Here is a 111830-nt window from a genome sequence, read left to right as displayed (position 1 = left end):
GCAGGGACGGGTCCATGCGTCGCGGGGTGCTCGTCGTGAAGTCGTAGAGGACGAGGGTGGTCTCGGCGCGGGCATAGACGATGTCGCCGTCCCCGCCCTCGGTCGCGGCGCGTCCGTCACGCACCTCGTAGGCCAGGTCGAAGCCCGCGCCGCCGATCTTGGTGGCCCACATCTCGACGACGATCGGGGGCACCCGGAAGAGGAGGGGCGCGAGGTACTCGATCTCGTGACGGGCCACGAGGATCCCCTCGTTGAGCACCGAGCGGTCCTGCCCGAACCAGTCCTCGAAGCCGATGACCCGGGCATCTTCGAGCAACCGGAGGAACTGCACGTTGTTCACGTGCCCGTAGGCGTCCATGTCGCTCCAGCGCAACGGCACGTTGACCCGGTAGCGGCCGCGGGGCTCGGGGCGGTCGTCTTGACTCTGGTCGGGGGCCATGTGGACATCCTCGCAGGGCTGTCGGGCCGGCCGCATACGGTGGTCGGCATGGAGACCACCGCGGCACCCGACCTGCACACCCAGGCAACCACCGTGCTGCGTCGGCTCGTCGGACGTGACGACGTCGACTTCCGCGACGGCCAGCTCGAGGCTGTGGAGGCGCTCGTCGGCCAGCGCCGACGCGTGCTGGTCGTCCAGCGCACGGGCTGGGGCAAGTCGGCGGTCTACTTCGTCTCGACGGCCCTGCGCCGGGCCGACGGCGCCGGCCCGACCGTGATCGTGTCGCCCCTGCTCGCGCTGATGCGTGACCAGATCGCGGCGGCCACCAGGGCGGGTATTCGCGCGGTCACGATGAACTCCGCCAACGCCGAGGAGTGGGGCCAGGTCTCTGCGGCCCTCGCTGCCGACGAGGTGGACGTCCTGCTGGTCAGTCCCGAGCGGCTCAACAACCCTCGGTTCCGCGACGAGCAACTGCCCGACCTCGCCCGCCGCTGCGGTCTGCTCGTCGTCGACGAGGCGCACTGCGTCTCCGACTGGGGCCACGACTTCCGTCCCGACTACCGCCGCATCCGCGACCTGCTCACGACGCTCCCGGCAGACACCCCCGTGCTGGCCACGACGGCCACCGCCAACGCCCGCGTCGTCACCGACGTCGTCGAGCAGCTCGGCGCCGGGGGTCACGACGTGCTGACCCTGCGGGGTGGGCTGGCCCGCGACTCCCTGCGCCTGGGCGTCATGGCCCTCACCTCTCCGGAGCAGCGCCTCGCCTGGCTCCTGGCCCACCTCGACTCGCTGCCCGGCAGCGGGATCGTCTACACCCTCACTGTCTCGGCCGCCGAGGACATCGCCGTGGCGCTGCGCGAGGCCGGCCACGAGGTGCGCGCCTACACCGGGCGCACCGACCCTGCCGACCGCGAGCGGCTCGAGGCGATGTTGCGCGACAACCAGGTCAAGGCGCTGGTCGCCACGTCCGCGCTGGGGATGGGCTTCGACAAGCCCGACCTCGGCTTCGTGCTCCACCTCGGTGCGCCGTCGTCGCCGGTGGCCTACTACCAGCAGGTCGGTCGTGCCGGCCGGGCTACCGAGCGCGCCGACGTGCTGCTGCTGCCCGGCCCCGAGGACAAGGACATCTGGGCCTACTTCGCGTCCGCCTCGATGCCGCGTCAGGAGCAGGCCGACGCGGTGCTGACCGCCTTGGCTGACTCCAGCAAGGCGCTGTCGACCGTGGCCCTCGAGACGATCGTGGACATCCGTCGCACCCGGCTCGAGCTGCTGCTCAAGGTGCTCGACGTCGACGGCGCGGTCCAGCGGGTGCCCGGCGGGTGGACCTCGACAGGTCAGCCATGGAGCTACGACGCCGAGCGCTATGAGCGGGTCACCGCCGCGCGCGTGCGGGAGCAGGACCTGATGGTGACCTACGAGCAGACGGCGGAGTGCCGGATGGCCTTCCTCCAGGAGTCGCTGGACGACGACTCCGCTGCCCAGTGCGGCCGCTGCGACTCGTGCGCCGGCGTCTGGTTCCCGACCGACATCCCGCAGACGGCGGTCACGACCGCCAGGGGCCGGCTGGAGCGTGCGGGGGTCGAGCTGGAGTCCCGCGCGCAGTGGCCGTCGGGGATGGACCGCCTCGGCGTGCCCGTCCGCGGCAAGATCAAGCCCGACGAGGCCATGGAGACCGGGCGCGCCGTGGCGCGGCTGACCGACCTCGGCTGGGGACAACAGCTGCGCACCCTGCTGCGGGCACCCGATGGCCAGGTGCCGCCAGAGCTGTTGCGGGCCTGCGTGCCGATCCTGCGCGACTGGGGCTGGGCACAGCGCCCGGTGGCCGTCGCGATGGTGCCCTCACGCACCAGACCGCAGCTCGTCGAGTCGCTGGCCAGGGGCATCGCCGAGCTGGGCCGCATGCAGTGGCTCGGCGCCCTCGACCCCGTGGACGGCGGTCCGGTCGGTGACGCCGGCGGCAACAGCGCCTTCCGGCTGGCCGGCGTGTGGGGTCGGCTCGAAGTCGGCGCCGAGCAGGCGTCAGCGCTGCGCGGGCTCGACGGCCCCGTCCTGCTCGTCGACGACGTCGCCAACTCGCGCTGGTCCCTCACCGTGGCCGCTGCCGCCCTGCGTCGTGCCGGCGCCTCTGGCGTGCTCCCCTTCGTGCTGGCCCTCGACGCCTGATCCGTCGCTGCCACTCGACAGCGGGCCGGTGCGCGGCGCCTCCAGCGGCACGGTGAACAGCGGCAGGAACACCTGCACCACGGGTCCGATCAACACGGCATACAAGATCGTGCCGAGGCCCACGACGCCTCCCATCAGCCAGCCCACGACCAGCACCGTGACCTCAATGCTGGTTCGCACCAGCCGGAAGCTGCGGCCGGTGCGACGCACCAGACCCGTCATCAGGCCGTCCCTCGGTCCGGGGCCGAACTGGCTGCCGATGTAGAGCGCCCCCGCCAGACCGTTGAACACGATCCCGCCGAGCAGCAGCGCGACCCGGACCGCCATGGCGTCCGGCGCGTCGAGCAGCGCGAGAGTGGCGTCCGTGGCCAGGCCGATCACGATGACGTTGGCCACCGTCCCGAGGCCCGGCCACTGCCGCAGCGGGATCCAGAGCAGCAGAACGGCTACGCCCACAATGATCGTCACGGTGCCGAAGCTGACCGGTAGGTGCTGCGCGATCCCGTAGTGGAAGACGTCCCACGGGTCGAGCCCGAGACCTGAGCGGACCATCATGCCCATCGAGACGCCGTAGAGCGTCAGGCCGACCGCGAGCTGGAGGAGCCGACGGGTGGTCCGTCCGGCGCGCAGCTGCTCCACCGGGGTCATCGAGGCAAGGCTGGTTCGGGTCACGGAGCCAAGATTGGCCTTCATTGGTCTGTTTTTCCATATCCAATTGTGCCAAAGTGGTCTGCATGGTGGTTCGAAGCATTTCCGCGTCGCGGCTGGTCCCGATGCTCGGCGCGGCCCTGGAGACGACCCCGGCCTACCGCGGCCTGGCCGACGCCATCCGGCTGCTCGTCGCCGACGGTCGGGTCCCGGTCGGCACCCGGCTGCCCAGCGAGCGCGACCTCACCAGTGCCCTCGGCGTGAGCCGCACGACGGTCACCCGTGCGTATGCCGAGCTGCGCGACCGGGGCTACCTCGCCTCTCGCCAGGGCTCCGGGAGCGTCGCGGCGCTGCCGGGTGAGGGGCCGGGCCGCCGCCAGGGCACCGCCCTTCAGCCCGCGTCGGACCAGCTCGTCGGTGATGTCATCGACCTGACCTGCGCCTCCATGAGCGCCCCGGGTGGGACGGTGGCGGCGTACGAGCGCGCCATGCTCGACCTGCCCGGCTACCTCTCCGGCACCGGCTACCACCCGCTCGGCCTGACCAGCCTGCGCGAGGCCTTGGCCGACCGCTTCACGGAGCGGGGGCTGGCGACGACTGCAGACCAGATCATGGTGACCAGCGGAGCGTTGGCCGGCTTGGCGGTCGCTGCCCGGGCCCTGCTCTCCCCAGGCGATCGGGTGCTGCTGGAGAGCCCGACCTACCCCAATGCCATCGACACGCTGCGTCGCTCGGGCGCCCGTCCCGTGGCCCTGCCCCTCGATCGTGACGGCTGGGACGTCGAAGCGGCCGATGCCGCACTGCGGCAGACCGCGCCCCGGGCGGCCTACCTCATCCCCGACTTCCACAACCCCACCGGCGCCCTGATGCCCGATGCGCAGCGAGCCGACCTGGCCCGCGTGCTCGCCAGCACCCACACCGTCGGCATCGTCGACGAGACGCTCGTCGACCTGGCCCACGACCCCGAGCTGGTCATGCCGCGACCACTCGCAGCGCACCACTCGCGCACGGTCACGCTGGGTGGGGCGAGCAAGTCCTTCTGGGGAGGCCTGCGCGTCGGCTGGATCCGCGCCCCACGTGACCTGATGGCGGCCCTGGTCAGCGCGCGGTTGACCCTCGACCTCGGCGCCCCGGTCCTCGAACAGCTGGTGCTGACCGACCTTCTTGCGCACCGCGAGCAGATCATCGCCGAGCGGCGCACCGCCATCGTGTCCAGCCGGCACGCCCTTGTCGATGCGCTGCGAAATCGCTTGCCGCAGTGGCGTTTCCGCATGCCTGAGGGAGGACTGTGCCTGTGGGTGGAGCTGCCCGATGCGCTCTCCACTCCCCTGTGTGCTGCGGCCGACCAGCGCGGCGTCGTGCTGGCCCCGGGCGCCCAGTTCGCGGTCGAGGGCGGCATGGAGCGCTTCGTCCGACTGCCCTTCACCGGCCACTCGCCCGAGGTGGTGGACGAAGCCGTCGAGCGCCTGGCGCTGGCCTGGGCGGACGCGCAGTCCGCCCGTCCCTCGCGACACGGCCGGTCACCGCTGGTCGCGTGAGCTCGGGCGCCACCGGCTGACGACGACCCCGACGAGGCAGATCCCTCCCCCGACCAGGGCAGGCGCGGTCGGGACCTCCGACAGGAACGCCCACGACATCAGGACGGAGAGCACCGTCACGAGGTAACCCAAGGGCCCGAGGCGGCCGGCCGGCATACGACGCAGCGCGTAGGCCCACGTCGTGAAGGCGACCGCCGTCGGAAAGGCACCCAGGTATGCCGCGCCGAGCAGCGCCGAGGTCGGCGCCTCCTGGGCCTCACGCACCAGGTCGCCCGCGAACGGCGCCGTCACCAGCGTGCCGACGACGCAGCCCAGCCACGTGGCGCGCAACGCATCGATGCTGCGCAGGGTGACCTTCTGCATGATGACCGAGGAGGCGTAGAGGACAGCGGCCAGGAGCCCGAGGACGATGCCGAGACCGTCGTGGCCGCCGCTGGACCCCGCCGCCATCAGGGCGATCCCACCGAAGGCGACGGCGCAGCCGAGGAAGAGTGGGCGGGAGAAGCCCTCCCGCAGGAAGAGCCCGCCGCCGAGGGCGATCAACACGGGTGCGACGTTGACCAGCAGGGCTGCGGTCCCCGCGTCGACGTGCCGCTCGGCCGCGTTGAGCGCCAGGTTGTAGCCGGCGAACCACAGCGCGCCGTAGCCGACCACGGGCAGCAGCTCGCGTCCTCGGGGCAGGAGCGACCCGGGGCTGCGCCCTCGGCCGTGCAGGACTAACGGGGTGAGCACGAGCGTGGCCACGGCCACCCTGGCGAGCGCCATCGGGCCCGGCGACAGGTGGGCTCCGCTGCTGCGGATCACGACGAAGGCCGAGGCCCACAGCACGATGGTCACGCTGGCCGCCAGGACCGCCTTGGTCCCGCCCTCGGCCCGGGTCGACGAGGGTGGGTCACAGGGCTCCAGGGCAGGGCCGGTCAGGGTGGTCACCCGCCCATCGTCGAGGTGCGGGACACATCAGCACAAGCGATGATTTCTTCACTTCCCTTAAGTATCGCTGTACTGTCAGGCCATGCTCGACGTCCACCGTCTCCGGGTCCTGCGCACGGTCGTTGCCACCGGTTCGGTCGGTGCCGCGGCCACCACCTTGGGCTACACACCCTCGGCGGTGAGCCAGCACCTCGCCACGCTCCAGCGAGAGACCGGACTGCGGCTGATCGAGCGCAAGGGCCGCGGCATCGAGCCGACCGCGGCCGGGCGCACGCTCGCCGACGAGGCGGGCCGGGTGCTCGCGTCGCTGAGCGGTGTCGAGGGCGTGGTCGGCGACCTGCGTGCGGGTCGCGTGGGCCGACTGTCGATCAGCTACTTCGCCTCAGCCGGAGCAGCCTGGATCCCCCCGGTCGTCGCAGGCCTCATGCACGAGTTTCCCGACCTGCGCCTGGACCTGCGGCTGATCGAGCTGCTCGGCGACGACCACCCGGACCCCGACATCGAGGTCTTCGTCGGCGGCGCGGAGGAGCACCTGCGCGACCGCGGTGGCACGGGCCAGTCCAGGGTGCACCACCTGCTCGACGACCCCTACGTCGTGGTCGTGCCGGAAGACCACCGCCTCGCCGGCGAGCCCCGGGTGGCACTGGGCGAGCTGGCGAGCGACCGCTGGGTCGACAACGACTTCAACCGCGGCTTCTGCCGCCAGGTGATCCTCGACGCCTGCACCGAGGCCGGGTTCACGCCCGACTTCCGGATCGAGACGCACGACTACCCGACGGCGATCTCGTTCGTGGCCGCCGGCGTGGGGGTCACCGTCCTCCCCCGCCTCGGCGCCGCTCGACTGCCAGCCGGTGTGGTCGCGGTTCCCCTGGTTTCACCCACTCCGGTGCGCCACGTCTATGTCGCCGTGAAGGCCTCGGTCGAGCACCACCCTGCGGCCGAGCGGGCCGTCGATCTGCTGCGTGAGCGGGTGAGTGGCCCCGCTAGGGTCGGTGCGTGACCGACGAGAGCTCCCCCGACTTCGACCCGCTGGCCGACCTGCTCGACACCCTCGACCTCGAGGAGCTGGGTACCGCCCGGATCACCGTCGAAGGGGTGGGGGACCGAGCCGACTTCGGCGAGTCCGGTGCCACGGTCTTCCTCGGGCGCAGCCAGAAGATGCCGCACGGCCGGGTGTTCGGCGGACAGGTGCTCGCCCAGTGCGTCATGGCCGCTGGTCGGACGATGCAGGACATCGACGACGGCGACGGACCGCGACGGATCCACTCGCTGCACGGCTACTTCATGCGACCGGGCGACGACACCAAGCCGAGCAGGTTTGCCGTCGAGCGGATGCGCGACGGCAACTCCTTCTCCACTCGGCGGGTGCACGCGATCCAGGAGGGCCTGCCCATCCTGTCGATGATCACCTCCTTCCAGGAGGAGTCCGGCGGCCTGGACCACCAGGACGCGATGCCCGAGGTCCCGGGCCCCGACCAGCTGCGATCCCTGGCCGACGAGTTCGGTGGCATCGACCACCCGGGCGCCCGTCACCTCACCAAGCGGCCGATCGAGCACCGTCACGTCGAGAACAACCTTTTCGTCGCCGCCGGTCCCGAGCTGGTCGCCCGCCAGAGCGTCTGGATGAAGGCGTTGGGCAGGCTCCCCGACGACCCGCTGGTCCACGCGGCCGTCCTCGCCTACGCCTCCGACTACACCCTGCTGGAGCCGGTCATCCGCCGGCACGGGCTGACGTGGACCGACCGTCGGCTGCGGCCGGCCAGCCTCGATCACGCCATGTGGTTCCACCGTCCGGTGCACGCCGACGAGTGGATCCTCTACAGCCAGGAGTCGCCCTCCGCGTCCGGCGGACGTGGTCTGGGCATCGGGCGGATGTTCGCCGCCGACGGCACCCTTGTCGCGACCGTCGCGCAGGAGGGCATGGTCCGCGTCAAGGAGTCCTCGTCCTGAGAGGTCCCGTGGCCTACGACGCCGTCGGCTGGCCCAAGGTCGACTGACCCATCCGGACGACCGCCGCGGTGAACGGCGGCAGGTGCACTCCGTGACCGCGCAGGCGGGTCTGTCCCGGCTCCCAGGCGAGCACGACGCTCCGCGGCTCGGCGTCGAGGGGCACGGTCCAGCGCGACGCCGCCAGGTTCACGACGATGCGGAACCCGCCACGGCGCATCACCAGCCACCCGTCGTTCTCGTCGAAGTCGACGGCGACCTCGTCAAGCCGCCCGTTGTTGAGGTCGAACTCCATGCGCCGCAACGAGATCAGGTCGCGATACCAGGCGAGCATCCGCGCGTTGTCGTCTCCCCGGAGCTCGGCCCAGTTCAGCTGCGAGCGGCGGAAGGTCTGCTCGTCCTGCGGGTCGGGCACGTCCTGGGCGGCCCAGCCGTGGGCCTCGAACTCGCGTCGACGGCCCCCGGTCACGGCTTCCTTCATCGCGGGGTCGTCGAAGTCGGTGAAGAACTGGAACGGCGTCCTGGCCGCCCACTCCTCCCCCATGAAGACCATCGGGGTGAAGGGGCCGGTGAGGTAGAGGGCTGCGCCGATCGCCTGTCGGCCGGGGGTGACGACGGCGGAGATGCGGTCGCCCACTGCCCGGTTCCCCACCTGGTCGTGGGTCTGCAGGTAAGCCAGGAACCGGCGCCCGTCGAGCCGCGCGCGGTCGACAGGAGCACCCCAGTCCGCCTCACGGAAGCTCGACCAGCTCCCGTCGTGCAGGAAGGCCCTGGTCAGGGTCTTGGCCAGAACCGCGAGGGGTCCGGCGTCCGGCATCGCCGGGCAGTGCCCGGCGAAGTCGCCGTAGTAGCCCTGGGTCTCGCCGGTCAGGGTGACGTGCAGGGCGTGGTGCACGTCGTCGTCCCACTGGGCGTCCATGCCCCAACCGCCTTCGCCCGTGGGCGTGACGGTCCGGGGGTCGTTGAGGTCGCTCTCGGCAATCAGGTCGAGGGGACGGCCCAGTCGCGCGCTCAGCGCCGCCACCTCGTCGGCGAGCTGTGCGAGCACGTGCTGACGGGAGTCGTCGTGCAGCTCGTGCACGGCATCGAGCCGCAGTGCGTCGACGTGGAAGTCGCCGAACCAGCGCAGGGCGTTGTCGACGATCCAGCGCCGCACGTGCAGGCTGTCGTCGCCGTCGAGGTTCAACCCGTCACCCCACGGCGTCGGGTGGGCGCTGGAGAAGTAGGGCCCAAACCGCGACAGGTAGTTCCCCACCGGCCCGAGGTGGTTGTAGACCACGTCGAGGCAGACACCGAGTCCCAGCCGGTGGCAGGCGTCGACGAACCGCTGGAGCGCCGCCGGGCCGCCGTACTCCTCGTCGACCGCCCAGGGTCCGACGCCGTCGTAGCCCCAGTTCCAGCGCCCCGGCCACGACGCTACGGGCATCAGCTCGACCACGTCGACACCGAGGTCGACGAGATGCTGCAACCGGTGCTGCGCAGCGTCGAGGGTGCCCTCTGGGGTGAAGGTACCCACGTGCAGCTCGTAGACCACCCCGCCCAGCACACCCTCACCCTGTTGAGGTCCGGCCCACGTCGCGTCCCGCCAGGTGTAGCGGGTGGCGTCGAAGAAGCGGCTCTCCGCGTGCACGCCGTGCGGCTGCCACGCGGACCGTGGGTCCGGGGTCACCGGACCGTCGTCGAGCCGGAAGCCATAGTCGAGGCACGGGTATGCCGCCGTCCCCGGCCGCGCCGTCGACCCCTCCATCGCGGGGGCCTGCCAGCGCCACCAGCCGTCGCCCTTGGCCTCCATGGCCGTGCGCTTGGCGGCGTCGTCGTCGAGCGACCACTCCACCTCCACCGCGTGGGCTCGGGGAGCCCAGACCGTGAGCTCGGGTCCCGGCAGGAGTCTCGTGTCGGCGTCAGCCCTGGTCATCTCAATGTCAGCCGTCTTCATCGCGGGTCAAGGCTGTCATGCCGTGCGAACAAGGCAACCGGAAGGGCATGGAGCAGGCCCGCGAGCTCGACCTCGCCGTCCACCGGTCGTCGGTGGCCCGAGGCGTCGAACAGGTCGACCCAGCTGCCCTCCGGCAGCGTGATCGTCGCCGCACCCCACCCGCCCTCGGACCGCAGGCGCTCGCTGCACCGCGTCGCCACGGCCACCACCTGCAGGCCTGCGGCATCGCCTCGACCCACCGCCAGGGCATGCTCGCTCGAGGTGGGGACGGCGGCATACGTCGCCTGCTCGCCGGTGAACCACTCGGGGTGGTCACGGCGCAGCCGCAGCACCCGCGACGTCAGGAGCAGCTTCTCGTCGTCGAGGTCGCGCGGAGGCTCGCCGGCGTCGAGTCTCGTGAGCCGGGTGCGCCGCGAGGCATAGTCGACGGCACGACGGTTGTCGGGGTCGACGAGCGAGAGGTCGACGAGCTCGGTGCCCTGGTAGACGTCCGGGACGCCCGGGAGGACGAGCTGGAGCAGCTTCTGCCCGAGGGTGACCGCGCGGGTCGCAGGGGCGGTCAGCTCGACCCACCGCGCGAGGTGGTCGATGATGGCCGGCTCCGTCGTCAGGGCGTCGACGAAGGTTGCCACGTCGGCCTCGTAGCCGGCGTCCGGCTCGGTCCAGGTGGTGTGCTGCTTGGCCTCGCGCACCGCCTTGGTGGCGTAGGCCTGCAGCCGGTCGGTGCTGATCGGCCACGCGCCGACGGCGGTCTGCCACAGCAGGTACTCGGTGGACGCGTCAAGCCGGGAGCCGCGGTGCGGAGCGGCCAGGTCACGGGCCGCGCCCACCCACTGGGCCCACTCCTGCGGCAGCTCGGAGATGACGGACAGCCTGGCTCGCACGTCTTCGGAGCGCTTGGTGTCGTGGGTCGACAACGTCGTCATCGTCGTCGGCCAGGTGGCGAGCTGCCGGGCGGCGAAGGCATGCAGCTCGCCAGGTTCGAGGCCGAGGCGACCGGGGTCCCCGCCCACCTCGTTGAGTCCCGTGAGGCGGGCGAAGCGGTAGAAGGCGGTGTCCTCGATGCCCTTGGCCATCACCGGCCCGCAGGTCTGCTGGAACCGCACGACGAACTCGCGCTGGGCGCCGCGGGTGTCGACCTGCGCACCGGGCAGGTGCCCTCCGGACGTGAGCTGGGCGACCATCGCCAACGCGTCGCGGTCCTCCTCCGAGACCAGCTCGGCTGCCCGGGCCTCGGCGTGCGCCAGCACTGCGAGCTGCTCGCGAGCCGGCTCAGCCCCGGGGACGAGGTAGGCCCGATAGCGGTCCATCGACACGAGGAGTGCCTCGAGTCCACGTCGCAGGGCAGCCTGGTCCTCACCGACGAGGACCCGGCCGGCGAGCCGCATCAGCCGGTTGACCTCTGCCTGCTGCACCTGGGCGACGACCTGCCGCTTCGCTGTGTGGACCATCGCCGCGAGATCCACCTGTTCGCCCACCAGCTCGGTGAGGTGCTCGGTCAGTGGCTGCTCGCCCGCCGGGTCGACGAAGACCTGCTGGACGCGCAGCAAGGTGTCGTAACCGGTCGTCCCCGCGCACCGCCAGTCGTCGGGCAGCTGCTCGTGGCCCTCGAGGATCTTCTCGGCCACGACCCAGGCATCCCCCGTCGCGTCGGCGAGCCGGGCGAGGTAGTCGCCGGGATCGGCCAGGCCGTCGGGGTGGTCGATCCGGAAGCCGTCGATCGTGCCGGCCCGGAACTCCTCCAGGAGCAGGCGGTGGGTGCGGTCGAAGACCTCGTCGTCCTCGACCCGCACGGCTGCCAACGTCGTCACGTCGAAGAAGCGACGGTAGTTGAGCCGGCTCCCGCCCTCGTGCCAGTCGCAGAGCCGATAGCGCTGAGCCGCCACGAGCGCCGGCAGGTCGAGCGCCTCGGTGCCGGGTCGCACGGGGAACACGTGGTCGAAGTAGCGCAGCACGGTCTCGTTGCCGTGCGGGCCTCCTCCGGCCTCGACGGCGAGCTCGCCCGCGGCGAGCACCGACTCGAGCGACTGACCGAGAACAGGAACGAGCACCCGACCGTCCTCGGCCTCCCAGTCCACGTCGAACCAGTGGGCGTGGTCGGACTCACGACCATCGCGGAGCAGGAACCACCAGGGATGGTTGAGCGAGGCCGGGGTCGGGGTCGTCATGTGGTTGGGGACCACGTCGACGACCGTCCCCAGCCCTGCCTGCCGAAGGGCGGACGTCAGCAGGTCGAAGCCCTCCGACCCGCCGGCCTCCTCGTTGAGGAACTCGTGGCTGACCACGTCGTAGCCGTGCGCCGACCCGGGAGCCGGAGCGAGGATCGGAGACAGGTAGGCGTGCGAAACCCCCAGTGCCGCAAGGTAGTCAGCCTGGTCGGCGGCATCGCCGAAGGTGAACTCAGGCTGGATCTGCAGCCGGTACGTCGCGGACGGCACGACCCGCCCCGGTCCCGGTCGGTGCGGCGTTGCACCACTCGGCATACCTGTCTGCCTTTCGTTCATCGGCGGGCGGCGGCCGCTCCAGCGGGCGATCCGGAGGAAATCGGGCGAGGACAGCGCAGGACGACGACGCTGCGGCCGTGCGCCTTCACCTTGGCGTCGGGCTTGTACTCCTTGGCCTCGACCTCTTGCGCGGACGTGTCGAGCTCGGTGACCCAGCGTTCGCCGTACTCCTTGCCCGGCAGGACGAAGGGCAGCACGTCGTGGTGGCCGTTGAAGATGACCAGGAAGTGGTCGTCGAGCGTCTGCTGGCCGCGGGAGTCGGGCTCGGGGATGGTCTGCCCGTTGAGGAAGACCATCATCGAACGGGCATAGCCGTTGGCCCAGGAGTCCTCGTCCATGTGGTTGCCACCGGGCTCGAACCACGCGATGTCGCCGACGGCGCTCTCGCCGCCGTGGTCGGCCGAGCCGGCGAAGAACCGGCGGCGGCGGAAGACCGGGTGGTCGCGCCGCAGCTCGACGAGCCGCTGCGTGAACGAGATGAGGTCGAGCTGGTCCTGGTCGAGGTCCCAGTCGATCCAGGAGATCTCGTTGTCCTGGCAGTAGCCGTTGTTGTTGCCACCCTGGGTGCGACCGAGCTCGTCACCGTGCAGGAGCATCGGCACGCCCTGCGAGAGCAGGAGCGTCGCGAGCATGTTGCGCTGCTGGCGCAGCCGCAGGGCGTTGACCCTCTTGTCCTTCGAGGGACCTTCGACGCCGCAGTTCCAGGAGCGGTTGTGGCTCTCGCCGTCGTTGCCGTCCTCGCCGTTGGCGGCGTTGTGCTTCTCGTTGTAGGACACCAGGTCCCGCAGCGTGAAGCCGTCGTGGGCGGTGACGAAGTTGATCGACGCGATCGGCTTGCGACCACTGTGTTCGTACAGGTCGCTGGAGCCGGTGATGCGCGAGGCGAACTCGCCGAGGGTCGCGCTCTCGCCGCGCCAGAAGTCACGCACGGTGTCGCGGTACTTGCCGTTCCACTCCGTCCACAGGGGCGGGAAGTTGCCGACCTGGTAGCCGCCGTCGCCGACGTCCCACGGCTCCGCGATGAGCTTGACCTGGCTGACCACCGGGTCCTGCTGGACGAGGTCGAAGAACGCCGACAGCTTGTCGACCTCGTGGAACTGACGGGCCAGCGTCGCAGCGAGGTCGAACCGGAACCCGTCCACGTGCATCTCGGTCACCCAGTAGCGCAGCGAGTCCATGATCAGCTGCAGGACGTGCGGGTGGCGCATGAGCAGGCTGTTGCCGGTGCCGGTGGTGTCGTAGTAGTGCGCCTTGTCCTCGTCGACGAGCCGGTAGTAGGCGGCGTTGTCGATGCCACGGAAGCAGATCGTGGGGCCGAGCTGGTTGCCCTCGGCGGTGTGGTTGTAGACCACGTCGAGGATGACCTCGATACCCGCCTCGTGGAGCGCCTTGACCATGCCCTTGAACTCGGCCACCTGCTCGCCGCGGGTGCCGTAGGCCGCGTAGCCGTTGTGCGGCGCGAGGAACCCGATCGTGTTGTAGCCCCAGTAGTTCGACAGGCCCTTGTCGCGCAGCGTGAAGTCGTTGACGAACTGGTGCACCGGCATCAGCTCGATGGCCGTGATGCCGAGGCCCTTGAGGTGCTCGATGACCACCGGGTGGGCGATGCCGGCGTAGGTGCCGCGGATCTCCTCCGGGATGTCGGGATGGGTCTCGGTCAGGCCCTTGACGTGGGCTTCGTAGATGACGGTGTTGTGGTACTCGTGCCGCGGGAGGCGGTCCTGACCCCAGTCGAAGAAGGGGTTGATCACCACACCCATCATCGTGTGGCCGAGGCTGTCCTCCACATTCGCCCGGGCGGGGTCCTCGCTGGGCGAGTCGAAGTCGTAGGAGAACAGCGACTGGTCGCCGTCCGGCTGGCCGTCGATCGCCTTGGCATAGGGGTCGAGCAGCAGCTTCTGGGGGTTGCAGCGGTGACCGTTGGCCGGGTCGTAGGGACCGTGGACGCGGTAGCCGTAGCGCTGTCCGGGCTGGACGCCGGGCAGGTAGGCGTGCCACACGAAGCCGTCCACCTCGGGCAGCTGGATGCGGGTCTCCGCACCCTCGTCGTCGATCAGGCAGAGCTCGACCTTCGTGGCCACCTCGGAGAACAGCGCGAAGTTCACGCCGGTGCCGTCGAACGTCGCGCCGAGCGGGTAGGACTTGCCGGGCCAGATTTCCATGCATCGCCTTCGTCGTAGAGCAGCCCTCGTCCTGGGGCCGTGGTGAAGAAGGACGTCGACGGCCTCCAGCGAACCCATTGTGCCCGACTAAGCACCTTTCAACCGCCACCTGCGCCACACGTGCTAAGCAAGCGCTTAGTACACTTCGCGGCATACCTCGTCGCACCCCGTGCGGCCCAGATCGGGAAATCACCTCAAGGAGCCCCTCGATGAGCACCCAGCGCACCGCGATCGTCACCGGAGCCGCCCGCGGCATCGGCGCAGCAACGGCCAAGCGTCTCGCCGCGGCGGGGCATGCCGTGGCCGTCCTCGACCTCGACGAGTCAGCCTGTGCCGACACGGTTTCGGCGATCACGGACGCCGGCGGGAGGGCGCTGGCTGTCGGCGTGGACGTGGCCGACGCCGCCCAGGTCGAGGCTGCCGTCCAGCGCGTCGCCGACGAGCTCGGAGCCCCCACGATCCTGGTGAACAACGCAGGCATCACCCGCGACAACCTGCTGTTCAAGATGACTGAGGACGACTGGGACGCCGTCATCAACGTGCACCTGCGCGGGTCGTTCCTGATGACGCGCGCCGTCCAGGGCTACATGACCAAGGAGAAGTTCGGCCGCATCGTCAACTTGTCCTCCAGCTCTGCGCAGGGCAACCGCGGCCAGGTCAACTACTCGGCGGCCAAGGCGGGTCTGCAGGGCTTCACCAAGACCCTGGCCATCGAGCTCGGGAAGTTCGGCGTGACCGCGAACGCCGTGGCGCCGGGGTTCATCCAGACCGAGATGACCAAGATGACGGCTGAGCGGCTCGGCGTCTCGTTCGAGGACTTCATCGCCCACTCGGCGGCCGCGATCCCGGTGCAGCGGGTCGGCCAGCCCGAGGACATCGCCGCCACGATCGGCTTCCTCTGCTCCGAGGACGCCGGCTTCGTCTCCGGCCAGGTCATCTACGTCGCAGGCGGCCCGCTCGACTGAACCGGTCCGCTCCCGGACGGTCGCAAGGCGACCATCGGCAGCTCGGCGACCATGCGCCGGCGCGCCTCGGCGCTCCCGTCGTAACGCCAGCCGAGCAGCGCAGTCAGCGTCCACCGCACGAGCGGTGCGATGAGCAGGTTGCGCCGCTCATAGGCGGCATACACCTCTTCCGCCTCCTCGAGCCCCAGGACCCGGTATGCCGCGGGGCTGGGTCCGCGTCCGAAGTCCACCGCGGCGGGCCCACCGGCTTCGAGGTTGCGGAACCAGTCGGCGCTGGTTCCGTAGCCCGACACGACGGTCGCCTCACCGGTCGACCGGTCGTAACGCACCACCTCCACGACCACGTCGAAGCTCTGGCCGCTGCGTCGGCCGGTGTGGGTGAGCTGCAGGAAACGGTGACCGAGGATCCAGCCGAACCCGTTGGCGTACAACGCCTTCGGGAGCGCGAAGAGCGCGCGCAGCCAAGGCTTGAGGTCCTGGCTGCGGGTTCCCGGCACGTGCCCACGCTACGCCGGCCACGCGGCATACCCCTTGACAGCCGGACGTCCTCGGGTTGATAGTTTCCTTAGCAGTTAATAAACCGATTGGTTAAGGACTATGGACCACGATCCGCTCAGCACCACCTTCGCCGCCCTGGCGGACCCCACGAGGCGCGCCATCCTCGAGCGCCTCGCCGGGGGCGACCTCACGGTCGGGGAGCTCGCTGAACCCTTCGCCATGACCCTGCCGGCCATCTCCAAGCACCTGTCCGTGCTGGAGCGGGCCGGGCTGATCGCCAAGGACCGTGACGGGCAGCGGCGACACTGCCGGATCACCGCCACACCACTGAAGAGCGCGACGTCGTGGCTCGAGGAGTACCGCCGCCACTGGGAGGCCAACCTCGACCACCTCGACGCCTACCTCACCCGCATCCAGGGGTCCGCATCCCCGGGTGCACACCGCGACACACCCACCACCTCAGTTCACGAGGAGAAGTCATGAGCAACACCGCTGCCGAAACCAACCAGCGCGCCACTGTGACCCACCAGGGCAGCGAGCTGGTCATCACAAGAACCTTCGCCGCACCCGCAGCCCTCATCTACGAGGTGATGACCACGCCGGAGCACATCCGCCGGTGGTGGGGCGCCGGCCACGGCGAGGTCACCGTCTGCGAAGTAGACCTCCGCGTCGGTGGTCGCTGGCACTTCGCCCAGGTCACCCCGGGTGGCGACGAGGTGTCGTTCTCCGGCGAGTACCGCGAGCTCGACCCGCCGGAGCGTCTCGTGCACACCGAGATCTTCGACAACATCCAGAGCCCGCCGTCGCTCATCGAGTCGACGTTCACCGAGCAGGACGGCCTGACGACGCTGAGGGCAGTGATCACGTACGACTCCCCCGAGACCGTCGAGATGGTGCTCGCCTCCGGCATGGAGGTCGGGCTCAACGACTCCTACGACGCCCTCGAGAAGGTCGCCCAGGGGCTCGCAGGCTGAGGCAGACGCCCGCCAGCAGCGGACCTCAGGCGCCGAGCACCACGATGCGTCCGGTGCTCTCTCCGGCCCCGAGCCGGGTGAGGGCACTGCGCGCATCCTCGAACGGCACCTGTTGGGAGACAAAGGGTTTGATGGCCCCGGCGGATGCCCACTTCCTCAGCTGAATGTGGGCAGCCTCTGCCACGACGTGGTCACGTTGGAGGTAGAGCCCCCAGTGCAGACCCAGGATCGAGTAGTTCTTGACGAGGGCGTGGTTGAGGGCCGGGGTGGGGATGGTCCCGCTCGTGAAGCCCACGACGACGATCCGCCCCTCGAAGGCAATGACCCTGGTCGACGCCTCGAAGGCGTCACCACCCACGGGGTCGAACACCACGTCGGCACCGTCAGGACCCACTGCCTCCTTGAGGGCCGTCACGAGGTCGCCGGCCGAGCGGTCGACCACGACGTCTGCACCGGACTGGCGGGCGACGTCTGCCTTCGCGGCATTGCCGACCACGGCGACGACCCGCGCACCGAGGGCCTTGCCGACCTGCACCGCCGCCAGACCGACGCCTCCCGCGGCGGCGTGCACGAGGAGCGTCTCGTCGGCTTGCAAGGCAGCCCGACGGACCAGCCCCACGTAGGCTGTCTGGTAACCGATCGTCAAGGCGCTCGCCTCGGCGTCGGAGAGGGACAGCGGTGCGGCGAAGGCGCCCGTCGCGGGCATGAGGCACACCTCTGCCAGCCCGCCATGGGGGATGGCCGTGGTGCCGACGACCCGGTCGGCCACGGCGAAGCCGGTGACCCCCTCGCCGACCTCGAGCACCTCGGCACACACCTCGACTCCCGGCGTGAACGGCAGGTCCGGTCGCACCTGGTAGTGACCGCGTGCCATGAGCACGTCGGGGAAGTTCAGGGCAACGGCGAGCACGCGCACCAACAGGTGGCCCGGCTGGACGCGCGGCTGGGGGCGCTCGGTCAGCCACATCACGTCAACCGGCTCGCCGAGGGAGGTGACCTGCCACGCCTTCACGGAATCTCCTGGTGTCAGTGTCGGTGTCGGTCGGTGCCCATGGTGTCAGTCGGCGCCGCTGCTGTCAGTCGGGGCTGCTGTCAGTCGGGGCTGCTGTCAGTCGGGGCCGGTGTCAGTCGGGGCCGGTGTCAGTCGGTGCCCATGGTGACCGCCGGGAGGGCGGCCGCCATCCTGCGCATCCCGGCAAGCCAGCGGTCGGGGTCGGCTGCCCGGCCGGCATACATCTCGGCCACCTCGGGGTGCGGCAGGACGAGGAACCGTCCATCATCCATCGCGGTCATGAGGTCGCGCGCGACGTCATCGGGGTCGACCGCGCCCGGCTCCATGAGGGCCCTGCCGGCCGAACCGGAGTTCCAGAGCATGTCGGTGCGCACTCCCTGCGGGCACACCGCGTGGACGCGAATGCCCTTGTCTCCGTAGGTCATGGACAACCACTCGGCAAAGGCGAGGGCGCCGTGCTTGGTCACGGCATAGGGGGCGGCCCCCGGGATCGACAGCAGACCCGCAGCCGACACGGTCGCGACGAACGTGCCGCTGCCCCGCTCGATCCACTCGGGGACGAGCAGGCGTGCGGCGCGGACGTGGGCCATCACGTTGACGCTCCACGACACCTCCCAGGCCTTCTCGTCGACGGCCTCGGTGCCGCCGCGCGCCACGCCTGCGTTGGCACAGAACACCTCGATCTCGCCGAGGTGGTCACGGGCCGCGGCGACCAGGGCCGCCACACCTGCCTCGCTTGATGCGTCGCCGGGGATGGCGAAGGCCCCGAGCTCATGGGCTGTGGACTCCGCTGCCTCCGCGTCGAGGTCGTTGACCACGACCGTGGCGCCGGCGGCGACGAACGCCTTGGCGTAGGCAGCGCCGATCCCCCGGCCCCCGCCCGTCACGATCACGCCGCGCCCGGTCAGGTCAGGGCTCACAGGTTGCCTCCGAGCGTGACGCCACCGTCGACGACGAGGGTCTGCCCGGTGACCCAGCTGGCGTCGCGCGACAGCAGGAACGACACGGCTCCCGCGATGTCCTCCGGGGCGCCGAGCCGCTTCAACGGATAGGCCGCGGCCACCTTCTCCTCCCGACCCTCGTAGAGGGCCTGGGCGAACTGCGTCTTCACGATCGCCGGAGCGACGGCGTTGACCCGAATGGCGGGTCCGAGCTGGTAGGCCAGCTCGACGGTGAGGTGGATGAGGGCGGCCTTGCTCACGGCATACCAGCCGATGGTGCCGGTGGCGCCGAGCCCGGCGATGGACGCGACGTTGACCACGGCTCCGGGCCGATCGCCTTGGCCCAGTCCGGCCGCGATGGCCTTCTGGATCCACGAGAACGCGGCCAGCACGTTGACGTCCATGATCTTGCGTGCGACGTCGAGCGGGGCGTCGAGCATGGGGCCGTAGGCCGGGTTGATGCCGGTGTTGTTGACCAGGTGGTCGAGCCCTCCGAACCGCTCGTGAGCGACCCGGATGACCTCGTCCTGGTGTGCCTCGTCCGCGGCATTTCCTGCCACACCAATGGCTTTCGACTCGCCACCGAGGTGCTCCACGGCCTCGGCCAGGGCCGCAGGCTTGCGCGCCGTGATCACGACCCGGGCACCCTCGGCGACCAGCTTCTCGGCGATACCGAGCCCGATACCTCGCGAGGCTCCGGTGACGATCGCGACCGTTCCCTCGTGGACCCCCTGTCCGGCGGTCACCTCAGAGCCCGAGGTCGCGGCCGATGAGCTCCTTCATGATTTCGTTCGACCCTGCCCAGATCTTCGAGACCCGTGCATCGCGCCAGGCGCGGGCCACGCGGTACTCGTTCATGAAGCCGTAGCCACCGTAGAGCTGGACGCACTCGTCGAGGACGTCGTTCTGAACCTGGGCGGACCACCACTTCGCCTTCGCCGCGTCGACGGCGCTGAGCTTCTGCTCGGCGTGCGCCGCGATGCAGTCGTCGACGTAGGCCTGGGTGACCTCGAGCTTGGTCTGCAGCTCGGCCATCTTGAACTTGTTGTGCTGGAACGACCCCACGGGCTGGCCGAATGCCTTGCGCTCCTTGGTGTACGCGACGGTCTCGCGGAAGATCTGGAAGGCGTGGGCGGTGTTGGCCACCGCTGCGCCGACGCGCTCCTGGGGCAGTCGCTGCATCATCGAGACGAAGCCGAGCCCCTCGGCGCCCAGCCGGTTGGCGTCGGGGACGCGCACGGCCTCGAAGAAGAGCTCGGAGGTGTCAGCCTCCTCCTGCCCGACCTTGTCGAGCTTGCGGCCGCGACTGAAGCCCTCCATGCCCGCCTCGACCATGAACAGGGTGATGCCCTTGGCGCCCTTGGAAGGGTCTGTGCGGGCGGCGACGATGACCAGGTCGGCCTGGTAGCCGTTCGTGATGAAGGTCTTGGAGCCGTTGAGCACCCAGTCGTCGCCGTCACGGACGGCGGTGGTCTTGAGGGCTGCGAGGTCGGAACCCCCCGACGGCTCGGTCATCGCGATGGCGCAGATGAGGTCACCGTTGGCCATGCCCGGCAGCCAGCGCTCCTTCTGCTCCTGCGTGCCGAGGTCGACGATGTAGGGCGGGCACACGTCCGAGTGGATCCCGAAGCAGGAGGACACGGCGAAGTTGAAGCCGGCGATCTCCTCGGCCGCGATCGCGTTGAAGCGGTAGTCGTCGGCACCCGCGCCGCCGAACTCCTCGGGGATGTCGAGGCCGAACAGACCCTGCTTGCCGGCTTCCTTCCAGATGTCGCGGTCGACCGACTTCACCTCGAGCATCTGCTCGGCACGGGGCTTGAGGGTGCGTTCGACGAACTCGCGGACAGAGCTGCGGAAGGCCTCGTGGTCGGGACCGTACACATTGCGGGGCATGACATTCCTCCAAGGTGACTAAGCGCTTGCTTAGTCTGCGATGACTGGGGCATGCTGTCAACCATGTCCAGCCCTCTACGCACCGTGGACTCCGTCACGGACGCGCCACACCGACTGCTCGAAGCAGCAGCCGAGGCGTTTGCCGACCGGGGCTTCCACGCGACCACCACGCGGGACATCGCCTCGCGGGCCGGACTGTCCCCTGCGGGCGTCTACGTCCACTTCTCCTCGAAGGAGGAGCTGCTCTACCAGCTCAGTCGCGAGGGCCACGAGGTGGCCCGCGACATGCTGTTGGCCGCCGCAAGCGGTGCCAGCTCCCCGACCGAGGCCCTGCGGGCGATCATGGGCCGGTTCGCGACCTGGCACGCCGAGCACTTCCGGGTGGCGCGCATCGTGCAGTACGAGTTCGCGAACCTCACCCCCGAGCACCGCGACGCCGTCCTGACACTGCGCAAGCAGATCGACGCGGTGGTGCGGGACGTCGTGACCGCCGGCGTCGCCAGCGGTGAGTTCACCGTCGACGACGTGCCCGACACGACCCTGGCGCTGATGTCGATGGCGGTCGACGTCGCCCGCTGGTACGACCCCGAGATCAAGCGCACGCCCGAAGCCATCGGCGCGGCCTACGCCGACCTCGGCCTGCGCCTCGTCCGGGCCGGCTAGCGCCGCCAGCGAGAACTAGCGAGCGTTTCCGTGGGAGTTCGGCTGGACCTGACTAGTCGCGGGTCAGCTTGCGGTAGGTGACGCGGTGCGGACGCGCCGCGTCGGCCCCGAGGCGCTCGATCTTGTTGGCCTCGTAGGACTCGAAGTTGCCCTCGAACCAGTACCACTTGGCGGGGTCCTCGTCGTCGCCCTCGAAGGCGAGGATGTGCGTCGCCACCCGGTCGAGGAACCACCGGTCGTGGCTGATGACCACTGCACAGCCGGGGAACTCGAGCAGGGCGTTCTCGAGCGAACCGAGCGTCTCCACGTCGAGGTCGTTGGTCGGCTCGTCGAGGAGCAGCAGGTTGCCACCCTCCTTGAGGGTGAGCGCCAGGTTGAGGCGGTTGCGCTCGCCACCGGAGAGGATGCCGGTCTTCTTCTGCTGGTCGGGACCCTTGAACCCGAACTGCGACACGTACGCGCGGGAGGGGATCTCGACGTGGCCGACGTTGATGTAGTCGTGGCCTCCGGACACGGTCTCCCAGAGGTTCTTGGCCGGGTCCAGGCCGCCGCGGCTCTGGTCGACGTAGGAGATCTTGACCGTCTCACCGACCTTGACCGAGCCGCTGTCGGCCTCCTCGAGCCCGACGATGGTCTTGAAGAGCGTGGTCTTGCCGACCCCGTTGGGACCGATGACGCCCACGATGCCGTTGCGCGGCAGGGTGAAGGACAGGTTGTCGATCAGGACGCGGTCACCGAAGCCCTTCTTGAGGTTCTTGACCTCGATGACCGTCGAGCCGAGGCGCGGACCCGGTGGGATCGCGATCTCGTCGAAGTCCAGCTTGCGCGTGCGGTCGGCCTCGGCGGCCATCTCCTCGTAGCGGGCCAGGCGGGCCTTGGACTTCACCTGACGGGCCTTGGCATTGGAGCGGACCCACTCGAGCTCCTCCTTGAGTCGCTTGGAGAGCTTGGCGTCCTTCTTGCCCTGCACCTGCAGACGGGCCTGCTTCTTCTCGAGGTAGGTCGAGTAGTTGCCCTCGTAGGGGTAGGCGCGGCCGCGGTCCAGCTCGAGGATCCACTGGGCGACGTTGTCCATGAAGTAGCGGTCGTGGGTCACCGCGACGACGGCGCCGTGGTAGGCCGCGAGGTGCTGCTCGAGCCACAGGACGGACTCGGCGTCGAGGTGGTTGGTGGGCTCGTCGAGCAGGAGCAGGTCGGGCTTCTGCAGCAGCAGCTTGCACAGTGCCACGCGGCGGCGCTCACCACCCGAGAGCACGGTCACGTCGGCGTCCGGCGGCGGGCAGCGCAGTGCATCCATGGCCTGCTCGAGCTGGGAGTCGAGGTCCCAGGCGTCGGCGGAGTCGATCGCCTCCTGGAGCTTGCCCATCTCCTCCATCAACGCGTCGAAGTCGGCGTCCGGCTCGGCCATCTCGGCGGAGATCGCGTTGTAGCGGTCTAGCTTGGCCTTGATCTCGCCGGCGCCCTCCTCGACGTTGCCGAGGACCGTCTTCTCCTCGTTGAGCTCGGGTTCCTGCATGAGGATCCCCACGGTGAAGCCGGGCGTGAGGCGGGCTTCACCGTTGGAGGGGTGGTCCAGCCCGGCCATGATCTTCAGGACCGAGGACTTGCCGGCTCCGTTGGGCCCCACCACGCCGATCTTGGCGCCGGGGTAGAAGGAGATGGTCACGTCATCGAGGATGACCTTGTCGCCGTGGGCCTTGCGGGCCTTCGACATGACGTAGATGAACTCGGGCATGGGGGCAAGGCTATCGGCCGGGGCCCCCACGCCCGAATCCGCGTCAGACGGCCGAGAGCTCGCGCTCGGCCTCGCCGCGAGGCACCAGACCCGTCGGCTCCTGCGACACGATGTAGTCGTCGGTCTCGGGATCGCCGGCGCCCTGGCCGGCCCCAGTGTCGCGTCGAGCAGCAAGGTCGCCGGGGTCGTAGGAGCCGAAGTCCTCCTCCTGGGCCGGAGGCTCACCCTCGAGCGCCGCCATCGCACCCTGGACGCCCTCGTCCGCCATCCGGTCGTGGGTGTCCAGCTGCGCCCGGGTCACCCGTGCGAGGGCGGTGGTCCCCCAGCTGAGGTCGTGGCCGACGTTGTAGGCGTCGATCTCGACGGACGTGGCGTGGGTGTTGTCCTGACGCATCCACTGGTTGACCCGCAGGCGTCCGTAGACGACCACGGGCTCGCCCTTCTTGAGCGAGTTGGCCACGTTGGCGCCGAGGGACCTGAAGGCCGTGACGTTGTAGAAGCTGGTGCCGGCGTCCTCGTACTCCCGCGTCTTCGGGTTCGGCCGTCGCACGGTCGACGCCAGCCGGAAGGCCGCGAAGGGCACCCCGTTGCGTGTCGTGCGCGACTCCGGATCGGCAACCACTCGGCCGGTCACCGTGATGTAGGACTCGTTCATCTGGCTCACCTCATCTGTGTGTCGTTTCCCTGGGGGTTTGACGCAAACAGTGAGGCAGGGCGAGATCGCGGGCGAGCGTGCGCAGGCGTGGCTGTGGACGAGGGCAAGGGGCGGGACGTGGTTGTGCACAGACCCCAGCGCATCCGTGCCGTATCCAGGCACCCACGGAGAACCCGGATGCCCCAGCCGCTCCGGGTGCGGGTACGCCTAGCGACGCGAGCTGGCCGGGGCCAGCCGCACCTCCGCGCGGTCCAGCGACTCACGGGTGGCGCGGTGCCGGTCGAGGACGAGTCGCACCGGACCGACGATCCGCTCACGGGCGACCCCGGCGACCTTGTCGGTCAACATGTTCCGAACGCGCTGTCCGCGGCGCCGGGCGCCGGCGCGACCGAGGGTGCGGGCGAGCGCTGCGAGCGCAAGCCCCAGCAGCAGGCCTCCGGCGAACATCAGCAACGGGTAGGGCAGTGGTCCGAGCCGTGGCGTGTCCAGCTCGGGAAGCGCCAACCATCCCATCACCACGAGCACGGCCAGCCAGAGGAACCCGAGGGCCGCGACGAAGGCAAGGACGAGCTGGGCGAGCCCGAAGACCTGCCACCACACCGGGGGGCGCATCTTCAGTGAGGTGCCCACGACCGCCTGGTCGAGGGCGTCCGCCAGCTCGGGACCGGGCGGCGTGGCCGCGTCGGCAATCGCTTCGGCCCACCGGTTCGGCAGGCCTTGCGCCGCCTCGTCCCCGACCTTCCGGGTGGCCAGCTCGACGGCCGACCGGGCGGCAGGGGTGGGCGGTGGGAGCGACGAACGCCCCAGAACGGTTCGCACGTCGCCCGCAGTGACGGCGAGCTTCTCCTCCACCGCGTCGCGGGTGTTGAGGCGCAGCCGCTTCATCGGGTCGGGGCGCAGGGCTCGCACCCAGCGGGTGAACGGCCATCCGGTGCGCCCCCAGGCCTGGTTGCGGTAGTCGCGCTCGACGGCCGCCACCACCGTCGGGATCCCGGCGGCACGCGAGAGCGCGTCGACCAGCTCGGCGTCCACCGTGTCGGACAGGGTCGGTTCGGTCACGGCCACTCCCCCGCGCAGGGTGGTCGCGCTGGCCGAGACGTCAGCGAGGAGCCGGTGCTGGGCCGCGTTCTGGGCAGCGACCGCCGTCGCCAGGCGCAACCGGAGGTCGTCGATCCCCGTGCCACCGGTGGCCGACGTGGAGATCACCTGGACCCCCGGGATGCCGTCCTCCGCCGCCAGCCGCGCGAGGTCGCGACGGATCTGACCCATCGCATCCGAGGACAGGCGGTCGGCCTGGTTGAGCACCACGACGGTCACGGCGTGGTGGGTGGACAGGGTGCGCAGGTAGTCGTCGTGCAGCCGGGCATCGGCGTACTTCTGCGGGTCGGTGACCCACACGAAGACGTCGACGAGCTCGAGCACCCGCTCGGACTCGGCGCGGTGCGCTTCGACCCGCGAGTCGAAGTCGGGCAGGTCGAGCAGCACCAGCCCGTCGAGGTTCCACGGGCTGTCGGGGCCGCCTGTCGGATCCGTCGTCAGGGGGTCCACGTGGTGGCGCTGGGCCACGGACAACCAGTCGAGCAGGTCGGTGGCGTCGTCGTCGCCCCACACGGCTGCCACCGGGCGGGACGTCGTCGGCCTCCTCGCCCCGACCACTGCCACGGTGGAGCCGACCAGGGCGTTGAACAGGCTGGACTTGCCCGAGCCCGTGGCCCCGGCGAGGGCGACCACCGTGTGGTTGCCGGTCTTGGAGATTCGCCCGGCGATCTTGTCGACCACCGCGCGAGCGGACGCGACCGCGGCCCGGTCGAGCTGGTTGCCACCTGCGGCGACCGCCTGCTCGAGGGCACGCGAGCGCGCGGTCAGCTCTTCGGCACTCACCGACTTGACCTGCTTGCTGCCCATCTTCAACGGGCTCATCGAACCGCCTTCACCGCTGCTGCCGCGTCGGCCAGGCGTTCGGCCTGGCCTGCTGTCGTCTCCACCCCGTCGAGGGCGCCGTCGTAGCGAAGTCGCTCCACGGCATACAGCTCCTGCACGTGCTCGAGCAGGCGCTTGCGAGCCTTCGCTGCCATGTCGCGCACCGCCTGGTCGCCGAAGATCGCCTCGAGCACCTTCTGGGCGAGCACTGCGGTGCCACCGGCGATGCCGACCTCGGCCCCGATCAGGCCACCGGTGTGGGCGAACGCCACCAGCATCAGGATCACCCCGATGCCGTTGAGGCCGTAGGCCGCGATGCGCGCCGTGGTGCGGCGGTCCTTGCCCTCGCCGCGCACGAGCTCGAGCACCTCGACCTGCCAGTCACGCACGAGCCGCTCGATCTGGGGCGACAGGTCGGTCGATGCCTTGGACAGCTCGGGAGTCTTGTCGAGCAGTCGATCTCCGCCGGGGAGCTGGCGCCACGTGCGGGCGACCGTCGCCGCGGCACCCTGCCCCTGGGCGTTGATGAGGGCGGCGACGCCGGTCTGGAGCGCCTCGCCCAGGTCGCCGGCGGGCGGGGCCTGGCCCTTCAGCGCCGCCGTGATCCGGTCACGCACCTTGGAGATCGTCGACTCGACCTGCTTGAAGAACTCGCCGGTGCCGACGTACTCCTGCCAGCGGGCCAGCACCTCGCCGCGCAGCAGGGTGCCGTCGGTCATGCCGTGCTCGACGTTGGCCAATGCCTCGCGGTATGCCGCGTGGGCGGCGTCGTGCAGCGCGTCGACGGCTTGCGCCTGCTGCCGGGTGGCCGTGACTAGGACCCCAGCCCGGTGGTCGAGGCTGCCGAGGGCGCCATCGAGGGTCTGCTTGACGATCACGGAGCGGGCCCGGGCGTCGCTGGCGAGCGCGGTCAACCACGAACGCAGGCGGGCGACGTCGGGCTCGGGCAGGCGTCCCTCGGCGGTCAGGTCGGCTTCGGGGATCCCGAAGATGGGCGCGGTGGACAAGCCTTGCTCACGCAACATCGAGGCGAGGTGGCTGCGGATGTCGGCCATCGCCTCGGGCGGCACACGGTCGAGCACGATGGCGATGGCGGTGCCGCGCTCGGACGCCTGGCGCAGCAGGTCCCACGGGACGGCATCGGCATATCGGGCGGCCGTGGTGACGAAGAGCCAGAGATCGGCTGCCGCGAGCAGCTGGGTCGCCAGCGCACGGTTGGCACTGACGACCGAGTCGATGTCGGGCGCGTCCAGCAGGGCCATGCCCGGGGGCAGCGAGCTCGACACGACCAGGCGCAGAGCGTTGACCCCGTCGTCGGGACTCCCTGCTCCCGTCACCCGGCTCAGCCCCGGCAGGACGCGGTCGTCGGAGAACCACCGCGCGTCCTGGGGGTGGTGGACCAGAACCGGGGTGGTCGTCGTCGGGCGCAGCACGCCCGAGCGGCTCACCTCGGCGTCGACGATGGAGTTGACCAAGGTGGACTTGCCCGCCCCGGTCGAGCCGCCGACGACCGCCAGCAGGGGCGCGTCGAGCGAGCGAAGCCGCGGGATGACGTAGTCGTCGAGCTGCTTGAGGAGGGCGTCGCGGGTGGTGCGTCCGGTCACCGCGTCGGGGATGTCGAGGGGCAGATCCGCCTGCTCGACCTGTTCACGAAGGGTCGTCACGGCGCCCAACATCGACATGGCGTCGTCCCTTGAAATCACACCGTAAGCCTAACGAATCGGACGCTGTGCACCGTGCGCGACAGACCCGGTGGGAGCAGTCGTTCGGTAAAGATCCTGTCCGGTCGGGGCCCTGGCCGACCAGGGGTGACGAGGGTCACCCCATCGTGTCGCTGTCGGGGGCTCGGGGCGCGGGGAAGGGCAGGTCTAGAAGCGTCGGAAGTAGTCGTCGTAACCGCTGGGCGTCGAGCCGTCGCCGGTGCTGGCGCGGGGCTGGAGGCGTTCGACGGGTTCGATCAGCTCGACACCGTCGAGGGTGAGGTCGTCGATGTTGGCGTCCTGGGCCGGCGCCGGCCGCCAGCGGCGGGGCTCCCGGGCGGGTTCGTCGTCCGGCTCGTCGAACTCCGCCGGCAGCCGCAGCCACCAGATCGCGGCCAGCGCGAGCAGGAGCAGGCAGACGACCGGCATGGCCACCCCGTTGAGCAGCTGCTCGGTCGTGTTGGGTCCGGGGTCGTACGTGACGGCCTCCGTGTCCGACGAGGGCGCGTTGGGATCACCCCGGACCAGTCCCAGTGCCGTGATCACCACGAAGGACAGGTTCAACAGGAAGGCGGCGACCCAGACGGCGAACGTCTCCCAGCGCAGCAGGCCGGCGTGGCTGACCGGCTGCGCGAAGTTGAGCATGCCGAGCACGGCCAGGAGCAGCAGCGACCCGATGAGGATCCCGGTGGGCGACTGGCCGTAGCCGAACCCGTACATCGCGAACGCGAAGAGCCTGTCGAGGAACGGCGTCGCCTCGGCGAGCTGCTCCCCGTTGGTCCCGAAGCTCTGGCTCGTCGACTGGAAGACCAGCCAGCTCTGGTAGGCCGTCGCGACCACAGCCACCGCCGCGGCCACCTCGAGCAGTCGAGCCGACAGGAACCACGTGCGCGGCAGGGTCCAGTCCAGCCGCACCGACGTCAGCTGCATCGTTGGCCCCTTCCTCCCGGCGTCCAATCTAATCGAGGGTGGCGCCGCCACAATGGCCTGATGCGCATCTTTGCCGCCGTCGTGCCGACCGAGACCGCCCTGGAGGACCTCGCCGATTTCCTCGACCCCCGCCGGGACGCCGGCCCGGACCTGCGGTGGACCGACTCCAGCCTCTGGCACGTCACCACCGCCTTCATGGCTGACGTGCCCAGCCGGCTCGTGGAGGCCCTGGTGGACGGGGTCGCCGAGGCCGTGGGCGAACGCCGTCCCATGTCGTTGCGCCTCAAGGGTGGCGGCGCCTTTCCCAACCCGTACGAGGCACGGGTCACCTGGATGGGCGTCGATGGGGAGTCGGAGTCCCTGGAGTCCCTCGCCGGGCTGGCGCGTGCCGTCCGCCGCGCCTGCAGCCACGTCGGCGCCAGCCCCGAGGGCGGGCCCTTCACGCCGCACCTCACCGTGGCCCGCTCGCGCCACCCCTTCGAGGCAACGCGGTGGCTGCGTGTCCTCGATGCGTATGCCGGTCCGACCTGGACCGCGGACGAGGTCACCCTCTTCGCGTCGCACCGGGGCGAGGGCAGGGGCCGCCCGCACTACGAACCCATCGCCGTGGTCGAACTGGCCGGCTGACCGGGCCGACCAAGGCACTCGCGCCCGCGGTGGGCGCCCCCGGCAGGACTCGAACCTGCGACCTAGAGATTAGAAGGCTCTTGCTCTATCCAGCTGAGCTACGGGGGCAATGGCGCAGAGTCTAGGACGAGCGTCCCCCATCACTCAGTTGCGCCAGGCGGCGCAGGGCGAGCTCGGCCAACAGGGCGGCGCCGTCGGGGACCACGGAGTCGTCGAAGTCCGCTCGCGGGGAGTGGTTGTCCGGAGCCGAGTCGAAGTCCGCGACCCGGCACGCGCTGAGGTTGACGTAGGCGCTCGGCACCAGCTGCCCCACGAAGGAGAAGTCCTCCGAACCCATCTCCGGGTCGCGTTGGTGGGCGTAGCGCTCCGCTCCGAACAGGTCGACGATCGTGTCCTTGGCGAACGCGTACTCGGCCTCGTCGTTGACCGTGACCGGGTAGCCCGGCAGGTGCTCGACCTCCGCCGTCAGGCCGTGCGCCTGCGCGAGCCGGGTCGCGAGCAGCTCGATCCTGCGACTGGCCTCTGCCCGCGCCTCCTCCGACAGGCTGCGCACGGTCGCCTCGAACACCGCGTCGTCGGAGATGATGTTGTCCTTGGTGCCGCCGACGAACTTGCCGACGGTGATGACGACCGGGTCGAAGACGTTGAACTGGCGCGTCACCAGCGTCTGGAGGGCGACGACGATCTCGCACGCCACAGGGATCGGATCCTTGGCACGGAAGGGCTGCGACCCGTGACCGCCCTCGCCCACGACCCGCACCCTGACCTCGTCGGCCGCCGCCATGAGGGGCCCCGGGCGTCCGAACCACGTCCCCAGCGTGTGCTCGGAGGAATACACGTGCAGGGCGTATGCCGCGTCGACGCGCCTCCCAGCCGCCTCGAGCAGGCCCTCGTCGATCATCGGTTTCGCGCCGCCGGGGCCCTCCTCCCCCGGCTGGAACATGAAGACGACATCGCCCGCGAGCTCGTCGCGCAGCTCGTGCAGGATGCGCGCGGCCCCCACGAGTCCCGCGACGTGCAGGTCGTGACCACACGCGTGCATCAGCCCCTCGTGGCGTGACACGAAGTCCAGCGGCAGGTCCTCGCGGACGGGCAGGGCATCCATGTCCCCGCGCAGCAGGACGACCGGCCGCCCGTCGCGGCGAGGTTCGGCGTCGCTCCCGGCGTCGCTCCCGGCGTCGCTGCCGGCGTCGGTCCCGGCGCCTCCGCGGCCGCGGAGCACGGCGACGACCGACGAGAGCGACTCCCCCAGGGTGATCTCGAGGTCCAGGCCGTCCAGTGCCGCGAGGACGGCCTGCTGCGTCAGCGGCAGCGACATCCCGACCTCGGGGATCTGGTGCAGCTCGCGCCGCAACGCGATGAGGTCCGGGCCGATGGTCGAGGCGATCTCGAGGGTGCGCACGCCCCGCACGCTAGTACGCCCCGAGGAAGTCCCTGCGGCTGGCGGTGATGGTCTGGAGCAGGTCACGTTCGGTCTCCAGCGCCCGCTCATCGGCGGCGCTGTGGTGCATCCGCGCCCGCAGCAGGGCCAGCTCGCTCGCGGAGTCCTGGAACCGGCGCATCGACCGAAGCATGGAGCGACCGCCCGAGGTCCTCGCCCAGACGCGGGCGGACCGGCGCCCGTTCATGGTCGCGAGCATGTGGACCTCGCTCGGTGACAGCCATCCGGCGTCGGCGTACTCACTGAGGTGACGGCCGATGAGGCGTCCCTCTCGGCGGCGCGCCCAGACCACCAGGGCCACGAAGGCGACGAAGATCGGCACCTCCACGAGGAGGTAGACCGACAGCAGCCCCGCTCCGCCCGTGATGGCCGCGAGGTTCCACACGGCGTGGGACAGCGCCGCCAGGAGGTAGCCGGCGACCGGTGCCAAGACCTTCAGCCCGCGGTGGCGCGTCGTGGCGGCGATCCCGATACCGATGCCGGTGAGCACCGTGAACATGGGGTGGGCGAACGGAGTGAACAGACAGCGCGCGATGAAGGTGCCGGTGAGCGACGCGTCGCCGCCGTGGTCGTAGGCCATGCCGAGGTACTGGATGTTCTCGGTGAACGCGAAGCCGGCCGCGACCACCCCGGCGTAGACCATCCCGTCGATGATCCCGTCGAACTCGCGACGCCGGAACCACCACACGAGCAGGACGAGCAGCCCCTTGCAGGCCTCCTCCACGAGCGGAGCCGAGAACACGGCCGTGGCGAGCATCGCGTCGTCGTCACGACCGGTAGCGGCTTGGAACGCGACATTGGCGCCCGTGTTGAAGACGCCTGCTGCGAGCGCAGCGACGAGTGCACCCCAGAGGAAGGCCGTCACGAGGTAGCGCCACGGCTCCGCCTCGAACCGGTCCAGCCACAGGAACGTCGGGATCACGATGCCCAGCGGGATGGCCGCGAGCACCACGGCCAGGAGAGTCGTGACCAGGCCCAGGGTCGCCCCGTAGTAGACGGACAGCACGATCGCTGCCAGGCCGAACCCCACGACGATGACACCCGTGAGCAGCCAGCCGCGCAGCCTGCCGCGACCGGTCCCGCCGGTGGACACGTGGCCCGGCGGCACGGAGGCCGGCCCACCCGCGGGCGAGGCGTCCGCGGCATACCCCTGCTCTGGTCCCCACGTCATGACGGGCAGGGTAGTCGAGGCGGACGTGGCGCCGCCCTGTCACCACTGGGCAATATGGTGGTCCGGTGACTGCCACCCCCACCGACCGCTCCGTCAACGACCGCATCGTCTGGATCGACTGCGAGATGACCGGGCTCTCCCTGGAGGCCGACGCCCTCATCGAGGTCGCGGCGCTCGTGACCGACTTCGAGCTCAACCAGCTCGGTGACGGCGTCGACGTCGTCATCACGCCCCCGGCCGAGGCGCTCGAGCAGATGGACGACTTCGTGCGCACCATGCACACCACCTCGGGGCTGCTCGAGGAGCTGGCCGGCGGCACGACGATGGAGGACGCCCAGGAGCAGGTGCTCGCCTACATCCGCGAGTGGGTGCCCGAGCCGCGCAAGGCGCCGCTGGGCGGCAACACCGTCGGCACCGACCGCAACTTCCTCGCCCGCGACATGGCAGAGCTCGAGGCCCACCTGCACTACCGCATCATCGACGTGTCCTCGATCAAGGAGCTGTCGCGGCGGTGGTACCCGCGCGCCTACTTCGGCTCGCCCAAGAAGTCCGGGGGGCACCGGGCCCTCGCCGACATCCGTGAGTCGATCGCCGAGCTGCGCTACTACCGCGAGGCTGTCTTCGTGGCACCCCCCGGTCCCGACACCGACACCGCCAGGGGCATCGCCGCGCGTCACGTGGTCAACCACAACTGACCTACGCGCGACGGCCCCTCGGTATGCCGCGGGGTCGCCGGCGGCGCCTCCCTCACCGACGCGCTGGTCTTCCGGGGTGGTCACGAGCACGGCTCCGGAACGGGTACTATTGGCGTCGCTTCCGCGGCCGGCATTGTCCGGTCGTGACGCATGGTGGGCGTAGCTCAGCTGGTAGAGCACCGCGTTGTGGTCGCGGGGGTCGCGGGTTCAAGCCCCGTCGCTCACCCCATACCGAAGGCCCCTGACCGAGCTGGTCGGGGGCCTTCGTCCTGCTCTGGTGCAGGGGACCAGGCGACGGGAGACTGGTCGCATGCCGGGCTGCTGCGACCCCCAGGGGTACGAGAAGATCTTCGGGCCCCGCTTCGCGCAACGACAGGCCCGTCGGTACCGCAAGCGCGGCCTGGGCTCGACCGAGCGCGACATGGTCGACTTCCTGGCCCGTCGAGGAGTGACAGGGGCCTCGGTCCTGGAGATCGGTGGCGGCGTCGGCGAGCTCCAGCTCGAGCTGCTGCGCCGTGGCGCGGCCCGGGCGACCAACCTCGAGCTCGTGGCCGCCTATGACGGGCCTGCCCGCTCGCTGGCCGAGGAGGCTGGCTTCTCCGATCGGATCGACCGACGGCTGCACGACATCGTCGAGGCGCCTGAGGAGGTCGAGATGGCCGACGTGGTCGTGCTGCACCGGGTCGTCTGTTGCTACCCGGACTACGAGCGGCTCCTGGGCGCCGCCGCGGACCACGCGCGGCACCTGCTGGTGTTCAGCCACCCACCGCGCACCCTGGGCACCCGGGCCTACATCTCGTTGCAGAATGCCGCGCTGCGCCTGATCCGTCGTCCGTTCCAGTCGTTCACCCATCCCCCCGAGGCCATGCTCGCGGTGTTGCGCGAACGCGGGCTCACACCGGTGCACGCTCGCCGCGGGCTCGTCTGGCACGTCGAAGGGCTGGTCCGCGAGGCCGGCTGACTCGCCCCACTGACTTTCGGGCCTACTGGCGGCTGGCTCTGGCGCTGGCTCTGGCGCTGACTCAGGGGCTGGCTCAGGGGTGTTGGACCCGATCCCGCCTCTGTCCGGCAGGATGGTCGGGTGTTCATGGACTCCGACGGCAAGCGCAGGGCCATCCGGATCGGTGTCTGGGTGGCGATCCTCGGACTCCTCCTGGGCGTGCTGAGCTCGCTCGTCATGGCGACGGGCGCCGACGCCCACGCGGCGCTGAAGTCGATCTCCCCCAAGGACGGCTCCTCGCTGGCCACCGCGCCGACGCGGGTAGTGCTGACCTTCAACGAGCCGATCGGCACCAGCTTTGCGACCGTGACCGTCACCGGAGCCCAGGGTGCGGTGTCTACGGGCAGGGCGGCGGTCGACGGCGTGACCGTCACCCAGGCCCTGGCACCCGACCTGCCGAACGGCCGCTACACCGTCGCCTTCCGCGTCGTGAGCGAGGACGGGCACCCGGTGTCGGACAAGGCGACCTTCACGGTGGCCGCAGCTTCGACGCCCCCGTCAACGGCGACCAGTGCTCCGTCGGCCACACCCCTGCCGGCGACCGTGGACTCGGCCACGGCAAGCCCGACGCCAACCGTCGCCGATGATGCCGCCGACGCCAACAGCGGCCGCGGTCTGCGGATCGGGTTGGCCGTCGGCGTCGCCGCTCTAGCCCTGGCCGGCGGGACCGCGCTGGTCGCCTCCGGTCGCCGTCGATCCGTCGACGATCCGGGCGAATGAGCCGTGACGTCAGCCGATTTCACCCCGCCCGCTTCGTCCTGCTAAGGTCTCTCCTCGCGCGCCATTAGCTCAATTGGCAGAGCAGCTGACTCTTAATCAGCGGGTTCGGGGTTCGAGTCCCTGATGGCGCACCATGTGATCTCTCAGGAGATCCCGGACAGGCCGGACCCAGGATTTGGGTCCGGCCTTCTGGTTTTTGGTTTGGGGCCGGGTGGTCTGCCGAGGGGCTGGTAGTTCCTGGTTGGGTCGAGGGTGAGCTCGCGGAGCAGTTCCCCGGTTGCGGCGTTGATGATCCGGACGTGGAGTCCGTCGACGAGTTTGAGGACCTGGGTGCCGGCGTGTTCGGCGCCGGTGCCGATGTGGTGCATTCGGCCGTTGAGTCGCAGGCTGAGCTTGCCGTCGGGGTCGACCTTGTCGCTGAGGACTCGGGCGTGGGAGTCCTTGGTTCGGTCGGCGCTGGGGCCGGTCTTGGGGCGGGCGTGGTAGGTCGTCGCGGGGGTGGCGCGGTGTGGCAGGGAGCTGTGTGGGCGGGTGGTGTTGTAGGTGTCGACGAAGGTGTCGATGAGGGCTTGCAGCTGCGCGGTGGTGCTGGGCTGGGTGGGTTGTGCGGCGAGCCATTTCTTCAGGGTCTGCTGGAAGCGTTCGACCTTGCCGCAGGTGGTGGGGTGGTTGGGTCGGGAGTTCTTCTGGGTGATGTTGAGCCGGTGCAGCTCGGTCTCCAGGGCGGTGTGTCCACCGCGGCCGCCGGAGAACCGGGCCGTGTAGACCATGCCGTTGTCGCTGAGCACGGAGGCGGGGTAGCCGTGTTCGGCGGCGGTGTCGCGGAAGGTGTCCAGCACGATGCGGCCGTTGATTCGCCGGTGGGCTGAGACGTGTAGGGCGTAGCGGGAGTGGTCGTCGAGCCAGGTGAGGATCTCGATGTCGGTGCCGGCGGGTGCGCCGTCGGTGAGGCGGTAGTGGGTGAAGTCGGACTGCCAGGTCTCGTTGGGTTGTTCGGCGGCGAAGCGGATGTAGGAGGCTTTTGGTCGCTTCTTCGGTTGCCGGACGACCAGGCCTTGCCGGGTCAGGGTGCGGGCGATGGTGCTGGTCGAGACCTGGACGTTGTGGTGGTGCCGTAGGTGCCAGGCGATGGTGTCTGGTCCGGCGTCCATGCCGTACTCGGTCAGCTGTTTGCGCAGCCGGATGATCAGGTCGATCGTCGCGGGCGCGATTGCGGTGGGGCTGGTCGTGGGTCGTCTCGATCGTGGTTCGAAGGCGGCGTCGCCTTCGGCGCGGTAGCGGGCGAGCAGTTCGTAGGTCCACGAGCGTGAGACGCCGTAGGTTCGCGCCACCTCGGCGACCCTGCGTCCTTCGATCTCGATCGCGGTGATGACCAGCCGGGCTTTGGACACGCCAGCAGCCTCGTCGCGGAATCCACCTTGAGGCCTCAAGTGTCCGGGATGTCTTGAGAGACCTGTCCGGGATGTCCTGACGGATCACACCTGATGGCGCACCACCCTCGAAGGGGCCGATCGCACTGCGACGGCCCTTTCGCCTTCTCCGGTCAACGTCGCCTCCATCACCGTGGGCCTCCAGTCCGCTCATGGCTCAGGGCTGAGGGTCAGCGATGAGCACCACGTGGACGCGTTCGTCCGCGACGTCGAGCTCCCTCGAGTGCACCAGACGTGGGCCTCGGGATGACATCAGACCCTTGACAGGCTAACGCCGTTAGCCCATGCTGCCACTCAGAGGCTAACGCCGTTAGCCTACATCTGGAGGAGAGCTGCCATGAAGAATGTCACGACCGTCATCGACATCCCGGTCACCCAGGAGCGGGTGTGGGCCACGCTCGTCGACACCGCTGCATACCCCTCCTGGAACCCGTTCATCACGAAGCTGTCCGGAGAGCTGGCCGCTGGCCAACGGCTCGAGGTCAGGATTGCGCCTTCCGGCGGTCGAGCCATGACGTTCAAGCCCACAGTGACGCAGGTCGAGCCCGGCCGCCGCTTGGAGTGGCTCGGCACCGTGGGCATCAAGGGCATCTTCGACGGCCGACACGCGTTTTCCTTGGAGTCCTTGGGAGACCAGGGCACCCGGCTCACGCAGTCCGAGGAGTTCAGCGGCATGCTCGTTCCGTTCGCCGGGAAGGTGCTGGCGCGCACCCGAGCCGGTTTCGAGGCCATGAACGACGGGCTACGGCAGCGGGCGGTAGCGGGCAAGGCTGCATGAGCCGCCTGGAGGAGATCGTCGACGTCGCCCAGAGGTTGCTGGAAGACGAAGGGACGGGAGCCCTGTCAATGCGACGCCTCGCGAGCGAGCTCGGCATCCAGGCGCCTTCGTTGTACAAGCACGTCGAGGGCAAAGAACAGATCGAGGCGGCGCTTCAGGAACGGGCACTGACCCAGTTGGGTAACGCCCTGCACCCCGCCGGCGATCTCCGTGCCCTTGCCCACGCGTACCGCCAATGGGCGCTGGCACATCCACGTCTGTACGAGCTGACGACGAGAAGGCCATTGCACCGCGACCAACTCAGGGACGGCGTGGAGACGGCTGCGTCAGCACGCCTGGTGGCCCTGGCCGGCTGGAACGTGGACCGGGCGCGCGCTCTCTGGGCCGCGGCCCACGGGCTGGTCGACCTCGAGCTGGCGAACCGGTTCCCCGAGGATGCGGACGTCCAAGCTGCCTGGGACGCCTTGGTGGCGGCATTCGACCCCGGCCCCGACAACCGCGCCGACTCCAGCGCGAGCTGATCATTTGCCCGGTGGATAAGTGATCAGCTTCAGCCGCCGTTGACAAAGCCGCGCCCAAGAGAGCCCCTGACCTGCGCTTGGCCGGACTGGCGTCTGTCTCTCGTGGCGGACTTGTGCGCGTTGAACGTCACTCGGATCTGTACCTTCTCCGAGATGGCAGCTCTTCGCCGGACCCTGCCTCACCACCGCACCGCGGCGGAGGGCCTTGGGGTAGGCCTCCCCGATTCGATTGGCCGGTGCGACTCATGGGCCTGAACTGGGCCCTCATGGTTGCCGCGGCCTTGTTGGTCGGGTTCGCCAAGACGTCCATCGGCGGAGTGGCGACAATCGCAGTCGCGTTGTTTGCGTTGGCGCTCCCGACAAGAGAGTCGACCGCAGCCTTGCTCGTGTTGCTGCTTGTAGGTGACTGCGTGGCGGTGTGGCGCTACCGCCACGCTGCCGACCTGCGGCTCCTGCGTGCGCTGATCCCAGCGGTCCTGCCCGGACTCGTTTTCGGGTCACTGTTCCTTGCCACGGTCGACGATGCCGTGCTGCGTCGCGGGATCGGAGTGATGCTCTTTGTCCTCGGCCTCCTGCAGCTCGTGATTCAGCGCGCAGAACGGGAAGTCGCGACACACGCATCGTCAAGGTGGGCGAGCCTCTCCACCGGCTTGGCAGCGGGTTTCGCCACGATGACCGCAAATGCCGCAGGGGCTGTGATGACGCTCTACCTCGTCGCGAAAGGGGTCGAGAAGCAACGCTTCTTGGGAACGAACGCCGTGTTCTTCCTTGGGGTCAACCTTTGCAAGGTGCCCTTCAGCGCCGGCCTGGGCTTGTTCTCGGAGACGACCCTCGTTCGGTCCCTGCTTCTTACCCCTGCTGTGTTGCTGGGGAGCTGGGTCGGACTTCACACGGCCCGGCGCCTGAGCCAATCGCACTTTGACCGGGCGGTGCTCGTGGCAACGCTCGTCTCAGCCACGGTGCTGATGGTCGCCTAGCCGCCAAGTCGGCGGTTCGTGCGCCGGCGCCTGTCACTTCACTTGGGGCAGCACGGTGGACGCGATCTCCTCAAGGTGATCGATGTCGCTCAGATCAAGGGTCTGTAGATAGACACGACTTGCGCCGATCTCACCGTACTGACCGATGGCGTCGACGATCTTGTCTGCGGACCCGACGAGGCCAGTTGCGTGGAGAGTCGTCGGCGTGTACGCCGTCGAGGGCACCGTCGCCTTCACCAACTTCCGCTACCGCGGCACCGACTCACCCACCGATCCACGACAAGGAGAAACACCATGACCGACATCGCGATGCCCGAGGGCTTCCTCTGGGGGGTCTCGACCGCCGGCCACCAGAACGAGGGCGACAACACCAACAGCGACACGTGGTTCCTCGAGCACACCGACCCCACTCCCTTCCGTGAGCCCTCCGGCAAGGCGACGAACAACTGGGTCCTGTGGCAGGAGGACATCGACCTGGTGAAGGCCATGCGGCTCAATGCCTATCGCTTCTCCGTCGAGTGGGCCCGGGTCGAACCCGACGAGGGCACCTTCTCTCCCGAAGCCCTCGACCACTACGAGGCCATGGTCGACGGCTGCATCGCGGTCGGAATAGCGCCGATCATCACCTTCAACCACTTCACCGCACCGCACTGGTTCGCCGCGAAGGGTGGCTGGCTGGCCGCTGATGCCCCCGAGCTCTTCGCCCGCTACTGCGGCGTGGTGATGGACCGGTTCGGGGACCGTATCTCGCATGCCGTGACGCTCAATGAGCCGAACCTGCCTCGGCTCCTCTCGTGGCTGCACATCCCGCAGTTCGTCCACGACCTCGAGCGCGCGAACCTGGAGGCCGCCGGCGTTTCGGCAGGCGTCGAGCGCTACCGCGCGTCGAACGTCGTCGTTCCAGAGGAGTTCGACGCGATCGGCGACGGGCTCACGGCCGGCCACCGTGCCGCGAAGGCCGCGATCAAGGGGCGCCGCCCCGACCTGCCTGTCGGCTTCTCCATCGCCGTCGTCGATGACGTCGTGGTCGGTGACGACGCCTCCGTCCGCGACCGGAAGCGGGCCGAGGTCTACGGCCGGTGGTTCGAGCTGGCCAGGGACGACGACTTCATCGGCGTCCAGAACTACGAACGGATGGCCTACGACGGCACCGGCGAGGTCCCCCCGCCGGCCGACGCCGAGCGCAACCAGATGGGCTCGGCAATCGAGCCGGCCTCGCTCGGGGGCGCCGTTCGGTACGCATTCGAGGAGACCGGTGTGCCGATCCTGGTCACCGAGCACGGCATGGCGACCGCCGACGACCGCCAGCGAGCCGCGTTCCTGGCACCGGCCCTCGACGGGCTCGTCGCCGCCATGGCGGACGGGGTGCCCGTGCTGGGCTACCTCCACTGGACCCTGCTCGACAACTTCGAGTGGGTCTTCGGCTATGAGTCGGCACTCGGCCTCCACGAGGTCGACCGCGAGACCTTCGCGCGCACGCCCAAACCGAGCGCCGCTGCGTACACAGCCCTGGTGCAGCAACACTCGAGCGCACCCTGACCGCCCATCCCCCGCTCGGTCGAGGTAAACGCGCCGGGGACTCCCGGCGCGTTTACCTCGATCCGGTCGCGTCCCGGGTTGCGAGACGCGCGCCCCTCCCCGTGGACGACGCCCCCCACGTCGTGCTCCACTAGTGCCATGTCTTCGACCACCGCGGCGTTCTGCATGCACATGGGCTCCATGTGCAGCGGCGTCATGCGGTGTTGCTGCTGCGCCTGACCCCAGCCCGCACCAGCCTCGGCGCCCCATCGTGAGCGCGCCGCCCGATCGGAAGACGAAGCCATGGTTCCACCCCTCCTCAGCCACGCGGCATACCACCGCATCCACCTCGACCTGCACCTGACCCAGGGCTCGCTCTGTCGCCGAATGTGTTGCCCCGCACCGCATTCCGACCGCTCGACCCTCACCCATCATCAGGAGCAGGACCATGACCGCCATCACCACCGCCGGCACACCCGGCGTCAACCGCTTCACCCGTAGCCAATTGCTGCGGACCGCGCAGCTGTTTGCCACCGACCCCGATCTCGAACGCGAGGTCGACCTGAACGCCACCGAGCGCAGCTGGCGCCGGCTCGACGCCACCGCCCACCTCGAGATCTGGCTGATCCACTGGCCGGTCGGGACGTCCACCGGCTGGCACGACCACCTCAAGTCGGAGGGCGCCTTCCTCACCGTCAAGGGTGAGCTCGCCGAGCAGTCCTGGTCGGCGAACGCCGCACACGACCGCTACCTGTGGGAGGGCGAGGGTCGCTCGTTCGGCGCGCGCCACATCCACAACGTGGCCAACCTCGGCGACCGACCCGCGCTGTCGGTCCACGTCTACTCCCCCGCGCTGCGGGGCATGACTCGCTACGCCCTGCTGGACAACACGCTGCGCCAGACCGGCGTCGAGCGGGCGGGAGAGCAGTGGTGAGCGCCACGACCGTCCACTGGGAGACCCGCCTGTTCAGCGACCCGACCGCGACGCCGACCGCAGCATCGGCCGGTCGCGGCTGGGACGCCCCGACCTACACCGGCATCGACGACCAGCTCAGGGACGCCCGCAGCCGGCTGGACCGGGTCAGCGCGCGCGGCGCCTACCAGGAGGTGCTCCACGGACGCGCCGTCCTCGTCGACATCCGGCCCGCAGCACAGCGCGCTTTCGAGGGCGAGGTCGCAGCCCATCTCGGACCGCTCGTCATCGAGCGCAACGTCCTGGAGTGGCGCTTCGACCCTCGGCACGAGGCGCGGCTCCCGTTCGCCACCTTTGACACCCGCGCGCTGGTCCTGTGCCAGGAGGGCTTCACGTCGTCCTTGGCCGCAGATGCGTTGCTGCGCTTGGGAATCCACCGGGCCACCGACGTCATCGGCGGCTTCCGCGCATGGCGCGAGGCTGGCCTGCCGATCGCCACCTGAGGTGAGGTATKCCGCGGGGCCCAGCCCCGCGGCATACCTCGCCGTTGCGTGTCTTGTGGCCCAGTCCCGGGGCTCAGCGGTGACGGCGTCGCGCCGCTCCCAGGCCGATGAGCGCGACGGCGGCAGCTGCGAGCGCGGCGATGCGTTCGGTGCGCAGGTCACCGGACTCGGTGCGGGTTGCCTCGGTGAACCTGGTCCTGAGCGACTCGACCTGCCGCCGGGCGATCTCCTGTGGGGCCGTGCGGGTGTGCAGCTCGTCCACGGTGCCCGCGAGGCGCTCCCGCGCGGCGGCGATGTCGGCCTCGATCTGGTCGACGGACTTGCCGCTGTCGGCCGAAGGCTTGCTCGAGTTCTCGCTCATGCGGGCTCCTTGGTGGATCGGGCGGGCAGAACGGGTCAGCCGAGACCGAGGTCGCGGCGCAGCTTGGCGACGTGACCGGTGGCCTTGACGTTGTACCAGGCGTGGGAGACCTTGCCGGCCTCGTCGACGACGACGGTGCTGCGGATGACCCCCTCGACGGTCTTGCCGTAGAGCTTCTTCTCGCCGAAGGCTGCGTAGGAGTTCATCACCGACCGGTCCGCGTCGGACAGCAACCGGATGGTGAGTCCGTCGTGCTCGCGGAACTTCGCCAGCTTCTCGGGCTTGTCGGGCGAGATGCCGAGCACCTCGTAGCCCTCACGCTTGAGGGTGTTGATGTTGTCGCTGAAGTCGCAGGCCTGCGTGGTGCAGCCGGGGGTCATCGCGGCCGGGTAGAAGTAGACGATGACCTTGGTGCCGCGCAGGTCGGAGAGGGAGACCTCGCCGCCCTGGTCGTCGGGCAGGGTGAAGTCCGGGGCGGTGTCACCCGCGGTCAGTCGCTCGGCCACTGCTGTCTGCTCCTCGTCGTTCGGATAGTGTTATTGCGAGTCAATTGCAATAGCGTGATGCCACCAGCGGTTCCCAACCTATCCCAGCCGGGCGACCGCCACCTCAGGACGACATCCACGCGACGCCCGGGCTCCGAATCACCAGGGCCTCAGGACGCCAACATCTCGAGAGCCTGCACCACCTCAAGACAGGAGCGAGCCGTGCACGTCCCCGACGGATTCCTCGACGCACCGACGTCGGTCGGCACTGCCGTCGTCGCGGTCGCCGGGGTGGGACTGGCTCTCCGGAGTGCCCGTCGTGAGCTCGACGACCGCACCGCCCCCCTGGCCGGGCTCGTGGCGTTGTTCATCTTCGCGACCCAGATGCTGAACTTCCCCATCGGTGCCGGCACGTCGGGCCACCTCCTCGGCGGCGCCCTCGCGGCGGTCCTTGTCGGTCCGTGGACGGCAACGCTCGCCATCACGGTCGTGCTGATCGTGCAGGCCACCCTGATGGCCGACGGCGGCCTCACCGCGCTCGGCACCAACATCACCCTCATGGGCCTGGTCGGCGTGTGGGTCGGCTGGCTCGTCTTCGTCGGCGTGCGGGCCCTGCTGCCCCAACGGCCGGCGTCGGTCATCCCCGCTGCGGCGGTGGCGGGGCTCGTCTCGGTGCCGACGGCAGCGTTCGGGTTCTCGGTCCTGTTCGCCATCGGCGGGAACGCCGACGTGCCGTTCGCCACGGTGGCCACCGCCATGGTGAGCGTGCACACCATCATCGGAATCGGGGAGGCAGTCATCACCGCACTGGCCGTCTCCAGCATCGTCACCGTGCGTCCGGATCTCGTCTACGGCGCGCGACACAGCCTGCGGCAACGCACTCTGACGATCCGCGACGAGGTGCCGGCATGAGCACCCGCCGCCTCGTCGTCGTCGGCGTCCTCGTGTCGCTGTTCCTTGCGGGAGTCGTGTCGTTCTACGCCTCCAGCCACCCCGACGGCCTCGTGTTCGTGGCCGGGAAGAAGGGCTTCCTGGACTCTGCGGGGGCCCACGCCACCGACGGCTCACCGTTCGCCGGCTATGCCACCCGAGGCGTCGAGAACGCAAGGCTCTCGGGCGGGATCGCCGGCGTCGCGGGAGCCACGCTCGTCTTCGTGCTCGCGGGTGGCCTCTTCCTGGCGGTCCGGCGCCGCCCTGGCAGCGACAACGACAGCGCCGAAGACACCCCCACCGAATCCTCCGGGGACGGGGACGGCTGACGTGGGCGCCGGACACGGTCACCACCTGCACTTCCACGGGCACTCAGTCGTCCACCGGCTGCCCGCCCACGCCAAGCTCGTGGCGCTGCTGGGCTTCGTCGTCACCGTGGTGCTCACCCCACGGACGGCGTTCGTCGCGTATGCCGTCTACCTCGCCCTCGTGCTGGTCGCCCAGCGCTGCTCCCGGGTGCCGTTCGCCTACTACGCCAAGCGGATGGTCGTCGAGGTGCCCTTCGTGGTCTTCGCCCTGCTGATGCCGTTCGTGGCGACGGGGCCACGAGTCGACGTGGGTCCGCTGCGGCTCTCCGAGGGCGGTCTGCTCGCCGCTTGGGCACTACTGGCCAAGGGCACCCTGGGCGTGATGGCCTCACTCGTGCTCGCGACCACCACCGAACCGCGACATGTCGTGGCGGGGCTGGAACGACTGCGCCTGCCTCACCAGCTCGTGCAGATCATGGGCTTCATGGTGCGCTACCTCGAAGTCGTCACCGGGGAGATGGCACGCATGAAGGTCGCGCGCGAGTCCCGCGGCTTCCGGTCGCGGGACGTCCGGTCCTGGCCCGTCCTGGCCACGACCGCGGGCGCGTTGTTCATCCGTTCCTACGAGCGCGGCGAGCGGGTGCACCTCGCCATGCTCTCCCGCGGCTACACCGGTCAGCTCCCGGTGACCCACGCCATGACGGCGACCCGCGAGCAGTGGCGGCTGGCCGGCACACTCCCGGCTGCGGCACTGGCCACCCTGCTCGCGGTGGTGTCGCTGTGACCACTCCCGTCCTCGACGTGCAGGGCCTGGCCTATGCCTACCCTGACGGCCACCAGGCACTGTTCGGCGTGAACCTCCATGTGCACCAAGGCGAACGCGTCGCCCTGCTCGGCCCCAACGGCGCCGGCAAGACGACGCTGGTGTTGCACCTCAACGGCATCCTCACCGCCGGCGCCGGCACCGTGGCCGTGTCAGGGATGCCCGTGACCAAGGACAACCTGACGGAGATCCGGCGACGGGTGGGCGTGGTCTTCCAGGACCCAGACGACCAGCTCTTCATGCCGTCGGTGCGCGCCGATGTCGAGTTCGGCCCCGCCAACCTCGGGCTGCGCGGTGCGGCCCTCGAGGCGCGGGTCCTCGCGGCTCTCGACCGGGTGGGAATGGTCGACTTCATCGACCGTCCGCCACACCACCTGTCGTTCGGGCAGCGTCGTCGCGTCGCGGTCGCGACCGTGCTGGCGATGGAGCCGGAGATCCTGGTGCTCGACGAGCCGTCGTCCAACCTCGACCCCGCATCGCGGCGCGAGCTCGCCGACATCGTCCGCTCCCTCGACGTCACGGTGCTGATGGTCACCCACGACCTGCCCTACGCCTACGAGCTGTGCCCGCGGTCAGTCGTGCTGTCCGACGGGGTCGTCGTCGCGGACGGGCCAACCCGGGACGTCCTCACCGACGACGCCCTCATGACGGCCCACCGGCTCGAGCTGCCGTTCGGGTTCGACCCGCGGACCATCCCGGCCCCCTAGTCAGTCCACGTGGTCGCCGCATCCCAGACGGCGGGGTCGCTCCCCCATCGGCGCCCCACCCACGCGAATTCCCTTGGCCCGTCGTCGATTCTGAAGGCTGGGCGCGACTGGGCGACCCGGCCGGAGGCCGTCTTGGACTCGACCAGCCAAGGGCTCGGGTCGTCGATCGCCAGGGCGGGCGCGTCGAGGGCATCAGTCTGCAGCAACCAGTGGGCGGTGCGGGCCAGGTGGGCCCCCACTCGCCAGGTGCCGCCGTCCGTCGCCCGGCGCCGCAGGGCCGCCAGCACGCCGGCCGCCAGCAGGTAGCCGGTCGCGTGGTCGAGCGCCTGCGCGGGCAGCGCTCCGGGCATGGCCTCGTCCCGCGACTCGATGAGCGCCATCCCGGTGGCCGCCTGGACGATGCTGTCGAACCCGCGTCGCCTGCCCCAGGGCCCTGTCGGGGTCCAGGCCGTCAGGCTCGCGCAGACGAGATGGGGATGCTGCTCGGCGAGGCGGTCCGGGTCCAACCCGTAGGCCGCGAGCGCTCCTGGCCGGTAGCCGGTGACCAGCACGTCGGCGCCGGCCAGGAGCTCGTGGAGGCGGTGGCGCGCGTGCTCGTCGTGCAGGTCGACGAGGGTCGAGCGCTTGCCCGCGTCCGTGTCGAGGTGGAGGGCCTCCAGCTCGGGCAGGTGGGGGCTGTCGACCCGCAGCACGTCGCAGCCCAGCAGTGCCAAGGTCCGCGTGGCGACCGGCCCGGCGAGCACCCGGGTGAGGTCGAGGACCCGCGGGCGTTCGGGCACGGGGACCGGGCCCGCTGACGGAACTCCTGCGGTGCCTGGGCTGGGAAGGGTCTGCACGGAGAGCAGGTCGTGGCCGGCCACGGCGCCGCCCTGGTCCGAGGCCATCCACTCGCGCACCGACCGCACTCGCACGGCGATGCCGTGGTCGGCTGTCACCAGGTCCTCGACCTCCTGGGCCGACCGTTCAGCGATGGCCGTCGCGGCGTCCTCGCGGGTCGCTTCCTCGGCCAGACCGAGGGCCCGCAGCAACCGCACCCGGTGGTGGGGATAGTTGGCGTGGGTGCGGACCCAGCCGTCCCGCGCCTCGAAGAACCCTGACAGGGGGGCGAATCCGGGCGCGTGCACGCCATCCACGGTCTGCAGCTGGTCGTTCCGGAACGACACCGACACCTGGCGTGGATCGACGTGCACCCGCCGGGAGCCGTGCAGCGCGGCAGCGGCGAGACCGGCAGCCGCGACCGAGCCGCAGGCGAGGGTGTTCACCGGCAGCGCAGCAGGAAGGGCACTGTCGGCGCCCAGGTCGAGGTACGCCGCGGCATACCCCTCGTCCAGGCCGAGAGCCGGGAGCACCTCGCGAAGCAGGTGGTTCACAGGTCGACTCTATGCCGCCCCCACACACCGTCCGGGTCGGCAGGGCAAGCCTCGGGCGGTCAGGGTCGCGTTGCCTTCCAGGCGGCGTACTCGCCGCGCAGGCAGGTGCCGCATGGCCGGTATCCGGCGGCGATGGCCGTCGCCTCGTCCGCGAAGAAGACGCGGTGCTGGACGTAGCCGCCCTGGCTGATGGCGCGCAGCGCGGACGGGCAGTCGAGGCGGCCGTACAGCTTGCTCCGGCGGTTGCCGCCGAGCGTCCCGGGAAGCTCACTCGCACAAGGCTTTCCGTCGAGACCGACGAGGGTGAACACGGCAGCCCTAGTAGCCCTCGGGGAGCAGCTCGCCCACCGGCGTGCTCGCCTCGAGGCGGTTGGCTGGCGGGGCGAGCGGGCACACCCAGCGGTAGTCGTAGACGCAGGACGGGTTGTAGGCGAAGTTGAGGTCCACCACCCAGCGCCCCTCGTCGTCCCTGCCGAGGTCGGTGCCCTTGACCGTGTCGAGCAGGTAGCGCCCGGCTCCGTAGGTCTCGGTGCCCGCGGAGCCGTCGCGCACGGGCAGGAACAGCCCGCCACCGTAGGAGTTCAACCACCAGACGTCGAGCGTCCCGAGGCCCTGCAGGGTCACGCGACCGGCACCTGCGAAGGGCACGATCCCATCGGTCGCCGACCGGAACTCCCACGGCTCCTGGCCGTCGCCGACCTCCTCGACCTCCACGACGAACCGGTATGCCGGGTCGTACGGCGCGTGCCGCAGCTGCTGGCCCTCGCGGCGCGGGGAGGCAGGGTGCTCGAGGAACAGCCTCGAGCGGGTGTCGATCCACAAGGCATGGGCGTCGACAGGGTCCGGCTCGGCCCGCACCGCGGCATACAACGCATGCACCTCGCGGCGCCATGATGCAACGGTGAGCGCCGATGGATAGGTGAAGTCGTCGTCGTCCATCTCGGGCACGGGATCAGTCCTCCAGGGCGTGGTCGTGGACGAACCGCTCGGCCCGGCGGTCGGGGACGAGCCAGGTGATGGCAACGGCCACGTAGGCCAGGACTCCGATCCACGGGGCAATGAGCGACCCGAGGATGCCGAGCACGTAGACGCCGGGGCTCAGCTTGCCCTTGAGGTCACGCCCGACCGCCTGGCGCAGGAGACCGTCCGGCCCGTCGCGACGGAAGACCGCGAGCTGGAGCACGTAGTAGGCGACGGCCGCCCCCAGCAGGTTGATGCCGTAGACGACGACCGGCAGCTGGGCCAGCCGCGTCTCGTCCATCCACGCCGTGGTGAACGGCACCAGCGACAGCATGAAGAGCAGCCCGAGGTTGGCCCACAGGATGGCCCCGCTGACATGGCGGACCAGCTGGAACATGTGGTGGTGGTTGTTCCAGTAGATACCGATGTAGATGAAGCTCAGCAGGTAGGTCAGCAGGCCGACGAGGGACGGCCGCAGGGCCTCGAACGTCGGCTCCTCGGGGACCTTGAGCTCGAGCACCATGATGGTGATGAGGATGGCGAGGACGCCGTCACTGAACGCCTCGAGCCGACCGGTTCGCATGGTCGGAGTCTAGGCACACGCCCCCGACCGCAGGACGGGTCCGGAACGGTGCGCAAGGCGGGACTTGAACCCGCACACCCGAAGGCACCAGGACCTAAACCTGGCGCGTCTGCCAATTCCGCCACTTGCGCGCGCCCGAAAGTCTAGGGGACCGCCAGCGCGAGGCGCGGTATGCCGTCAGCCCAGGAGTTCGCGCAGGTGCGGGACCATGGCGCGGAACGCCTTGCCGCGGTGCGAGATCGCGTTCTTCTCGTCGGGGCTGAGCTCGGCGGCATGGCGCGTGTCGCCCTCGACGACGAGGACGGGGTCGTAGCCGAAACCGTTGGCGCCCTTGGGCTCTCGAGCCAAGGCACCCGGCATACGCCCCTCGGTGGCGCGCACCGTGCCGTCCGGCAGGGCGAGCACTGCGGCGCAGACGAACGCCGCCGCGCGGTGCTCGTCCTTGACGTCGGCGACCTGCGCGAGCAGCAGCTCGAGGTTGGCCTGGTCGTCGCCATGGCGACCCGACCAGCGCGCCGAGAAGATGCCGGGCGCCCCGCCCAGCACGTCGACGGCCAGCCCCGAGTCGTCGGCCAGCGACGGGAGCCCGGTGTGGGCGGCGAGCGCGACGGCCTTGAGCCGGGCGTTCCCCTCGAAGGTCACCTCGTCCTCGACGACGTCGGGGGCACCCTCGAACTCCGACGCCCCCACGATCTCGAGGCCGAGCTCCTCGCACACGTCGGCGAGGATGGCGCGCAGCTCGCCGACCTTGTGGTCGTTGCGGGTCGCGAGGACGACGCGGGTCACAGCACGCGCTCGCGGGGGGTGGTCGCGAGGGCCTCCTGCTGCTTGCGGGTCAGATCGGCACAGCCGACGGTGGCCTTGTCGAGCAGCTTGTTGAGCATCTCGCGGTCGAACGCGCCGTTCTCCGCCGTGCCCTGGACCTCGACGAAGCGACCGTCGCCGGTCATGACGACGTTCATGTCGGTCTCGGCGGTCGAATCCTCGGGGTAGTCGAGGTCGATGACCGCCTCCCCCTTGACGATGCCCACCGAGACGGCCGCGATGGAGCCGGTCAGCGGCTGGGCGTCCTTGCGGATCAGGCCCTTGGCGCGGGCGTCCTCGATGGCGTCGACGAGGGCGACGTAGGCCCCGGTGATCGACGCGGTGCGGGTCCCACCGTCGGCCTGGAGGACATCGCAGTCCAGCACGATCGTGTTCTCACCGAGCGCCTTGGTGTCGATGATCGCGCGCAGGCTTCGGCCGATCAGCCGGCTGATCTCGTGGGTGCGACCGCCGACCTTGCCCTTGCGCGACTCGCGGTCGGAGCGGGTGTTGGTCGAGCGCGGCAGCATCTCGTACTCCGAGGTCACCCAGCCGGTGCCCTTGCCCTTGAGCCAGCGCGGCACGCCCTCGGTGAACGACGCGGCGACGAGCACCCGGGTGCGCCCGAACTCGACGAGCACGCTGCCCTCGGCGTGGTCCAGCCAGTTGCGCGTGATGCGCACCTCGCGGGTCTGGTCGGGGGTGCGTCCGTCGTGGCGGGTGGTCGGCGCGGTCTGGCTCGTCTCAGTCACGCGGCAAGGCTAACGGGGCCCTGCCGGGCGTCGGTGGCCCGGCCTAGGCTGGACCCATGGCTGACACGACCTCCCCCGCCCAGCGGCTCGGTGCCCACGTCGACTCGGCCGACCCGGTCAGCGCCGCCCAGGAGCGCGGCGCGGGTCTCAGCCAGTTCTTCCTGGGCAACCCGCAGGGCTACAAGGGTCCCGAGTACGACTTCGAGGGCGGACCCGAGGCGCTGCGTGCCGCCGCCGAGGCCGCCGACGTCGACCTCTACATCCATGCGCCCTACCTCATCAACGTCGCGACGACCAACAACCGGATCCGCATCCCGAGCCGCAAGCTGCTCCAGCAGTTCGTCGACGCCGGCGCCGCGATCGGGGCCAAGGGACTGATCGTGCACGGGGGTCACGTCGACAAGGCCGAGGAGGTCGACAAGGGTTTCGACAACTGGCGCAAGGCGATCGAGGCCACCGACCTCAAGATCCCGCTGCTGCTGGAGAACACTGCCGGCGGCGACAACGCGATGGCCCGCACCCTCGAACGCATCGCCCGGGTCTGGGACGCCATCGGCAGCGCCGAGGGCTCCGACAACGTCGGCTTCTGCCTCGACACCTGCCACGCGCACGCCGGGGGCATCGCACTGGCCACCGCGGTCGACCAGCTCAAGGCCATCACCGGTCGGATCGACCTCGTGCACTGCAACGACAGCCGCGACGAGTTCGACTCCGGGGCGGACCGCCACACCAACCTCGGCGAGGGGCTCATCGACCCCGACGAGCTGGCCGGTGTGGTCCGGGCCGCTGGCGCGCCCGTCGTCATCGAGACCCGGGGCGGCCTCGACGGTCAGCGCGCCGACCTGGACTGGCTGCGCGCGCGACTCTGACCGAGGTCAGTGGAACCGCCCGCGTTCAGTCGACCAGGGGGTGCGTCGCGAGGAAGCGCCGGATGTGCTCTCTCGGGTTGTCGGCCAGGTGCGGACCGTGCGTGAACGCGGCGGTCGTGTAGTCGAGCTCGGCCAGCCGGTGGGCAGTCTTCTGGGTCAGCGCGAAGTTGGTGCAGAACGACTTGATCGGCCACCGCAGCCCGCGGATGTTGAAGATCGAGTCTCCGGTGATGAGCACGCCCGAGTCGCGGTGCAGGTATGCCGCGTGGCCGGGTGAGTGCCCCGGCGTGTGCACCACCTCGAGACCTCCCGCGACGTCGAGCACCTGGCCGTCGACGAGCCGCTCCCCCACCGTGACCGCGGGGAAGGCGTTGGTGCCGAAGAAGCGGGTCATGAGCCTCGCGAGCAGGAACGACTGGTCGCGCGCGGCGGTGTGACCCGCCTCGGCGAACGGGGCGTCGTCCTCGTGGATGCCGAAGTCGAGCCCGGTCCTGGCGGCCACATGGGCCGCCCCGCCGGCGTGGTCGGGGTGCGCATGGGTGAGCAGGAGCCGGGTGACGTCGGAGGGGCCGGAGCCGATTGATTCCAACGCTGCGATCACCTTCGGGCCGGACTGCTTGATGCCCATGTCGACCAGGGTCACCTGGCCGTCGTCGTCGCGCAGGATGAAGCCGTTGACGAAGTCACCGAGCAACGGGATGCGCCAGACACCCGGCACGATCGGAACGGCTGCCTGCTTGGCCATGTCCGGAGCCTATGCGGTCCGCGCCGCGGGGGCCTCGATCAGGAGCTGCCGCTGACCTCGTAGGTCTTGCCCTGGACCGCGAGGTCCAGCGGACCCGACCAGACGGCGGCGGCCTGCGCGCGGCATACCTCGGGGTCGTTCCAGGGCGGGATGTGGGTGAGCATGAGTCGCTGCACGCCACCAGCGGCGGACGCGGCGGCGGCGGCGCGGCTGCCGGACAGGTGGATGCCCACCGTGTCGTCACGCCCGTCGATGAAGGCGCTGTCAGCCAGCGCCAGGTCCGCGCACGTGAGCAGCGGCGTCAGCGCGTCGCAGGAGTCGGTGTCACCGGTGTACGCGAGGACCGCGCCGTCGGCCTCGACGCGGAAGCCGTAGGCCTCGACGGGGTGGTTGACCCGGTATGCCGTGATGGTGAACGGGCCGACGTGGGTCACCTGAGCGTCGGCGAGCTCGTGGACCGCGAACTCCGAGCTCATCCCGCCGTGCTCGAGACCGTGGTACATCAGGGCGAAGCGCTCCTCGGCACCCGTCGGCGCATGCACCGGAAGCTGCCCCTCGACCCGTCCGCCGGGACGGTACTTGCGGGTGACGTAGAGCCCGCACACGTCGACGCAGTGGTCGGGGTGCAGGTGGCTGACGAAGACCGCGTCGAGCTCGGCGAGGTCGACGAAGCGCTGCATGGGCCCGAGCGCGCCGTTGCCCAGGTCGAGCACGACCGACCAGGTGCGACCGGCGTGCTCGGCCTGCACGAGGTAGGAGGAGGCAGGCGAGTCAGGACCGGCGAAGGAGCCCGAGCAGCCGACCACCGTGAGCCTCATCGGGAACGCCCCGAGGCAGCAGGTGCCGCGACGGACCGGACGACGGCATCCCCGAAGACCTCGTCACTGTCGGCGCCCACCTCCGGGCCGAGGAACCGGCGCGCGAGTCGGGTGAACTCCGCCGCGTCACCGGTGGTCGTGAACCCGTGGCTCGGCGGCGGCAGATGGGCGGGACGCAGGGCGTCGGCGTCGGCCAGCACCCGGTAGACGTCCTTGGCCGTCTCGTCCGCGGAGGACACCAAGGTCACCCCGTCACCCATGACGTAGGAGATCGCCCCGGTGAGGAGGGGGTAGTGCGTGCAGCCGAGGACCAGGGTGTCGACGTCACCGTCGACGAGTGGGGCGAGGTAGGCACGGGCCACGTCGATGACCTCCGGTCCACTCGTGACGCCGGACTCGACGAACTCCACGAAGCGTGGGCACGGGACGCTGGTCACGTCGAGGTGGGGTGCCGCGGCGAAGGCGTCGACGTAAGCACCGGACTGGTGGGTGCCCCAGGTGGAGATGACGCCGACGCGGTGGTTGCGGGTGGCTCGGGCCGCGCGTCGCACGGCCGGGCGGATCACCTCGACCACCGGCACGTCGTAGCGCTCGCGGGCGTCGTGCAGGACGGCGGCGCTCGCGGTGTTGCAGGCGATGACGAGGGCCTTCACCCCGTGGTCGACCAGCCGGTCGAGACACTCGAGAGCGAACTCACGGGACTGTGCGATGGGTCGCGGACCGTAGGGCGCCCGCGCAGTGTCCCCGAAGTAGGCGATCGACTCGTGCGGGAGCTGGTCGAGAACGGCGCGTGCGACGGTCAGCCCGCCGTAGCCCGAGTCGAAGATCCCGATGGGTGCATCCGCCACGGGTCAAGGCTAGGTGCCGACCTGCCCGCGAACCTCATCGGAGCGACGTCTGGTGTGTCACACCCGCCGCTTCTTCATGCAAAAGGCGAGTTGGCGCCGCGAGCCCCGGCGCTAACTCGCCTTTTGCATGAGATAGCGGCGGGGGTCTAGGGAGTTACGGAGTCAGGGCGTGGGCGAGGGTTTCCTGCAGCCAGGTGAGGAAGTCGTAGACCGCGAGCGCGTAGACCGCAGGGTCGTCGGGCGGCAGACCAGACACCTGCTCCTCGAGCAGGTCGAAGTCGTCGTCCCGCTGCAGCCCCAGCCGCTCCCCCAGCACCAGCCGGACGTCGGTCAGCGCGATGAGCAGCGCGAGCGCCTGCGGCTGCTCGAGCGAGATCTTCTGGTCCTCGAGGCTGGACAGGGCCCGGATGGCCGTCGTGAGGTTCGCCGACTTGCGGGCGCGCAGGCCGTCCTCGGTCAGCCGCCGGAACTCGGCCGCGATCTGGTCGTCCTCCCGGTTGGCCGTCGGGAAGATGCGCTCCAGCGCCGGGTCGCGCTCGTACGGCACCGAACCGGTCAGCTCGGGCACCTGGTCCGCGGCCGACAACGACACCCCCATGCCGATGCCACCCAGCCCCGCCACGATCTGGTCGAACTCGTCACCGTCCGCGTCAGCCGTGCTGTCCGTGCTGTCCGCGCTTTCCCCGCCACCCGGCATACCCTCGGCGGGCTGCTCGGGCTCGATGATCTCGAGGACCTGCTCCATCAGCCCGACGACGAGGCCGCGTTCGACCGCGTCGAGCTTCGCGACGTAGCGGCCGTCGCGTCGCTTGAAACCCCGTGCCACGTCAGCTGTCCTTCTGGAAGGTGGCCCACAGGCCGTAGCCCTGGAGCGCCTCGGTGTCGGTCTCCATGCGCTCGCGGGCCCCGGTGGACACGACGGCTCGGCCCTTGGTGTGCACATCCATCATGAGCCTCTCGGCCTTCGACTTGGAGTAGCCGAAGTAGCTCTGGAACACGAACGTGACGTAGGACATCAGGTTGACCGGGTCGTTCCACACCAACGTGATCCAGGGGACGTCGACCTCGGCCTTCTCGTCGGTGGAGACACTCTTCTGCTCGACGGGCGCGAGGGACATCTCGAGGGACATCTCGAGGGGGACAGCACTTGGCACGGCCACCACCTTAGGCTGCCGAGGTGACCCCACGTTCACCAAGCACGGCGCTGCTGACCGACCACTACGAGCTCACCATGCTCGAAGCCGCCCTGCGCAGCGGTGCGGCCTCCCGGCGCTGCGTGTTCGAGGTGTTTGCCCGGCGCCTGCCCGAAGGGCGCCGCTACGGCGTGGTCGCCGGGACCGGCCGGCTGATCCGCGCCATCGAGCAGTTCCGGTTCGGCGACGAGGAGCTCGAGCACCTGCGCGACGTGGTCGACGAGGTCACTCTCGCGTTCCTCGCGGACTACCGCTTCGACGGCGACATCGTCGGGTATGCCGAGGGCGAGTGCTACTTCCCCGGCTCACCCGTGCTGGTGGTCGAGTCCGACTTCGCGCACGGGGTGGTCCTGGAGACGCTGGTGCTGTCGATCCTCAACCACGACAGCGCGATCGCGTCGGCGGCGTCGCGGATGACGTCGGCTGCGGGCGACCGGCCCTGCATCGAGATGGGGTCTCGCCGCACCCACGAGGAGGCCGCAGTCGCTGCCGCGCGCGCGGCCTACATCGCGGGGTTCGCGACCACGTCGAACCTCGAGGCGGGTCGGCGCTTCGGCGTGCCGACCGCCGGAACGGCGGCGCACGCCTTCACGCTGCTGCACGACGACGAACGGGAGGCGTTCGCCGCCCAGATCGCCGCGCTCGGCAAGGGCACCACGTTGCTCGTCGACACCTACGACGTGCCAGCCGCCGTCGCGTTGGCGGTCGAGCTGGCCGGGCCCGAGCTCGGAGGCGTCCGGCTGGACTCGGGCGACCTGCTGGTGCAGGCGCGCGAGGTGCGTGACCAGCTCGACCGCCTCGGTGCGACGGACACCCAGATCATCGTGACGAGCGACCTCGACGAGCACGCCATCGCCGCGCTGGCCGCCGGTCCCGTCGACCGTTACGGCGTCGGGACGTCACTGGTCACCGGCTCGGGCGCCCCCACCGCGGGGATGGTCTACAAGCTGGTCTCCCGCGAGGACGACTCCGGGACGATGGTCGGGGTCGCCAAGAGGAGCAAGGACAAGGCATCGGTCGCGGGGCGCAAGTACGCACTGCGGCGTCGCAATGCCGAGGGGATCGCCGAGGCGGAGGTGCTCGGTATCGGCCAACCCCCGCTCGACGACGGGGACGACCGCGTGCTGCTGGTGCCGCTCATGACCGCCGGCCAGGTAGTCGAGGATGCCGTGCTGGACCTCGAGGCTGCGCGCGCGCGGCACACGGCCTCCCTCGCCGAGCTCCCCGCCGCCGCCCTGAGGCTGCAGCGCGGAGAGCCCGCGATCCCGACCGTCTACGAGGACTGAGGTCCGGCGAGTCCACGCGTCGCCCACGACGCGCCGGGAAAACCCGGGCGGGTGGTCGGCGCCGGGCAGCAGTAGCGTCGTCGCATGAGCCGGGCGCTGGTCATCGTCGACGTGCAGAACGACTTCTGCGAGGGTGGTTCGCTCGCCGTCGCGGGGGGCGCAGAGGTGGCGCGCCGGATCAGCGAACACGTGGTCGCCCACCACGCGGAGTATGCCGCGATCGTCGCCACCGCTGACTGGCACGACGACCCGGGCGGACACTTCAGTGACACCCCTGACTTCGTGGACAGCTGGCCGCCGCACTGTCGGGTCGGCAGCGACGGTGCGCTGTTCCACCCCGCTGCCGAGCCAGCCCTGGAGTTCGTGGAGGCGATCTTCCGCAAGGGCCACCACACCGCGGCCTACAGCGGGTTCGAGGGCCACACCGTGCAGGCCGACGAGACGGTCGGCCTGGCCGACTGGTTGCGAGACCGGGCCATCGAGGAGGTCCACGTGGTCGGGATCGCCACCGACTACTGCGTGCGTGCCACCGCCATCGACTCCGCCGAGGAGGGCTTCGAGACGACGGTGCTGCTCGACCTGACGGCTGGGGTGGCGCCAGAGAGCACAGCGACGGCGCTGGCCGACCTGGCCGCCGCCGAGATCACCACGTCCGGTGAGGTCGTGCGCGGATAGCCGCCCACGCGGCATACCCCCGGCCTCCTCGTCCCGGACTTCTCACAGTCCTGATGTCGGGGCTGTGCGGCAAGTGTTACGGGCTCTTTACGGCGGTCGCAGGGGTGCGAAACATCCGTTTGTCACGCTTCCCGTGTGACTACGAACCTGACCTCGGGCGACTCCGCCACCGCGACGGCGCCGGCCAGCACGGCCGACGCCACACCTGCCAGCACCTCGACCGCTACCTCCACCACTACTTCTGCGCCGATCCACCGGTCGGGCCGCTGGATCGACCACTGGGATCCTGAGGACCCCACCTTCTGGCGCGGGGGCGGGCGCTCCATCGCCCGACGCAACCTCAGCCTGTCCATCTTCGCCGAGTTCCTCGGCTTCTGCGTCTGGGCCCTGTGGAGCGTGGTCGTCCCGCTGCTGCCGGCGGCCGGCTTCAGCCTCACGCTGGACCAGCAGTTCTGGCTCATCGCCGTGCCGAGCCTGGTCGGCGCGACCGTGCGGATCCCCTACACGTTCGCGGTTCCGCGCTTCGGCGGACGCAACTGGACCATCATCTCGGCCCTGCTCCTGCTCATTCCGGCCTCGGCCCTCGCCTGGGTCGTGACTCAGCCCACGTCGTCGTTCGGCCTGCTCCTCACGTGCGCGGCCCTTGCGGGCTTCGGTGGTGGCAACTTCGCCTCCTCGATGACGAACATCTCCTTCTTCTTCCCCGAGGCGGAGAAGGGCAAGGCTCTGGGCCTGAACGCCGCCGGCGGCAACCTCGGCACCGGTCTCGTGCAGATGGTCGTGCCCGCGGTCATCGTCATCGGCGCAGGCACGCACCTCGAGCGGGCCGGCCTCATGTTCATCCCGCTGGCGGTCATCGCTGCGGTCCTGGCCTGGCGCGGGATGGACAACCTCACCGGCGCCAAGGCCGACTACGGCAGCTTCGCCGCGGCGACCCGCAACCGGCACACCTGGATCATCTCGTTCCTCTACATCGGCACCTTCGGGTCGTTCATCGGCTACTCGGGCGCCTTCCCGACGCTGCTCAAGACCCAGTTCCCGGAGACCCCGACGACCATCGCGTTCCTCGGTGCGCTCATCGGTGCGCTCACCCGTCCGCTGGGCGGCATCGTCGCCGACAAGCTCGGCGGCGCCAGGGTCACGATCGCCTCGTTCGCGCTGCTGGCCACGGGTGCGTTCGGAGCCATCCAAGGGCTGAAGTCGCACAGCTTCGTCGTCTTCTTCGGCTCCTTCCTCGTGCTCTTCGTGGGTGCCGGTATCGGCAACGGCGCGACCTACCGGATGATCCCCGCGGTCTTCCGCGCCGGCGTCAGCCCTGAGCGCCTCCCCATCGCGCGCAAGACGGCCGCGGGGTGCATCGGGATCGCCGGCGCAGTCGGTGCCTACGGCGGCTTCTTCATCCCCCGCGGATTCGCGATGGCGAAGGCGCACTACGGCTCCCTGGTCCCTGCGCTGTGGGTCTTCATCGTCGCCTACCTGCTCATGGCCGTGACGACGTATGCCGTGTACGCGCGGCGGAGCTCGTCGCTCGCCGCCGAGACGATCTGAGCCGGGAAATCCTTTGACCCCCACGCCCCACGCCATTGGCAGCCCGACTCCCAGCGCCACCAGCGCTGGGAGCCCGGGCGTCGCCACCCACTGCCCGTATTGCGCCCTGCAGTGCGCCCAGACCCTCACGCCCACCCCCGGACTCGACGGTGCCAAGGGCGTCACCGTCGAGGGCCGGGCGTTCCCCACCAACCGGGGAGGCCTGTGCCAGAAGGGCTGGACGAGCGGCGATGTGCTGACGACGCGAGACCGCCTGACCACCCCGCTCGTGCGCGGGGTCGACGGCGAGCTGGCTGCTGTCGGCTGGGACGAGGCCCTGGACCTCGTGGCGGACCGGCTCCGACGCATCCGGAGCGAGGACGGCGCCGACGCCGTGGCCGTGTTCGGCGGCGGGGGCCTGACCAACGAAAAGGCTTACCAGCTGGGGAAGTTCGCCCGCGTTGCGCTGGGTACGGCGAACATCGACTACAACGGACGGTTCTGCATGAGCAGCGCGGCAGCCGCAGCCAACAGGTCCCTCGGGGTCGACCGCGGTCTGCCCTTCCCGCTGACCGACCTGGCCGGCGCCGACGCAGTCCTCCTGCTCGGCAGCAACCTCGCCGAGACGATGCCGCCCTCCGTCGCCCACCTCGCGGACGTGCGCGGGCGCGGCGGCCTCGTGGTCGTCGACCCCCGCCGCAGCGCCACAGCGGACCTCACCAAGGACGGCCAGGGACTGCCCCTGCAGCCCGTGCCCGGCACCGACCTCGTCGTCCTCCTCGCGATCGCCCACATCCTGCTGTCGGAGCACCTCACCGATGCCGACTACCTCGAGGCCCGCACCACCGGCCTCGAGGACGTGCGTCGGCGCGCTGCCGCGTGGTGGCCCGAGCGAGCCGAGCAGGTGTGCGGTGTCCCGGCGGACCTGCTGCGCGATGCTGCCCGGCTGCTGGCCGCCGCGAGTCCCGCGCGGGGCGGCCGCGGAGCGTTCGTCCTCACCGGGCGGGGAGTCGAGCAGTCCCGACAGGGGACGGCAACGGTCTCGGCGGCGATCAACCTCGCCCTCCTGCTCGGCCTGCCCGGCCGGGTGGGCAGTGGGTACGGCGCTGTGACTGGTCAGGGCAACGGCCAGGGAGGCCGCGAGCACGGCCAGAAGTCCGACCAGCTCCCGGGCTACCGGATGATCGACGACCCCGACGCGCGCGCCCACGTGGCCGGCGTCTGGGGCGTCCCGGAGGCGTCGCTGCCCGGAAAGGGAAAGCCCGCCGTCGAGCTCCTGGCCTCGCTGGGCACACCGGGCGGCCCCCGCGCCCTGCTGGTGCACGGTTCCAACCTGCTGGTCAGTGCCCCCAACGCCCAGCCGGTGGCCGACCGGCTCCGCGCGCTCGACCTCCTGGTGGTCTGCGACTTCGTGCCGTCGGAGACCGCGATGCTCGCCGACGTCGTCCTGCCCGTGACGCAGTGGGCCGAGGAGGAGGGCACGATGACCTCGCTGGAGGGTCGGGTGATCCGACGCCGCAAGGTGGTCGACGCCCCGGAGGGTGTTCGCAGCGAGCTGTGGGTCTGGGCCCAGCTCGCCGCACGACTCGGCTCTGCGGGCATCTGGGACGTCGAGCCGAGCGAGGTGTTCGACGAGCTCGCCCGCGCGAGCAGAGGAGGACGCGCCGACTACAGCGGCCTCAGCCACAGCCGCCTCGACACCGAGGAGGCCCTCTACTGGCCGTGCCCCGAGGCGCCTCCCGGCGAGGCCCCGCATCCCGGCACCCCCCGGTTGTTCGGCGACGCGTTCCCCACCGCAGACGGACGTGCCCGCATGGTCGCCGTCGACCACGTCGGACCGGCGGACGACCTGCGCCCGGACGCACCGCTCTACCTCATCACCGGCCGGGTGCTTCAGCACTACCAGTCGGGAGCCCAGACCCGTCGGGTTCCGGCGCTCGCATCCGCGGCCCCCGGCGTCTTCGCCGAGGTCCACCCCCTGCTCGCGGCGCGACTCGGCGTCGTCGAGGGCGAGCGGGTCCGCCTCACGACGAGCCGGGGGTCGGTCGCCGTCCCGGCACGCATCACCGACTCCATCCGGCCCGACACCGTGTTCATGCCGTTCCACTGGGCCGGGACCAGCAGCGCGAACCGCCTCACCAGCGACGCGACCGACCCGGTCTCGGGGATGCCCGAGTTCAAAGTGTGTGCAGTCGACGTCACCCCCGCGCGGGTCCAGCTCACGAGCCAGGGCACCCATCACGTGAATGCCGAGGCCCGGGCATGACCCGCCTCGTCGTCGTCGGGAACGGCATGGTCGGCTCGCGCTTCGTCGAGGACCTCCTCGGCGCCGATGCTGCCGGCCGGTTCGAGGTGACGGTCGTCGGAGCCGAGGGGTGCGAGCCCTACAACAGGGTGCTGCTCAGCGAGGTCGTGGCGGGCAAGCACGACCTCGCCGCCCTCACCCTGCCGACTCCGTCCAGCCCCAGGCTGCGGGTGATGCGCGGCGAGAGCGTGACCCACGTGGACCGTGAGGACCGGCTGGTGGTCACCACCGACGGCCAGCGCCTGCGCTACGACCGCCTCGTCCTCGCCACCGGCTCCGCGGCTCGGGTCCCCCCGCTCCCCGGCCTGTGGACGGGCAACCAGCTCACCGGAGGGGTGCACGCCCTGCGCACCATCGACGACGCCCGCGAGATCGTCGCCGCCACGCTCAATGCCCACCGAGCCGTCGTCCTCGGGGCCGGCGTCCTCGGCATGGAAGCCGCCTGCGGGCTCGCCAGACGTGGCGTGGCGGTGACCGTCGTCCACCCCGCGAGCACCCTCATGGAGCGCCAGCTCGACGAGGAGGCCGGGCGGGTCGTCGAGCTCGCGATGTCGGGTCTGGGCATCGACCACCGCGTGGGCGTGGGCGCGACCGAAGCCCTCGTCGAGGGCGGCAGGCTCAAGGGCCTTCGCCTGGACGACGGTGAGGTCGTACCCGCCGACCTCCTCGTGCTCGCGACGGGCACCCTCGCCAGCGCCGCCCTGGCCAGCGCTGCGGGCCTCACGGTCGACCGGGGCGTGGTCGTCGACGACAACCTTCGCTCCCCCGACGACGCCCGGGTCTTCGCCATCGGCGACTGCGCCCAGCCTCCCGAGGGCGGCACGGGCCTGGTTGCCCAGGGGTGGGACCAGTCGCGACGGCTCGCCGCCCACCTGTGCGGAGATGCCACCACACCAGACCCCTCGGCGCCCAGGCCGAGCTCCGCGTCGCGGCAACCGTCAGCGGTCGGGAGCGACGTCGTGCGGCTCAAGGCCCACGGCCTCGACGTCGTGACCATGGGCGTGTGTGGGTCGCAGCGCGTCGACGACCCGGCGCAGCGCACGCTGCGTCTCAGTGACCCCGACGTCGGCCGCCACATCGAGGTGGTCGTGTCCGGCGGCAGGCTCGTCGGCGCCACCTGCGTCGGCGCCGGTGCGGTCGCGGCAGACCTCGTCACGACCTACACGCGACGCACCCCGGTTCCTGCCGACCCGGCATACCTGCTGCTGCCCGCCCTCATGCCGCACCCGGCCAGCGCACCCACCTCACCCGCCGCCCTCCCCGACGACACCACGATCTGCCGCTGCAACGGCGTCACGAAGGCCGACATCTCCGCCTGCGTCCACGAGGGGGCCACCAGCGTGGACCAGGTCGCCGGCGCCACCCGCGCCACCACGGGCTGCGGGGGCTGCACCGACGACGTGTGCGCCCTCGTCGACTGGCTCTCGTCCAGCGCCAGCCCCACCGCAGCGGCCGGCACCGCCCCCGCCCACTCCTCACCCTCCGACGTCCGTCCGGGTGAGAACCACGTAACGAAGGGGAAACACGTGATCCACAGCCCTGAAACGGCAGTCTCCTAACGTGGCCGCCATGGTCCAGAACCCGTCCCCGCGCCAGCTCGTGGTGGTCGGCGGCGGCATGGTCGCCCGCCGCCTCGTGGACGCCCTGCGTTCGCGCGACGCCGCCGGCGAGTGGGCGGTGACGCTCCTGTGTGAGGAGCCGCGGGCACCCTACGACCGGGTCGCCCTCACGTCGTACTTCACCGGACGCGACCCCGACGACCTCGCCCTCGGCGGCCAGGAGCTATGGGACGACCCGCTGGTGACCCTGCGCCGCGGCGTCGCCGCCACGGCGGTGGACCGCGAGGCCCGCACGGTGGCCACGTCCGACGGCCGCACGCTCCCCTACGACTCGCTCGTCCTGGCGACAGGCTCGTATGCCGCAGTGCCCCCGGTCCCCGGCAAGGACCTCCGCGGAGCCTTCGTCTACCGCACCATCGACGACGTGGCCGACCTGCGGGCCTACGTCGAGAAGCTGCGCGACGAGCTCGGCCGCCCCCTTCGTGGAGCGGTCGTCGGCGGCGGGCTCCTCGGGCTCGAGGCGGCCGGCGCGCTCACCGCACTCGAGGTCGGCACCACGGTCGTCGAGTTCGCATCACGCCTGATGCCGCTCCAGGTCGACGACGGCGGCGGCGAGGCCCTGCGCCGGCTCATCGAAGCCCTCGGCGTCACGGTCCGCACCGGCACCGCCACGTCCAAGATCATCGGTCGACTGGGCCGCGTCGCCAAGATGGAGTTCGCCGAGGGCGCCCCGCTCGACGTCGACGTGGTCGTCTTCGCCGTCGGTGTCCGACCGCGCGACGAGCTCGCCCGGGACGCCGGACTCGAGGTCGGAGAGCGCGGCGGCGTCGTCGTCGACGACTCCTGCGCGACAGCCGACCCCGCCGTCTGGGCCGTCGGTGAGGTCGCCTGCATCGGAGGCCGCACCCTCGGCCTCGTCGCCCCCGGCTACACCATGGCCGAGATCGTCGCCGACCGGCTGCTCGGTGGCGAGGGCACCTTCCCCGGGGCCGACCTCTCCACCAAGCTCAAGCTGCTCGGAGTCGACGTCGCGTCCTTCGGGGACGCCTTCGCCGCCGAGCCCGGCGGCCTCGAGGTCGTCATCTCCGACCCGGTCGCCGGCGTCTACAAGAAGCTCGTGATGTCGGACGACGCCCGCACGCTGCGCGGGGGCATCCTCGTCGGCGACGCCAGTGCGTATGCCGCGCTGCGGCCGATGGTGGGCCGCCCCCTGGGTGGCGACCCGGCGGCATACCTCCTCCCCGAGGGGGCCGCGCCGGCACCGGCGGGCGACCTGCCCGACGAGGCGACCGTGTGTTCGTGCAACAACGTCTCCGCCGGGGAGATCCGGTGCTCGGTGACCGACGCCGGCTGCACCGACCTCGCCGGGGTGAAGGCGTGCACGCGGGCCGGGACCAGCTGCGGCTCCTGCCTCCCCCTCGTCAAGCGCCTCGTCACCACGGAGCTCGAGAAGTCCGGCGTGGAGGTGAGCAACGCGCTCTGCGAGCACTTCGCGCTCTCGCGGGCGCAGTTGTTCGACGTGGTCCGGGTCCAGGGCCTGACCACCTTCAGCGAGATCATCGGCCGCCACGGCACCGGTCGCGGCTGCGACATCTGCAAGCCCGTCATCGGCTCGATCCTCGCCTCGTTGGGCACCGGGCACATCCTCGAGGGCGAGCGGGCGTCGTTGCAGGACACCAACGACCACGTCATGGCCAACCTCCAGAAGGACGGTTCCTACTCCGTCGTCCCACGCATCCCCGGAGGCGAGATCACCCCTGAGGGACTCATCGTCATCGGCGAGGTCGCCAAGGACTTCGGGCTCTACACCAAGATCACCGGCGGCCAGCGGATCGACCTGTTCGGAGCTCGCATCGAGCAGCTCCCCAAGATCTGGAAGCGGCTCGTCGACGCGGGCTTCGAGTCCGGCCACGCCTACGGCAAGTCGCTGCGCACGGTGAAGTCGTGCGTCGGGTCGACCTGGTGCCGCTACGGCGTGCAGGACTCGGTCGGCCTCGCCATCGCGCTGGAGCTGCGCTACCGCGGGCTGCGGTCCCCGCACAAGCTGAAGCTGGGAGTGTCCGGCTGCGCGCGGGAGTGCGCCGAGGCGCGTGGCAAGGACGTCGGTGTCATCGCGACCGACAACGGCTGGAACCTCTACGTGGGCGGCAACGGTGGTTTCACTCCGAAGCACGCCCAGCTGCTGGCCGAGGATCTCGACACCGAGACCCTCGTGCGCACCATCGACCGCTTCCTCATGTACTACATCCGCACCGCGGACCGGTTGCAGCGCACAGCGATGTGGGTCGAGGACCACGAAGGCGGGCTCGACGCCATCCGGGCGGTCGTCCTCGAGGACAGCCTCGGCATCGGCGCCGACCTGGATGAGGCGATGGCGGGCCACGTCGACGGCTACGAGGACGAGTGGGCAGCTGCCCTGGACGACCCCGAGAAGCTGCGCCGGTTCGGGTCGTTCGTCAACGCACCCGACCAGGCCGACGACTCGCTCGCCTACGTCAACGAGCGCGGTCAGGCCCGACCCGCCACCCAGTCCGAACGGACCGATGGCGCGGTGCTCATCGCCGGAACAACCCTGGAGGTGCGGCGATGACCGCCGAGATGAGTCTCTCGCCACTGGCCTCCGAGGGGACCTGGCACCCGGTCTGCGCCCTCGAGGACCTGCCCCGCGAGCGCGGTGCGTGTGCGCTGGTGGACGGTGTCCAGATCGCGTTGTTCCGCGCCTACGACGACACCGTGTATGCCGTCCAGCAGCTCGACCCCTACAGCGGCGCCCACGTCATGTCGCGTGGCATCGTCGGCACCCGGGGCGGGGCGCCGACTGTCGCGTCACCGATGTACAAGCAGGTCTTCGACCTGCGCACCGGCGAGTGTCTCGACTCCGTGGGGAAGGACGCTCGGCACCTGCTCGTCTACCCGGTGCAGGTGGTCGACGACGTGATCAGCATCGGTCCTCCGGTCCTGCCGAGCCAGCCTGACCTGCCCGTTCAGCGCGGTGCCGGATGACGACCCTCGTCGGCCTCGAGGTCGCGGATCGCCCCGTCCTGGTCGTCGGGGGCGGCCCGGTTGCCGCACGCCGCGCGGCCCGCCTGGTCGCGGACGGCGCAGTCGTCACCGTGGTGTCCCCCCACCTCTGCGAGGACCTCGTCGACCTCGTCGCCGAGGGGCGGCTCGTCTGGACCGACCGGGAGGTCGAGGAGCACGACGTCGAGGGGGCCTGGCTGGTCCACGCCGCCACTGACGACCCCCGCACGAACACCAGGGTCTGCGCGTGGGCGACCACCCGTCGGGTGTGGAGCATCTGCGCCAGCGCGGTCGAGCAGGGCACTGCTCGGACCCCCGCGACGACCGACCTGGCTGGGCTGAGCGTCGCGGTCGTGTCCCAGGGCGCTCCCGACCCCGCACGTGCCCGGGCCGTTCGCGACCAGCTCGCGGCGAGCCTGCGCGACGGCGAGGTCGATCTGCGGCACCGCCGGGCCCGAGCTGGCCCCGGGCGGGTGGTGCTCGTCGGTGGCGGGCCCGGCGCCGCAGACCTGATGACCCTGCGCGCGCGGCGCATCCTGTCCGAGGCGGATGTCGTCGTCACCGACCGGCTCGGCCCGACCAGCGTGCTCGCCCACCTGCCGTCGGACGTCGAGGTCATCGACGTCGGCAAGACCCCGGGCCTGCATGCTGTCACCCAGGAGGAGATCAACGCGATCCTCGTGGAGCAGGCAGGACGTGGTCGACTGGTCGTGCGTCTCAAGGGTGGGGATCCCTTCCTCTTCGGACGTGGTGGCGAGGAGCAGCTGGCACTGGCTGCCCACGGCATACCGGTCGAGGTCGTGCCGGGCGTCAGCTCGGCGTTGTCCGCCCCTGCCGTGGCAGGCATTCCCGTGACCCATCGAGGCACTGCAGGCGCCCTCCACGTGGCCCACGGCCATGGCCGACTCGACGACACCGCGGTCTCTGCCGTCGTCCGGGGTGAGGCGACCCTCGTGGTGCTGATGGGCGTCTCCCTTCTTGCCGACCACGTGTCACGGCTCCTGGACGCCGGCGCCTCCGACGCGGTCCCGGTCGCGGTCGTCGAGAACGCCAGCCTGCCCACCCAGCGGCTGACCAGTGGGACCATCTCCACGATCGTCGCACTCGCCGCCGAGCGCGGGGTCAGGGCTCCGGCGGTGATCGTCGTCGGTGCCGTTGCCGCGGCGGGATTCCTCGAGGGCGGCGAGTGAGCGCTCGCCTGGGCCAGGTCATGGCCGGCTGCGTCGTGCTCATCACGGCGGACCGGCGATCCGGCGAGCTCGCCTCCGCCCTGACCCGCCGCGGCGCCACCGTGCGCCACGCCCCGGCCATCAGCATCGTGCCGCACGAGCACGACGACGAGCTGCTCGCCCACACCAGGGAACTGCTCGCCGAGCCCCCTGAGATCGTCGTGATCACCACCGGGATCGGGTTCCGCGGCTGGGTGGAGGCGGCCGACGCCGCGGGCCTGGCCGAGCAGCTCGTCGCCGTGCTCTCGAGGGCCCGCATCATCGCCCGGGGCCCCAAGGCGCACGGCGCGATCCAGGCCGCCGGACTGCAGGCCGACTGGGTCGCGGAGTCGGAGACGAGCGCCGAGATCCTCGAGCTGCTGCTCGCGGAAGGCGTGGCCCAGCAACGGATCGCGGTGCAGCACCATGGTGCGGGCGCCGACGGCCTCGACACCGAGCTCACCGCTGCCGGGGCCTTGGTCCGCAGCCTGGTCGTGTACCGCTGGGGTCCGCCACCTGACCCGGTGGCCCTGAAGCTGTCGGTCATCGCGGCCGCAGACGGAGAGATCGACGCCGCCGTCTTCACCTCCGCTCCGGGGGCCGCTGCCTGGTTGGCCGAGGTCGACGCCCAGGGGATGGGCGAGCACGTCCTGGCGCGGATCCGCAGTGGCACGATGGTGATGGCAGCGGTCGGTCCGATCACGGCCAAGCCGTTGCAGGACAGGGGAATCGATCCGATCGTGCCCGACAGGGGCCGCCTCGGCGCCCTGGTGCGCACCCTCGTCAGCCACTACGAACAAGCCCAGACCTCGGCCGTCCTGACGAGCGCCGGGCGTCTTCAGGTCCGTCGGACCGTCGCCCTCCTCGACGACCACGTGCTGCCGGTGTCCCCCAGCGGGCTCGAGGTGCTGCGGGTGCTGACCGCCGCCGGGGGCGAGGTGGTCACGCGCGCGCAGGTCTTGGCGGTGCTGCCCGGCGACTCGACCGACCCGCACACCGCGGAGGTGGCCGTGGCCAGGCTCCGCGAGGCCGTCGGACACAAGGGACTCATCCAGACGGTGGTGAAGCGGGGCTACCGGCTCACCACGACCTGACACCCTGACACCCTGACGACCTCCGACGCTTAGTGCCGGCCGCCTTCTGCCGCGCCCTCGACGACCACCGGCTCACCGTTGGCGACCAGCTTCCAGTCGTAGGTCGTGAAGGTCGTCGGGTCGACGGGCTCCTTGGCGGCACCCTTGTCGACGGTCCAGTCGATCAGGAGCTGTCGGATCTCGACCTGCGCGTTGTACACCACGGGCGCGGTCGTCACTCCGGGGAACCCGCCACCACCGGACTGGCGGTAGTTGTTGATGGCGATGACGAACTGTGCCGCAGGATCGATCGCCTGGCCGTGGTAGGTGAGGTTGGCGATCCGCTGCCCCACGGGCTGGGCGATGTCGATGTCGTAGGCCAACGAGAAGTCCAGGCCGCCCATGATGTCGTAGTTGTAGTCGGGGATGGCGGTCCCGGTCGTGGGGCTCGGGGCGCCCGTGACGTCGTCCGGCGCGTAGGGTCCGGTGCCGGTCACCGTCTTGAAGTACGCGGCCGAATACTCGAGGTAGGCCTTGACCTGCGCGCCGGTGAAGCGGATCCCCAGGAGCGTGTTGTCGTAGATGTAGAGGCCGGCGATGTCGCGGACCGTGACGTTGCCGGCGGGGATGGCGGCGTCACGGTTGAACGGAGCGGCGATCGACAGCACCGGCAGCACTTCGTCGGGAGTGCCCACGAGGGCGGCCTTCACGGCCTCGGCCTGAACGTGGTTGATGAAGTCGATGGCGGCCGTGTCCTCGAACCGTGCGGTCGCCGCCGACATGGCGACGGTGCACCGGCCGATGACCGAGTTGACGTAGGTGCGCACGATCGCGTGGTCGTCACGGACGAGGTCGGCCACGGCCGGGTCCTCGGGGACGGTGTTGGCGTTGAGCACGTGCGAGTGGGCAGCGGCCAGCTGCCAGCGCCCCTTGACGAAGTCGAGGTCGAAGTCCATCACCGACAGTCGCATGCCCCACTTGAGGGGTTCGGTCAGCAGGACCACCTTGTCGGGCGTGACCTTGCTGGCCACGAGCTCCTCGACGATCTCGACGTGGGCGTGGCCGACGAGCACGGCGTCCACCCCGGCCACCTCTTCGGCGAGCTGGCGGGACGCGTTCTCCGGGACCGGCAGGGCGTCACCGTAGGACGACCCGGGCTTGGCCCCTGAGTGGCAGGACACGATGACCAGGTCGCAGCCTGCCGCCTTGAGCCTGGGGACCATGACCTTGGCCTGCTCGACGATGCCCGGGAAGCGGACCTGACCCTCGACGTTTGCCTTGTCCCAGATGGCGACGCCCGGCGTCACGAGGCCGAGGATGCCGACCTTGACGTCCCTGCCACCACGAGCCTTGAAGGTGCGGATGAGGTAGGGCTTGAAGATCGGGGCGCCGGTGGCCCAGTCGACCGAGTTGGCACTGAGCAGCGGGAACTCGCACTGCGACTCGAAGGTGCGCAGGGTGTCCAGGCCGTAGTTGTACTCGTGGTTGCCGAGCGCCGCGGCGTCGTAGCCGATCGCGTTCATGGCCTTGGCCATCGGGTGGACGGAGCCACCGGTGATCGGGTCGACCTTGGCGTAGTAGTAGGAGAGCGGCGTGCCCTGGATGGTGTCACCGGCGTCGAGCAGGAGGGTGTTGGCCTCGCCCCGCTCGGCACGCATCGCCGTCACCAGGGTCGAGATCTTGGCCAGGCCGATGTCGTTGTGGGCCGAGTCGTCGTACTCGACGTCCTTGAAGTAGTCCCAGTTGAAGACGTTGCCGTGGGTGTCCGTGGTCCCCAGCACGGTGAGGCGGAACCGCCCCGGACCCCCGGCAGCGACTGGCCGCAGGTCGGGCCCCGCCTCGGGTGCTGCGTCCGCCCGCGTCGCGCCACCGAAGATGGCCGCGCCTGCTCCGCCGACCATGGCCAGCGCGATCATCTCGCGACGGCTGCGCTCCTGCTGGGCGAGGTCCTGAACCGCGGTGCGAGTGGACGTCACGAGTGCCTCCAACGACAGTGGCCGGGAGCTCGACGGAGTGCCCGGGGCGCGGGCCACGGCGGCATCGACGTGGCGGGTCTTCCACCCTAACGCGTGTGGCGGATAGCCGACCCTGCTGTGCACAAAAGCCACATCGTGCCCAGCACCAGCGTCAGCCGATGCTGTAGTCCGATCCGTCGGCACCCTGCGTGGCTGCGCCGGAGGGTGCGCCACCACGACCCCACGACCAGGCGTACAGCCCGTCGTCGACCGTCCGGCCACCCTCGCCGAGCTCGAGGGGGCGGAAGGTGTCGACCATGACCGCCAGCTCGTCGAAGTACTCCACCCCGATCGAGGCCTCGGAGGCACCGGGTTGCGGCCCGTGCGCGTGCCCACCGGGATGCACCGAGACGGAGCCCTTGCCGATACCCGACCCCTTGCGCGCCTCGTAGTCGCCGTCGACGTAGAACATGATCTCGTCGCTGTCGACGTTGGAGTGGTAGTAGGGCACCGGGATCGACAGCGGGTGGTAGTCGACCTTGCGCGGCACGAAGTTGCAGATCACGAAGTTCCAGCCCTCGAAGACCTGGTGCACCGGCGGCGGCTGGTGCACGCGCCCGGTGATCGGCTCGAAGTCGCGCACGTTGAACGCGTAGGGATAGAGACAGCCGTCCCACCCGACCACGTCGAGCGGGTGGAACGGAAGGGTGTGGACGGTGCCCACGATGCCGCCACTGCTCGACGGACCGTTCCCGCGGTGCTTGAGGTAGACCTCGGTCTCCTCCTCGGCCTTGCTCCCGACGTCCTCGGCGAGGAGCGGACCGGCAGGACCGCGCAGGTCGCGCTCGCAGTAGGGCGCGTGCTCCAGGAGCTGGCCGTACTTGCTCAGATAGCGCTTGGGTGGCGTGATGTGAGAGTTGGCCTCGATGCAGTAGACCCGCAGCGGCTCCTTGGTGGAGCGCTTGGGGATCCACCGGTGCGTGGTGGCCCGCGGGATCACGAGGTAGTCGCCCTCGGCGACGTCGAACGCGCCGAACACCGTCTCGACCCGCGCCCTGCCGCGCTCGACGTAGACGCACTCGTCACCGATCCCGTTGCGGTACCAGGGGCTGGGAGCCCCCGCCACGGCATACGAGATGCGGACGTCACCGTTGCCGAGGACGAGGCGTCGCCCGGTCACGACGTCGGTGTTCTTCACGTCCTTGGCCTCGAAGAGGTCGTGCAGCTTGAGGTGCCGCGGCACGAGCGGGTGGTTGGGCGTCGTCGAGAGGTCACCGATGGACCACTCGCGGGCCCCCGCGATGGTCGAGGGGATGTTGCGGTGGTAGAGCAGCGAGGAGTCCGAGGAGAAGCCCTCCTCCCCCATGAGCTCCTCGTAGTAGAGCTCGCCCTTCGTGCCGCGGCCTGCCGGCCGGCGGTGCTGGGTGTGCCGCTTCGGCGGGATGTTGCCCTGGTGCTGGTAGAACGCCATCGCTCACTCTCTCGTCCGGTTGGCCCGAGCATGGCACGACCGGCCGCCGCCCCGACACCTCGGGCTGCCGGTGCGGGGCGGCCTCGCGGTCGCGGGTAGCCTCACCGCCATGACATCGCTGTCGGAGGCCGCCGCCGACCGCCCGGCCGAGCCCTCGCTGTTCGACTCCCTCGTCGACGACGCCGCTGTCTTCCCCCCGGGCAACGCGCCCCTCCCCGAGGCGGKGCGCCTGCACCGCCTCCACCGCCTCAGCCGGTATGCCGCGTGCGTGGGTCCGCTGCTCGTCCCCGCCTCCGCCGCCGCTGACCTGGGCGCCCTGCTCGACGGCACACCGCTGGCCGTGGTGGTCATCGGCCGGCCGGGCACCCCGGGCGCCGAGGTGGCCACCGCCGTGCGGCAGCTCCGCTCGACCGAGCTCGTCGAGGTGGCCGGGGTCGAGCTCGGCTGGACGCCCGACTGGAGGGCCACGGACTTCGGCGACCTCCCCGTCAGCCTCGAGGTGCCGCGGGGTGCCGACCAGCTCGCCGCGATCGCCGACATCGCTGCCGACACCTCGGATTCCGTTGCGCGGCAGGCGAAGTTCCGCACCGGGGCAACCGAGACCTGGGCGTGGCCCGACGAGACCGAGCTCGCGACCTTCGTGCGCTCGGCCATTGACCACGATCTCGGCTTCAAGCTGACCGGTGGGCTGCACCACGTCGTCCGCGGCACCCACGACGGCCAGGAGCAGCACGGCCTGCTCAACGTCCTGGCCACGGTGCGGTGGGCCCTCAACGGCGAAGACGTCGATGAGCTGGTTCACCTGCTGGCGGAACGTGATCCGGCCGTCCTCGTCCCCCAGATCACCCGCATGAGCGCCGCAGACGCGGCGATCGTGCGGGCCTTCTTCACGGCATACGGATGCTGTGAGGTGACCGACCCGATCGGCGAGCTCACCACGCTCGGCCTCGTCCAAGGAGCCTGACTTGTCCTCCCTCTCGACGTCTGCCGCGACGTCCGCCGCGACCACGTGGCTCGACCTGCCCGCCGACCACCCGTTCGGGGTCGCCCACCTCCCCTACGGCGTCTTCTCGACGGCGGACTCCGCGCCGCGGGTCGGTATACGGATCGGCGACTGGGTGCTCGACGCGAGCGAGGTGGCGCGGATCGGCCGCGACGCGGTCGGCGCGGGCGACGGCCCCGACCTCACGGCGGCGTGGGAGCAGCCCAACCTCAACGCGTTCCTCGACCTGGGGCACGAGGCCTGGGCCGTCGCCCGCTCCTGGCTGGTCGAGATCCTCTCCGACGACGTCCACGAGGAGGGCGTCCGGCCACATCTGGTGCCGCTCGACGACGTCACCCTGCACCTGCCGATCGAGGTCGCCGACTACGTCGACTTCTACGCCAGCGAGCACCACGCCACCAACGTCGGGCGCATCTTCCGGCCCGACTCCGAACCGCTCACCCCCAACTGGAAGCACCTGCCGATCGGCTACCACGGGCGCTCCGGCACCGTCATCGTGTCCGGGACCGACGTCGTGCGGCCGCAGGGCCAGCGCAAGGCCCCGGCCGACGCGTCCCCGACGTTCGGGCCGAGCCGCAAGCTCGACATCGAGGCCGAGCTGGGCTTCGTCGTGGGCGGCAGCACCACCCTGGGCGACCCGGTCGCCGTCGACCGAGCCGCCGAGGAGCACCTCTTCGGCGTCGTCCTGCTCAATGACTGGAGCGCTCGCGACATCCAGGCCTGGGAGTACGTCCCGCTGGGGCCCTTCCTCGGCAAGTCCTTCGGGACGTCGATCGGAGCCTGGGTCACGCCGATGGCCGCCCTGCGGGCAGCACGGGTGCCACTGCCCGGCCAGGCCCCCGAGCCGCTGCCCTACCTGCGCGGCGGAGCGGAGTCCGTGTTCGGGCTGGACCTGCACCTCGAGGTGGAGTGGAACGGCACCGTCGTCGCCCGCCCCGAGTCGCGCGACCTGTACTGGTCGCCCGCCCAGATGCTGGCGCACCTGTCCGTGAACGGCGCCTCGATCCGCAGCGGTGACCTGTTCGGTTCGGGCACCATCTCGGGTGCGGCGAGGGACACCCGTGGCAGCTTCCTCGAGCTCTCGTGGAACGGCACCGAGCCGGTGCTGCTCGAGGACGGCAGCGAACGCACCTTCCTCGAGGACGGCGACATCGTCGTGCTGCGCGCCACCGCGTCGGGGACCGACGGTTCACGCCTCGGCCTCGGAGAGGTCAGCGGGCGGATCGTCCCCGCCCGCTGACCGATCGCTACCTGCGCGGCTGCTTGCCGACGACCACGTTGGTCTTGGCGAGCTTGTCGTGCAGGGCCTGCTTCTTGTCGTCCCACGCCGGCCAGAGGAGGTCCACCAAGGCGGCCAGCGAGAAGAGGTTGCCCAGCAGGGGGATGTTGCCGAGCAGGCTCAGCACGGCCTGCACCGAGGTTCGCCTGGCGGCGACCGCCACGGTCAGCGGTCCGGGGCGCTCGCGCAGCCGCACGCTGATCCCCAGAGCGGACTTGCCGGGAGTGGCCCCCGTGCGAGTCAGGAAGAAGATGGCGTAGCCGAACCCGATCGCAGCGCCGACCACCCCGAAGGCCAGCAGGTAGCCGTAGTTCACGGAGCTGGTGTTGATGCTGTCCAGCGTCGAGGTGTCCCCCGAGTCGATGGCGGTAGTGATCTCGTCCCACACGGGCTCGATCGCCTTGAACGCCAGCCATCCGCCCAGCAGCATGAGGATGAGGAACTGGATGATGCCGTCGATGAGGTAGGCACCGACCCGCTGCCAGTACCCGGCGAGCGGCTGGCCGTCCGGCGTGGTCGCCGCCGGTTGCATCCCCGGGTAGGCGGGGGCGTTCCAGCCACCCTGTTGGGGGGCGCCGGGGAACTGCGGGTTCTGCTGCCCAGGGTTCTGCTGGCCCGGGTACTGCTGGCCGGGGTACTGCTGGCCGGGGTACTGCTGGCCCGGCACGCCTGCTCCCGGAGCCGGCGGCGCGGCATACCCGCCTGGCGCCTGCGGCGACTGACCCGGGGCCTGGTCCTGCGGCTGACCCTGGGCAGCTTGGCCCGGGTACTGGGGCGGGTGGCCCTGGCCCGGGAACTGCTGCTGCCCGGCCTGGGACGCGGCGGCGGTCGGACGGGTGGACCGAGGTGTCGTGTGGTTGCTCCAGATCACGCCGTCGAAGTAGCGCAGCTTGGTGTCGTCCTGCGGGTCGTCGTACCAGCCGGGAGTCGTTGGCGTGCTCATGATGCAAGCGTCTCACGCTGGAGGCAGCGTTCCAGCCACCGAACCCCGTCGGGTGGGCCGGGTCGGCGGACCCTAGGGTGAATCGTCATGACCGGCAACGACTCCGTCCTGCGCACCAAACCGATCGAGGACGTCCTGGCCCAGGCCGACGACGCCGGCGCCGAGGGTGATGGGCAGCACCTCGCCCGGCGACTCGGCGCCAAGGACCTCATGGGCTTCGGCATCGGCATCGTCATCGGCACAGGCATCTTCACCCTCACCGGGGTGGAGGCCAAGCAGCACGCCGGCCCCGGGGTGGTGCTGTCCTTCGCCATCGCCGGTGCCGTCAGCCTGCTGGCAGCGCTCTGCTACGCCGAGATGGCCGCCGCAGTCCCGACGGCCGGGAGCGCCTACACCTACGCGTACGCGACGATCGGCGAGATCTTCGCGTGGATCATCGGCTGGGACCTCATCCTCGAGTTCGCCCTCGGCGCCGCGGTGGTGGCACGTGGCTGGTCGGGCTACCTGCAGGAGCTCTTCGACCTCCCGACCTCCCTGTTCGGGGAGAAGGCCCCCGTCAACGTCGGAGCGGTGGCGATCGTCGCGGTGCTCGCCGTCGTCGCGATCGTCGGCATCCGCGAGAGCGCTCGGGTGACCAACACCCTCGTGGTCATCAAGGTCGCCGTGTGCGCGTTCGTCATCGTGCTGGGCGCGTTCTTCGTGAAGTCGGCCAACCTGACGCCTTTCGTCCCGGTGGCCGAGCCGGTGAAGCAGGGCACGTCGGGCATCGACCAGCCGCTCAGCCAAGTGCTGTTCGGCATCGAGCCGACCGCCTTCGGCATGGCCGGCGTCCTGACCGCGGCCGCCGTGGTCTTCTTCTCCTACACCGGGTTCGAGGCCGTGGCGAACCTCGGCGAGGAGACCCGCAAGCCCAGTCGCGACCTCCCCCTCGGCCTGCTGGGCACCCTGGGCATCTGCACGGTCCTGTACATCGGCGTGGCCCTGGTGCTCACCGGGATGGTCGACTACCGCCAGATCAACGAGGGCGCCCCGATCGCTAGCGCCTTCGAGTCGGTGGGTGCGCACTGGGCCGCCAACCTCATCTCCGTCGCTGCGGTGGCAGGCCTCACGTCGGTGATCCTCGTCGACATCGTGGCCATGGGCCGGATCGGCTTCTCCATGGGCCGGGACCGGCTGCTGCCCCCGGCGGTGGCCAAGGTGCACCCGAAGTGGGGCACGCCCTACCGCATCACCGCAGCAACGGCCGTCCTCGTGATGGTGCTGGCGGGTCTGGTCCCGCTGGCGGAGCTGGCCAACCTCGTGAGCATCGGCACCCTCTTCGCCTTCGTCATCGTGTCGATCGCGGTCCCGATCCTGCGCCGCACCAAGCCCGAGATGAAGCGGCCGTTCCGTGTGCCGTTCTCCCCCGTCATCCCGGTCGTGTCGGCGCTGGCCTGCGTCTACCTCATGACGAACCTGTCCCTGGAGACCTGGTACCGCTTCCTGATCTGGATGATGCTCGGGGTGCTCGTCTACCTCGCGTACGGTCGCCGCAACGCCCGCCTCGCCCGTCAGGGCTGATCCACCGCGGGTCACCGAGCCGGCTGGACGACCAAGGGCCGGTATGCCGGGTGGTCACCACCCGGCATACCGGCCCTTGTCGTGCCGTGCGGCTCAGAGGTTGCCGCGGGCGTCCTGCTCGCGCTCGATGGCCTCGAACAGCGCCTTGAAGTTGCCCTTGCCGAAGCCGAGCGACCCGTGCCGCTCGATGATCTCGAAGAAGACGGTCGGGCGGTCGCCGAGCGGCTTGGTGAAGATCTGCAGGAGGTAGCCGTCCTCGTCGCGGTCGACCAGGATCTTGCGCTTCTGCAGCTCCTCGATCGGCGCCCGCACCTCGCCGATGCGTGAGCGCAGCTCGTCGTCCTCGTAGTAGGAGTCCGGGGTGTCGAGGAACTCGACGCCGTTGGCGCGCAGCTCGTCGACGGTGCGCAGGATGTCGTTGGTGGCCAGCGCGAGGTGCTGGGCGCCGGGGCCGTTGTAGAACTCGAGGTACTCGTCGATCTGGCTCTTGCGCTTGGCGATCGCCGGCTCGTTGAGGGGGAACTTCACCCGGTGGTTGCCGTTGGCGACGACCTTGGACATCAGCGCGGAGTAGTCGGTGGCGATGTCGTCGCCGATGAACTCGGCCATGTTCACGAAGCCCATGACCTTGTTGTAGAAGGTCACCCACTCGTCCATCTTGCCGAGCTCGACGTTGCCGACGATGTGGTCCAGTGCCTGGAAGAGACGCTTGGGGGCACCGTCGCGCTTGACCCACGTCGACTGCCTGGCGACGTAGCCCGGCAGGTAGGGGCCGTCGTAGCGGGAGCGGTCCACGAGGGTGTGCACGGTCTCGCCGTACGTCGCGATCGACGCGATGCGGACGGTGCCGTGCTCGTCGGTGATGTCCTGCGCCTCGCGGACCACGCGGGCCCCAGCGCGCTTGGCCTGCGCGACGCACTTGTCGACGTCGGGCACCTCGAGCGAGATGTCGACGACGCCGTCGCCGTGCTTGGCGTGGTGCTCGATCAGCGGGCTGTCGGGGCTGACCGCACCGTTGACCACGAACCGGATCGAGCCGGACTTGAGGACGAACGACTTGTGGTCGCGCTGGCCGTTCTCGGGGCCGCTGTAGGCGACCAGCTCCATGCCCCACGCCGACTGGTAGTAGTGCGCGGTCTGGCTCGCGTTGCCGACGACGAACACGATGGCGTCCCACCCGGTGACCGGGAACGGGTCCTTGCTCTCGTCGTACTCGACGAGGCCGACCAGCTGCTTGAGCTGCTCGATGTCGAGGTTTGCCTCGCGTTCCTGCGGGGTCAGGTCAAGGGTGGTGTCCGTGGCGTGGGTCGTCATCTGTGCAGCGTGACGCGTGGTCACCGAGTGTGCAACTGTATGCCGCTGCGGTGCACAGTCTGCGCAGAATGCTGGCTTGTGTGCCCTCAAGGATAGACAATGTGACCATGGATCTGGACGAGCTCGACGGACGGCTGATCGCCCTGTTCACCACCGCACCCCAGATCGGGGTCCTGGGAGCCTCGCGTGAGCTGGGCGTCGCCCGCGGGACCGTGCAGGCCCGGATCGACCGACTGGTCGAGCGGGGCGTCATCCGGTCGTGGGCGCCCCAGATCGACCCGGCGGCGATGGGCTACCCGGTGTCGGCGTTCTGCACGCTGGAGATCCGACAAGGTCGCGGCCACTCCCCCGTGGTCGACCACCTGTCGCGCATCCCCGAAGTGCTGGAGGCACACACCATCACCGGCTCGGGAGATCTCTACATCCACATCGTCGCGCGCGACAACGCCGACCTGCAGCGCGTCATCGATGCCGTCGTCGACGACGAGCACGTCATCCGGGCCAACACGGCCATCTCCCTGGCCACGCGCATCCCGCTGCGCACCCTGCCGCTGGTCCGCGCCGCCGCCCTCCCCCGCCCCTGACCCGACTTCTGGCCACCGACGCCGCACCCGGAGCCCGATACCGGGGTCACGTGCCGCACCGCTGGCCAGAAGTCGGGAGGGAGGGGCCCGGGCTCAGGCGTCGAGGCGGAAGCCGAGCTTGACGGTCACCTGCCAGTGGGCGATGGCACCGTCGGTGATCTGCCCGCGGACGCTCTGCACCTCGAACCAGTCGAGGTTGCGCAGCGTCTTCGCGGCCTGGGTGACGGCGTTCGCGACCGCGGACTCGACGCTGTCGGGTGAGGTGCCGACGACCTCGGAGATGGAGTACACGTGGTTGGCCATGGCCTGCTCCGTCCTCGGCGGCCCAGCGTCGCCGTCCTCGTCACGCTAGCGGCGCCGGGGTCGCGGGACCACCCTCAGAGGTGCTCGCCCACGAAGAACCAGGTGAAGAAGGCGATGCCCAGCAGCATGCCGAGGTGCCCCAGCGCGGACAGCCAGGGCCCGTGCGCCCAGCCGTCGTCGGTCGCCCCCGTGGCATGCCGGCCACGGGTGGGCACCCACCGGGCCAGCACCAGCAGGCCAATCACGACCACCGCCCAGAACGCGACCATCGCGACCCAACCCACCAGCCGCGGCGCGCCGACCAGCCAGGCGATCCAGGCGCCGAGGGCAACGACCCCGAGCGAGGTGTGCGTGTTCAGCAGTCCACGTGGGGTCTCGGTCACCCCCGACTGCTTCTCCGTGGCGATGAGCCGCGAGCGGGTGAGCAGCACGACCACCGCGGCGAGCGCGGTCAGCATCCAGACGAGGTTGACGAGATCCACGCCCGCCAGCCTGTCGTGAAGACCCACCACAACGCAACGTCCGCCGTGCGACCCGCCTCGGGAGGGTCCGCCCGCCGCTGCGGGACCAGGCCGAGGACCTGGGGCTGGAGAGCGGAGGACCTGGGGCTAGAAAGCGGAGAAGGCGTCGGGGTCGGTGCCCAACCGGGCCCGAAAGGCGTTGTCGAGGGCTGCGTCGTCCTCAATGGCCTCGTCGTAGTGGTCGTCCGACGACAGCTCGAGGGCGCTGGCCCGGTCGTGGTCGTCGAGCGCTCCGGCTGCGATCTCGCGACGCACTGCCGCGATGGCCTCGGACGCTGCGGGCACGTGCAGCCACCGGTAGCCGGCTTCGGCGGCGTCCAGCTCCTCGTCGGTCATGTTCTGGACGGCGTCCAGGACGCCACCGGACATCGCGGAGCTGTGCAACCTCAACGCAGCAGCGAGCGCCTGGTCACCGACGCCCGGGGTCGGGCCCCCGGCCTCCAGTGCCGCGCGGTTCCAGATCGTGTCAGCCTCGTCCATGGGGGCAGCATGTCACCTCATCCCTGCCCGGCGCAGGACGAACACCGTCACCGTCCGCGTGGTGGCCGTCCCGGTCGCCGATCGCGCGGGCCCGGACCGGTGCGCCACGGCCTCGACGTGGCCGCGCGGGTGCTGAGAAGGGGCTGCACGAGCGCCGTCGTCCGAGGGTCCGGTGGCAGGCCGAGCTCGCTGCGCAGGAGCGAGACGAAGGCCTGGTAGTGGGACAGGGCAGCCGACCTGTTGCCCGACTCGAGGAAGATCCTGATCAGCGCCTGGTGCGACGACTCCCTCAGCGGCTCGAGCCGGATCGCGCGCAGTGCCGTGTCGAGGGCGTCGGTCACCCTGCCACGACTGGCCAGGGCCACCACCTGGTCGTCCAGCACCTGCAGCTCGAGGTGTCGCAGGCGCTCCCTCTCGAGGGTCACCCACTCGTCCGGCCAGTCGGGCAGCAGCTCGAGGTGGAAGGTGCCCGCCCAGGACGACATGTCCTGCAGCTCGCCGGCTCCCTGGCGGACGGCGGCGAGCCGGTCGGTGTCCACATCGAGGTCGGGGCCGAGGCGAAGGGTGGTCACGCCGGGCCGGAGGAGGGGTCCGAGTCGGCGGGCCCGCCACACCGTGGACCTCAGGCTGGCGGCGGCTTGCGCGGCTGGCGCGGCGGGCCAGAGCTCGCTCGCGGCGCGCGCCCTCGCGACCGAACCTCCTTGCAGGGCAATGAAGGCAAGGAGTCGCTGCACCCCCGGGGTGACCTCGACGATTCCGTCGGGACCGCGAAGCTCGAAGCCACCGAACAGTCGCAAGAACCAGCTGTCCTGCTGCACCACTGCACCAGCCACGAGCCACCACCCAGGAGCCGGGGGGCAGGGTCGACCAGGAACCAGGCCGCCCCACCCAGTCTTGTTATTGCGCTCGATTCGGCATGTTTGGCCGTTCTGAGCTACCCCTGCACTCCCACCCCATTGGTGGAGGCCCGCCGGACCCGGACGGCGACCGCATCACGACGCGATCAACGACAAAGTCCGGCGAACGCACCAATACTGGCGCGATCTTGGCCACCCGGCATACAACCGATGTCGTAGACGCTTGCGACGGAGGCCGTGACGCCCCGATGACGATCCGGCAGCGTCCCGCTCACATCCGCAAGAGAAATGGGTGGCGACGCGCCAACGAACCGGTGACGTGCGCGTTCTTTCATGGTCAGTGGCACTACGTCATGAGAGGGGGTGAACACCATGACCGCACTGTCCTTCGAGGAACTGCGCGCCGAGGAGATTGAGCTCCTGCCGTCGCGCGAAACCTTGGCCTGGGCCAACTGGGCGAACGTTACGGCCACCAACCTGGCCATCTCGCAGAACACGTACACGTTCCTGTCGCTGGCACACGCGTCCGCGAACCAGTTCGTGGGCGTCTCGCAGTCCTGAGCACACCTTGAGACCTGAACGATGGAGAGGAGGTCAGCCATGCGCGAGAGCGTGTCGATGTGTGAACTCGAGGCAACGACAGTCGAACTGCTCCCGAACCGGGAGACGCTCGCACTGTTCAACTTCGCCAACGTCACCGCCGTCAACCTTGCAATCGCGGTCAACGCGGCAACCATCGGATCTGCTGCCGTCGCCCACGCGAACCAGTACGTCGTGGTGATACAGCACTGAAGTGCAGGCGGGTGGGGGCGCGCCTAGCACCCCCACCTGCCCTGCATCGGGGGCAGGGGACGAGGAAGGACGACGATGACCGAACGAGCCAGCACGGTGGCACGGGAGGCCTGGACCGGCGGGGCGGCAGAGCTAGCCGCCGGCGTGACGCTGCTCGGTGAGTACGAGGGCTCCGGCTTCACCGAACCGCACTACCTGATCGCGCGCTCGGACGGGCAGGTCCTGCACGTTTCCCAGCTCCTCTACCTGGTGGCCGCGCACCTCGATGCCAGGACCGAACCCGAGCGAGTCGCCGCGACCGTGAGCGAGGAGTACGGCCGCACGCTCTCGCTCGAAGGCCTGCAGTTCCTGATCGAGGAGCGACTGCGCCCGATGGGGGTGGCGGCAACCGAGCCGGCGCACGACGCGGCGCACGACCTGGCGCACGACGCGGCGCACGACCTGACCCGCGTGCCAGCCTTCAGGTCCGCGACCACAACTCCCCAACCACCGCGAGCGGACGTTCTTCTCAAGCTGCGCCTGAAGCGCACCCTCGTCCCGGCCCACCTGACCCGGGTGGTCGCCCGCTACCTGGCGCCACTGTTCCACCCCGTCGTGGTCCTCATCGCGCTCGCGGCCGTCGTAGGCGGCGACATCTGGCTGGTGCGCACCGCCACCCTGTCGGCCGCCACCGCGGCCGCACTCACGACACCGGTGCTGCTGCTCGGTCTGACGGGGCTCCTGCTGGTATCGACGCTGTTCCACGAGTTCGGCCACGCCGCTGCGTGCCACCGCGGAGGCGCCGAGCCGGGAGCCATCGGCGTGGCCGTCTACCTCGTCTATCCCGCCTTCTTCACCGACGTCACGTCCTCCTATCGGCTGGGCCGCGTCGGGCGGCTGCGCACCGATCTCGGCGGCGTCTACTTCAACGCCCTCACCATCGGCCTGCTCACTGCCCTGCTCGCCGTGACGGGCTACCAACCGCTGATCCTGGCCATCGTGCTGGTGCACGTGGAGCTGCTCCAGCAGCTGATGCCGATCGCCCGCCTCGACGGCTACTTCGTGGTGGCCGACCTGGTGGGCGTTCCTGACCTCTTCGGGCGCGTCGGGCCGATCCTTGCGGCTCTCCTTCCTGGACGCACAGCCGGTCCCCGGGTGCGCGAGCTGCGCCGAACCGCCCGGGTGGTCATCACGGCCTGGGTGCTGACCGCCGTTCCCGTCATGGTCGGGGCGCTGGTGTACACGCTGTACAAGACGCCCGCCATGGTGGCGTCCATCTGGGAGGCCGAGCAGCAGCAGTGGCGACAGCTCGTGCAGGGGATCTCGCTCGTCGACCCGGCAGCGGTGGTCCTGGCCGGCCTGTCGCTCGTGCTGCTCCCCCTCCCGCTCGCAGGGCTCGCCCTGCTCGTCGGCGGGATCCTCCGCCGTCTGGCCACTCGGGTCACCGCCCGCCTCGGCCGTCCCACCGTCCACGGCCCGCACCGCGCGGGCCACCGTCCACTGGAGGTCACGATGTCCGGATCGAAGCCTGCACCAGTCCTGCCGATGCTGCAGTCGAACGACTCAACCGAAGCCGCTGAGCGCGCACCTGCGAGCTCGGCATCCAGCCACCCCGAGCCGCTGCTCGCTGAAACGCAGCTCTCCGAACCCCAACTCTCCGAACCGGCCGCGTCCACCGGCCTGTCCGCCCGCGAGGCGGCGGTGTCCCGCTCGGCAGCCGACTTCACCGAGGAGGCGATGCTCCGTCCGTCGTCGCGTCCCCCGGCTCGCGGCTGGCGTCGTGGGGTGTACACCGCGACCCGGGGCGGCGTGAACCTCGGCCCGAGCCCGGAGGAGCGCCGTCAGCTCGAGTTCCTGGGTCGGGTGCGCACGCCGGTCCGGGGGTGTCGCCGGATCGTGGTCATCTCCCGCAAGGGTGGCGCCGGCAAGACCACGACGGCCCTCATGCTCGGCCACACCCTCGCGAGCTACCGCGGCGACCGCGTCGTGGCCCTCGATGCGAACCCCGACGCCGGCAGTCTCGCCCACCGCATGCGGCGCGAGACCACCAACACCGTCACCACGCTCCTCGCGGAGCGCGACTGGATCCACCGGTATGCCGACATGCGCGGCTTCACGTCACAGGCGGCGGACACGAGGCTCGAGGTGGTGGCCTCCGACGACGACCCCCGGATCACCCAGGCCCTGGGCGAGGAGGACTACCGCCGGGCGATCGAGATCCTCGACCGCCACTACAACCTCGTGATCGTCGACACCGGTACCGGCATCCTCGACAGTGCCATCCAGGGCATCCTCGCCGAGGCCGACCAGCTCGTGGTCGTGATGCCCCCGGCCCTCGACGGCGCCCGGGTCGCCGCGATGACGCTGGACTGGCTCGAGGAGCACCACCACGGTGAGCTGGTCAGTGGCGCCGTCGCGGTCGTGAACGCCGTCCACGGCAGGGGGCAGCTCGAGATCGAACGCATCGAGGAGCACTTCTCAGCCCGGTGCAGGGGCGTCATCCGGATCCCGTGGGACCCGGTACTCCAGGCCGGTGCGCACACAGCCCTGGGCGACCTCGGCCAGCCGACACGCGACGCCTACCTCGAGCTCGCGGCCACCGTGGCCGGCGCATTCGGGCAGTCGCGCGGAGCCGGGGCCGTGCCCCTCGGTGGTTCGCGGTGAGGCTCCACGGCACGCGGCGGCGTTCCATTCGCGTCGCCGCCGGGGGTGTCGTGGCGCTTGCGCTCGTCCTGGGCCAGGCCACCACCGCCCAGGCCCAGCAAGCCCCTGACGCCAAGGCACGACAAGGCACGACTGCCACCTTCGACGACCAGCGCATCGTGGAGCTGACCACCGAGGGGTCACGGGGAAGGGCCGGACTGGCCCTCCACCAGACCCGGGCCGAGGCCGTCACCGCCACCAACGCCGCCGTCGCCTACACGGCCTGCGACGGCTGCCGGGCCGTGGCGCTGTCCTTCCAGGTCGTCATCGCCGACGGCGCGCCCCAGGTCCTCGACGTCGGCAACCTCGCGGTGGCGATGAACGAGAACTGCACGGGCTGCGAGTCGGTGGCCGTCGCGTTCCAGGTGGTGCTGGCCAGCGACCGGCGCCTCGTCCTCAGCAACGACGGGCGACAGCAGCTGAACGACCTGCGCCACCAGCTCAAGGCACTGGCCAGGTCCGACCTGCCGGTCGCCGAGATCCAGAGCACGGCGGAGTCGATGATGTCCGACGTCGCCACCATCCTCGCGGCGCAGCTGAGCGTGCGCCCCAAGGTCCGCTGCGACCACGACCTCGAGCGGCGCCCCGGCCGCCTTCAGGACGGGCACAACCCACGGCACACCGATCCGATCAACGACCGCTACGGCGACAGCGACGTGTGACCGTCAAGCCGCCGGGCGTGCCCCCGCCGCCGTGACCTCCGGGGGCACGCCCGGTTCCAATCCGTCCTGCCAGGGATGATGAGTGGCGAGTCAGCCGGACCACGTGACCGCTGGGATCGGGCGCCGATGAGAAATGGCGCCGACAGTGGTCTGAGTACGGTTCGGTGAAACCGCTGCGCACATCAAGGAGGGCAACGCGATGAGGCCGCTTCGATACTCGATCAACGTCACCCTCGACGGCTGCTGCCACCACGAGGCAGGGCTCCCGCCCGACGAGGAGTCGATGCGCTACTGGACCGCTGAGATGGAACGAGCCGATGCCCTGATATTCGGCCGGGTGACCTACGAGATGATGGAGTCGGCGTGGCGGCAGCCGGCCACGGGCACGTGGCCCGACTGGATGGGTGAGAAGGAGATCCCGTTCGCCGAGACCATCGACCGGACGAAGAAGTACGTCGTGTCGAGCACCCTGAGCGGGGTCGACTGGAATGCCGAGCTGGTGCGAGGCGACTTGGGGCAAGCGGTTCAGCGGCTCAAGCAGGAGCCGGGCCAGGGCCTGTTCGTGGGGGGCGTGACGCTCCCCCTGGCGTTGGCAGATCTGGGACTGATCGACGAGTACGCGTTCCTTGTGCAGCCGGTCCTTGCCGGACACGGGCCGACGTTGCTCGCCGGTCTGCGCGAGCGCATCCAGCTCGAGCTCGTGGATCGCCATGAGTTCCGCTCGGGGGCGGTCGCCCTGCGATACCGGCCCACGCGAGCAACGGATTGACAGCGCGGTGCGTCAGCGGCGGCCGACGAACCAGGCCCTGATCTTCTCGACCCGGGCCACGACCTGTTCTGAGGTGGCTTCGTCCAACGAGGGTCCACCGCAGGCGCGCCGCAGCTCGTTGTGCACGACGCCGTGCGGGGTGCCCTTCTTGCGGGCATAGGCGGCCACGAGCTTGTTGAGCTCCTGTCGCTGCGCGGCCAGCGCCCGGTGCGCCGAGACCGGCTGCTCGACCTTGCGTGGCCGACGGGTGCTCTGGGCCGTCTGCCGCTCGTGCAGCAGGACCGCCATCTGGTCGGGCTCGAGCAGGCCAGGCAGCCCGAGGTACTCCTGCTCCTCGTCCGAGCCCGTCATGGCGTTCAGCCCGAACTGCTTGGCGTCGAACAGCACGTGGTCGAACTCCGCGTCCGACTCCAGCGCCTCGAAGGCCATCGCGTCGATGTCGGGCGTCCGCGCAGTGCGGTTCGCCGCATCGATGAGGGCGTCCTCCTCGGCCCACATCGCCGCGGCGCTGTCGGACTCCTTGGTCACGCGGTCGAGGGCGTGGTCGCGCTCGTCCTCGAGCCGGGCCGCGTGCTCCAGGATGACCGGCACCGACGGCAGGAACACCGAGGCGGTCTCGCCACGGCGCCGGGCACGCACGAACCGCCCGACAGCCTGGGCGAAGAACAGCGGGGTCGACGTCGAGGTGGCGTAGACGCCCACGCACAGCCGAGGCACGTCGACGCCCTCGGACACCATGCGGACGGCCACCATCCAGCGCGAGTCGCTCGCGGCATACTCCTCGATCCGCGCCGACGAACCCGCGTCGTCGGAGAGCACCAGGGTGGGCTTCTGCCCCGTCAAGGACTCCAGGATCCGCGCGTAGGCACGGGCCGCCGTCTGGTTGGACGCGATCACGAGGCCGCCGGCATCCGGCACGCCACGGCGCACCTCCGTCAGCCGCTTGTCGGCCGCCGCCAGCACCGACGGGATCCACTCCCCCTTGGGGTCCAGCGCGGTCCGCCACGCCTGGGCCATCGAGTCCTTGGTGAGCATCTCGCCGAGCCGCGCCGCGATCTCGTCACCGGCCTTGGTGCGCCAGCGCATCGCGCCGCCGTAGGCGAGGAACAGCACGGGCCGCACGACACCGTCACGCAACGCCTCGGCATACCCGTAGGTGTAGTCGGCGGAGGAGCGCCGGATGCCGTCACGGTCCTCGGCGTAGGTCACGAACGGGATCGGCGAGGTGTCCGAGCGGAACGGCGTGCCCGTCAGGGCCAGCCTGCGGGTGGCGGGCTCGAACGCCTCACGGATCGCGTCCCCCCAGGACAGCGCGTCGCCGCCGTGGTGGATCTCGTCGAGGATCACCAAGGTGGGGGCGGACTCGGTGCGGGTGCGGTGCAGCGACGGCTTGCTGGCCACCTGCGCATAGGTCAGCGCGACCCCGTCGTACTCGCTGGAGTGGCGGGCCGAGGAGTTGGAGAACTTCGGGTCGATGTGGAGGCCGACCTTGGCGGCGGCGTCGGCCCACTGGGTCTTGAGGTGCTCGGTGGGCGCCACGATCGTCACAGCCGAGATGGTGCCGCGGCCGAGCAGCTCGGTGGCCAGGCGGAGCGCGTACGTCGTCTTGCCCGCGCCGGGCGTCGCGACCGCGAGGAAGTCGCGGGGATCCGCCTGCAGGTATGCCGTGAGCGCGGCCTGCTGCCAGGCGCGCAGCTTGGCGGCCGTCCCCCAGGCCGCCCGCTCCGGGAACGCTGGTGACAGGTGCGAGGCGGCGGCGGTACTCATAGGGCGGCCACGGTATCTGTTGCCGCCAGACGACATGCCGAGGCCCCGGCGTCTGAGCCGGGGCCTCGGGGGTGTGCTAGAGCGTGTCGCTGGTCGGCGGCCCGCCGCGGTGAGTCAGTGCCTCGTGGTCAGCGCCCCTGTCGGTAGGTCACCCAGGCGTTCTGTGCCCGGACGATCTGGCCGGCCGTGAAGTTGTCCATGCACGCGTCGTCCGTGTAGTCCATGAAGTTCCTGATCGGGTCGAGGCCGGCCTGGCTCGTGCAGGTGTCGCGACCGGTCGGGCAACCGAAGGCGGGCGAGGCCTCGGCCGCGGTGTCGCTGACGTAGTCGCCCTGACCCGCGCAGCCACCCTGGAACGTGTGGTAGAGCCCGAACCAGTGGCCCGCTTCGTGGGTCGCGGTGTCACCCAGGTTGTAGGGCGCGGCGTTGCCACCCTTCAGGCTCTGGTCGAGGACGACGACGCCGTCCATGACGTCATACGACGACTTCGGGAAGGTCGCCCACCCGAGCAGCCCACCGGAGAGGTTCGCCGTGTAGACGTTGAGATCGTCCATGGTGCCCTGGCGCAGGGCCGTCTTCATGGCCCGCTCGGCGCTGCTGCCCTGGGAGAGGTTGTACCAGCTGGCGTTGTTCGTCTTGTTCACCCCGGCCTTGACGAACGAGAAGCCAGAGCCGCCGTAGGCGCTGTTCAGCACACTCAGCTGGGCGTCGACCAGACCGGAGACGTCGCCGGTGGTGCCGCTGGTGATGATGTGGAAGTAGACGTTGACCGAGGCGGGCGTGAAGGCACCACCACCGCCGGGCCTCTTTGCCGAGCCGTTGGCCCCGGTGGTGTAGCCCTTGGCCGCCATGGCCTTCGCGAGGCTCGCCTCCATGGCCTTGGTCTGGGCGGCGGACAGCTCGTTGCCGTCCTTGCGGTTGCCACCCTGCGCGCTCCTGGCGGCATTGACCGAGTCGGCGTGCGTGGCGCAGTCGGCGGCGACCGTGGATTCGCCGGCCATCGGCTGGGCGACTGCGCTGCCCTGGCCGAGGCCGAGTGCGGCGACCCCCAACACCAGCGTGGACAGCGCGATTCGAGAGCGAAGCAACATGTGCGTCCTTTCGCGGGTCACCACCTCCCGGGTTGGGAAGTGGCTCGACCTCGCACGCTAGGAGGCGTCGCCCCTGCTCAGGGACGCAAGAAGGTAAAGAGTCGTTCAGGCTTTGGGTCGACGCGGCGAGCGCATCGGCTCACTCGCCGCCGTCCTGCGGCGCGCGCAGCCCTTCGTAGATCTCCTTGCAGGTGGGGCAGACCGGGAACTTCTTCGGGTCCCGTCCGGGGATCCAGACCTTGCCGCACAGGGCCACGACGGGGTCGCCGGACAAGGCGCTCTCGAGGATCTTCTCCTTGCGGACGTAGTGCGAGAACCGCTCGTGGTCGCCCGGTTCCTGCAGCTGCTCCTCGACCTGCTCGCGCTCCAGCACGGCGGTCGTGGTGGAGGGCTGGGCCTGCGGGACCAGCGGGTCGTCCAGGGGGATCTGGGGCTCGCTCATCCCCCGAGTGTATGCCGGGTCGTGCTGCGGCTCAGTTCATCTCGGGGTCGGTCGGGAAGGTCGCCACGAACGCCAGGTGGTCACGTTGGCGACGCAGGACCCGGGTCCAGAGCTGCTCGGGGTCGTCGTCGAAGGCGTCGCGGCCCTCCGACTCCACGACGTACCAGCTGCCCGACGCGACTTCTTCCTCGAGCTGCCCCGGTGACCACCCGGCATACCCCGCGAAGATCCGCAGGCCGGCCACTTCCGGCACCACGATCGCCGGAGGCGTGTCCAGGTCGACGAGTCCGAGGCCGCCGAAGAGGCGCTTCACCCCGAGCGGCTCGACGTCACCGGGCACCGTCACGAGTCCCAGGGCGCTGTCGAGACCGACCGGCCCGCCCTCGAACAGCACCGAGGGCGCGGTGGCGTACGCCTGCCAGTCGGGCAGCACGATGTCGATGCGCGCATCCATGGGGCGGTTGAGCACCACGCCCTGCGCGCCCTCCGCGTCGTGGTGCAGGAGGAGGACGACGCTGCGGCAGAACACCCCGTCGACGATCTGGGGCGTCGCGACGAGCAGGTTGCCCGACAGGTCGGTGGTCTCCACGGGTCCATTCTGCCTGCCCATGCCAGAGCCCCGGTCGCGGGGACCGGGGCTCTGGCCGTTCAGTTGAGGTGGTGCTGGGTGATGCGGGCCTCAGGTGCCGCGACGGTCAGCCACCGCGCGTCACCCGCGTGCCGGGTATGCCGGGTGGTTCAGCCCCGCGCAGCGCGCGAGTAGCTGGGGCGGTCACCACGCGAGCCGCCGGAGCGGTCGTCACGGAAGGAGCGGCTGCCGCCACCCTGGCGCGGGCCACGGGGGCCGCCGCCACGGGGGCCGCCCTGGCCGGACGGGCGTCCGCTGCGCTTGTTGCCCTCGAGGACGCGACGAACCTTGTCCTCGGGCACCGGGATGCCGCTGGGGGTCACGGCGCCGGTCGCCGCGAGGCGAGCGTCTCCGGGGATCGCCTTGGTCGGGACGGCGTCGATGCCGGCGTCCTTGGCCATCCGCTCCATGGTGCGACGCTGGTGCGGCAGGGCGAGGGTCACGACCGTGCCCTTGTCACCCGCGCGGGCGGTACGGCCCGAGCGGTGCAGGTAGTCCTTGTGGTCGGCCGGCGGGTCGACCTGCAGGACGACGGAGACGTCGTCGACGTGGATGCCGCGGGCGGCGACATCGGTGGCGACCAGAACCGGCAGGCTGCCGTCACGGAAGGCGCCGAGGACGCGGTTGCGCGCGCCTTGGTTGAGCCCGCCGTGCAGCGCCGCGGCGAAGACACCCTGCTCGCGCAGCTGGAGGGCCACGCGGTCGGCGCCGAGCTTGGTGCGCACGAAGACCACGGTGCGGCCCTCACGGTTGGCGACCTCGGCCGTGATCGTCTTCTTGTGCATCGGGTCGATGAGCAGCACGTGGTGCTCCATCGTGGTGACGGAGGCCTTGGCGTCGTCGGTGGAGTGCGTCTTCGGGTCGGTGAGGTAGCCCTCCACGAGCTTGTCGACGCCCTTGTCGAGGGTGGCCGAGAAGAGCATCCGCTGGCCGCCGGCAGGCATCTGGTCGAGGATCGCGGTGACCTCGGGCATGAAGCCCATGTCGGCCATGTGGTCGGCCTCGTCGAGGACGGCGATCTGGATGTCGCGCAGCTGGACGGCCTCGCGCTCGATGAGGTCCTTGAGCCGGCCGGGGGTGGCGATGAGCAGGTCGACGCCACGGTTCAGGGCGCTGATCTGGGTCGTGTAGGACAGGCCACCGGCGACGAGCTTGTGCTTCAGCCCGAGGACGTGCACGAGCGGCTCGAGCGCGTCGGAGACCTGCATGGCCAGCTCACGGGTCGGCACGAGCACCAGGGCGCGCGGACGACGGGGGGCAGCCTTGTCGCCGTCGGCGAGACGGGACAGCATCGGCAGGCCGAAGGCCAGCGTCTTGCCGGAGCCGGTCTGGCCACGGCCGAGGATGTCCATGCCTGCGAGCGCATCCGGGATGGTCGCGGACTGGATCGGGAACGGCGTGGTGATGCCGTCGCGGGCCAGGCGCTCGACGAGACGCTCGCTGAGGCCGAGTCCGGCGAAGCCGTTGTCGGCGTCGACGGTCACGGGGCCGTCGACGCTCTTGCGGGTGGCCTTTACCCAGGTGTCGGCTTCCATGCGCTCCGCCTCAGGGTCGACCTGACCCTCGAAGCTGCGGGCCGAACGGTCGTTGCGGTCGTAGCTGCGGGCCGAACGGTCGCTGCGGTCGAAGCTGCGGGCCGGGCGGTCGTTGCGGTCGTAGCTGCGGGCCGGACGGTCGCTGCGGTCATAGCTGCGCGCGGGCCGGTCGTCGGTGCGGGCCGGGCGGTCGCTGCGGTCATAGCTGCGCGGCGCGCGGTCATCGCGGTCGTTGCTGCGAGCCGGACGGTCGCTGCGGTCATAGCTGCGAGCCGGACGGTCGTCACGGTTGAAACTGGTCACTCGGTGGTCCTCACGGTTGGTGTACTGACGGGGACCACGGCTGTCACTACGGTCACTGGCACTACGGTCACTGCGACGAGCCGGGCGGTCGTCACGGGTGGAGTCGCGGCGCTGCGGCCGGTCGTCACGGTTGAAGGTGCGGGCCGGACGGTCGTCGCGGCTGAAGGAACGGGGAGCGCGGTCATCGCGGTCGTTGCTGCGCGCGGGACGGTCGCCGCGGTCGTAGCTGCGCGGCGCACGGTCGTCACGGTTGAACGTGCGAGCCGGACGGTCGCTGCGGTCGTAGTTGCGCGGCGCACGGTCATCGCGGTCGTTGCTGCGCGCGGGACGGTCGCTGCGGTCGTAGCTGCGCGGCGCACGGTCGTCACGGTTGAACGTCCGAGCCGGACGGTCACTGCGGTCAAAGCTACGGGCCGGTCGCTCGGCGCGGTCCGAGCGCTCCGGGCGACGGTCACCGTCGCGAGCCGGCCGAGCGGCATACGAGCTGCCACCGGAGGGGGCGGAGGACTGGCCACGGTGGGCCTTCTTGGGGCCCTTCTTCGCGTCAGCCTTCTTTTCTGGGGTCCACCGGGCCTTTTTGGGCGCGCCGGATCGCAGGTTCTTGGGCACTGATATTCAACTCACTTCAGGTACTCGAGGTAGACACGTCTCGAGCGACCTGGCGAGGGCAACGAAGAAGACGAGCCTCAGGCCCGTGGGGCCCGTTGGACCGGATCAACAGTTGTCATCCGGTGGGACTGCAGTCGGAGTAGGGAATGCGTCTGTGGCGCCTATGCCACCTGATGGCGCTGCCAGGCGCCGCCGAACTGAGCCAGAGCAGTCTATCAGCGCCGAAGGGACCGTCCGACCACGACAGAAGTGACCCCGACCACCACGCCGGACAGGTCCGCGACGGCGTCCCAGGGGTCGCCCGAACGGTTCGGGAGGACGTAGTGCTGGACGAGCTCGCTCACCGGTGCGTGCAGGGCCAACAACCCCACGAGGTAGGCGGGTCGCACGCCGGCCAACAGCCCCGCCACCGTGGGCAGCAGGAAGAGCAGGCCGTGGACGACCTTGTCGCTCCACGACACCGGGCCCTGGAGGTCGACCCTCGGCCAGTAGAGCGCGGCCACCTGGACGGCCAACAGGACGGCAAAGACCACGCCCGCGGCACGGTGACGTGGGCCGACGACCATGGTCGCGGGTCCGGGGGTGGCGCTGAGCGCGAGGCGCGAAGAGTCCTGCGGAGGCTGGTCGTCCGGCGACTCGCTAGCCAATGAGCTCGGGCTCCTCGGCCATCCGCCGGGTCACGACCTGCTCGGGCGTGGTGCCGAGCACCGCTGCCTTGACCGCCGCAGCCACGACCTTGGAGACGTCGGGGTGGAACACGCTGGGGATGATGTAGGCCGCGTTGAGCTCCTCGGGGTGGACGACCTCCGAGAGCGCCTTGGCCGCGGCCAGCATGACGTCCTCGTCGATGGACGTGGAGGCTGCGTCGAGCAGGCCGCGGAAGACGCCGGGGAAGACCAGCACGTTGTTGATCTGGTTGGCGAAGTCGGAGCGGCCGGTGGCCACCACGGCGGCGTACTGGGCGGCCGCGATGGGGTCGACCTCCGGCTCGGGGTTGGCCATCGCGAAGACGATGGCCCCGTCGTTCATGGTGGCGATGTCGTCACCGGTGAGGATGCCTGGCGCGGAGACCCCCACGAAGACGTCGGCGCCGGCGATCGCGTCCTTGAGCGTGCCGGAGACGCCGCGGTGGTTGGTGTTCGCGGCCGACCACGCGAGGGCGGGGTGCTCGCCCGACGCGATGTCCTCACGGTCGGGGTGCAGCACGCCGTACTGGTCGGCCACGACGACGTCCGTGGCACCGGCCTTGAGCAGCAGCTTGAGGATCGCGGTGCCGGCGGCACCCGCTCCCGACATGACCACGCGGCATTCGCTGAGGTCCTTGCCGACCACGCGCAGTGCGTTGCGCAAGGCGGCCAGAGTGACGATGGCGGTGCCGTGCTGGTCGTCGTGGAAGACGGGGATGTCCAGCTCGTCGCGCAGCCGGGCCTCGATCTCGAAGCAGCGCGGCGCCGAGATGTCCTCCAGGTTGATGCCCGCGAAGACGGGACTGATCGCCTTGACGGTGCGGATGATCTCCTCGGTGTCCTGGGTGTCGAGGCAGATGGGGAAGGCATCGATGTCGGCGAACCGCTTGAACAGCGCAGCCTTGCCCTCCATCACCGGCAGCGCGGCCAGGGGGCCGATGTTGCCGAGCCCGAGGACCGCCGAGCCGTCCGTGACCACGGCCACCGTGTTGCGCTTGATGGTGAGACGCCGTGCGTCGGCGGGGTTCTCCGCGATGGCCAGGCAGACCCGCGCGACACCCGGGGTGTAGATGAGTGAGAGGTCGTCGCGGTTGCGGATCGGCACCTTGGACTCGATCTTGAGCTTGCCGCCCAGGTGGGCGAGGAACGTGCGGTCCGAGACCTTGCCGATCTCGACGCCGTGCACCCCGCGCATCGCCTCGACGAGCTCATCGGCGTGGGTCGTGTCGCGGGCAGCCGCGGTGACGTCCACGCGCAGCCGGTCGGCGCCGGAGGCCGTGACGTCGAGGCCGGTGACCAGCCCGCCGCCCTTCTCGATGACGCCGGTGAGCTCGGAGACCGCGGTCGCGCGGGCCGGGAGGGTCAACCGGACGGTGATGGAGTTGGACACGGACGGGGCTGCACTCATGGTCGGCATTCTCCCGATTACCGCGGGGTATGCCGAACCGGTGCCGCATCGTGGCCAGCGACCCGCCTCCGCCGCAGGCCGAGGGCCAGACGTTGCTCGACGAGCTCCTGTCCCCTCACGGCGAGCCAGGCGCACACCACCGCCAACGGCAGCTCGACGACCACGGCCATCCCCAGGGCGACCCACCGCTCGCTCGGCGTCGGCGCCGTCACCACGTCGAACCATGCGTCGGTCGCCAGCAGCGCAGCAGTGGCACCGGCCACGGCGCCGAGCCAGCGCGCATGACGCACCGCCGCCCACCCGGTCACCGCCAGAAGCACCAACAGCGCCACGTCGAAGCCACCCCAGGCGAGGTCGAAGTGCGCCGCCGGCGCGGTGCCGGGCAACGCCACGAACAGGTATGCCGTCCAGGGCAGCATCAGGGCCGCAAGTCCGGCGAGCACCCATCCGACGACGGTGACCCGACGAGCCCGGGCGCGCATCAGGCCGACGCCGTCGGGGCTGTTTGGGCTGTCGGGGCAGTCGGGGCTGCCGTCGGGGCCATCGCCCTCAGCAGGTAGCGCTCGTGCTCGATCTCGCGACCCCAGAAGACGGTGTCGGTGAGCTGGACCACGACCGGCTCCCCCACCAGCTCGCCGACGAGCGCCGCGAGCTCGTCGGAGGGAACGCCGGCGCGCCACGGCAGGTCCGGCTTGTCGTCGGCCGCCTCCAGGCCCCAGCGGCCCTCGACCAGCACCAGCCGGCCGCCGGGTCGCAGCAGCGTGGCCCACCGACGCAGCGCCTCCGTGGGATCCGGAAGCGTCCACAGGATGTGCCGGGCGAACACGACGTCGAAGGACCCCGGCTCGAAGGGCGGCTCGCTGGCGTCGGCCGCCGCGATCTCGATGGCCGACCCGAACGGTGCGGCCTTGGCCACGGCCCGCCGCACCATCTCCGGCGACAGGTCGATGCCTCGCACCTGGTGGCCCATCTCGGCCATGAGCACGCTCATGGTGCCCGTCCCGCAGGCCAGGTCGGCCACCAGCGAGGGTGTCGTGGGCAGCCAGGTGCGCAGCAGGTCCTTCCACGCAGCGCGGATGTCGGAGTCGAGCAGCCCGTGGTCGGGGTAGGTGTCGTACTCGGCTGCGAAGTCGTCCCAGTAGCGGCGGATCACATCTGTCGAAGTTCCAGGAGTGCTCATCGGCTCCAGCCTAGGCTGAACGCATGACAGGACACAGCGGGTCCCACGTCGAGGTCACCGGCTCCGGCACCGCGTCCGCGGCGCCCGACGTGGTCCGTGTCAGGGCGGGGGTGCGCTGCGACGGCGACGACGTCTCGTCAGCCCTCGCCGACGCGGGCAGCCGCGCCCGAGGCCTGGCCCAGGCCGCCCGCGACCACGGAGTCGTGGATGCCGACCTGCGGACGACGGGCACCGGTGTCCATCCCCGGCACGACCGCGAGGGGGTCACGGTCGTCGGCTACACGGCATACCAGAGCCTGTCGGTGACGGTGCGTGACCCGGACCGCGTCGGCAGCCTCGTCGAGGCCTTCGCCGGCGTCGCCGGCAACGCCCTCACCATCGACCACATCGGGCTCGAGCTGGCCGACTCCGCACCCCTGCTCGCGCAGGCGCGCGAGGCCGCCTTCGCGGACGCCAGGGCCAAGGCGGAGCAGTATGCCGCGCTGGCCGGCCGCGAGCTCGGGAAGGTTGAGCGGCTGTCCGATGTTGACCGGGGTGGAGTCCAGCCCCGGTTTGCGATGATGGCAGCCGGCAAGGCGGCAGACCTGTCCGTCGAGCTGGGCGAGAACTCGGTGACCGCGACCGTCGCGGTCCGGTGGGAGTGGACCTAGAGATGGCAAGCACGACGCTGACGGCGGAGAACTTCGAGAAGACGATCCTGCAGGGCGGCACCGTCCTGGTGGACTTCTGGGCCGAGTGGTGCGGGCCGTGCAAGCGGTTCGGACCGGTCTACGAGGCGGCCTCCGAGCAGCACGCCGACATCGTTTTCGGCAAGGTCGACACCGAGGCCGAGCAGGCCCTCGCGGCCGCCGCGAACATCACCTCGATCCCCATGCTCATGGGCTTCCGTGACGGCATCCTCGTCTTCGCCCAGGCGGGCGCGCTGCCCGCGCCCATGCTCGAGGACGTCATCGCCAAGGTGCAGGGCCTCGACATGGACGCCGTGCGCGCCGACATCGAGTCCCAGAAGGCCAGCCAGAGCTAGTCGGCGCGGCCACCGAACGCCGCCAGGAAGCGGTCGCGGAACGCATCCATCCGCCAGGTCGGCGCGTCCGGACCGGGGCGCAGGCCTTCCTGCCAGTCCCAGCCACCGATCCGCCGGGTCACGCCCGCGTCGTGGGCCACGATGGTGACCGGCACCCGGTGGCTAGCCCCGGGTCCCGAGACCACGGTCGAGGGCTGGTGGTCGCCGAGCAGCACGAGGACGAGGTTGTCGTCGTGGACCGTCCGCACGAACGACACGAGGCTCTCGAGCGAGTAGGAGATCGACTCCGCGTAGGCCGCGCGCACGGACGCGGGGTCCCGCCAGGTCTGCGCCTTGGTCTGCGCCTCGGCACGGATGGGGCCGAACACCGAGCCGTCTCCGATCGACGACCAGTCGACCATCCTCGGGAGCGGGGCCCACGGGACGTGGCTGGTCACGAGGTCGATCTCGGCCATCACCGGGGCGCGTGCCCCGCTCGACAGCTCCCGGTCGGCGAAAGCCTTGAGGGTGTACTGGTCCGGCATCGTCGCGTACCCGAAGGCCGGGCCGGCATACCCCACGTTGCGGGCGTCGTAGACCTGGTCGTAGCGGTAGAAGGACCGGCCCTGCGGCCAGTCGCGCCGGTTCGAGGGGACGTCGCCGACCGTGCGCCATCCCGCGCGCTTGAAGGCGCCGCTCAGGGTGAGCCGGTCCGTGGCGACGAGCTGGTCGTAGCGCCGCTGGCTGTCGACCCAGACACCTGACTGGAGGGTGGAGTGGGCCAGCCAGCTCGTGCCCCCGAACGTCGGTGAGTCGAGCCAGGCGCTCCGCGTGGAGTAGCCGGCGGCACGCAGCAGGCTCGTGCCCTGGTCCAGCGTCGACGACACGGCGGCCGACTCCGGCGAGCCGGTCACCGCTACCTCGCCGTAGCTCTCCACGAAGACCACGAGGACGTCCTTGCCGCGCAACCCGGACAGCAGGTCGACTGCAGGTGTCGCCGCGAAGGGATCGCGCGCAACCGCGCGGGCGAAGACCTCACGGTCGCGCACTGCCGTGTGGACCTGACGGACGTGGTCGGTGACGAGCCCGACCGACGGCGTGGCCGCGAGGGGCAGGCCCGGAGAGACCTGGAGGTGGCCGATCGCCACGACGAGCCAGGCGGCGGTCACGAGGGCGAGTCCCTTGGTCCACCCGCCCCGGTGCCGGTCGAGGTGGGCATCGAGATGTCGCACCGCGTGTCTCGCGGACAGGGGAACTCCTGCGAGCAGGCCGAGGACGAGGACCAGCGCACCGATGACGGCCGCGGTGGCCGCGACCCGTCCCGCGGAGTCGTCGACGAGGCCGTGGGCGTCCCGCAGGTAGGTCCAGTCGGTCACGACGTCGAACGGTCGGCTCAGGGCCGAGGTGAACGCGATGTCGAGGAGCTTGACCACCGTCAGGACGGCCAGCACCAGGCCACCGAGCACGGCCCCTGGGCTTCGCCAGCGCGAGGGCAGCACGAGCACGATCGCCAGGAAGACGACCGGCTCGAGGGGCAGGCGCCCCAGCCAGTCGGCCGGTCTCGCGATGGCGTCGTCCGGCGCGAGGAGCACCACCCACACGACGACGCCGGTCGCGAGGGCGGCAGCCGTCCCCACCAGCCGCAGCAGGCGACGCCGCCACGGCACCCGGCTCACTCGATCGCCCTGACGACGGGATCCCGGGTGAACGTCCGGCCACTGCGAGGTTCGCGTCGCGGCCACAGCTCGGCGACCTGGGTCCCGAACGACCAGGCCAGGAGGGCGAGCGCCATGACCACGACGGCAGCCGACAGCTCAGGCGGGAGCACCTGGGCCGTGACCACGCTCAGGACGATCCCCTGGAGGGCGGCGACCGCCTTGCGGGACAAGCGGGGCGGCACGGCAGCACCGAGCCAGGGCGCCACCCACGTGGCAGCGAGCAGGGCGTAGCGGAAGACGCCGATCACCAGCACCCACCAGCCGATCACCATCGAGGCAGCCACGCTGAGGACGAGGATGAGGAAGGCGTCCACCTCCATGTCCATCCGGGCTCCCAGCGGCGTCGCCGTCCGAGTGTGCCGGGCCACCCACCCGTCGACGGCATCGAGCACCAGCGCCAGACCCGCGATCGCCACGAGCAGGGTCCGGTTTCCAGGGCCGAGCAGGGACTGGGCGGTCAGCGCCGCCACGGCGCACGTGAGCGTGGCCCGGGTGACCGTGACGTGGTCCGCAGGTCCCAGGTCTCGTCGCCCGTGCGCCGCGAGGCCGCGGGTCAGCAGCGTCCAGCCGACCACGGCGCAGGTGACACTGGTCGCCAACCCTGCTCGGCCGACGCCGGCCGCGACGTCGAGGACGCCGAGCAGCACCAGCTGGGCGACGACGTTGCGCACGCTGTGCACAGGGAGGGCTCGGAACGCGCGCACCGCACCTCCTCTGTCGCAGCGTCTGACCTCTAGGACGACTCAGTGGGCGCCCGCGTTCACGGGCGATGGCTAGGGTGGGTTCGTGTCCGCCGCCGCCCGCGCGTACTGGCTGGCCGAACCCGGGGTCGGTGAGATCCGGCCTTCGGCGCTACCCGCGTGCGGACCCGGGGAGGTCCTCGTACGCACCGTGTGCTCGGCCATCAGCCGCGGCACCGAGACCCTCGTCTTCGGGGGTCGCGTCCCGCAGAGTCAGTATGCCGCGATGCGGGCTCCCTTCCAGGAAGGTGACTTCCCGGCGCCGGTGAAGTACGGCTACCTGAGCGTCGGCGTCGTCGAGAACGGCCCGGACCACCTGGTGGGCAGCACCGTGTTCTGCCTCTTCCCCCACCAGACGAGGTACGTCGTCCCGGTGGAAGCCGTCGCGGTCGTGCCGCCCGGCATCCCTCCTGAGCGTGCTGTGCTGGCGGGCACGGTCGAGACCGCGGTCAACGCCCTCTGGGACGCCGCTCCCCTGGTCGGTGACCGCGTGGCCGTCGTGGGTGGGGGCATGGTCGGGTGCTGCATCGCGCGGCTGCTGGCGCAGATCCCCGGTGTCCGCACCACCCTGGTCGACGTGGACGAGTCCCGAGCAGCGGTGGCGGCCGCCCTGGGCGTCGACTTCGCCGTCCCCGGCGGGGTGGAGAAGGGCGGTGCCGACCTGGTCCTGCACACCAGCGCCACCTCGGAGGGCCTCCAGCTGTCCCTGGACCTGCTCGCCACCGAGGGGGAGGTGGTGGAGCTCAGCTGGTACGGCGACCGTGAGGTGCGCGTGGCCCTCGGGGCGGCGTTCCACTCACGCCGGCTGGGCATCCGTGCCAGCCAGGTCGGCCTGGTCTCGCCCGCCCGACGCACGCGGCGCTCCCCGGCCGACCGGCTGGCCCTGGCCCTGGAGCTCTTGCACGACTCCGCCTTCGACGCCCTCCTCACCGGCAGGTCGGCCTTCGACGAGCTGCCGGCCGTCATGGCCCGCCTCCACGACGGGAGCCTCCCGGCGATCTGTCACCTCATCACCTACGACCAGGGGTAGACCGTGTTCAGAGTGACCGTGCGGGACCACATGATGATCGCCCACAGCTTCCGCGGCGAGGTCTTCGGCCCGGCCCAGGCACTGCACGGTGCGACCTACGTCGTCGACGCGACCTTCCACGGCGAGAGCCTCGACGACGACGGCATCGTCGTCGACATCGGGCGGGCGGATGCCGCGCTGCACGAAGTGCTCGCCGACCTCACCTACCGCAACCTCGACGAGGACCCCACCCTCGCGGACACCAACACGACGACGGAGGTCCTGGCCCGCTTGGTGGCCGACCGCCTGGCCGACCGCGTCCACGCCGGGGACCTCGGCGACACGGCACGGCGCGTCAGTGCCATCACCGTGACCCTGTCGGAGTCCCCGGTGGCGTGGGCGAGCTACGAGCGGACCCTGTGACCACGGTGCACATCGTCGTCCCCGACACCGTTGACGACGCGACGCGACCGAGCGGGGGCAACACCTACGACCGCCGGGTCTGCTCGGGGCTCTCGGCGCTCGGGTGGTCGGTGCAGGTCCATGCGGCGCCCGGGTCCTGGCCACACCCCGACGTCCGGTCCCGCGCCAACCTCACAGCCGAGCTGGCGGCTCTGCCGCGCGGCAGCCTGGTGCTGTTCGACGGCCTCGTCGCGTCGTGCGCGCCCGACGTGCTCGTGCCGGAGGCGGCCAGGCTGCGGGTCGTGGTGCTCGTCCACCTGCCACTCGGTCACCCGCCGGTCCACCCGCCGGACCACCCGCCGGACCACCCGCTGGACCGGGAGCACGATGCCGCGGAGGGTGAGCGCCTGGTCCTCGAAGCCTCCGCAGCCGTCCTGACCACCAGCGACTGGACGAGGCGGTGGCTCGTGGACCACTACGACCTGGCTCCCGACCGCGTGCGCGTGGCCCCGCCCGGCGTCGACCGCGCCTCCCCAGCCACGGGCAGCCGGTCGGGTGGTGAGCTGCTCAGCGTGGCAGCGGTCATCCCGGCCAAGGGCCACGCCGCGCTGCTCGACGCCTTGACCACCATGGACGACCTGCCGTGGCGGCTGGTCTGCGCGGGAGCCCTGGACCTCGCCCCGGACCACGTCGCGCGGTTGCGGGCGCAGTGCCACTGGGCGGGGATCAGCGATCGGGTCGCCTTCGTCGGTGCCCTCACCGACCACGACCTCGACCTCGCGTATGCCGCGGCCGACGTGCTCGTGCACGCGTCACGGATCGAGACCTACGGCCTCGTCGTCACCGAGGCCTTGGCCCGTGCGCTCCCGGTCATCGCGACCTCGGTGGGCGGTGTCGACGAGGCGATGGGGGCAGCTCCCGACGGCACGGTGCCGGGCCTGCTCGTGTCGCCGACCGAGCCTGACGCGCTGGGCGGGGCGCTGCGGACCTGGCTCGAGGATGCGGGTCACCGGGAGCGGCTGCGCGCGGCCGCCCGTGGGCGCCGGATCACGCTGTCGCCGTGGTCGACGACGGCGAGAGCCGTCGCCGCCGTGCTGGCCGAGCTCGCGGCATGACGGTCTGTGTGTGCCAAGCCAGCGGGCCATGGGCCGGCCGGCGCACCGGGTGGCGACGGGTGGGGGTGAACTCCAGCCACGCGGCATACGTCATGGCAGGTGCGGGGACGGGCTGCGAAGGCAGGGTTGGCGCAGGGCCTGTCCGTGCGCGGATGGTCCGTGGAGGACCTGACCAGGCTGGACCGAATCAGGAGAGGTGCGCCTTGGCGATGACCCAACGCCACGACGACCAGTCGAGCGCGCGGCGTGTCCTGTCCGCGATGGCGCGGCGCGTCGGCCGCTCACCGCTGACCCATCGCGTCGGCGGCGCGGCGGTCCTGGGGTTCGTGGTCTGGCGGCTGGGCGTCGGCTCGTCCCTGCACGCCCTGGCGGCCATCGACGGGTGGTCGCTCGGTCTCGCGGTGGTCCTCACTGCCCTCACGACCCTCTGCTGCGCCTGGCGCTGGAGCCTCGTGACGGCCGGGCTCGGCGCCAGGGTGCCGTTGCTGCCCGCCGTGGCGGCTTGCTACCGCTCCCAGTTCCTCAACACGGCGACCCCTGGTGGTGTGCTCGGGGACGTCCACCGGGGCGTGCGGCACGGGCGCCAGCACGGCGACCCGGCCAAGGGCGTCCGATCCGTGTTCTGGGAGCGCAGCGCGGGCCAGGTCGTCCAGGTGGTGATGGCCCTGGTGGTGCTGACCCTGCTGCCCTCTCCCGTCCGCCCCCTCCTGGCATGGGGGTGGCTCGCCGTGGTGGCGGGGGGTGTGTGCGTCGGCGTCTGGTGGCTCAGGCGGAGAGGGTCGGCGAGCGGTGGCGGGAACGCGCTCGCCCCACCCCTCGTCACAGCCACCCTGGCGGAGATGCGTCGCGCGTTTCTGGCGCGCCGCACCTGGCCGTTGGTCGTCCTCGCCTCCGCCCTTGCCGTGGCGGGGCACGTCCTGACCTTCGTCGTGGCGGCCCGCATCGCCGGGGCGACCGCTCCGACGGCACGGCTCGTCCCCCTCGCGTTCGTCGTGCTCGTCTCCATGGCGGTGCCGGTGAACCTCGCCGGGTGGGGACCGCGTGAAGGCGTCGCTGCCTGGGCCTTCGGGGCCGCTGGCCTCGGCGCGGATGCCGGGCTCTCGACGGCCGTGGTCTACGGCGTGCTCGTGTTCGTCGCCTGCCTGCCGGGCGCGGTCGTGATGCTCGCGGCAGGCCCGTCGAGCGCTGCTCGGGCGCAGGTCGATCCGCCTGAACCCGTCCCCGTCCCCGTCGTCGGCGTCGCCGGGGGCCCAGCGCTCGTCACGGCGGCCGGGGAAGGTGCTCGTGACTGACCGTCCCTACACCCTGCTCAGCTGCAGCATCTCGATGGACGGCTACCTCGACAGCGCCTCAGCGGGGCGGTTGCAGCTGTCGAACGCCGCGGATTTCGACCGCGTCGACGCCGAGCGGGCCACCTGCGATGCCATCCTCGTGGGAGCCGGGACGATCCGCGACGACGATCCCCGGCTGCTGGTGCGTTCCCCCGAACGGCGGGCTGACCGCGTGGCGCGCGGCTGCCCGCCGTCGCCGAGCAAGGTCACGGTGACCAGCGGAGCGCGCCTGGACCCGGACGCCGCGTTCTTTCGCGCCGGCGACGCCGAGAAGCTCGTGTACTGCTCCAGCGCGACAACGGCGGACGCTCGGCAGCGACTGGGAGGCGTGGCGACCGTCGTCGATGCCGGGGAGCCGGTCACGCTGCGCCGGGTCACCGAGGACCTCCACGCCCGCGGGGTGCGGCGCCTCATGGTCGAGGGCGGGGGTTCGGTCCTCACGCAGTTCCTCACCGAGGACCTGGCCGATGAGCTCCAGCTGGTTGTCGCTCCCGTCTTCGTCGGCGACTCCCGCGCCCGGCGGTTCGTCGGCGACGGCCGTTTCCCGTGGTCGGCAGGGCATCGGGCCACCCTCGTCGGGGCCCAGCAGATCGGCGACGTGGCCCTGCTGCGGTATGCGCTCTCCCCACGGTTCCTGGCGAGCTGGTCGGACGGGTCGAGCCGGTCGGAAGAGTAGAGCTGGACTGGCAGACTGCCCTCCATGTCGTCGTGGTCCATCCAAGCCCTGGGGTGGGCAGGCTCTGCCCTGCTCATCTTCTCCCTGCTCCAGCAGCGCGTGCTGCGCTTCCGCCTGCTCAACCTCACTGCGAGCTGCACGCTCGTCCTGTTCAACGCGATGCTGCACGTCTGGCCGATGGTGGGGATGAACACCGTCACCGCGGGCATCAACGTCTGGATGATCACCAAGCTGCTGCGTGAACGCGGCGACGAGTCGGTCTACGAGGTGGTGGCAGTCGGTCCGGACGAGTCCTACCTCCAGCACTTCCTCAAGGTGCAGGGCAAGGACATCGCCCGGTACTTCCCCCAGTTCGACGCGGCCGACCTCGGGACGGGCCGCAGCGCCTATCTCGTCGAGCGCGGCAACGAGACCGTGGGGGTGGTCGTCGTGCGGGATGCCGGTGACGGCGTGGCCCAGGTGGAGCTCGACTACGTGACGCCCCGTTTCCGGGACTTCTCCCCCGGCGAGTTCGTCTACCGCAGCAGCGGGTTGTTCCGAGGCAAGGGCATCCGCCAGATCGTGACGCCCCCGGGAATGGTCAACCCCTACTACGCGCGCCTCGGCTTCCGCGAGGAGGGCGACCACTGGGTGGCCGACCTGGCCTGACCCAACCCCACCAACCTCGGGTCAGCGGCCTTCGGTCTCACGACGCACGGTGAGGAAGAGCCGGTGGGCCGTGATCACTGCAGCCGCCCACGCCAGCCCGAGCGCCCATCCGGCCAGCACGTCGGTGAGCCAGTGGTGGCCGAGGAAGACCCGACTCAGGCCCATCGTCACCACGAAGACGGCGGCGAGCGCCACGCTGGCCGTTCGCGTCCACGCGGCGTCGAGGCGGCGCAACAGGAGGTAGACGAGGATCGCCGTGAGCACCGTCGCGTTCAGCGTGTGCCCGCTCGGAAAACTGGGCGAGCTCTCGTAGGGCGGCACGGCTTCCGACAGAGGCGGCCGGGCCCGGCCGATCAGGGCCTTGCCGGTCGTCGTCATCGCCAGCGAGCCGATCGCCGCGATCACCATGAGCACCAACGGAGTTCGGGACCGCCAGCGCCAGACCATGAGCAACGTCAGGAGGGTCGCGACGATGGGCATCCCGATCGGTCCGCCGACGTCGGTGTAGAGCGTGACGGCATGGTCCAGCCCCGGCGAGCGCCAGGCGATCGCCTGGTCCAGCACCGGCTGGTCGAGCCCCGCGATGCCGTCGGCGTCGACCACGGCCTCGTAGACCTCGGTCGCCACGGCGGTCAGAGCCACCGCGGCAGCGCCACCGACCAGGGCGGTCACGACCAGGACGACGTGCGCAGCGCTCCACCGGGCGAGGCCGACTGCTCGCTGCAGCACCCACGACGCCAGCCGACGGCCCGCGGAGGTGCGCCAGTCGGTCAGGTCGCGGGACCCGATCCGCTCCTCGGCGGAGGTGTCGTCGCGCAGCATCGGGCCATCCTCGCAAAGTCGGCGATGCGGCATACGCATTGGCCTGCGGCGCTGCCGGTATGGCGCGTCGCCGGGCACCGCACGCGGGCTCGCCCAGGCACCACGAAGGCCCGGTCGCGAACGACCGGGCCTCGAGGCTGAACTGCCGTGTGAACACCGCGGTGGTGGAGGTGGCGGGAATTGAACCCGCGTCCATTGACGGGAAACCAGGACTTCTCCGGGTGCAGTGCGCTGTGGATTTTCTCGGCCCCAGTGCTCGCACGCACACGTCCACTGACAGGCCCAGTCGAGTAAGAGTCCCGCGCAGCCCCTCGACATGACTGCGCAGCAAGTTCTCTAGTTGACGCCAGACACTGAGACGAGAACTAGCTCAGGCTGACGGACTTTGGAGCTCGCTCAGGCGGCGAGGGCAAAGTCGGTGCGCTTGGAATCGGCACCTATTGGTTTGCCAGGAGCGTTAACGAGATAACCAGGCATCCTCGACCCGCTTCCCCTGAAATGCCGACCAATGTCGAAACCGATCACCCCCGTGCTCCTGCGAGTGCAGGGGTGTTCACACGACCGCTGTTCAGTTGTTGCTGTCCCCAGCCTACCGTCCAACAGCGACAGTCCCTCACCCATTTCCTGCCGGGCCTCATCGTGTACAAGGTTTGTCCAATCTGACCGCCGCGCGGTTCCGAACCCCATTCGCAGGGCCCGGATCCGTGGCCAGCGGTGACCGCAGGTCCGGGACCACCACACCGCAGTGGAATCCTGGAGGACAAGCATGTTCGCTCGACGCTTCATGACAGCGGTGACGGCCTTCGGCCTCGCCGGCACGGCCGCACTCGTCAGCGCCCCATCAGCCTCGGCGCACGGATGGGACCACTCCGCCACGGGCACCCGGAGCCTGGCCGCCGTCCTCGCCAAGGACGGACCCGGCTTCGACGGCAACTGGAACGACTTCGACATCGTCGACAACGCGGTCACGGCGGTGCTGACGGCCAAGCCGGGTTCGGCCGTCGGGGTCCTGGCCGATGGGACGGTCGCCCTGACGGCGTTCCTGCCCACCGAGCGCGCCTTCCGCCACCTCGCGTCCGACCTCACGGGCAAGCACTACACCTCGGAGTCCGCCGTCTTCGCCGATGTCGCCTCCCTGGGCATCGACACCGTCGAGGCCGTGCTGCTCTACCACGTGGTCCCGGGGGCCACCGTCACCTACCGCCAGGCGTTGCAGTCCGATGGCGCCACCCTCACCACTGCCTCCGGCGGCACCGTGACGGTCGACGTCGTCGGACGGTGCTTCGTGTCCCTCGTGGACGCCGACCCCACCGACCGCAACCCCTACGTGGTGCGGGCCAACATCAACAGGGGCAACGCCCAGATCGCCCACGGAATCTCGGAGGTGCTGCGACCGCTCGACCTCTGATCCGCACGACTGACCGGCCGCGGGCGCTGCAGCGGGCGCGCCCGCGGCCCGGTCAGCCCCCGAAGTCCTGGGTCCAGTAGTGGCCGTAGGAGCCGCCCCTCGCGTATCCGACGCCCAGGGCTGTGAAGGAACAGTTCAGGATGTTCGCCCGGTGGCCCGAGCTGCCCATCCACGAGCGCATCACCGCCGACGCCGTGGCCTGCCCGGCGGCGATGTTCTCGCCGATCGCGCCCCCTGCGTACCCGGCTGCCCGGATCCGGTCGGCAAAGGTGCGTCCGTCCTTGCTGGTGTGCGAGAAGTAGTTCTTGGCTGCCATGTCGGCGCTGTGCCCCTGGGCCGCCCGTTGCAGGGCCGAGTTCGTCCGGACGGAGCCGCATCCCGCCTTGGCCCGTTCGGAGTTCACCAGGGACAGCACCTGGGCGGCGACAGTGGTGCCGGACGGAGGCGGGGGCGCGGCCTTCGGCGTCGGCTTCGGGGTGACCTTCGGCGCCGGCGTGGCTCGCGGCCTCTGCGTCGTCGCCCGGGTCGGTACGGGCGGGCGGCTGGTCGCGGTAGTGGTGCTCGGCGAGGCCGGACTGGTCGTCGTCGTGGCCGCACCCGTCGTGGTGCTGGCGCTCGCCGACAGCGCGGAGCCGCTGCGAGTAGGCCCCCGGGCCTCGTCGGAGGACGCGCCACTGCACGCGGCCAGGGCCAGAGCCGCGGCCGCCGCGACACCGCCAGTGCGGAGCAGAAGGGTGGGCAAGCAGTCCAACCTACGCCTCGTGCGCCACGAACTCGTCGCGAGCAGCGAGGATCGTGCTGACGTGCGTCTCGGCCCAGTCCGTGAGCACGGCGATCGGTCCACCCAGCGACACCCCGAGGTCGGTGAGCGCGTAGTCCACGCGGGGCGGCACCTGGGCGAAGACGGTGCGGGTGAGCAGGCCGTCACGCTCCATCGCGCGGACCGTCTGGGTGAGCACCTTGGGTGCCACCCCACCGACCCGCGCGCGCAGCTCGGTGAACCGCAGCGGACCACCTGCGAGCGCGCCGATCACCAGCACCGTCCACTTGTCGCCGATCCTGTCGAGCACCACGCGGGTGGGGCAGTCGGGGTCGAAGGCGTTGCCCCGCTCCTCGCCGGGAGTCCGGGTTGCCGCTCCGACCTGCTTGGTAACCATCAGGTACTTATAGCACGTTGAAGTGCTCAGTTACCACTGGTTACTGTCGCGCCTGACAGAGACAGTCACGACAAACCACCCACGGAAGGCACCATCATGAAGATCGCCCTGTTCGGCGCCAGCGGCATGATCGGCTCTCGCATCGCGACCGAGGCCCTCTCCCGCGGCCACCAGGTCACCGGCTACACGCGCACCGGATCCCCCCTCCCCGACGGCGTCACTGCCGCCCCGGGCGACCTCGCCGACGAGGCGACCGTCAAGGAGGCCGCCACCAGCCACGACGTGGTGGTGTCGGCGACCGGCCCGAGCCGCACCGGGGGAAGCCACGAACCGTGGCTGGCCGCGGTCCAGAACCTCGTCGACCACGCCATCGGGGCACGGGTGCTCTTCGTCGGTGGAGCCGGCTCACTCCTCACGCCGGACGGCACCCGCCTGCTCGACTCCCCAGGTTTCCCCACCGAGTACCTCGCCGAGTCCCGGGCCGGCGCCGCCGCGCTCGACATCTTCCAGGCCGCGCCGGACGACCTGGACTGGACGTTCTTCTCACCTGCCCCCGTCATCGCCCCTGGCGAGCGCTCCGGGAAGTACACGGTGGCGCAGGACACCCCCGCGGGCGACTCCATCAGCGCCGAGGACTACGCGGTCGCCCTGGTCGACGAGATCGAGCACCCGCAGCACCGTCGACAGCGCTTCACCGCCGCGAACTGACCACGGGCGGTCAAGCGCCGCTCAGCGGCACGCACGGGGTTCGACCTGCGCGGCGAACGGTTTCGACTTCTTCGGCACGGGACGGCATCCGTGCGCAGTCCCCACCCGACCGAGGAGGCCGACCGCCCTCCCGTGGGCGCGGCCGTTGTCGCTGCGCTGCAGCCATCCCCGGGCGTAGGCGTCGACTCCCACGTCGACTCCCACAGGGACCAGCGGGAGCCCGAAGCGAGAGGGTCCCTCCGCGCTCGTGGTGCTGGAGCTGCTCGGGGCGCTCTGGAGCGCGAAGGCCCACGCGGGAGTGGCTGGCCCGCCGCCATCCGCCCCCACTGCACCCACCACGGCTCCGCCCCCGGACGAGGGGCCAGGCGAGGTTTGGCCGGATGTGCCGTCAGACGTCGGCAGGCTGGTCGCGCTGGAGGGGACAGCCGAGGGTCCGGTGACGACGTGGGGCGCCCGCCCCTGCGGACCCCCGGTCGCTCGTCGCTCGCCGCCCGTGAAGATCGTCATGGCCACGACTCCCACCGCGAGGAGCAGCGCCGACACCGTCACGGTGGCGATCACGCGCGAGATCACCACGGGGGCCTTGCGCACATGCCTGCCTGCCATGAGCCGCCTCGGTTCGGACGTCGACGTCGCGGAGTGCCTGCCCCGGCTGCGCCGCGACCCCTGCACGCCCGTCCAGCGTAGCCATCGGGCGTGGCCCGAGGCAGCCCCTCGTCGCGGTCGTCCGGTATGCCGTGCGGCAGCAGCGCGTTCGCCCCGCCCCCGGAGCACGCGGCATACCGACGGCCGCTAGTCCGCATGGCGGGCGAGCCGTCTCACGAGTCGGGATCTCACTAGGATCGGACGCACGCTGCCCGTCCCCCCACCGGCCCCATCACCCCTGGGTGCCGATCCCCTGGAGGTCAAGTGTTCAGCAAGGTCCTCGTCGCCAACCGTGGTGAGATCGCGGTGCGCGCGTTTCGCGCCGCGACCGAGCTCAACGCCAAGACGGTCGCCGTCTTCCCCTACGAGGACCGCAAGTCCGAACACGTCCTCAAGGCCGACGAGGCCTACCGGATCGGCGAGGAGGGGCACCCGGTCCGGGCCTACCTCGACCCGGAGGGCATCGTGCGCACCGCCGTCGAGGCGGGCGCCGACGCCGTCTACCCCGGCTACGGCTTCCTGTCCGAGAACCCCGACCTCGCCGAGGCCTGCGCCAATGCCGGCGTCACGTTCGTCGGGCCCCCTGCGTCGGTGCTCCACCTGACCGGCAACAAGGCCCGCGCCATCGCCGCCGCCAGGAAGGCCGGCCTGCCCACCCTCAAGGGGGCCGAGCCGAGCACCGACATCGACACCCTCGTCGCGGCCGCCGAGGAGATCGGGTTCCCGATCTTCGCCAAGGCGGTCGCAGGAGGTGGCGGTCGGGGGATGCGACGGGTCGAGCGGCGCGAGGACCTGCGCGACTCGTTGGAGGCCTGCATGCGCGAGGCCGAGTCGGCGTTCGGCGACCCGACCGTCTTCCTCGAGGAGGCGGTCGTCAGCCCACGGCACATCGAGGTGCAGATCCTCGCCGACGGGGCGGGAAACGTGATCCACCTGTTCGAGCGGGACTGCTCGGTGCAGCGGCGGCACCAGAAGGTCGTCGAGATCGCCCCGGCTCCCAACCTCGCTCCCGAGCTGCGCGAACGCATGTGCGCCCACGCCGTCGCGTTCGCCAAGGAGATCGGCTACGTCAACGCGGGCACCGTCGAGTTCCTGCTCGCGCCCGACGGCCGCTACGTCTTCATCGAGATGAACCCGCGCATCCAGGTCGAGCACACCGTCACCGAGGAGATCACCGACGTCGACCTGGTCAGCTCCCAGCTGCGCATCGCCAGCGGCGAGACCCTCGAGGACCTGGGCCTGTCCCAGGAGACGCTGCAGATCCGGGGCGCCGCGCTGCAGTGCCGCATCACCACCGAGGACCCGGCCAACGAGTTCCGGCCCGACACCGGTCGGATCACGACCTACCGCTCTGCCGGTGGCGCGGGCGTCCGGCTCGACGGCGGCACCATCTTCGTCGGGGCCGAGATCGGCGCCCACTTCGACTCGATGCTGGTCAAGCTCACCTGCCGTGGCCGGGACTTCCCGACGGCAGTGCGTCGGGCCAGGCGCGCGCTCGCCGAGTTCCGGATCCGCGGGGTCTCGACGAACATCCCGTTCCTCCAGGCGCTGCTCGAGGAACCCGACTTCCAGGCCGGCCGGCTGACGACGGCGTTCATCGACGAACGCCCAGAACTGCGCACCGCGCGAGTCCCCGCCGACCGGGGCACCAAGCTGCTCACCTACCTCGCGGACGTCACGGTCAACCAGCCACACGGCCCCGGGCGCACGCGAGTCTCGCCGCGCTCCAAGCTGCCGGCGATCGACCGGGCCACTCCCCCGCCGCCCGGCGCCCGCGACCGGCTGCTGCTGCACGGCCCCCAGGCCTTCGCCGAGGCACTTCGGGCCCAGGAGGCGGTGGGTGTCACCGAGACCACCTTCCGCGACGCCCACCAGTCGCTGCTCGCCACCCGGGTCCGCACCCGTGACCTCATGCACGTCGCCCCGCACGTCGCCCGGCTGACGCCCCAGCTGCTGTCCGTCGAGGCCTGGGGCGGCGCGACGTACGACGTGGCCCTGCGCTTCCTGGCCGAGGACCCGTGGGACCGCCTCTCGCGGCTGCGTGAGGCGATGCCCAACCTGCCGCTGCAGATGCTCCTGCGCGGGCGCAACACCGTGGGCTACACCCCCTACCCGACGGCCGTGACCGATGCCTTCGTGACCGAGGCCGCGCGCACCGGCATCGACATCTTCCGGATCTTCGACGCCCTCAACGACGTGGGCCAGATGCGCCCCGCCATCGAGGCGGTGCGGTCCACCGGCACTGCCGTCGCCGAGGTCGCGCTCTGCTACACCGGCGACCTCACCAGCCCCGCGGAGAAGCTCTACACCCTCGACTACTACCTGCGCCTGGCCGAGCAGATCGCCGACGCCGGCGCCCACGTCATCGCCATCAAGGACATGGCCGGTCTGCTGCGGGCTCCTGCAGCACGCACCCTCGTCACGGCCCTGCGCAAACGGTTCGACCAGCCCGTGCACCTGCACACCCACGACACGGCAGGTGGTCAGCTGGCCACCCTGCTGGCCGCCATCGACGCGGGTGTCGACGCGGTCGACGTCGCCAGCGCAGCCATGGCCGGCACCACCTCGCAGCCACCGATGTCGAGCCTGGTCGCGGCCACCGACGGCACCCCCCGCGCCACCGGACTGGACCTGGGCGCCGTCAACGACCTCGAGCCCTACTGGGAGGCCGTGCGGCAGCTCTACTTCCCCTTCGAGTCCGGCCTGCCCTCCCCCACCGGTCGCGTCTACACCCACGAGATCCCCGGCGGCCAGCTCTCCAACCTGCGCCAGCAGGCCATTGCCCTCGGGCTCGGCGACCACTTCGAGGAGGTCGAGGACATGTATGCCGCGGCCAACCGGATCCTCGGCAACATCGTCAAGGTCACCCCGAGCAGCAAGGTCGTCGGAGACCTGGCGCTGGCCCTGGTCGGCGCCAAGGCCGACCCGTCCGACTTCGAGGCCAACCCCACGAAGTACGACATCCCCGACTCCGTCATCGGCTTCCTCTCCGGCGAGCTCGGCGACCCGCCCGGCGGCTGGCCCGAGCCGTTCCGCACCAAGGCATTGCAGGGCCGCACCACCAAGCCCCGGGTCAGCGAGCTCAGCGCGGAGGACAGCCAGGCCCTCGAGGCGAGCCCCCGGCATACCCTGAACCGCTTGCTGTTCCCCGGCCCCACCTCCGACTTCGAGAAGTCGCGCGACGCCTACTCCGACCTCGCCGTCCTCGGCACCCGCGAGTTCCTGCACGGGCTCGAGGTGGGTTTCGAGCACGAGATCGACCTCGAACCCGGCAAGCGACTGCTCCTCGGCCTGCAGTCGGTGTCCGACCCCGACGACCGAGGCATGCGGACCGTGATGTTCACCATGGGTGGCCAGCTGCGTCCGGTGCAGGTGCGCGACGAGAAGATCGCCGTCGACGTCAAGGCTGCCGAGAAGGCCGACCCCAGCGCGAAGGGACAGGTCGCCGCACCCTTCGCCGGCGTCGTCAGCCTGGCCGTCGAAGAGGGCGCCAGCGTCGAGGCCGGGGCGGTGGTCGCCACGATCGAGGCGATGAAGATGGAGGCCAACATCACCGCGCCGGTCGCCGGGTCGGTGCTGCGGCTGGCCATCGGGCCGCAGCAGCAGGTGGAGGGCGGCGACCTCCTCCTCGTCCTCGGCTAGGCCTGTTCGCACGGGCCTGTCACGGACCTGCCAGGGGCCTGCCGCGGGCCCGCCCACGCCCCTGACCTGCGAAGACGTCGATTCCGGGTTACGGTCGAAGGGCACGCGGTCAAGAAGCGGCTGTGTCAGCAGAGCAACACCCAACGAGATCGCACCCAACCAAGGGAGCCCATCATGGGATTTGACGACAAGCTCGACAACGCCAAGGACAAGGCCACCGGCCAGGCCAAGGAAGCCACCGGCAAGGTGACCGACAACGAGCGCCTCGAGGCCGAGGGCAAGGCCGACCAGGCCGGAGCCGACCTGAAGCAGGCCGGCGAGAAGGTCAAGGACGCCCTCAAGGACTAGGCGTTATCAACCTTGGTATGCCGCGTGCGAGAGATCGTGCGCGGCATACCTGCGTGTGGTGGGCAGGTGTGGTGGGCAGGTGTGGTGCGCAGCGGTGAAAGGGCCGCGTGGTCCTACCAGGAGCCGCCCGAGCTCCCGCCGCCGCCACCGCCGGAGAAGCCGCCGCCGCCAGAGAAGCCCGAACCCCCCGAGCTGCCCGGCGTGCTGGTGAACGTCCCGCCCGCAGTCGTGGCGAACGAGTCCATGTCCTGCGCGATGCCGTCGTAGTCGAAACCGCCGGACCCGATGTACCACAGGGGTGGGGTGAGGGTGTGCCCCGCTGCGGCGGCGGACTCCGCGACCTGGCGGAAGGTGCCTGCCCACTGCGAGGCCACGCCGAAGACGATCGCGTAGGGCAGGTAGCGGCTGAAGATGTCCTGCGCCTCCTCCCACTTGATCTGGTTGGCCTCGGCTGTCACGAGGTACTTCTTGAAGCCCTCCGACTGGGCCTTGACCGCGCTGCCATCAGCGGTGCGGGCGACCATCAGCCGCCCTAGGAACACGACGATGAACCCGGCGACCGCAGCGCCCGCGAGCAGGATGAAAGCCGGAGGAATCGGCGAGCCCGTGCCGGCTCCGGCCCTGGCCAGCGGTCCGCCCGCCCAGGCCCCCGCGAACACCGCGCCCAGGACCAGGGCGCCGCCGAGGGCTGTCCACGTGCCGCGCTGGCTCGCGGGCGACCGACGGAACCACCCGCGCCGCACGACCTCGTCGTACATCAGCTCCTGGACCCGCTCGAGCGTGGGCTTGAAGGCGTTCTTCAGGCTGGACAAGGTGCGCGTCGGGGAGTTCTCGAAGAGGCCGATGAGGAGCGCCTCCTCGTACGGCAGCAGGGCGGTCCGCGCCTGCTCGGCGGTCGGCGTGGTGCGGGTGAGCCGCCAGTCCTTGCCCCGCAGGAAGCCACCCTCCTCCTCGGCGATGGTCAGGTGGCCCCGGGCAGCGAGGTCGATGATCGTGGCGGACACGTCGATGGTGTTGGCCACCTCGTCGATGACCGTGCCGACCAGACCTGGTTGGACGCCGTCCGGAGGCGTGAACCGGACGGCGATCGGCCCGTTGCGACCCTTGACGACCTGCCTGTCCTGCCCGAGCGCCGGAGTCAGCCCCGGCACCAGCCCGGCGTACTGCTCGTCGCGACCGCGCGTGTAGACCAGAGTGCCCATCAGGCCGGCCGCGAGCAGTGGCAGGGTCACCCCCGCCCCCAGGGTGAGGTAGCCCAGTGCCTTCGAGGTGTCGGAGGTGATGACGCTGCCGTCGTCGGACACCTGACCCTCGTGCAACACCGGGTCGAGCGACCCGAAGTCGGCGATCGGCAGCGACGCGAGGATCGAGACACCACGCCCGTTGCCAGCCTCGGGAGCGCTGAACTCGGCGCTCGCGCCCGGTGTCCCCGTGCAGCGCTCGGTGGACCCGAACTCTCCGATGAAGCACTCGGCCCGGTCGCTGGGACTCGCACCAGTCACCGTGGCGCTGACGTCCTGGTAGGTGTTGTCGTCGGACGCGTCGACCAGGTTGTAGTAGAGCTCTGCGTGGTCGCTGAAGCCGTTGACGTAGGAGCCGAGGTGGTAGCGCACGACGTAGGTCTGCGTGCCGCTCACCGTCTCGTCGGCCCGCCCGACCCGGATCCGCACCGAGGAGCCGTCCGTGGCGTCGTCGACCGACACGTCGGCCGGAGCCCCGGACGGCGAGGTGGCCGACACGTCGGAGATCGGGTACTCGCGGTAGGTGTCCTGCTTGTCCTGGTAGCCGACCCGCACCGTGACGAACCGCTCGATGCCGTGGCGCTCCTCTCCCTGGGGAAAGTGCCAGGTGATGTTCTCGGCGACATCGACCGAACCATCGTCGTTGACCGTGATGTCGACGTGGAACCGGGTGGCCAGGTCGTCGCTCGCCGCTGCCTGCGCGCTGCCTCCCGCAAGGACCATCGCAGCGAAG

109 protein-coding genes, 4 tRNA genes, 1 other RNA gene and 1 pseudogene (2 of these 115 only partly in view) are annotated in these 111830 nt (G+C 70.6%); 55 read left to right on the top strand and 60 right to left on the bottom strand.

Features of this window, described 5'->3' with window-relative positions; translation table 11 throughout:
* Positions 1-439 carry the 5' portion of an acyl-CoA thioesterase gene (locus AC1DYG_RS10505; RefSeq protein WP_477639800.1) on the bottom strand. 59 nt of this gene lie to the left of the window's left edge, so the window shows 439 of its 498 coding nt (coding positions 1-439); it begins with the start codon at positions 437-439; the stop codon falls past the left edge of the window.
* Positions 440-487: 48 nt separating this feature from the next.
* Between AC1DYG_RS10505 and AC1DYG_RS10500 the strand changes: the two genes are divergently transcribed.
* Positions 488-2605: a RecQ family ATP-dependent DNA helicase gene (locus tag AC1DYG_RS10500; RefSeq protein ID WP_477639799.1), complete on the top strand. Its 2118-nt coding sequence runs from the start codon at positions 488-490 to the stop codon at positions 2603-2605.
* Positions 2606-2677: 72 nt separating this feature from the next.
* Here AC1DYG_RS10500 and yczE read toward each other — a convergent pair.
* Positions 2678-3253 (bottom strand): annotated as a pseudogene (gene yczE, locus AC1DYG_RS10495) (membrane protein YczE); the annotation flags it as partial.
* Positions 3254-3339: 86 nt separating this feature from the next.
* Between yczE and yczR the strand changes: the two are divergent.
* Entirely contained in the window at positions 3340-4791 is a 1452-nt protein-coding gene (gene yczR / locus AC1DYG_RS10490) for a MocR-like transcription factor YczR (RefSeq protein ID WP_477639798.1), read from the top strand.
* Here yczR and AC1DYG_RS10485 read toward each other — a convergent pair.
* Positions 4774-5721 (bottom strand): DMT family transporter, encoded by a 948-nt coding sequence (locus tag AC1DYG_RS10485; RefSeq protein ID WP_477639797.1) that lies wholly within the window; start codon positions 5719-5721, stop codon positions 4774-4776. The genes yczR and AC1DYG_RS10485 overlap by 18 nt on opposite strands.
* An 82-nt stretch (positions 5722-5803) precedes the next feature.
* On the opposite strand from AC1DYG_RS10485, the gene AC1DYG_RS10480 reads away from it, so the two are divergent.
* Entirely contained in the window at positions 5804-6721 is a 918-nt protein-coding gene (locus AC1DYG_RS10480; protein ID WP_477639796.1) for a LysR family transcriptional regulator, read from the top strand.
* Positions 6718-7671, top strand: coding sequence for an acyl-CoA thioesterase (locus AC1DYG_RS10475; protein ID WP_477639795.1), 954 nt, complete (start codon positions 6718-6720; stop codon positions 7669-7671). The genes AC1DYG_RS10480 and AC1DYG_RS10475 overlap by 4 nt, the downstream gene beginning before the upstream one ends.
* A gap of 13 nt (positions 7672-7684) precedes the next feature.
* Here AC1DYG_RS10475 and treZ read toward each other — a convergent pair whose 3' ends face one another.
* From treZ to glgX, 3 genes are read right to left on the bottom strand one after another with little or no spacing between them, the layout of a single operon-like run.
* Positions 7685-9604 carry a malto-oligosyltrehalose trehalohydrolase gene (gene treZ / locus AC1DYG_RS10470; protein ID WP_477639794.1) on the bottom strand — a complete coding sequence of 640 codons (1920 nt, stop codon included), beginning with the start codon at positions 9602-9604 and terminating at the stop codon, positions 7685-7687.
* The gene (gene treY / locus AC1DYG_RS10465; protein WP_477639793.1) at positions 9601-12087 is read right to left on the bottom strand and encodes a malto-oligosyltrehalose synthase; all 2487 of its coding nucleotides are present in this window, start codon (positions 12085-12087) and stop codon (positions 9601-9603) included. Before treY ends, treZ begins: the two co-directional genes overlap by 4 nt.
* A gap of 17 nt (positions 12088-12104) precedes the next feature.
* Positions 12105-14270, bottom strand: coding sequence for a glycogen debranching protein GlgX (gene glgX, locus AC1DYG_RS10460; protein WP_477639792.1), 2166 nt, complete (start codon positions 14268-14270; stop codon positions 12105-12107).
* Between the two features lie 209 nt (positions 14271-14479).
* Here glgX and fabG point away from each other — a divergent pair, with 209 nt between their 5' ends.
* Positions 14480-15235 carry a 3-oxoacyl-ACP reductase FabG gene (fabG, locus tag AC1DYG_RS10455; RefSeq protein WP_477639791.1) on the top strand — a complete coding sequence of 252 codons (756 nt, stop codon included), beginning with the start codon at positions 14480-14482 and terminating at the stop codon, positions 15233-15235.
* Here the strand turns inward: fabG and AC1DYG_RS10450 are convergent.
* Positions 15208-15732 carry a nitroreductase family deazaflavin-dependent oxidoreductase gene (locus tag AC1DYG_RS10450; protein WP_477639790.1) on the bottom strand — a complete coding sequence of 175 codons (525 nt, stop codon included), beginning with the start codon at positions 15730-15732 and terminating at the stop codon, positions 15208-15210. The two genes, fabG and AC1DYG_RS10450, sit on opposite strands and share 28 nt — an antisense overlap.
* Positions 15733-15832: 100 nt before the next feature.
* On the opposite strand from AC1DYG_RS10450, the gene AC1DYG_RS10445 reads away from it, so the two are divergent.
* Positions 15833-16216 (top strand): ArsR/SmtB family transcription factor, encoded by a 384-nt coding sequence (locus AC1DYG_RS10445; RefSeq protein ID WP_477639789.1) that lies wholly within the window; start codon positions 15833-15835, stop codon positions 16214-16216.
* Positions 16213-16707: an SRPBCC family protein gene (locus tag AC1DYG_RS10440; RefSeq protein ID WP_477639788.1), complete on the top strand. Its 495-nt coding sequence runs from the start codon at positions 16213-16215 to the stop codon at positions 16705-16707. The genes AC1DYG_RS10445 and AC1DYG_RS10440 overlap by 4 nt, the downstream gene beginning before the upstream one ends.
* A gap of 25 nt (positions 16708-16732) precedes the next feature.
* Here the strand turns inward: AC1DYG_RS10440 and AC1DYG_RS10435 are convergent, their stop codons facing one another.
* From AC1DYG_RS10435 to AC1DYG_RS10420, 4 genes are all read right to left on the bottom strand, one after another.
* Positions 16733-17719 (bottom strand): NADPH:quinone oxidoreductase family protein, encoded by a 987-nt coding sequence (locus AC1DYG_RS10435; RefSeq protein WP_477639787.1) that lies wholly within the window; start codon positions 17717-17719, stop codon positions 16733-16735.
* Positions 17720-17847: 128 nt separating this feature from the next.
* Positions 17848-18639, bottom strand: coding sequence for an SDR family NAD(P)-dependent oxidoreductase (locus AC1DYG_RS10430; RefSeq protein WP_477639786.1), 792 nt, complete (start codon positions 18637-18639; stop codon positions 17848-17850).
* Positions 18636-19406, bottom strand: coding sequence for an SDR family oxidoreductase (locus AC1DYG_RS10425; RefSeq protein WP_477639785.1), 771 nt, complete (start codon positions 19404-19406; stop codon positions 18636-18638). The genes AC1DYG_RS10430 and AC1DYG_RS10425 overlap by 4 nt, the downstream gene beginning before the upstream one ends.
* Position 19407: 1 nt before the next feature.
* Positions 19408-20553 carry an acyl-CoA dehydrogenase family protein gene (locus AC1DYG_RS10420; RefSeq protein ID WP_477639784.1) on the bottom strand — a complete coding sequence of 382 codons (1146 nt, stop codon included), beginning with the start codon at positions 20551-20553 and terminating at the stop codon, positions 19408-19410.
* A gap of 63 nt (positions 20554-20616) precedes the next feature.
* On the opposite strand from AC1DYG_RS10420, the gene AC1DYG_RS10415 reads away from it, so the two are divergent.
* Positions 20617-21216 (top strand): TetR/AcrR family transcriptional regulator, encoded by a 600-nt coding sequence (locus AC1DYG_RS10415; protein ID WP_477639783.1) that lies wholly within the window; start codon positions 20617-20619, stop codon positions 21214-21216.
* Positions 21217-21268: 52 nt separating this feature from the next.
* Here AC1DYG_RS10415 and ettA read toward each other — a convergent pair whose 3' ends face one another.
* The 5 genes from ettA to AC1DYG_RS10390 form a co-directional block, all read right to left on the bottom strand.
* A complete protein-coding gene (gene ettA, locus AC1DYG_RS10410; protein WP_477639782.1) occupies positions 21269-22951 on the bottom strand; it encodes an energy-dependent translational throttle protein EttA in 1683 nt (560 codons plus the stop codon).
* Positions 22952-22994: 43 nt separating this feature from the next.
* Positions 22995-23606 (bottom strand): single-stranded DNA-binding protein, encoded by a 612-nt coding sequence (locus AC1DYG_RS10405; protein WP_477639917.1) that lies wholly within the window; start codon positions 23604-23606, stop codon positions 22995-22997.
* 207 nt (positions 23607-23813) lie between these two features.
* Complete coding sequence (locus tag AC1DYG_RS10400) at positions 23814-25526, bottom strand: GTPase (protein ID WP_477639781.1); 1713 nt, start codon at positions 25524-25526, stop codon at positions 23814-23816.
* Entirely contained in the window at positions 25523-27229 is a 1707-nt protein-coding gene (locus AC1DYG_RS10395; RefSeq protein WP_477639780.1) for a dynamin family protein, read from the bottom strand. Before AC1DYG_RS10395 ends, AC1DYG_RS10400 begins: the two co-directional genes overlap by 4 nt.
* A 165-nt stretch (positions 27230-27394) precedes the next feature.
* Complete coding sequence (locus tag AC1DYG_RS10390; protein WP_477639779.1) at positions 27395-28156, bottom strand: hypothetical protein; 762 nt, start codon at positions 28154-28156, stop codon at positions 27395-27397.
* Positions 28157-28216: 60 nt separating this feature from the next.
* Between AC1DYG_RS10390 and thpR the strand changes: the two genes are divergently transcribed.
* On the top strand, positions 28217-28783 hold the full coding sequence (gene thpR, locus AC1DYG_RS10385; protein ID WP_477639778.1) for an RNA 2',3'-cyclic phosphodiesterase: 567 nt from the start codon (positions 28217-28219) through the stop codon (positions 28781-28783).
* Between the two features lie 34 nt (positions 28784-28817).
* On the opposite strand, the gene AC1DYG_RS10380 is transcribed toward thpR, so the two are convergent.
* The 3 genes from AC1DYG_RS10380 to AC1DYG_RS10370 all read right to left on the bottom strand — a co-directional run bounded on the left by AC1DYG_RS10380 (position 28818) and on the right by AC1DYG_RS10370 (position 31395).
* Positions 28818-28891: transfer RNA gene (locus tag AC1DYG_RS10380), tRNA-Arg, on the bottom strand.
* A gap of 13 nt (positions 28892-28904) precedes the next feature.
* Positions 28905-30185: a M20 metallopeptidase family protein gene (locus tag AC1DYG_RS10375; RefSeq protein WP_477639777.1), complete on the bottom strand. Its 1281-nt coding sequence runs from the start codon at positions 30183-30185 to the stop codon at positions 28905-28907.
* Between the two features lie 10 nt (positions 30186-30195).
* Complete coding sequence (locus tag AC1DYG_RS10370; RefSeq protein WP_477639776.1) at positions 30196-31395, bottom strand: PrsW family intramembrane metalloprotease; 1200 nt, start codon at positions 31393-31395, stop codon at positions 30196-30198.
* A gap of 65 nt (positions 31396-31460) precedes the next feature.
* On the opposite strand from AC1DYG_RS10370, the gene orn reads away from it, so the two are divergent.
* The 5 genes from orn (at position 31461) to AC1DYG_RS10345 (ending at position 33944) form a co-directional block, all read left to right on the top strand.
* A complete protein-coding gene (gene orn / locus AC1DYG_RS10365; protein WP_477639775.1) occupies positions 31461-32090 on the top strand; it encodes an oligoribonuclease in 630 nt (209 codons plus the stop codon).
* Positions 32091-32243: 153 nt separating this feature from the next.
* Positions 32244-32319: transfer RNA gene (locus AC1DYG_RS10360), tRNA-His, on the top strand.
* Positions 32320-32400: 81 nt separating this feature from the next.
* Positions 32401-33051, top strand: a complete 651-nt coding sequence (locus AC1DYG_RS10355) for a class I SAM-dependent methyltransferase (protein ID WP_477639774.1) — start codon at positions 32401-32403, stop codon at positions 33049-33051.
* Between the two features lie 126 nt (positions 33052-33177).
* Entirely contained in the window at positions 33178-33810 is a 633-nt protein-coding gene (locus AC1DYG_RS10350; protein WP_477639916.1) for a copper resistance CopC family protein, read from the top strand.
* 58 nt (positions 33811-33868) lie between these two features.
* Positions 33869-33944 (top strand) — tRNA-Lys (locus AC1DYG_RS10345).
* 9 nt (positions 33945-33953) lie between these two features.
* Here AC1DYG_RS10345 and AC1DYG_RS10340 read toward each other — a convergent pair.
* Complete coding sequence (locus AC1DYG_RS10340; RefSeq protein WP_477639773.1) at positions 33954-35201, bottom strand: IS481 family transposase; 1248 nt, start codon at positions 35199-35201, stop codon at positions 33954-33956.
* A gap of 376 nt (positions 35202-35577) precedes the next feature.
* On the opposite strand from AC1DYG_RS10340, the gene AC1DYG_RS10335 reads away from it, so the two are divergent.
* The 3 genes from AC1DYG_RS10335 to AC1DYG_RS10325 all read left to right on the top strand — a co-directional run bounded on the left by AC1DYG_RS10335 (position 35578) and on the right by AC1DYG_RS10325 (position 37516).
* Positions 35578-36018 carry an SRPBCC family protein gene (locus AC1DYG_RS10335; RefSeq protein ID WP_477639772.1) on the top strand — a complete coding sequence of 147 codons (441 nt, stop codon included), beginning with the start codon at positions 35578-35580 and terminating at the stop codon, positions 36016-36018.
* On the top strand, positions 36015-36539 hold the full coding sequence (locus AC1DYG_RS10330) for a TetR/AcrR family transcriptional regulator (protein ID WP_477639771.1): 525 nt from the start codon (positions 36015-36017) through the stop codon (positions 36537-36539). Before AC1DYG_RS10335 ends, AC1DYG_RS10330 begins: the two co-directional genes overlap by 4 nt.
* Positions 36540-36784: 245 nt before the next feature.
* Complete coding sequence (locus AC1DYG_RS10325; RefSeq protein WP_477639915.1) at positions 36785-37516, top strand: sulfite exporter TauE/SafE family protein; 732 nt, start codon at positions 36785-36787, stop codon at positions 37514-37516.
* Positions 37517-37549: 33 nt separating this feature from the next.
* Here the strand turns inward: AC1DYG_RS10325 and AC1DYG_RS10320 are convergent, their stop codons facing one another.
* Positions 37550-37753: a hypothetical protein gene (locus AC1DYG_RS10320; RefSeq protein ID WP_477639770.1), complete on the bottom strand. Its 204-nt coding sequence runs from the start codon at positions 37751-37753 to the stop codon at positions 37550-37552.
* A 57-nt stretch (positions 37754-37810) separates the two neighbouring features.
* On the opposite strand from AC1DYG_RS10320, the gene AC1DYG_RS10315 reads away from it, so the two are divergent.
* The 3 genes from AC1DYG_RS10315 to AC1DYG_RS10305 all read left to right on the top strand — a co-directional run bounded on the left by AC1DYG_RS10315 (position 37811) and on the right by AC1DYG_RS10305 (position 40450).
* A complete protein-coding gene (locus AC1DYG_RS10315; RefSeq protein ID WP_477639769.1) occupies positions 37811-39055 on the top strand; it encodes a glycoside hydrolase family 1 protein in 1245 nt (414 codons plus the stop codon).
* A gap of 427 nt (positions 39056-39482) precedes the next feature.
* Positions 39483-39968: a cysteine dioxygenase gene (locus AC1DYG_RS10310; RefSeq protein ID WP_477639768.1), complete on the top strand. Its 486-nt coding sequence runs from the start codon at positions 39483-39485 to the stop codon at positions 39966-39968.
* The gene (locus AC1DYG_RS10305; protein ID WP_477639767.1) at positions 39965-40450 is read left to right on the top strand and encodes a rhodanese-like domain-containing protein; all 486 of its coding nucleotides are present in this window, start codon (positions 39965-39967) and stop codon (positions 40448-40450) included. The genes AC1DYG_RS10310 and AC1DYG_RS10305 overlap by 4 nt, the downstream gene beginning before the upstream one ends.
* A gap of 73 nt (positions 40451-40523) precedes the next feature.
* On the opposite strand, the gene AC1DYG_RS10300 is transcribed toward AC1DYG_RS10305, so the two are convergent.
* Together AC1DYG_RS10300 and bcp are read right to left on the bottom strand one after the other, a co-directional pair.
* Entirely contained in the window at positions 40524-40811 is a 288-nt protein-coding gene (locus AC1DYG_RS10300) for a DUF3618 domain-containing protein (RefSeq protein ID WP_477639766.1), read from the bottom strand.
* A gap of 35 nt (positions 40812-40846) precedes the next feature.
* Positions 40847-41317: a thioredoxin-dependent thiol peroxidase gene (gene bcp / locus AC1DYG_RS10295; protein WP_477639765.1), complete on the bottom strand. Its 471-nt coding sequence runs from the start codon at positions 41315-41317 to the stop codon at positions 40847-40849.
* A 201-nt stretch (positions 41318-41518) separates the two neighbouring features.
* Here bcp and AC1DYG_RS10290 point away from each other — a divergent pair, with 201 nt between their 5' ends.
* From AC1DYG_RS10290 to AC1DYG_RS10275, 4 genes are read left to right on the top strand one after another with little or no spacing between them, the layout of a single operon-like run.
* Complete coding sequence (locus AC1DYG_RS10290) at positions 41519-42208, top strand: energy-coupling factor ABC transporter permease (protein WP_477639764.1); 690 nt, start codon at positions 41519-41521, stop codon at positions 42206-42208.
* Entirely contained in the window at positions 42205-42555 is a 351-nt protein-coding gene (locus AC1DYG_RS10285) for a PDGLE domain-containing protein (RefSeq protein WP_477639763.1), read from the top strand. The genes AC1DYG_RS10290 and AC1DYG_RS10285 overlap by 4 nt, the downstream gene beginning before the upstream one ends.
* A 1-nt stretch (position 42556) precedes the next feature.
* Positions 42557-43318 (top strand): cobalt ECF transporter T component CbiQ, encoded by a 762-nt coding sequence (gene cbiQ / locus AC1DYG_RS10280; protein ID WP_477639762.1) that lies wholly within the window; start codon positions 42557-42559, stop codon positions 43316-43318.
* The gene (locus tag AC1DYG_RS10275) at positions 43315-44064 is read left to right on the top strand and encodes an energy-coupling factor ABC transporter ATP-binding protein (RefSeq protein ID WP_477639761.1); all 750 of its coding nucleotides are present in this window, start codon (positions 43315-43317) and stop codon (positions 44062-44064) included. The genes cbiQ and AC1DYG_RS10275 overlap by 4 nt, the downstream gene beginning before the upstream one ends.
* On the opposite strand, the gene AC1DYG_RS10270 is transcribed toward AC1DYG_RS10275, so the two are convergent.
* The 7 genes from AC1DYG_RS10270 to rph all read right to left on the bottom strand — a co-directional run bounded on the left by AC1DYG_RS10270 (position 44061) and on the right by rph (position 48533).
* Entirely contained in the window at positions 44061-45434 is a 1374-nt protein-coding gene (locus AC1DYG_RS10270) for a CoA transferase (protein ID WP_477639760.1), read from the bottom strand. The two genes, AC1DYG_RS10275 and AC1DYG_RS10270, sit on opposite strands and share 4 nt — an antisense overlap.
* A gap of 59 nt (positions 45435-45493) precedes the next feature.
* Positions 45494-45745: an Ada metal-binding domain-containing protein gene (locus AC1DYG_RS10265; protein WP_477639759.1), complete on the bottom strand. Its 252-nt coding sequence runs from the start codon at positions 45743-45745 to the stop codon at positions 45494-45496.
* Between the two features lie 7 nt (positions 45746-45752).
* Positions 45753-46373, bottom strand: a complete 621-nt coding sequence (locus tag AC1DYG_RS10260; protein ID WP_477639914.1) for a DUF1684 domain-containing protein — start codon at positions 46371-46373, stop codon at positions 45753-45755.
* Between the two features lie 13 nt (positions 46374-46386).
* The gene (locus AC1DYG_RS10255) at positions 46387-46977 is read right to left on the bottom strand and encodes a TMEM175 family protein (protein WP_477639758.1); all 591 of its coding nucleotides are present in this window, start codon (positions 46975-46977) and stop codon (positions 46387-46389) included.
* A 49-nt stretch (positions 46978-47026) separates the two neighbouring features.
* Positions 47027-47108: transfer RNA gene (locus AC1DYG_RS10250), tRNA-Leu, on the bottom strand.
* A 46-nt stretch (positions 47109-47154) separates the two neighbouring features.
* Positions 47155-47763 carry an RdgB/HAM1 family non-canonical purine NTP pyrophosphatase gene (gene rdgB / locus AC1DYG_RS10245; protein ID WP_477639757.1) on the bottom strand — a complete coding sequence of 203 codons (609 nt, stop codon included), beginning with the start codon at positions 47761-47763 and terminating at the stop codon, positions 47155-47157.
* Positions 47760-48533: a ribonuclease PH gene (gene rph, locus AC1DYG_RS10240; RefSeq protein ID WP_477639756.1), complete on the bottom strand. Its 774-nt coding sequence runs from the start codon at positions 48531-48533 to the stop codon at positions 47760-47762. The genes rdgB and rph overlap by 4 nt, the downstream gene beginning before the upstream one ends.
* Before the next feature lie 56 nt (positions 48534-48589).
* Between rph and AC1DYG_RS10235 the strand changes: the two genes are divergently transcribed.
* Positions 48590-49402 (top strand): deoxyribonuclease IV, encoded by an 813-nt coding sequence (locus AC1DYG_RS10235; protein WP_477639755.1) that lies wholly within the window; start codon positions 48590-48592, stop codon positions 49400-49402.
* Positions 49403-49427: 25 nt separating this feature from the next.
* Here the strand turns inward: AC1DYG_RS10235 and AC1DYG_RS10230 are convergent, their stop codons facing one another.
* The 5 genes from AC1DYG_RS10230 to clpS all read right to left on the bottom strand — a co-directional run bounded on the left by AC1DYG_RS10230 (position 49428) and on the right by clpS (position 52931).
* Positions 49428-50147 (bottom strand): MBL fold metallo-hydrolase, encoded by a 720-nt coding sequence (locus AC1DYG_RS10230; RefSeq protein ID WP_477639754.1) that lies wholly within the window; start codon positions 50145-50147, stop codon positions 49428-49430.
* Positions 50148-50185: 38 nt separating this feature from the next.
* Positions 50186-50965 carry an MBL fold metallo-hydrolase gene (locus AC1DYG_RS10225; RefSeq protein ID WP_477639753.1) on the bottom strand — a complete coding sequence of 260 codons (780 nt, stop codon included), beginning with the start codon at positions 50963-50965 and terminating at the stop codon, positions 50186-50188.
* Complete coding sequence (murI, locus tag AC1DYG_RS10220) at positions 50962-51813, bottom strand: glutamate racemase (RefSeq protein WP_477639752.1); 852 nt, start codon at positions 51811-51813, stop codon at positions 50962-50964. Before murI ends, AC1DYG_RS10225 begins: the two co-directional genes overlap by 4 nt.
* Positions 51814-51967: 154 nt before the next feature.
* On the bottom strand, positions 51968-52639 hold the full coding sequence (locus tag AC1DYG_RS10215; RefSeq protein ID WP_477639751.1) for a DUF2017 domain-containing protein: 672 nt from the start codon (positions 52637-52639) through the stop codon (positions 51968-51970).
* Position 52640: 1 nt separating this feature from the next.
* Positions 52641-52931 carry an ATP-dependent Clp protease adapter ClpS gene (gene clpS, locus AC1DYG_RS10210; protein WP_477639913.1) on the bottom strand — a complete coding sequence of 97 codons (291 nt, stop codon included), beginning with the start codon at positions 52929-52931 and terminating at the stop codon, positions 52641-52643.
* A 113-nt stretch (positions 52932-53044) separates the two neighbouring features.
* Here clpS and AC1DYG_RS10205 point away from each other — a divergent pair, with 113 nt between their 5' ends.
* From AC1DYG_RS10205 to AC1DYG_RS10165, 9 genes are all read left to right on the top strand, one after another.
* Positions 53045-54292, top strand: coding sequence for a nicotinate phosphoribosyltransferase (locus AC1DYG_RS10205; RefSeq protein ID WP_477639912.1), 1248 nt, complete (start codon positions 53045-53047; stop codon positions 54290-54292).
* A gap of 84 nt (positions 54293-54376) precedes the next feature.
* Entirely contained in the window at positions 54377-54967 is a 591-nt protein-coding gene (locus AC1DYG_RS10200; protein WP_477639750.1) for an isochorismatase family protein, read from the top strand.
* A 135-nt stretch (positions 54968-55102) separates the two neighbouring features.
* Entirely contained in the window at positions 55103-56515 is a 1413-nt protein-coding gene (locus tag AC1DYG_RS10195) for an MFS transporter (RefSeq protein ID WP_477639749.1), read from the top strand.
* 34 nt (positions 56516-56549) lie between these two features.
* Entirely contained in the window at positions 56550-58760 is a 2211-nt protein-coding gene (locus tag AC1DYG_RS10190) for a molybdopterin oxidoreductase family protein (RefSeq protein WP_477639911.1), read from the top strand.
* Positions 58757-60358, top strand: coding sequence for an FAD-dependent oxidoreductase (locus tag AC1DYG_RS10185; RefSeq protein ID WP_477639748.1), 1602 nt, complete (start codon positions 58757-58759; stop codon positions 60356-60358). The genes AC1DYG_RS10190 and AC1DYG_RS10185 overlap by 4 nt, the downstream gene beginning before the upstream one ends.
* A 10-nt stretch (positions 60359-60368) precedes the next feature.
* On the top strand, positions 60369-62948 hold the full coding sequence (gene nirB / locus AC1DYG_RS10180) for a nitrite reductase large subunit NirB (RefSeq protein ID WP_477639910.1): 2580 nt from the start codon (positions 60369-60371) through the stop codon (positions 62946-62948).
* Entirely contained in the window at positions 62945-63361 is a 417-nt protein-coding gene (gene nirD / locus AC1DYG_RS10175) for a nitrite reductase small subunit NirD (protein ID WP_477639747.1), read from the top strand. The genes nirB and nirD overlap by 4 nt, the downstream gene beginning before the upstream one ends.
* Entirely contained in the window at positions 63358-64569 is a 1212-nt protein-coding gene (gene cobA, locus AC1DYG_RS10170; RefSeq protein ID WP_477639746.1) for a uroporphyrinogen-III C-methyltransferase, read from the top strand. Before nirD ends, cobA begins: the two co-directional genes overlap by 4 nt.
* Positions 64570-64589: 20 nt before the next feature.
* On the top strand, positions 64590-65681 hold the full coding sequence (locus AC1DYG_RS10165; RefSeq protein WP_477639909.1) for a uroporphyrinogen-III synthase: 1092 nt from the start codon (positions 64590-64592) through the stop codon (positions 65679-65681).
* Between the two features lie 29 nt (positions 65682-65710).
* Here AC1DYG_RS10165 and AC1DYG_RS10160 read toward each other — a convergent pair whose 3' ends face one another.
* Together AC1DYG_RS10160 and AC1DYG_RS10155 are read right to left on the bottom strand one after the other, a co-directional pair.
* Entirely contained in the window at positions 65711-67636 is a 1926-nt protein-coding gene (locus AC1DYG_RS10160) for a bifunctional metallophosphatase/5'-nucleotidase (protein WP_477639745.1), read from the bottom strand.
* A 151-nt stretch (positions 67637-67787) separates the two neighbouring features.
* Positions 67788-69086: a homogentisate 1,2-dioxygenase domain-containing protein gene (locus AC1DYG_RS10155; RefSeq protein ID WP_477639744.1), complete on the bottom strand. Its 1299-nt coding sequence runs from the start codon at positions 69084-69086 to the stop codon at positions 67788-67790.
* A 109-nt stretch (positions 69087-69195) separates the two neighbouring features.
* On the opposite strand from AC1DYG_RS10155, the gene AC1DYG_RS10150 reads away from it, so the two are divergent.
* Both AC1DYG_RS10150 and fahA read left to right on the top strand, forming a co-directional pair.
* Positions 69196-70050: a hypothetical protein gene (locus AC1DYG_RS10150; RefSeq protein ID WP_477639743.1), complete on the top strand. Its 855-nt coding sequence runs from the start codon at positions 69196-69198 to the stop codon at positions 70048-70050.
* A 1-nt stretch (position 70051) separates the two neighbouring features.
* Positions 70052-71329: a fumarylacetoacetase gene (gene fahA / locus AC1DYG_RS10145; RefSeq protein ID WP_477639742.1), complete on the top strand. Its 1278-nt coding sequence runs from the start codon at positions 70052-70054 to the stop codon at positions 71327-71329.
* Between the two features lie 7 nt (positions 71330-71336).
* Here the strand turns inward: fahA and AC1DYG_RS10140 are convergent, their stop codons facing one another.
* Positions 71337-72311 (bottom strand): RDD family protein, encoded by a 975-nt coding sequence (locus tag AC1DYG_RS10140; RefSeq protein ID WP_477639741.1) that lies wholly within the window; start codon positions 72309-72311, stop codon positions 71337-71339.
* Between the two features lie 87 nt (positions 72312-72398).
* Here AC1DYG_RS10140 and AC1DYG_RS10135 point away from each other — a divergent pair, with 87 nt between their 5' ends.
* Entirely contained in the window at positions 72399-73871 is a 1473-nt protein-coding gene (locus AC1DYG_RS10135) for an APC family permease (RefSeq protein ID WP_477639740.1), read from the top strand.
* A 93-nt stretch (positions 73872-73964) separates the two neighbouring features.
* Here the strand turns inward: AC1DYG_RS10135 and hppD are convergent, their stop codons facing one another.
* Positions 73965-75185, bottom strand: a complete 1221-nt coding sequence (hppD, locus tag AC1DYG_RS10130; protein WP_477639739.1) for a 4-hydroxyphenylpyruvate dioxygenase — start codon at positions 75183-75185, stop codon at positions 73965-73967.
* Positions 75186-75292: 107 nt separating this feature from the next.
* On the opposite strand from hppD, the gene AC1DYG_RS10125 reads away from it, so the two are divergent.
* Positions 75293-75769, top strand: coding sequence for an Lrp/AsnC family transcriptional regulator (locus AC1DYG_RS10125; RefSeq protein WP_477639908.1), 477 nt, complete (start codon positions 75293-75295; stop codon positions 75767-75769).
* A gap of 93 nt (positions 75770-75862) precedes the next feature.
* Here AC1DYG_RS10125 and AC1DYG_RS10120 read toward each other — a convergent pair whose 3' ends face one another.
* The 4 genes from AC1DYG_RS10120 to AC1DYG_RS10105 form a co-directional block, all read right to left on the bottom strand.
* Positions 75863-76072 carry a dodecin gene (locus AC1DYG_RS10120; protein ID WP_477639738.1) on the bottom strand — a complete coding sequence of 70 codons (210 nt, stop codon included), beginning with the start codon at positions 76070-76072 and terminating at the stop codon, positions 75863-75865.
* A 74-nt stretch (positions 76073-76146) separates the two neighbouring features.
* Positions 76147-76554 carry a hypothetical protein gene (locus tag AC1DYG_RS10115; RefSeq protein ID WP_477639737.1) on the bottom strand — a complete coding sequence of 136 codons (408 nt, stop codon included), beginning with the start codon at positions 76552-76554 and terminating at the stop codon, positions 76147-76149.
* A 126-nt stretch (positions 76555-76680) separates the two neighbouring features.
* On the bottom strand, positions 76681-77073 hold the full coding sequence (locus tag AC1DYG_RS10110; RefSeq protein WP_477639736.1) for a DMP19 family protein: 393 nt from the start codon (positions 77071-77073) through the stop codon (positions 76681-76683).
* Positions 77074-77120: 47 nt separating this feature from the next.
* The gene (locus tag AC1DYG_RS10105; protein ID WP_477639735.1) at positions 77121-77906 is read right to left on the bottom strand and encodes an AfsR/SARP family transcriptional regulator; all 786 of its coding nucleotides are present in this window, start codon (positions 77904-77906) and stop codon (positions 77121-77123) included.
* Positions 77907-78302: 396 nt separating this feature from the next.
* On the opposite strand from AC1DYG_RS10105, the gene AC1DYG_RS10100 reads away from it, so the two are divergent.
* The 5 genes from AC1DYG_RS10100 to AC1DYG_RS10080 all read left to right on the top strand — a co-directional run bounded on the left by AC1DYG_RS10100 (position 78303) and on the right by AC1DYG_RS10080 (position 82835).
* A complete protein-coding gene (locus tag AC1DYG_RS10100; protein ID WP_477639734.1) occupies positions 78303-78491 on the top strand; it encodes a hypothetical protein in 189 nt (62 codons plus the stop codon).
* Positions 78492-78530: 39 nt separating this feature from the next.
* On the top strand, positions 78531-78722 hold the full coding sequence (locus AC1DYG_RS10095; protein ID WP_477639733.1) for a hypothetical protein: 192 nt from the start codon (positions 78531-78533) through the stop codon (positions 78720-78722).
* A gap of 75 nt (positions 78723-78797) precedes the next feature.
* Positions 78798-81365 carry a MinD/ParA family ATP-binding protein gene (locus tag AC1DYG_RS10090; protein ID WP_477639732.1) on the top strand — a complete coding sequence of 856 codons (2568 nt, stop codon included), beginning with the start codon at positions 78798-78800 and terminating at the stop codon, positions 81363-81365.
* Positions 81362-82066: a hypothetical protein gene (locus tag AC1DYG_RS10085; RefSeq protein WP_477639731.1), complete on the top strand. Its 705-nt coding sequence runs from the start codon at positions 81362-81364 to the stop codon at positions 82064-82066. Before AC1DYG_RS10090 ends, AC1DYG_RS10085 begins: the two co-directional genes overlap by 4 nt.
* Positions 82067-82265: 199 nt before the next feature.
* Positions 82266-82835 (top strand): dihydrofolate reductase family protein, encoded by a 570-nt coding sequence (locus AC1DYG_RS10080; protein WP_477639730.1) that lies wholly within the window; start codon positions 82266-82268, stop codon positions 82833-82835.
* Between the two features lie 12 nt (positions 82836-82847).
* Here the strand turns inward: AC1DYG_RS10080 and AC1DYG_RS10075 are convergent, their stop codons facing one another.
* The 9 genes from AC1DYG_RS10075 to AC1DYG_RS10035 form a co-directional block, all read right to left on the bottom strand.
* Positions 82848-84602, bottom strand: coding sequence for a DEAD/DEAH box helicase (locus AC1DYG_RS10075; RefSeq protein WP_477639729.1), 1755 nt, complete (start codon positions 84600-84602; stop codon positions 82848-82850).
* A 128-nt stretch (positions 84603-84730) separates the two neighbouring features.
* Positions 84731-85693, bottom strand: coding sequence for a zinc metalloprotease (locus AC1DYG_RS10070; protein WP_477639728.1), 963 nt, complete (start codon positions 85691-85693; stop codon positions 84731-84733).
* Between the two features lie 139 nt (positions 85694-85832).
* Entirely contained in the window at positions 85833-86135 is a 303-nt protein-coding gene (locus AC1DYG_RS10065) for a DUF3039 domain-containing protein (RefSeq protein WP_477639727.1), read from the bottom strand.
* Positions 86136-86166: 31 nt separating this feature from the next.
* Complete coding sequence (locus AC1DYG_RS10060; RefSeq protein WP_477639726.1) at positions 86167-86724, bottom strand: YqgE/AlgH family protein; 558 nt, start codon at positions 86722-86724, stop codon at positions 86167-86169.
* A gap of 149 nt (positions 86725-86873) precedes the next feature.
* Positions 86874-89210 carry a DEAD/DEAH box helicase gene (locus AC1DYG_RS10055; RefSeq protein ID WP_477639725.1) on the bottom strand — a complete coding sequence of 779 codons (2337 nt, stop codon included), beginning with the start codon at positions 89208-89210 and terminating at the stop codon, positions 86874-86876.
* A 215-nt stretch (positions 89211-89425) separates the two neighbouring features.
* Complete coding sequence (locus AC1DYG_RS10050; protein WP_477639724.1) at positions 89426-89857, bottom strand: VanZ family protein; 432 nt, start codon at positions 89855-89857, stop codon at positions 89426-89428.
* Positions 89850-91304, bottom strand: a complete 1455-nt coding sequence (locus AC1DYG_RS10045) for an NAD-dependent malic enzyme (RefSeq protein WP_477639723.1) — start codon at positions 91302-91304, stop codon at positions 89850-89852. The genes AC1DYG_RS10050 and AC1DYG_RS10045 overlap by 8 nt, the downstream gene beginning before the upstream one ends.
* Positions 91305-91321: 17 nt before the next feature.
* Positions 91322-91786, bottom strand: a complete 465-nt coding sequence (locus AC1DYG_RS10040; RefSeq protein ID WP_477639722.1) for a hypothetical protein — start codon at positions 91784-91786, stop codon at positions 91322-91324.
* Positions 91786-92484 carry a class I SAM-dependent methyltransferase gene (locus AC1DYG_RS10035; protein ID WP_477639721.1) on the bottom strand — a complete coding sequence of 233 codons (699 nt, stop codon included), beginning with the start codon at positions 92482-92484 and terminating at the stop codon, positions 91786-91788. The genes AC1DYG_RS10040 and AC1DYG_RS10035 overlap by 1 nt, the downstream gene beginning before the upstream one ends.
* Positions 92485-92507: 23 nt before the next feature.
* On the opposite strand from AC1DYG_RS10035, the gene AC1DYG_RS10030 reads away from it, so the two are divergent.
* Both AC1DYG_RS10030 and AC1DYG_RS10025 read left to right on the top strand, forming a co-directional pair.
* Positions 92508-93134 carry an SIMPL domain-containing protein gene (locus tag AC1DYG_RS10030; protein WP_477639720.1) on the top strand — a complete coding sequence of 209 codons (627 nt, stop codon included), beginning with the start codon at positions 92508-92510 and terminating at the stop codon, positions 93132-93134.
* Between the two features lie 2 nt (positions 93135-93136).
* Positions 93137-93508: a thioredoxin family protein gene (locus AC1DYG_RS10025; protein ID WP_477616517.1), complete on the top strand. Its 372-nt coding sequence runs from the start codon at positions 93137-93139 to the stop codon at positions 93506-93508.
* Here the strand turns inward: AC1DYG_RS10025 and AC1DYG_RS10020 are convergent.
* Together AC1DYG_RS10020 and AC1DYG_RS10015 are read right to left on the bottom strand one after the other, a co-directional pair.
* A complete protein-coding gene (locus AC1DYG_RS10020; RefSeq protein ID WP_477639719.1) occupies positions 93505-95163 on the bottom strand; it encodes a CDP-alcohol phosphatidyltransferase in 1659 nt (552 codons plus the stop codon). The genes AC1DYG_RS10025 and AC1DYG_RS10020 overlap by 4 nt on opposite strands.
* Positions 95160-95909: a CDP-alcohol phosphatidyltransferase family protein gene (locus tag AC1DYG_RS10015; RefSeq protein WP_477639718.1), complete on the bottom strand. Its 750-nt coding sequence runs from the start codon at positions 95907-95909 to the stop codon at positions 95160-95162. The genes AC1DYG_RS10020 and AC1DYG_RS10015 overlap by 4 nt, the downstream gene beginning before the upstream one ends.
* A gap of 82 nt (positions 95910-95991) precedes the next feature.
* Between AC1DYG_RS10015 and AC1DYG_RS10010 the strand changes: the two genes are divergently transcribed.
* The 6 genes from AC1DYG_RS10010 (at position 95992) to AC1DYG_RS09985 (ending at position 101126) form a co-directional block, all read left to right on the top strand.
* The gene (locus tag AC1DYG_RS10010) at positions 95992-96975 is read left to right on the top strand and encodes a zinc-dependent alcohol dehydrogenase (RefSeq protein WP_477639717.1); all 984 of its coding nucleotides are present in this window, start codon (positions 95992-95994) and stop codon (positions 96973-96975) included.
* A 3-nt stretch (positions 96976-96978) separates the two neighbouring features.
* Positions 96979-97377, top strand: a complete 399-nt coding sequence (locus tag AC1DYG_RS10005) for a 6-pyruvoyl trahydropterin synthase family protein (RefSeq protein ID WP_477639716.1) — start codon at positions 96979-96981, stop codon at positions 97375-97377.
* Positions 97374-98471, top strand: a complete 1098-nt coding sequence (locus tag AC1DYG_RS10000; RefSeq protein WP_477639715.1) for a glycosyltransferase family 4 protein — start codon at positions 97374-97376, stop codon at positions 98469-98471. The genes AC1DYG_RS10005 and AC1DYG_RS10000 overlap by 4 nt, the downstream gene beginning before the upstream one ends.
* A gap of 209 nt (positions 98472-98680) precedes the next feature.
* Positions 98681-99763 carry a lysylphosphatidylglycerol synthase transmembrane domain-containing protein gene (locus tag AC1DYG_RS09995; RefSeq protein ID WP_477639714.1) on the top strand — a complete coding sequence of 361 codons (1083 nt, stop codon included), beginning with the start codon at positions 98681-98683 and terminating at the stop codon, positions 99761-99763.
* Positions 99756-100478 carry a RibD family protein gene (locus tag AC1DYG_RS09990; protein WP_477639713.1) on the top strand — a complete coding sequence of 241 codons (723 nt, stop codon included), beginning with the start codon at positions 99756-99758 and terminating at the stop codon, positions 100476-100478. The genes AC1DYG_RS09995 and AC1DYG_RS09990 overlap by 8 nt, the downstream gene beginning before the upstream one ends.
* Before the next feature lie 24 nt (positions 100479-100502).
* Positions 100503-101126: a hypothetical protein gene (locus AC1DYG_RS09985; RefSeq protein WP_477639712.1), complete on the top strand. Its 624-nt coding sequence runs from the start codon at positions 100503-100505 to the stop codon at positions 101124-101126.
* A gap of 21 nt (positions 101127-101147) precedes the next feature.
* Here AC1DYG_RS09985 and AC1DYG_RS09980 read toward each other — a convergent pair whose 3' ends face one another.
* Both AC1DYG_RS09980 and ssrA read right to left on the bottom strand, forming a co-directional pair.
* On the bottom strand, positions 101148-101948 hold the full coding sequence (locus AC1DYG_RS09980; protein ID WP_477639711.1) for a phosphatase PAP2 family protein: 801 nt from the start codon (positions 101946-101948) through the stop codon (positions 101148-101150).
* A 162-nt stretch (positions 101949-102110) separates the two neighbouring features.
* Positions 102111-102477, bottom strand: a transfer-messenger RNA (tmRNA) gene (gene ssrA, locus AC1DYG_RS09975).
* A 237-nt stretch (positions 102478-102714) separates the two neighbouring features.
* Here ssrA and AC1DYG_RS09970 point away from each other — a divergent pair.
* On the top strand, positions 102715-103356 hold the full coding sequence (locus AC1DYG_RS09970) for a fasciclin domain-containing protein (RefSeq protein WP_477639710.1): 642 nt from the start codon (positions 102715-102717) through the stop codon (positions 103354-103356).
* Between the two features lie 52 nt (positions 103357-103408).
* On the opposite strand, the gene AC1DYG_RS09965 is transcribed toward AC1DYG_RS09970, so the two are convergent.
* Together AC1DYG_RS09965 and AC1DYG_RS09960 are read right to left on the bottom strand one after the other, a co-directional pair.
* Positions 103409-104098, bottom strand: coding sequence for a CAP domain-containing protein (locus AC1DYG_RS09965; RefSeq protein ID WP_477639709.1), 690 nt, complete (start codon positions 104096-104098; stop codon positions 103409-103411).
* 10 nt (positions 104099-104108) lie between these two features.
* Positions 104109-104513 carry a winged helix-turn-helix transcriptional regulator gene (locus tag AC1DYG_RS09960; RefSeq protein ID WP_477639708.1) on the bottom strand — a complete coding sequence of 135 codons (405 nt, stop codon included), beginning with the start codon at positions 104511-104513 and terminating at the stop codon, positions 104109-104111.
* 96 nt (positions 104514-104609) lie between these two features.
* Between AC1DYG_RS09960 and AC1DYG_RS09955 the strand changes: the two genes are divergently transcribed.
* Entirely contained in the window at positions 104610-105221 is a 612-nt protein-coding gene (locus AC1DYG_RS09955) for an NAD(P)-dependent oxidoreductase (RefSeq protein WP_477639707.1), read from the top strand.
* 21 nt (positions 105222-105242) lie between these two features.
* On the opposite strand, the gene AC1DYG_RS09950 is transcribed toward AC1DYG_RS09955, so the two are convergent.
* On the bottom strand, positions 105243-105827 hold the full coding sequence (locus AC1DYG_RS09950) for a hypothetical protein (protein ID WP_477639706.1): 585 nt from the start codon (positions 105825-105827) through the stop codon (positions 105243-105245).
* Between the two features lie 303 nt (positions 105828-106130).
* On the opposite strand from AC1DYG_RS09950, the gene AC1DYG_RS09945 reads away from it, so the two are divergent.
* Entirely contained in the window at positions 106131-109508 is a 3378-nt protein-coding gene (locus AC1DYG_RS09945; protein ID WP_477639705.1) for a pyruvate carboxylase, read from the top strand.
* 174 nt (positions 109509-109682) lie between these two features.
* Positions 109683-109856, top strand: coding sequence for a CsbD family protein (locus AC1DYG_RS09940; RefSeq protein ID WP_477639704.1), 174 nt, complete (start codon positions 109683-109685; stop codon positions 109854-109856).
* A 113-nt stretch (positions 109857-109969) separates the two neighbouring features.
* Here AC1DYG_RS09940 and AC1DYG_RS09935 read toward each other — a convergent pair whose 3' ends face one another.
* Positions 109970-111830: the 3' portion of a DUF2207 domain-containing protein gene (locus AC1DYG_RS09935; protein ID WP_477639703.1), read on the bottom strand. Its footprint extends 62 nt past the window's final position; 1861 of the gene's 1923 nt are visible here — the last part of the coding sequence; its start codon lies beyond the right edge, outside the window; the stop codon is at positions 109970-109972.

This window comes from Pedococcus sp. P1_H8 (assembly GCF_056405175.1).
This window is presented reverse-complemented; position numbering and strand designations above follow the sequence as displayed.

Bases quoted from the DNA above. Each gene is read 5' to 3' on its own strand.
- AC1DYG_RS10110 (WP_477639736.1), bottom strand. From the start codon at position 77,073: ATGGACGAGGCTGACACGATCTGGAACCGCGCGGCACTGGAGGCCGGG.
- AC1DYG_RS10420 (WP_477639784.1), bottom strand. From the start codon at position 20,553: ATGCCCCGCAATGTGTACGGTCCCGACCACGAGGCCTTCCGCAGCTCT.
- AC1DYG_RS10225 (WP_477639753.1), bottom strand. From the start codon at position 50,965: ATGAGGCTCACGGTGGTCGGCTGCTCGGGCTCCTTCGCCGGTCCTGAC.
- cobA (WP_477639746.1), top strand. From the start codon at position 63,358: ATGACGACCCTCGTCGGCCTCGAGGTCGCGGATCGCCCCGTCCTGGTC.
- AC1DYG_RS10095 (WP_477639733.1), top strand. From the start codon at position 78,531: ATGCGCGAGAGCGTGTCGATGTGTGAACTCGAGGCAACGACAGTCGAA.
- AC1DYG_RS10415 (WP_477639783.1), top strand. From the start codon at position 20,617: ATGTCCAGCCCTCTACGCACCGTGGACTCCGTCACGGACGCGCCACAC.
- AC1DYG_RS10185 (WP_477639748.1), top strand. From the start codon at position 58,757: ATGACCCGCCTCGTCGTCGTCGGGAACGGCATGGTCGGCTCGCGCTTC.
- AC1DYG_RS10480 (WP_477639796.1), top strand. From the start codon at position 5,804: ATGCTCGACGTCCACCGTCTCCGGGTCCTGCGCACGGTCGTTGCCACC.
- AC1DYG_RS10300 (WP_477639766.1), bottom strand. From the start codon at position 40,811: ATGAGCGAGAACTCGAGCAAGCCTTCGGCCGACAGCGGCAAGTCCGTC.
- AC1DYG_RS10260 (WP_477639914.1), bottom strand. From the start codon at position 46,373: ATGGACGACGACGACTTCACCTATCCATCGGCGCTCACCGTTGCATCA.
- AC1DYG_RS10075 (WP_477639729.1), bottom strand. From the start codon at position 84,602: ATGAGTACCGCCGCCGCCTCGCACCTGTCACCAGCGTTCCCGGAGCGG.
- nirD (WP_477639747.1), top strand. From the start codon at position 62,945: ATGACCGCCGAGATGAGTCTCTCGCCACTGGCCTCCGAGGGGACCTGG.
- AC1DYG_RS10100 (WP_477639734.1), top strand. From the start codon at position 78,303: ATGACCGCACTGTCCTTCGAGGAACTGCGCGCCGAGGAGATTGAGCTC.
- glgX (WP_477639792.1), bottom strand. From the start codon at position 14,270: ATGGAAATCTGGCCCGGCAAGTCCTACCCGCTCGGCGCGACGTTCGAC.
- AC1DYG_RS10065 (WP_477639727.1), bottom strand. From the start codon at position 86,135: ATGAGCGAGCCCCAGATCCCCCTGGACGACCCGCTGGTCCCGCAGGCC.
- AC1DYG_RS10140 (WP_477639741.1), bottom strand. From the start codon at position 72,311: ATGAGCACGCCAACGACTCCCGGCTGGTACGACGACCCGCAGGACGAC.
- AC1DYG_RS09985 (WP_477639712.1), top strand. From the start codon at position 100,503: ATGTCGTCGTGGTCCATCCAAGCCCTGGGGTGGGCAGGCTCTGCCCTG.
- AC1DYG_RS10165 (WP_477639909.1), top strand. From the start codon at position 64,590: ATGGCCGGCTGCGTCGTGCTCATCACGGCGGACCGGCGATCCGGCGAG.
- AC1DYG_RS10370 (WP_477639776.1), bottom strand. From the start codon at position 31,395: ATGACGTGGGGACCAGAGCAGGGGTATGCCGCGGACGCCTCGCCCGCG.
- treZ (WP_477639794.1), bottom strand. From the start codon at position 9,604: ATGAAGACGGCTGACATTGAGATGACCAGGGCTGACGCCGACACGAGA.
- AC1DYG_RS10030 (WP_477639720.1), top strand. From the start codon at position 92,508: ATGACAGGACACAGCGGGTCCCACGTCGAGGTCACCGGCTCCGGCACC.
- AC1DYG_RS10310 (WP_477639768.1), top strand. From the start codon at position 39,483: ATGACCGCCATCACCACCGCCGGCACACCCGGCGTCAACCGCTTCACC.
- AC1DYG_RS10405 (WP_477639917.1), bottom strand. From the start codon at position 23,606: ATGAACGAGTCCTACATCACGGTGACCGGCCGAGTGGTTGCCGATCCG.
- AC1DYG_RS10390 (WP_477639779.1), bottom strand. From the start codon at position 28,156: ATGCAGCTGACGTCGGTGCGGCTGGACTGGACCCTGCCGCGCACGTGG.
- AC1DYG_RS10205 (WP_477639912.1), top strand. From the start codon at position 53,045: ATGCTCGAAGCCGCCCTGCGCAGCGGTGCGGCCTCCCGGCGCTGCGTG.
- AC1DYG_RS10500 (WP_477639799.1), top strand. From the start codon at position 488: ATGGAGACCACCGCGGCACCCGACCTGCACACCCAGGCAACCACCGTG.
- AC1DYG_RS09970 (WP_477639710.1), top strand. From the start codon at position 102,715: ATGTTCGCTCGACGCTTCATGACAGCGGTGACGGCCTTCGGCCTCGCC.
- AC1DYG_RS10090 (WP_477639732.1), top strand. From the start codon at position 78,798: ATGACCGAACGAGCCAGCACGGTGGCACGGGAGGCCTGGACCGGCGGG.
- AC1DYG_RS09960 (WP_477639708.1), bottom strand. From the start codon at position 104,513: ATGGTTACCAAGCAGGTCGGAGCGGCAACCCGGACTCCCGGCGAGGAG.
- AC1DYG_RS10350 (WP_477639916.1), top strand. From the start codon at position 33,178: ATGGACTCCGACGGCAAGCGCAGGGCCATCCGGATCGGTGTCTGGGTG.
- AC1DYG_RS10045 (WP_477639723.1), bottom strand. From the start codon at position 91,304: ATGAGTGCAGCCCCGTCCGTGTCCAACTCCATCACCGTCCGGTTGACC.
- thpR (WP_477639778.1), top strand. From the start codon at position 28,217: ATGCGCATCTTTGCCGCCGTCGTGCCGACCGAGACCGCCCTGGAGGAC.
- AC1DYG_RS10330 (WP_477639771.1), top strand. From the start codon at position 36,015: ATGAGCCGCCTGGAGGAGATCGTCGACGTCGCCCAGAGGTTGCTGGAA.
- AC1DYG_RS10120 (WP_477639738.1), bottom strand. From the start codon at position 76,072: ATGGCCAACCACGTGTACTCCATCTCCGAGGTCGTCGGCACCTCACCC.
- AC1DYG_RS10440 (WP_477639788.1), top strand. From the start codon at position 16,213: ATGAGCAACACCGCTGCCGAAACCAACCAGCGCGCCACTGTGACCCAC.
- AC1DYG_RS09995 (WP_477639714.1), top strand. From the start codon at position 98,681: ATGACCCAACGCCACGACGACCAGTCGAGCGCGCGGCGTGTCCTGTCC.
- AC1DYG_RS10040 (WP_477639722.1), bottom strand. From the start codon at position 91,786: ATGCGCGCCCGGGCTCGTCGGGTCACCGTCGTCGGATGGGTGCTCGCC.
- clpS (WP_477639913.1), bottom strand. From the start codon at position 52,931: ATGTCCCTCGCGCCCGTCGAGCAGAAGAGTGTCTCCACCGACGAGAAG.
- AC1DYG_RS10135 (WP_477639740.1), top strand. From the start codon at position 72,399: ATGACCGGCAACGACTCCGTCCTGCGCACCAAACCGATCGAGGACGTC.
- AC1DYG_RS10080 (WP_477639730.1), top strand. From the start codon at position 82,266: ATGAGGCCGCTTCGATACTCGATCAACGTCACCCTCGACGGCTGCTGC.
- ettA (WP_477639782.1), bottom strand. From the start codon at position 22,951: ATGCCCGAGTTCATCTACGTCATGTCGAAGGCCCGCAAGGCCCACGGC.
- AC1DYG_RS10125 (WP_477639908.1), top strand. From the start codon at position 75,293: ATGGATCTGGACGAGCTCGACGGACGGCTGATCGCCCTGTTCACCACC.
- AC1DYG_RS10200 (WP_477639750.1), top strand. From the start codon at position 54,377: ATGAGCCGGGCGCTGGTCATCGTCGACGTGCAGAACGACTTCTGCGAG.
- nirB (WP_477639910.1), top strand. From the start codon at position 60,369: ATGGTCCAGAACCCGTCCCCGCGCCAGCTCGTGGTGGTCGGCGGCGGC.
- AC1DYG_RS10335 (WP_477639772.1), top strand. From the start codon at position 35,578: ATGAAGAATGTCACGACCGTCATCGACATCCCGGTCACCCAGGAGCGG.
- AC1DYG_RS10155 (WP_477639744.1), bottom strand. From the start codon at position 69,086: ATGGCGTTCTACCAGCACCAGGGCAACATCCCGCCGAAGCGGCACACC.
- fabG (WP_477639791.1), top strand. From the start codon at position 14,480: ATGAGCACCCAGCGCACCGCGATCGTCACCGGAGCCGCCCGCGGCATC.
- AC1DYG_RS09940 (WP_477639704.1), top strand. From the start codon at position 109,683: ATGGGATTTGACGACAAGCTCGACAACGCCAAGGACAAGGCCACCGGC.
- AC1DYG_RS10285 (WP_477639763.1), top strand. From the start codon at position 42,205: ATGAGCACCCGCCGCCTCGTCGTCGTCGGCGTCCTCGTGTCGCTGTTC.
- AC1DYG_RS10025 (WP_477616517.1), top strand. From the start codon at position 93,137: ATGGCAAGCACGACGCTGACGGCGGAGAACTTCGAGAAGACGATCCTG.
- hppD (WP_477639739.1), bottom strand. From the start codon at position 75,185: ATGACGACCCACGCCACGGACACCACCCTTGACCTGACCCCGCAGGAA.
- AC1DYG_RS10255 (WP_477639758.1), bottom strand. From the start codon at position 46,977: ATGCGAACCGGTCGGCTCGAGGCGTTCAGTGACGGCGTCCTCGCCATC.
- AC1DYG_RS10445 (WP_477639789.1), top strand. From the start codon at position 15,833: ATGGACCACGATCCGCTCAGCACCACCTTCGCCGCCCTGGCGGACCCC.
- AC1DYG_RS10235 (WP_477639755.1), top strand. From the start codon at position 48,590: ATGGCTGACACGACCTCCCCCGCCCAGCGGCTCGGTGCCCACGTCGAC.
- AC1DYG_RS10230 (WP_477639754.1), bottom strand. From the start codon at position 50,147: ATGGCCAAGCAGGCAGCCGTTCCGATCGTGCCGGGTGTCTGGCGCATC.
- AC1DYG_RS10355 (WP_477639774.1), top strand. From the start codon at position 32,401: ATGCCGGGCTGCTGCGACCCCCAGGGGTACGAGAAGATCTTCGGGCCC.
- AC1DYG_RS09980 (WP_477639711.1), bottom strand. From the start codon at position 101,948: ATGCTGCGCGACGACACCTCCGCCGAGGAGCGGATCGGGTCCCGCGAC.
- yczR (WP_477639798.1), top strand. From the start codon at position 3,340: ATGGTGGTTCGAAGCATTTCCGCGTCGCGGCTGGTCCCGATGCTCGGC.
- AC1DYG_RS09950 (WP_477639706.1), bottom strand. From the start codon at position 105,827: ATGGCAGGCAGGCATGTGCGCAAGGCCCCCGTGGTGATCTCGCGCGTG.
- AC1DYG_RS10325 (WP_477639915.1), top strand. From the start codon at position 36,785: ATGGGCCTGAACTGGGCCCTCATGGTTGCCGCGGCCTTGTTGGTCGGG.
- AC1DYG_RS09955 (WP_477639707.1), top strand. From the start codon at position 104,610: ATGAAGATCGCCCTGTTCGGCGCCAGCGGCATGATCGGCTCTCGCATC.
- AC1DYG_RS10315 (WP_477639769.1), top strand. From the start codon at position 37,811: ATGACCGACATCGCGATGCCCGAGGGCTTCCTCTGGGGGGTCTCGACC.
- AC1DYG_RS10070 (WP_477639728.1), bottom strand. From the start codon at position 85,693: ATGTTGCTTCGCTCTCGAATCGCGCTGTCCACGCTGGTGTTGGGGGTC.
- AC1DYG_RS10035 (WP_477639721.1), bottom strand. From the start codon at position 92,484: ATGAGCACTCCTGGAACTTCGACAGATGTGATCCGCCGCTACTGGGAC.
- treY (WP_477639793.1), bottom strand. From the start codon at position 12,087: ATGCCGAGTGGTGCAACGCCGCACCGACCGGGACCGGGGCGGGTCGTG.
- AC1DYG_RS10400 (WP_477639781.1), bottom strand. From the start codon at position 25,526: ATGAGCCCGTTGAAGATGGGCAGCAAGCAGGTCAAGTCGGTGAGTGCC.